Origin of the sequence: Streptococcus infantis (assembly GCF_019929575.1) — a bacterium.
GTDB lineage: Bacteria > Bacillota > Bacilli > Lactobacillales > Streptococcaceae > Streptococcus > Streptococcus infantis_L.
Map to the genome: position 1 here is coordinate 1 of NZ_JAHZPU010000006.1, position 81,497 is coordinate 81,497.

The window sequence follows — 81,497 nt, forward strand, 5'->3', positions numbered from 1 at the left end:
CTGACACACTTGAAAGCTTATTTGATTAACACTCCGCAACTTTACTTGAGTGTTTACACAAAATTATTGACAGAATCGATTTTGTAGTGATTATCAAAGACTTTTTAATACAATCATAGGCATTTACCTCCGTTTAAATTTTTATCTTTTGGAAAACGTCGGATTATCCGACATAATTATAATACACCCGATTTTAGAGATTGTCAAGAAAAATGTCGTTTTTTTCGACATTTTAAATTAATTAGGAGAAAATATGAGCATTTTTGGAGATAATATAAAGAGATTAAGAAAGAATAAGGGCCTAAAACAGCAAGAAATAGCTGAATTATTGGGTGTAAAACGAAATACATACAGTGACTGGGAAAATGGAAAGACGGAACCCAAACTGGAAAACGTTGTTAAAATAGCTCAAATTTTTAATACGACTACTGATGAGTTGTTAGGGCAAACAATATATTCAAAAGCAAGATTAGTTAGATTTTTAGATGACTATGATGTAAGTGATATAAAAAATTGGTCTAAAGAAGAAAGAGATAGCTTTAAATTTGCCATTTTATTTGAAATAATGCAAAGAAATGATAAAATTGGTTTGCTAAACTTAAAGAATAATTTAATTGTAGAGCATAACTTAGATAAAATTGAACGAGAAGTAATTAACACTATTTTTAAAGAAGTGCAATTGGAGTTTCAAGATTTTCCAAATTAGAACACAGTGTAATACCATAGGAATTAAAGTGTTGACAGAGAACTCAATTTGAAATAAGGACAAAAATGCTTTCACAAACCGATTTTGATTTTAAAGGAGGATTTATGAATTTGAAAGGTATAATCTTCGATATGGATGGAGTTATAGTTGATACAGAGTACCAAGATTTTCTAATACAGAAAGATTTTATCAAACACCTTAATCCAAAATCTAGTTACGAAGATTCTGAGCTATTGGTATTAGTTGGTAAATCATATTTTAATCTTTATAGGCTTTTACAGCAATTTATTGGGAAACAATATGATATAAAAACTATAGAAAAAGAATATGCTTCTTTTAGTGATGAGAGATATGAAAAAATTGATTATTCTTTACTTTTTAGAAAAGAAATTCTAAAAATTATTGACTATGCATTGAAAAACGGAATCAAATTAGCTGTAGCATCATCATCAAAATATGAGCATATTAATGAAGTTTTAGAAAGGTGTGACATAAAAAAATATTTTGATGTCATCGTTAGCGGAGAGAATTTTGTAGAAAGTAAGCCAAATCCGTCTATCTATTTAACAACGCTACATAAGTTAGAATTGCAAGCAGAACAATGTATTGCAATTGAAGATTCATACTCTGGAATTGAATCTTCAACTAGCGCCGGAATTGCAACTATTGGTTATTATGATAGCCGATTACCATTTTTTAATGACAAAGCGCAATGGAAAGTTGAAAATATGAAAGAAGTTTTACAAATAATAGAATCACAGAGTCTTTGAGTTGAAAGGCGATGAGGTTCTTGAGGACGTTAGAAAGAAATAAACTTGTTTCATAACGAAATTTAAGGTAACAGCGAACCGCTGAGTGTGTAGCTTTGTTGGTAAAAACGTAAATATTTTTGAGCGGAAGGTATTATGAAGTCACTGGAAACAGTGGCTTTTTGATATTAGTAGGGATGTATTATAGTAACCAATCAAGTTGAGATAGTTGCTTTTATACTAATACATTTTATTTTAATAATGAAGTTTATTACTATAGACACTTGATAGATATGTAAACTAACTACTATACCTCTAATTTTTAACGGACTATAGTTTAATTTGTTTTTTCTGTACTTGATAAGCGAAATCGAATCCCAAGGAAGTCCTTGAACTACCAAACTCCGTATCAAGTTTTTCTGAGTCAGGTGAAATTGTCTAGCTTAATTTGACAAATGAGATAACTAAGAAATAAGATTATCGACTCACTATTTATGGAAGTAGTTATTTAAGAGAGAAAGATGAGTTACTAAAAAGGTACTAAATTCTGAAAAAAGTCCCCTTTTTGTGAAAACCAAAAGTTCCAAAAGTCTGTTAAATCAATACCTTGCTACTTAAAAAATGCAAGAATGGAACTCAAAATCCAGTGTCCGCAAGGACGTGCCGGTTCGACCCCGGCCGCCGGTATAGTATTAAAGACAAGGTTTTTAGACCTTGTCTTTTTTGTTGAATAATTTATTAAAATTTCACTAAAAAAGGTCTATACCATTTACAAATTGTTTTGAAAGGTTTATAATGTAATTGACATAATAAATAGTAGATTATTTCTTAAGGGAGTTATCATTATGCCTAAGTATATTAAAGCTGATCAATTTTTCTATCCACATGGTATTCGTCGTGGAGGTTATTTGGAACTTATTGATGGCAAGTTTGGTAAGCATGTTGAAGAGATTTCTGAGGATGCTGAAATTTTAGATTATTCTGGTTATAGTATTGCACCTGGTCTCGTTGACACCCACATTCATGGTTTTGGTGGTGTGGATGTCATGGATAATAATATTGAAGGAACTCTTCATACGATGAGTGAAGGTCTTCTTAGTACAGGTGTTACTAGTTTCCTACCAACTACACTAACTTCATCATACGAACAATTGCTGGCTGTTACTCAAAACATTGGTGCACGCTATCAAGAAGCTTCTGGTGCTAAGATTCGTGGTATTTATTTTGAAGGACCTTACTTCACCGAAGAATTTAAGGGGGCTCAAAATCCTGCTTATATGAAAGATCCACGTATGGATGAGTTCCGCGCTTGGCAGAAGGCTGCTAATGGTCTTCTTAATAAAATCGCTCTTGCACCTGAACGTGATGGTGTTGAGGATTTTGTACGTACTATTACTGGTGAAGGTGTAACTGTAGCTCTTGGCCACTCTAATGCTACCTTTGATGAAGCTAAAAAAGCTGTTGATGCCGGGGCTAGTGTTTGGGTTCATGCCTATAATGGAATGCGTGGCTTAACACACCGCGAACTTGGTATGGTTGGTGCAATGTATGAGTTACCACACACTTATGCAGAATTGATTTGTGATGGTCATCACGTGGATCCTAAGGCTTGCGAAATTCTTCTTAAACAAAAAGGAACTGAAAATATTGCTCTTATCACTGACTGTATGACAGCAGGTGGTTTGCAAGATGGTGATTATATGTTAGGTGAATTTCCAGTTGTAGTTGCAAATGGGACTGCTCGTCTTAAATCTACAGGTAACTTGGCAGGTTCCATTCTCAAACTTAAAGATGGTTTGAAAAATGTTGTTGAGTGGGGAATTGCAAATCCTCATGAAGCAGTCATGATGGCTAGTCTGAACCCAGCTAAATCAGTTCATATCGATGACGTCTGTGGACAAATTCGTGAAGGCTACGATGCAGACTTTATCGTGTTAGATAAAGATTTGGAATTAGTAGCAACTTATCTAGATGGTGAAAAACGTTATCAAGCATAATTTCTAAAGAAGAAACTAGTTTAGTTTCTTCTTTTTTAAAATAAATTTGTTATTTATTTCACAAATTACTTGATTTTTGCATTGAAAAGGCTTACAATTATGATATAAATAATACAAATAAAAAAGCGGAGGATTGCTTATGAAAGCTTATACTTACGTTAAACCAGGCCTTGCGTCATTTGTTGATGTTGACAAACCAGTTATTCGCAAGCCAACAGATGCTATTGTGCGTATCGTTAAGACTACTATTTGTGGTACAGACCTTCATATTATTAAAGGAGATGTTCCTGCTTGTAAGAGTGGTACTATCCTAGGGCATGAAGGAATTGGTATTGTAGAGGAAGTCGGAGCAGGAGTTTCAAACTTCAAAAAGGGTGATAAGGTTTTGATTTCTTGCGTATGTGCATGTGGTAAGTGTTACTATTGTAAAAAAGGAATCTATGCTCACTGTGAAGACGAAGGTGGATGGATTTTTGGACATCTGATTGACGGTATGCAAGCAGAATATCTTCGTGTGCCTCATGCTGATAATACTCTTTATCATACTCCAGCTGACTTGTCTGATGAAGCTTTGGTTATGTTATCTGATATCTTGCCAACTGGCTATGAAATTGGTGTCTTAAAAGGGAAAGTTGAGCCTGGTTGTAGTGTAGCTATCGTTGGTTCAGGGCCAGTTGGATTGGCAGCTCTCTTGACGGCACAATTCTATTCTCCAGCTAAATTGATTATGGTGGACCTAGACGATAATCGCTTGGATACTGCAGTTTCTTTCGGTGCTACTCATAAGATTAATTCTTCAGACCCTGAAAAAGCAATTCAAGAAATTTATGATTTGACAGATGGTCGAGGTGTAGATGTCGCTATTGAGGCGGTAGGAATTCCTGCAACGTTTGATCTCTGTCAAAAGATTATCGGTGTAGACGGAACAGTAGCCAACTGTGGTGTGCATGGTAAACCAGTTCAGTTTGATTTGGACACTCTTTGGATTCGGAACATTAATGTAACTACCGGATTGGTTTCTACCAATACAACTCCTCAATTGTTAAAAGCTTTGGAAAGCCATAAAATTGAACCAGAAAAATTGGTAACTCATTATTTCAAACTTAGTGAAATAGAAAAGGCCTATGAAGTATTTAGTAAGGCCGCCGATCATCATGCGATTAAAGTGATCATTGAAAACGATATTTCAGAAGGTTAATCTTGCTTTTAAATCCAGTTATTCGTTTTTGAATAGCTGGATTTTTTGAAAATGTTATATAATTCGTGAAAATGAGCAAAATTCTTTCATTGTTCTCAAAATTTCGCTATAATATACGGTACAAAGGAAGTTAAACTATGTATCGAGTTATAAAAATGTACGGAGATTTTGAACCGTGGTGGTTTATAGAAGGCTGGGAAGACGACGTCATTGCGAGCAAAAAATTTGATAACTATTATGACGCCTTGAAATATTATAAGTCTTGTTGGTTTGAGTTAGAAAAGGAAATTCCCCTTTACAAAAGTAGAGGAGATTTGATGACTATTTTTTGGGATCCAGAAGATAAACGCTGGTGTGAAGAATGCGATGAATTTCTTCAGCAATATCATTCCTTGGCTTTGTTGGAAGATGGTCAAGTCATTCCTGATGAAAAATTTAGACCTGGTTACGAAAAGCAGACTGGTTTAGAAATCCACCGTACTTGTCGCATAAAAAAAGAAGAAACAACTTTTTAATGAAGTTGTTTCTTCTTTTTTTATATTTTCTTCGAATAATAAGAATGAGGAGGAAGATATGGTACAAACACTTGCACAAGAATTGATTACACTGGCCAAAAAACAAGGAGCTCAGGACATCTATTTTATTCCTAAAGAAAAAATCTATGAACTACATATGCGAGTTGGAGATGAGAGACATTTGATTAACACCTATGACTTTGAAAAGTTGGGGGCTGTCATTAGTCACTTTAAATTTGTTGCGGGGATGAACGTTGGAGAAAAACGCCGTAGTCAGCTTGGTTCCTGTGATTATCAGCATGGAGACAAGGTTTCTTCATTACGTTTATCGACGGTGGGAGATTATCGTGGTCATGAGAGTCTAGTAATCCGACTTTTGCATGATCAAGAACAAGAGTTGCGCTTCTGGTTTCAGAATCTTATGGAACTGGAAAATGGCTTTAGGCAACGCGGACTTTATCTTTTTGCAGGCCCCGTAGGAAGTGGTAAAACTACTTTGATGCATGAATTAGCCAAGTCATTGTTTAAGGGACAACAGGTCATGTCTATTGAAGATCCGGTTGAGATTAAGCAAGAAGCAATGCTACAATTACAGCTCAATGAAGCTATCGGACTTAACTATGAGAACTTGATCAAACTTTCCCTACGACATCGTCCAGATCTTTTAATCATTGGAGAAATTCGAGATAGCGAAACAGCCCGTGCCGTTGTACGAGCTAGTCTGACAGGTGCCACGGTATTCTCGACAATCCATGCCAAGAGTGTTCGTGGGGTTTATGAGCGCCTCTTAGAACTTGGTGTCAGTGAAGATGAACTTGCAGTTGTTTTACAAGGTGTTTGTTACCAGAGACTAATCGCGGGAGGAGGAATTATTGATTTTGCAAATGGAAATTATCAAGAACACCAGGCAGAAAAGTGGAATGGACAAATTGACCAGCTTCTTAAAGAAGGACATATCACTGCCATTCAAGCTGAAACGGAGAAAATTAGCTACCAGTAAGCAGAAGAAAATCATCACTCTCTTTAACAATTTGTTCTCGAGTGGTTTTCACTTAGTAGAAATCATTTCCTTTCTAGATAGAAGCCTCTTGCTGGAAAAGGAATATGTATCGCAGATGTGCCTAGGGCTCTCGCAAGGGAAATCTTTCTCGGAAATGATGGGGAATTTAGGTTTTTCGAGTGCGATTGTCACGCAACTTTCGCTGGCTGAAGTTCATGGGAATCTCCATTTGAGTTTGGGAAAAATTGAAGAATATTTAGATAATCTAGCTAAGGTTAAGAAAAAGTTAATTGAAGTTGCGACCTATCCAATCATTTTGTTAGCTTTCTTACTGCTTATTATGTTGGGATTGCGGAATTATCTCTTGCCCCAACTGGATAGTAGTAATGTGGCTACCTTAGTGATTAGTAACCTACCACAGATTTTTCTTGGTCTTACCCTAACACTAGGTCTCTTATCTTTAACAGGGCTGATATTCTACAGAAAATCTAGGAAGATTCAAGTTTTTTCTTATCTGGCTAGAATCCCCTTTCTAGGTGTGTTTGTTCAGTATTATCTAACTGCCTATTATGCTCGGGAATGGGGCAATATGATTGGACAAGGTTTAGAGTTGTCACAGATTTTCCAGATGATGCGGGAACAAGGGAATCCTCTCTTTAAGGAAATTGGATATGATTTAGAACAAGCTTTGCAAAATGGACAGGAATTTTCTAATGTTGTTCAGAATTATCCTTTCTTTAGAAGAGAGTTGGGATTAATCATTGAATACGGAGAGGTCAAGTCCAAGTTAGGAAGCGAATTGGAAATCTATGCGGAAAAAACGTGGGAATCCTTCTTTACTCGAGTCAATCGGACCATGAATCTAGTACAACCCATGGTATTTATTTTTGTAGCCCTACTAATCGTTTTATTGTATGCAGCTATGTTGTTGCCAATGTATCAAAATATGGAGGTAAATTTTTAGATGAAAAAAATGTTCACGAAATTAAAAGAAGCGAAGGCAAAAGCTTTCACACTGGTTGAAATGTTAGTCGTGTTGCTTATCATTAGTGTCCTGCTCTTACTGTTTGTGCCAAATTTGACTAAGCAAAAGGATGCAGTAAATGACAAGGGTAAAGCAGCAGTTGTCAAGGTGGTAGAAAGCCAAGCAGAACTCTATACTCTAGATAAAAATGAGGATGCCAGTCTAAGTAAACTACAGGCAGATGGACGTATTACTGCTGAGCAAGCAAAAGCTTACAAAGAATATCATGCAAAACAAAAGACAAGTCAAACAGTTGCAGATTAGGGCTTTTACCATGTTAGAAAGCCTATTGGTTTTAGGGATGGCTAGTATGTTAGCCTTGGGCTTATCAGGTTCGATTCAGTCGACTTTTGCGGCTGTGGAAGAACAGATTTTCTTTATGGAGTTTGAGGAACTTTATCGGGAAACCCAGAAGCGAAGTCTGGTTAGTCAACAAAAGATGAACTTGATGTTAGAAGAGAGAAGTATTGGCAATGGCTATCAGAAATTAGCGATTCCGAAAGGAATTCAATTACAGTCTAATCAGTCAATCACCTTTGACAAGGCTGGTGGGAATTCGTCTCTGGCGAGCGTGAGATTTCAAACAAGGAAAGAAGTGGTTCGCTACCAACTATATCTAGGAAATGGAAAGATTAAACGTATTCAAGAAGCAAAAAATTAAGGCAGTTATTCTACTGGAGGCAGTGATTTCACTCGCTATTTTTGCCAGTATTGCAACCCTCTTGCTAGGGCAGATTCAAGAAAGTAGACGACAGGAAGCAAGACTCATGGAACAGGAGGAAGTTTTGCGAGTGGCTCGAATGGCATTGCAGACTGGGCAAAAGCAGTTGACTGTCAATGGGCTTACGGTTAATGTTGTCTCGAATGAGCGAGGTTTGGAGGTGTATCATGAGACTGAAAAATTACTGGCGATTGAGGAAAAGTAAAGCTAGAGCTTTTACACTTTTAGAATCCCTGGTTGCCCTTATTGTGATTAGTGGTAGTTTGCTCCTCTTTCAAGCTATGAGTCAACTCTTGGTATCAGAAGTTCGCTACCAGAAAAGTCATGAGCAAAAAGAATGGCTCATATTTATGGATCAGCTGGAAGCAGAGCTGAATCGAGCCCAGTTTGAAAAAGTGGAGAATGATAGACTTTACCTCAAACAGGATGGGAACCCCATTTCCATGGGAAAATCAAAGTCAGATGATTTTCGGAAAACAGATGCTAGTGGACGTGGCTATCAACCCATGGTCTACGGTCTGAAATCAGCACATATTTACCAAAAAGGGCAAAATGTTCATTTCAATTTTCAGTTTGAAAAGGGACTAGAGAGGGAGTTTATCTATCGTGTGGAAAAAGAAAAAAGTTAGGGCTGGAGTTCTCCTTTACGCTGTCACTATTGCTGGAATTTTTAGTCTCTTGTTGCAGTTTTATCTGAATCGGCAAGTAGCCCATCATCAGGATTATGCCTTAAATAAAGAGAAGCTTGTGGCTTATGCGATGGCAAAGAGAACCTATGAAAGAGCTAGTTCTGAGAGTGGTCAGCAGTCATTTGATCTAGGGAAGGCAACTTATAGTAATGACCAAAAGGGATTTACAGCGATTGTTGACACTGGGAAAAATCAATTTGAATTTCGTTTTCCACCTTTGAAAAAGACTGACGACAAGACGGAGAAAACAGAAAAAAAGTCAAAAGAAGAAAGCGAGAAGAAAAAAGAAGAACAGGTAAAAAATGAGATTACCGAGACATCTAAAGTTGCTCCTTCTAAGAATGATAAGACATAGATTATCAGATTTGTAGAATCTAGTTTAAGTGGTGATGTTGGACTCAGTGGGTTAGGACGAGGTTTTTGCTTGAAATCATGCTATAATAGATACATATGGAGGACGGAAAATGGCAAGTGTAAAATTGTATCTAGTGCGTCATGGGAAAACAATGTTTAACACGATTGGGCGTGCTCAAGGTTGGAGTGATACTCCCTTAACAGCTGAAGGTGAGCGAGGCATTCATGAATTGGGAATTGGTTTGCGTGAGTCAGGCTTAACCTTCGAGCGTGCTTATTCGAGTGACTCAGGACGTACCATCCAGACTATGGGAATTATCCTTGAGGAACTAGGTTTGACAGGACAAATTCCTTATCGTATGGATAAGCGAATCCGTGAGTGGTGCTTTGGTAGCTTTGATGGTGCTTATGATGGGGACCTATTTATGGGCATCATTCCTCGTATTTTTAATGTTGATCATGTGCATCGTTTGTCCTATGCGGAGCTAGCTGAAGGATTGGTAGAAGTGGATACAGCAGGCTGGGCTGAAGGATGGGAAAAATTAAGTGGTCGTATTTGGGAAGGCTTTGAGGCCATCGCCAAGGAAATGGAAGCTAATGGGGGAGGGAATGCCCTCGTAGTCAGCCATGGAATGACAATTGGAACCATTGTTTATTTAATTAACGGAATGCACCCACATGGTCTTGATAATGGGAGTGTTACAATCCTCGAGTACCAAGATGGTCAGTTCTCGGTCCAGATTGTTGGGGATCGTAGCTATCGTGAAATTGGTCGGGCTAAAATGGAAGAATCAGGTCAATAAAGCATTCCTTTAAGTTGCATAACATTTTTATCGAAAAATAGACAGAGAGGCTACTGTCATCTTGGTGCTTGCTTGTATGAGTTGAGTGCTTTGACAATAGCTTTCTTTTTTGTTAGAATAGCATCAACATGAAAGCATAAGAAGGGACTGACTGAGCTGTCGTTCCCTTTTGTCTATCTTATAAGGGGGAAATATGCTGTTTCAGAAAATAAAAGCCTATAAATGGCAGGCGCTAGCGTCCTTGATCATGACAGGTCTCATGGTTACTAGTTCACTCCTGCAACCACGTTATTTGCAGGAGGTTTTAGAGGCTCTGCTAACAGGTGATCATGAAGCTATTTATACTATCGGTTTTTGGTTAATTCTTGTTGCCTTGATTGGTTTGGTCGCAGGTGGAATCAATGTTGTGTTAGCAGCTTACATTGCTCAAGGAGTTTCGTCTGACTTACGCGAAGATGCCTTTCGTAAGATTCAAACTTTTTCATATGCTAATATTGAGAAGTTTAATGCAGGGAACCTTGTCGTTCGTATGACCAACGATATCAACCAGATTCAAAACGTCGTTATGATGACCTTCCAAATTCTCTTTCGACTACCACTTTTGTTTATCGGTTCCTTTATTCTAGCAGTTGTCACCCTACCTTCACTGTGGTGGGTGCTAGTTCTTATGGTCGTTCTGATTGTTGCCATAATGGGTTTTATGATGGGAGTTGTGGGACCACGCTTTGCAAAATTCCAGACCTTACTAGAGCGTATCAATGCCATTGCTAAAGAAAATTTGCGTGGTGTGCGCGTGGTTAAGTCTTTTGTCCGAGAAAAAGATCAGTTTGATAAATTTACGCAGGTGTCAGATGAATTGTTGGGAGAAAACCTTTATATCGGTTATGCCTTTTCTGTTATGCAACCTGCAATGATGTTGATTTCTTACGGGGCTGTTTTTCTCTCAATCTGGCTTGTAGCCGGTATGGCAGAGTCAGATCCATCAGTTGTTGGAACCATTGCTTCCTTTGTAAACTACCTGAGTCAGATTATCTTTACCATCGTCATGGTTGGATTTTTGGGGAATTCAGTCACTCGTGCCATGATTTCCCTCCGTCGTATTCGTGAAATCCTTGATACAGAACCAGCTATGACTTTCAATGATGTGGAAGATGAAGTTTTAGAAGGAAGTCTCAGCTTTGAACATGTAACCTTCACCTATCCAAATGATGAGGAGCCTATCCTAAAAGATGTTTCCTTTGATATCGCACCTGGCGAGATGGTTGGGGTTGTCGGAGCAACCGGTGCAGGGAAATCCACCTTGGCTCAGTTGATTCCAAGACTGTTTGATCCCCAACAAGGTTCTATCAAAATTGGTGGAAAGGATATTCGTACAGTTAGCGAAGGGACGCTTCGCAAGACAGTTTCTATCGTTTTACAAAGAGCTATTCTTTTTAGTGGAACCATCGCAGATAATCTCAGACAAGGAAAAGGTGATGCAACTGTTTCCGAAATGGAACGTGCAGCTAGCATTGCCCAAGCTAGTGAATTTATTAGCCGCATGGACTTGGCCTTTGAAAGTCCGGTTGAAGAACGTGGGACCAACTTTTCTGGTGGACAAAAACAAAGAATGTCCATTGCGCGAGGGATTGTCAGCAATCCTAAAATCTTGATATTTGATGATTCAACTTCGGCACTAGATGCTAAGTCAGAACGCTTGGTTCAAGAAGCTCTCAACAAGGATTTGAAGGGAACAACCACCATTATTATTGCGCAAAAGATTAGCTCTGTTGTGCATGCGGATAAAATTTTAGTGCTTGACCAAGGTCGCTTGATTGGTCAAGGCAAACATGCTGACTTGGTTGCATCAAACCCAGTTTATCGTGAAATTTACGAGACGCAAAAAGGAAAGGAGGAGTAGGATGAAGACATTTGAATTCTTTTGGAACTATTTTAAAGTTTATAAGATATCCTTTGTCGTTGTTATTGCTATGATTATCATTGCAACGATTGCACAAGCCCTCTTTCCAGTATTTGCAGGTCAAACAGTCACAGAACTGGCTAATTTGGTTATAGCTTATCAAAATGGAAATCCTGATATGGTTTGGCAAAGTCTATTAGGACTCTTGATTAATCTTGCCTATATTTTGATTGTGCTCGTGGTGTCGAGTCTTATCTATATGGTTTTGATGAGCCGTATTATTGCCGAATCGACAAATGAGATGCGTAAGGGCCTTTTTGGCAAGCTTTCTCGCTTGACTGTTTCCTTCTTTGACCGCAATCAAGATGGGGATATCCTGTCACGTTTTACCAGTGATTTAGATAATATTCTCCAAGCTTTCAACGAAAGTTTAGTGTCTGTCATGACAAATATTGCCCTTTATATTGGTTTGCTGATTGTTATGTTTGCTAAAAATGTCACTCTTGCTTTGATTACAATTGCTAGCACTCCGATAGCGGTTATCATGTTGGTAGTCATTTTGAAATTGGCAAGAAAATATACCAACCTTCAGCAAAAAGAGGTTGGGAAGCTTAATGCTTATATGGATGAAAGTATTTCAGGTCAGAAGGCTATTATCGTTCAGGGTATTCAAGATGATGTAATCGCAGGTTTTGTCGAGCAAAATGAACGAGTTCGAAAGGCCACTTTCAAGGGAAGAATGTTTTCAGGAATTCTCTTTCCTGTCATGAACGGAATGAGTTTGGTCAATACTGCGGTAGTTATTTTTGTAGGTTCAGCTGTATTGCTGAATGATCAGAATATGGAGACAGCAACTGCTCTGGGCTTGATTGTTATGTTTACTCAGTTCTCTCAACAGTATTACCAGCCCATTATCCAATTGGCAGCTAGTTGGGGAAGCTTGCAACTTGCCTTTACAGGTGCGGACCGCATTCAAGAAATGTTTGATGCCGAAGAAGAAGTCCGCCCTCAAAATGCTCCTGTCTTTAACGAATTAAAAGAAGGTGTGGAGATTCGTAACGTGGACTTCTCCTACCTACCAGGGAAACCGATTCTGAAAGATGTCAGCATTTCTGCTCCAAAAGGGAAGATGATTGCGGTTGTTGGTCCGACAGGATCAGGGAAAACCACCATTATGAACTTGATCAATCGTTTTTACGATGTAGATACTGGCAGCATTACTTTTGATGGGAAAGATATTCGCGAGTTTGATTTAGATAGTTTGCGGAGTAAGGTGGGAATTGTTTTGCAAGATTCTGTTTTATTTAGCGGAACCATTCGAGACAACATTCGTTTCGGTGTACCAGATGCCAGTCAGGAAATGGTTGAAGCAGCTGCTAAAGCTACACATATCCATGAGTATATCGAAAGTCTGCCAGATAAGTATGATACTTTGATTAATGATGACCAGAGCGTCTTCTCAACCGGTCAGAAGCAGTTGATTTCCATCGCTCGTACCTTGATGACGGATCCCCAGGTCTTAATCTTGGATGAGGCAACATCAAACGTGGATACTGTAACAGAAAGCAAGATTCAAAATGCCATGGAAGCTATTGTGGCAGGAAGAACTAGTTTTGTGATTGCTCATCGTTTGAAAACCATTCTCAATGCCGATCAGATTATTGTCCTTAAGGATGGTCAAGTTATTGAACAAGGAAACCATCACGAATTACTCAAGCTTGGAGGCTTTTACTCCGAACTTTACCACAATCAATTTGTCTTTGAATAAGCAAAAAAGTTGTCCTAATTTTGGGCAACTTTTTCTGATAATACTCTTCAAAAATCTCTTCAAACCACGTCAGCTTCGTCTTTGACTATATATGTGACTGACTTCGTCAGTCTTATCTACAACCTCAAAGCAGTGCTTTGAACAACCTACGGCTCGCTTCCTAGTTTGCTCTTTGATTTTCATTGAGTATAAAAAAAAATTATCACGGACTTAAAAAATACATATTAGACAGGAAGGAGTTGGAGTGATAAGATAGATTTATCAAAGGAAATTGAAAGGAAAACAGTATGGCAAGAACGGTTGTTGGAGTAGCTGCGAATCTATGTCCTGTAGACGCAGAAGGAAAAAATATTCATTCATCAGTCTCTTGTAAATTTGCTGAGAGTATTCGCCAGGTTGGTGGACTTCCTTTGGTCATTCCGGTTGGTGATGAGTCGGTGGTCCATGACTATGTAGAAATGATTGATAAACTCATCTTGACTGGAGGGCAAAATGTTCATCCTCAGTTTTATGGTGAGGAAAAAACAATTGATAGTGACGACTATAATCTTGTTCGCGATGAATTTGAGCTAGCTCTCCTACAAGAAGCCTTGCGTCAGAATAAGCCAATTTTAGCCATTTGCCGTGGCGTTCAGCTTGTCAACGTCGCCTTTGGTGGGACACTCAATCAGGAGATTGAAGGACACTGGCAAGGGCTTCCTTTTGGAACGTCACATTCCATTGAGACAGTTGAAGGAAGTCTTGTGTCGCAATTGTTTGGTAAAACTAGTCAGGTCAATTCAGTTCACCGTCAGAGTATTAAAGACTTGGCTCCAAATTTTCGCGTAACGGCAGTAGATCCCCGTGACCAAACGATTGAGGCGATCGAATCTATTGACGAACACCGTATTATCGGCTTGCAGTGGCATCCAGAGTTTTTGGTCAATGAAGAAGATGGTAATTTAGAATTATTTGAGTATTTATTAAATGAATTATAACGACTAGAATCCTAGTCGTTTTTTATTCGTAGGGTTTGATGCCTCAAGTTTTTTAATTTTGTAAGATTTTACGCAAACGTTTGAATTATGATAAAATTTGGGAAAATTCAGTATAAAAACTTGATAAAATCCCTGTAAAGCGATATCATATAGAAGAAGAAATTTTGGAGGAATACTATGTCACATATTAAATTTGATTATTCAAAAGTATTAGACAAATTTGTTGCACCACATGAAGTGGAGTACATGCAAGCACAAGTTACAGCAGCAGACGAATTGATCCGTAAAGGAACTGGTGCTGGGAGCGACTTCTTGGGTTGGTTGGACCTTCCTGAAAATTACGACCGCGAAGAATTCGACCGCATCTTGAAAGCTGCAGAGCAAATCAAAGCAGACAGCGATGTCTTGGTTGTGATCGGTATCGGTGGATCTTACCTTGGTGCCAAAGCAGCCATCGACTTCTTGAACCACCACTTTGCAAACTTACAAACAAAAGAAGAACGCAAAGCACCTCAAATCCTTTACGCTGGGAACTCAATCTCATCTACTTACCTTGCTGACTTGGTAGAGTACGTGGCTGACAAAGACTTCTCAGTAAACGTGATTTCTAAATCAGGTACAACAACTGAACCAGCTATTGCTTTCCGCGTCTTCAAAGAACTCTTGGTTAAGAAATACGGTCAAGAAGAAGCCAACAAACGTATCTACGCTACAACTGACCGCCAAAAAGGTGCTGTTAAGGTTGAAGCAGATGCCAACGGTTGGGAAACATTCGTGGTTCCAGATGACATCGGTGGACGCTTCTCAGTATTGACAGCAGTTGGATTGCTTCCAATCGCTGCGTCAGGTGCAGACATCAAAGCCCTTATGGAAGGTGCTAACGCAGCTCGTAAAGACTACACTTCAGATAAGATTGCTGAAAACGAAGCTTACCAATACGCAGCAGTTCGTAACATCCTTTACCGTAAAGGTTATGCAACTGAAATCTTGGTAAACTACGAGCCATCCCTTCAATACTTCTCAGAATGGTGGAAACAATTAGCTGGTGAGTCAGAAGGAAAAGACCAAAAAGGAATTTACCCAACTTCAGCTAACTTCTCAACAGACTTGCACTCATTGGGTCAATTTATTCAAGAAGGAACTCGTATCATGTTTGAAACAGTTGTCCGCGTTGACAAACCTCGTAAGAACGTAATCATCCCTACTTTGGAAGAAGACCTTGACGGACTTGGCTACCTTCAAGGAAAAGACGTTGACTTTGTAAACAAAAAAGCAACTGACGGTGTTCTTCTTGCCCACACTGACGGTGACGTACCAAACATGTACGTGACTCTTCCTGAGCAAGATGCCTTCACTCTTGGTTACACAATCTACTTCTTCGAATTGGCCATCGCCCTTTCAGGTTACTTGAATGCCATCAACCCATTTGACCAACCAGGTGTTGAAGCATACAAACGCAACATGTTTGCCCTTCTTGGTAAACCAGGATTTGAAGAATTGAGCAAAGAATTGAACGCTCGTCTATAATAGAGTCAATAAAGAGTGGTTTTGCCACTCTTTTTACTATTTCTCGAAAAGAGAAATTGGACTCTGGCACGACTTGTGATATAATATAGAGAGCAAAAAGGCAGACGCCTAGAGACTTTATAGGAGAAGATATGTCAAAAGATATTCGTGTGCGTTATGCACCAAGTCCAACCGGACTACTACACATCGGAAATGCCCGTACAGCATTGTTTAACTACTTGTATGCGCGCCACCATGGTGGAACTTTTATTATCCGTATTGAAGATACTGACCGAAAACGTCATGTCGAAGACGGAGAGCGTTCACAGCTTGAAAACCTTCGTTGGTTAGGCATGGACTGGGATGAAAGTCCAGAGACTCATGAAAACTACCGTCAGTCTGAGCGTTTGGAACTCTATCAAAAATATATTGACCAACTCTTGGATGAAGGAAAAGCCTACAAATCTTACGTTACAGAAGAAGAGTTGGCTGCAGAACGTGAACGTCAAGAAACCGCTGGTGAAACACCTCGTTACATCAACGAATACCTTGGTATGAGCGAAGAAGAAAAAGCAGCTTACGTTGCAGAACGTGAAGCAGCAGGAATCATCCCAACGGTTCGTTTGGCTGTCAATGAGTCTGGTATTTACAAATGGCATGACATGGTCAAAGGCGATATCGAGTTTGAAGGTGGCAATATCGGTGGGGACTGGGTTATCCAAAAGAAAGATGGCTACCCAACTTACAACTTTGCCGTTGTCATCGATGATCACGATATGCAAATCTCTCACGTTATCCGTGGAGATGACCACATTGCCAACACACCAAAACAACTCATGGTTTATGAAGCACTTGGTTGGGAAGCTCCAGAGTTCGGTCACATGACTTTGATTATTAACTCTGAAACTGGTAAGAAGTTGTCTAAACGTGACACTAATACCCTTCAGTTTATCGAAGATTACCGCAAGAAAGGTTACCTGCCAGAAGCGGTCTTTAACTTCATTGCCCTTCTAGGTTGGAACCCTGGTGGGGAAGACGAAATCTTTTCTCGTGAAGAACTCATTAAACTCTTTGATGAAAACCGCCTCAGCAAGTCTCCAGCAGCCTTCGACCAGAAGAAACTAGACTGGATGAGCAACGACTACATTAAGAGAGCTGATCTTACAACTATCTTTGAGATGGCTAAACCATTCCTTGAAGAAGCTGGTCGCTTGACGGATAAGGCTGAAAAATTGGTGGAACTCTACAAACCACAAATGAAGTCAGTGGACGAAATCGTTCCATTGACAGACCTTTTCTTCTCAGATTTCCCAGAATTGACAGAAGCTGAACGAGAAGTTATGGCTGGTGAAACAGTTCCAACTGTACTTGAAGCCTTCAAAGCCAAACTTGAAGCGATGTCAGATGATGAATTTGTGGTGGAAAATATCTTCCCACAAATTAAAGCAGTCCAAAAAGAAACAGGGATCAAAGGGAAAAATCTCTTCATGCCAATTCGTATCGCTGTTTCAGGTGAGATGCATGGTCCAGAATTGCCAGATACCATCTACTTGCTTGGACGCGAAAAATCAATCCAACACATTGAAAAGATGTTGGCAGAGATTGTAAAATAAGCTAAGTTTCAACTACTTTTGGCTATAGTAATTGTAGGACTTAGTTCGAGAGTGGGACAGAAATCGGTAATTCGTTAGAATTCGATTTCGTCGTCCCACCTCCGCACAGTTGAGTAGGGCTGTAAAAGCTGATGAAATCAGCGTAGTAGAGCCCACTCAACCACTGCGTCTTGCTCGACAATCCAAATACAATTGAGAGGTTAGGACTTTTGTCCCAGCCTCTTTTTTATTGCTAAATTAGAATCATATTTTAGGCAACGCTTTAAAAAAGAGTTCCTTTTATATGTACTTATTTGAAAATGCAAAAGTTTTAGTGTATAATATTAAGTGACAGAGCAGGGGAAAGAAGTCAGTGATATGGTAAAATTCTTTACAAACAGACTCGAATTAGCCCAGACATCGTCTATGTTGTTTGTTGAGTCGACTTATTTTTTCTTTGCGTTTTGCTGAATACAGGAAGAAATTCGTGCGTTCATGCAACTATCATCCATAACGTGGTATAATATTAACTATCCTGATGAATTGAGGAAATCAAATGAAAGAATTTAACAAATCAATCAAATTAGAGCATGTGGCTTATGATATTCGTGGTCCAGTTCTTGAAGAAGCCATGCGTATGCGAGCAAATGGAGAAAAAATCCTCCGTTTGAATACAGGGAACCCAGCTGAGTTTGGCTTTACAGCACCTGATGAGGTCATCCATGATTTGATTATGAATGCGCGTGATAGTGAAGGTTATTCGGACTCAAAAGGGATCTTTTCAGCCCGTAAAGCAATTATGCAATATTGCCAATTGAAAAAATTCCCTAATGTAGGTATCGATGATATCTACCTTGGAAATGGTGTGAGTGAGTTGATTGTCATGTCCATGCAAGGTCTCTTGGACAATGGCGATGAAGTCTTGGTTCCTATGCCTGACTATCCTCTCTGGACAGCTGCAGTTAGCTTGGCTGGAGGAAATGCCGTTCACTACGTCTGTGATGAAGAAGCTGAATGGTATCCTGACTTAGATGATATCAAGTCTAAGATTAGTTCAAATACTAAGGCTATCGTTTTGATCAATCCAAATAACCCAACTGGAGCTCTCTATCCTAAGGAACTCTTGCTAGATATTATCGAGATTGCTCGCCAAAATGACTTGATTATCTTTGCGGATGAAATCTACGACCGTATGGTTATGGATGGCAATGTCCACACACCAGTTGCTAGTTTGGCTCCAGACCTTTTCTGTGTCAGCATGAATGGTCTGTCTAAATCTCACCGTATCGCTGGTTTCCGTGTGGGTTGGATGGTCTTGTCTGGACCTAAACATCATGTAAAGGGCTATATTGAAGGTCTCAACATGCTTTCAAACATGCGTCTTTGTTCCAACGTCTTGGCTCAACAGGTTGTTCAAACTTCACTCGGTGGTCACCAGTCGGTGGACGAATTACTCTTGCCAGGTGGTCGTATCTACGAGCAAAGAAACTTCATTTATAATGCCATTCAAGATATCCCAGGTTTGTCTGCGGTTAAGCCAAAAGCAGGACTGTATATCTTCCCTAAAATTGACCGCAATATGTACCGTATCGATGATGATGAACAGTTTGTCCTTGATTTCTTGAAACAAGAAAAAGTACTTTTGGTTCACGGACGAGGCTTTAACTGGAAAGAACCAGATCACTTCCGTATCGTTTATCTGCCACGCGTAGATGAGTTAGCCCAAATCCAAGAAAAGATGACACGTTTCTTGAAGCAGTATCGTAGATAAGGCTTTCATAGCAAAAAGCTGGAAACATTTGTCAGAGCTATTGACAAATGCGAAAGAATCAGATAGAATAGTAAAGTATGTTTAGTAACTGATCACTTTATAGCCGGCTAAACGAATACAAAATCTATGAGGAGGTATTCATCGTGAAACGTACTTATCAACCAAGTAAACTACGTCGTGCGCGCAAACACGGATTCCGTAACCGTATGTCAACTAAAAACGGTCGTCGCGTATTGGCAGCTCGTCGTCGTAAAGGACGCAAAGTTTTGGCTGCATAATCCAAACGAATTCAACAAAGAAGTCAGTAGGAACTCGAGTCTACTGACTTTTCTTTTATCTAAAAGAGAAAATTATCTAAAGTCATTGCTTGAGAATGAAAATTTTAGAAGATCTACTGGAAAAATCACATATAGAAAAAACTCAAAACCAGAGGATAAGTTCTCTGGTTTTGAGCTTTTTTATTCTTTCAAATGATATGAATAGCTGGCAACGACGACATCTTCGTGCCATCTGAGAGCGTATTTCAATTTGAGGCTCATTTGATTGTGTAGGATATTTTGCCAAGGTTTATTAGGGATAAACTGGGGAACTAGAACTGTAACCGTGTAGTTCTTTTTCTTGGCTTCTTGAGAGATTTTTCGAACATATCGAACTGTAGGAGTGATGATATCGCGATAGCTAGTATTAATGTTTTTTAGAGTGATATTTGGGAAGTAGTCGGCAAATTCTTGGAGGATTTCTTGGTCTTTTTCCTCTGTTTCTTTGGTGGAAATGTGCATGGCCAAAACCTCATCTCCAATACTTTGAGCATAGTTAATCGCTCCAACGCTGACTCGAGTAACATTTCCTACTAAGACAAGGACGACATTGCCATCGTAGGTTTTCTTTTGAATTCCTTCATAAAGTCGAAGCTGTTTGGCCACTTTTTGGTAATGACTGTGGATGGACAAAAAGAGGAAGGTTAGGACTAGGATAATTGGGAAGAATGGCCAGATATCTCCAAGTCTGAAGAAGAGTAGAATGAGAACGATAGCATAACAAATGATGGCACCGAGGATATTTGCAAAGGCAGATTTTAAGAAATGAGAGCCTTTTTCTTTTTTCCAGTGGCGAATCATCCCTGTTTGAGAAAGTGCAAAAGGTACGAAAACTCCAATAGTATAAAGAGGAATCAAGCGTTCTGTATTTCCGTTAAAAATGAGCAGAAGAATCATAGCACCGAAGGCTAAGGTCAAAATACCGTTTGAATAACCTAGGCGGTCACCCTTTTCCATAAAGAGATGGGGCATGTACTTGTTTTTAGCCATATTGTAAGCCAACATCGGAAAGGCAGAAAACCCAGTATTTGCAGCTACGGCTAGAATGAGAGCTGTTGAAAATTGGAAGAGATAATAAAGAACTTGACCGAGAGCTGAATCCCCTAAAATTCCTTTAGCCATCTGTGAAAGGATTGTTTCTCCGTGTTGAGGAGTAATCCCCATCCAGTAGTTTAGGAAGGTAATTCCTGCAAAGAGAAATCCAAGAATCAGAGACATGATGGTCAGTGTTTGAGCTGCGTTCTTCTCTTTGGGAGTTTTGAAAAATGGAACGGCATTTGAGATAGCTTCAACCCCGGTTAATGAAGCTGAACCGCTGGTAAAGGCTCTTAAAATCAGGACAATTGAGAGACTTGGGACAGTTTGACCAATTGCAGAAGTTGCATGATAGCTGAGAGAACCTGTCAATAGTTGGAATAAGCCAAACAATAAGAGGAAGACCGTGCTAAAGATAAAGAGATAGACAGGGATCATCAGTGAACTGGCAGATTCCTTCAAGCCTCGCAGATTCAAAAGCATGAGCAAACAGACCAGAAAAATGGAGATGTGGAGGTTGTAAGGATGGAGGGCAGGAAGTGCAGCAGTGATAGCGTCAGCGCCTGCTGCCACGGATACGGCAACTGTTAGCATATAGTCAACAAGCAGACTTCCCCCAGCAATCAAACCTAACTCAGGGGAGAGGTTTTCTCGAGTAACCATATAGGCACCTCCACCTTGAGGGTAGGCATGGATGATTTGTCTATAAGAAATGGTCAGGCTAGCTAATAGTAAGAGGACAAAAATGCCGATAGGAAGACTCCACCAAATAGCGAGGGGAGAAAGACTAGCCAAGACGAGGACGACCTGCTCAGGCCCGTAGGCAATAGATGATAGAGCATCGCTTGATAGCATTGCGAGTGCCTGCGTTTTTCCAAGTAGTCCTCCCTCGCCTTCAGTTAAGGACTTAAGGGGACGACCAATAAAGGTATATTTTAGTTTTGTAAACATTTTCTTTCCTTTTCTGAAAATTTCAACAAAAGTTATTATACTGCTATGAAAAAAAGCCGTCAAGAAAAAATGAATGATTTCAAAATATTTTTTCCTATAAGGATGAGACTAGTTTTTTTGGTATAATAGAAGGTAGAAAAAACGAGGGAATATACATGATTTTTGATACACATACCCACTTGAATGTGGAAGAATTTTTGGGACGCGAAGAAGAAGAACTTGCCTTAGCGGCTGAAATGGGTGTAACTCGGATGAATATTGTTGGTTTTGACAAACCGACTATTGAGCGTGCTCTTGAACTAGTGGACAAGTATGACCAACTCTATGCTACGATTGGCTGGCATCCAACGGAAGCAGGGACATACACAGAGGAAGTGGAGTCTTACTTGTTAGAAAAACTAAAACATCCAAAAATTGTTGCCTTGGGCGAGATTGGTTTGGACTACCACTGGATGACAGCCCCTAAAGAAGTACAGGAACAAGTTTTCCGTCGTCAGATTCAGCTATCTAAGGAACTGGACTTACCTTTTGTAGTTCACACCCGTGATGCGCTAGAAGACACTTATGAGATTATTAAGAGCGAGGGAGTCGGACCTCGTGGAGGGATTATGCACTCCTTTTCAGGTTCTTTGGATTGGGCGGAGAAGTTTGTAGATCTTGGTATGACTATTTCCTTTTCTGGAGTGGTGACTTTCAAGAAGGCGACAGATATTCAGGAAGCAGCCAAAGAGTTACCTTTGGATAAGATTTTGGTAGAGACAGATGCGCCTTATTTAGCCCCAGTACCCAAGCGTGGGCGTGAAAATAAGACAGCTTACACGCGCTATGTAGTAGACTTTATTGCCGACTTGCGTGACATGACGACGGAAGAATTAGCTGCTGCGACAAGTGCCAATGCAGAAGGCATCTTTGGATTGGAAAGTAAATCATGAAAGAGAAAATTTCCCAAGTCATCGTAGTTGAAGGACGCGATGATACGGTCAATCTTAAACGTTATTTTGATGTGGAGACCTATGAGACTCGTGGATCGGCTATCAATGAGCAGGATCTTGAACGAATCCAACGTCTACATGAACGTTATGGGGTGATTGTCTTTACAGATCCTGATTATAATGGGGAACGAATCCGGCGCCTGATTATGACCGCCATCCCAACAGTCCAGCATGCCTTTCTCAAACGTGATGAAGCTGCTCCCAAGTCCAAGACCAAGGGACGTTCCCTAGGAATCGAACATGCCAGTTATGAAGACTTGAAAACAGCACTGGCTCAAGTAACAGAGCAATTTGAAGTAGAAAGTGACTTTGATATTAGCCGTAGTGACTTGATTCGCCTTGGTTTTCTAGCTGGAGCAGACAGCCGAAAACGCAGAGAATATTTAGGAGAAAGCCTTCGTATCGGTTATTCCAATGGTAAACAACTTCTCAAGCGTTTAGAATTATTTGGCATCAGTCTAGCTGAAGTTGAAGATGCCATGAAATCGTATGAGTAGGTGTGAATGTAGCCTATAAAATCACTTTGCTTTCAAAGTTTTTTTCGAAGCAGGTAGAAGAGGAGGCGTCTGATGTTAATTGGTCAAAAAATTAAAGAGATTCGGGTGGGGAAAGGCATTAGCCGTCCAGATTTTTGTGGAGATGAGCAAGAACTGACGGTTCGTCAACTATCACGAATCGAAAGTGGCGCTTCACAACCAAGTCTTCCCAAGTTAGACTACATTGCACGCCGTTTAGGAGTTCCAGCTTATAGCCTTATGCCAGATTTTACAGCCCTTCCTTCTGGTTACCTGGAGCTGAAATACCAGATTTTACGTGAACCAATCTATGGTAAAGAAGAGGAATACGATAAGAAAGAAGCATGCTTGGAAGAGATAGAGAATTTATTTTATGAGCAACTTCCTAGTGAGGAAAAAGTATGGTTTGATGCTACTAGAGCAACGATAGATGTTATTCGAAGTGGACGATCGGAATATGGGGAGACTGTGCTGGACGACTATTTTAAAAGAATTTATAATAAGGAATTGTTTTTGATAAATGAATTAGAGGTTATAAATTTGTATTTTGCTACGGTGCTTACAAAGATAAAACAAGGTCACAATCAGAATTTAGAAATTGACAGAATTCATTCGTTTTTATTTCGTTTGACAAATCACGTAGAATTAATTGCACCAGAATATCTTTTTGCGTTAAGTAATACTTTGTTTTCAGGTCTAGCTTGCTTGGATAATTTATCGTCTTATGATTCGCTATCAACTTATATATTCAGCCTTAATCAGATAATGGAAAAGACACAAGATTTTCAAAAAAAAACCAATAGTATTAATGTTGGAGTGGAAATTATCCCTGATAATAGAGAAAGATTATGTCTCTGCCGAACAGCTCTATCAAAAATCAAAGATATTCGCTGATATAATAGGGAATTCTTATTTAGTTACCATGTTGGAAAAACAATGGCAAGAAGATTTAAAAAAATATTTATAAAAATAGTGGGACAATGACAAAAATGTCACTACGGTTATCGCAAAACAGTTCTAAAGTTCGTCTTTAGAGCTGTTTTTTTAGATATAAGCTAAAAATGACAAGAAATGGTTAGATTTGAAGGACATTGATGTCATTGGTAGTGTGATAAATATGGAGTATAATAATTATAAAAAATCATTTCAGGGTGTTATCTTAACAATTTAGATAAAAACAAATAATTTTAGAATATCATTTGATAATATAATAGTATCAACGTTGATAATGGAAAGAGGAGCAAGTAACTCAATAATCTTGCTATAAAATCAGAGGAGAAAACAAAATGAAAAACAAAATTATAACAAAAACAGTAGTTGCTTTAAGTTGTTTTTTAACCTTAAGTACTGTTGCTCTTCCTTCTGCAACTGTTTTTGCTACTACATCTTCGGTTTCAGATAAAGCAACTCAACTTTCAAAACGTTCTAAGGCAATTAATAGTGAAGGAAAGCATATCTATGTAGATAATGGACGTATCTTAGAGTTTGATAAGGACACTGTTTCACAAGAGGATATTCAAGCTGCCAAAATGGACAGAGGGAAGTGGTCTACTGCAGTTAAAGCTATTCGAAAAGGTTATAATAGAGTCCCTTCAAATGTTAAAAGATGGATAAATCAATATATAGGTTTAAATGCGATACTGGGAACACTAGATCACTTTACTGGTTGGATTGAAGACGGAATCTACCAGGCCTGTAAGAGTGCAGGTATGCCAGATTGGATGGCTTGGACAGTAGCTAAAGCCTTGACCTTAATAGCACTATAGTTTATGAAAAAATTAATAAAATATATCCCATTCTTCTTTTGTTTACTATATTTAATAAACGGAATACTTGATCTATACACTTTAAATATTTTAGGTGCAATTTTTAAAATTATAATTAGTACTTTGGGTATAATAGTCACATATCCGTTTTATAAAGAAGGAAACGAATAATTTAAAGAAAGAATTTTGTAGTCAGTCTTATTTAGTTGTTCTTGTGCATAGTATGAATAATTCGTGTTTACCATTTGCGAGTGATAAATAATGAACTTTAAAAAATCGAAGCCATAAAGAAGCTGATTTTTTTGAATGTATGTTTCAGGAGAATCAGTAAGCCAGCTTTTAAAGATTACCAAACACTATCTTCCTTCACGAGGGAAGATAGTGTTTTAGTGTGATTTTCACCCCAAAATACCAAGGGAATATGATACAATAGAAGTAATCATATACGGTTTAATCAGGCTTGATAGCAAGCATTAGAAAAGTGCTCCACGGTATTAGCCTTGTGTGGAGTTAATGAGGAAAAGTTATGGGAATCTTTGATTTTTTAAAAAAGACGGAAACTGCAGAGGCAACTGAAATAACTAAAGCACAGAATGAAAGAGAAGAATCTAAAAACAATGCATGTGTGGGAGTTTTGGACTTTCTCCCTATGAAGGAAACGAATCAATTATTGATTGTTGGGAGTTTAGAAGGGACTCTCAAGGTTGGGGATCAGTTGCAGTTTTGCAATCCCGACCAAGGAATGGAAAGTCTTGGTACTGTAGAAGTTAAAAAACTTAGCAGTCAAAACAAAGATGCAGATAGTCTAACTGATGAAGTTCTTGCCCATCTAGTGGTTGATAGGACTCCTTCTTTGGATAAACTGAAAAAGGGAAGTGTGCTCTTTAGCTCAGGTATTGAGGAAGAACAAAAATTATCTAGCTACTCGGATGCTCTGTATCGTGCTTTTGTAGCCATCCAAGAGGGTCAGTTAACAAATGAAGACTATTTGGCAGCTAGCCTTGATGACAGCGTAGAGATTTTACGTCTCTTTTTATGGAAATGCCGTCAAAATCAGGAAACTGAAAGTGAAGAAAGCTATCAAGCCAACACTCGCAAGTTGGAAGGTCTAGCGGAAATCGTCAAGGATAAGTTGTTAGCAGCAGATTCGGTTTATGCAGTTTATTCGGAAAAAACAGGTGAACCCTATCTTTTCTCAACGACCTATGACAGGGGAGAAGAGGGCTATCTCTGTACGGATCCCATGATCATGCTTTTGACGTCATCTTGGTATCGCCAATTCAAGGAAACCATTGATAGCCGACCAAATTCAGTCGTAAAACTGATTGAAAATACGGAAGATAAAAAAGGGATTGAGAATTTCCTTGGGACAGCCTTTTACTTAAATGGTGCCTTGGGAGCAATCTTTAATTCCAAGGAAGTTAGCATCAGTGCCTCGGCCTTGGTTCAAAAACCAGATTATTCTAATTTGCCAGAAATACAAGTTCCTGTAATGAATCCTGACCTAGTAAGATGGATGTTGTTGATGGGACAATTGGATAGCCCGACCACAGAAGATGAAGAAGTAATTTATAAGCTCTATTATAAGTTCTTTTCAGAAGCTATGCCGAAAGCTAAATTCTTAATTCCTCTAGATGCTGCTTCGGAATTTAAGGGCGATAGTCAGGAAGGAAATTCCTTCGTTTTAGAAAAAGATTCTAGTTTCAACATTCCAGTCAAAGAAGGAAAAGATGGGCGAAATTCTGTGCCGGTATTTACCGATTGGAAACGTCTGCGAATGGTCTTTGACGAAAAATGGAATGGCATGATTGAAGAAGCAGGAGGCATGATTGAAGTTTTTGACTATGCCATTAATCCAACGGAATACTATGAAGCGGGTGCCTATGTTAGCCTAACAGCTTTTAAAGAGATGCAAAAGCTTGGCGAGGAACTAGAAGGCAGAGCTAACGGTTAAACAAAGAATGAAAATACGAGTTGATAGAGATTCTGTCTGTATGGGGGACGATGTTCTGTCGCATGAGATAGAATTTGATGTTCCTGAAGATATGACGGTGAAAGATTTTTTTGGTTTTCTAGAAAAGGAACGTTATTTGCCGTCTATTCAAGGAAATAATGTGGCCTGGGAACTCCATAATCGAAATGGGGAACAAGGTGTTTATTTCACTAAAACAGGAGAGATTATCCATCCAGATGGAGTATTAAAAGAGATGTTGGAAGGAATTGCTGAGACACCCTTATTTGTTTTGCTCTATCATTACACCCCGGAAGCATACTACATTAGTAAAGAGAATAAATGAGAATTGCAGATGATGTCCTGACCAAGGTTGAACTGGTCATGTATTGTTATCGTCCCTTTGTGCTTTTATGAAACATCTTTTTAAATGAATTCTAGGTTTTTGATTGGGGATGAAAAATTGGAAACTATATAGTTTTATCTACATCCTACTTGAACCACCAACCTTTTTCAAAGATTGTGAAAGGAAATGATATGGCAAATAGAAGTTATGTTTACTTAAAAAACGAAGATGAAGCTCGTATCTTAACAGAGGGAATTTACACAATACCCTATTTTTGGCAATTGTTTTGGGATGAAGAAGATTTAAAAGCTCCGATTGCTCTCTGGGAAACAGCAGAAAAACTAGAAGAAGATGAAGAGCAAGCAGAAAGATTTTACCAAGAGCAGAATGTAGATATCTTGCTTTCTATTGAAAAATTTCAGCAGAATGCCCTCAAAAACCGATCTTTTTTAGAAGAAAATGCCCCGCAATCCGTGCAACTATATGATGCCTTTGTTCGTTATATTCTTGCAAACGTAAAAGATGGTGATGTGCTCGGATTTGATCTTTTAGATGTTGTTTTTATGGACCAAGTGTCTGTTGTTTCTGATAAACTGTTAAAAAATATACGGGCTATTCGGGAAAATCAACCCAAAGATTTAGATTTTTCTTTGACTGAAAAGAACTTAATTGGTCTTGCTATGGGCTTTCCTGACTATTATGCTTCAGAATTATTGCCAGAAGACAATATTCTAGATTCGGTTGCCTATCAGGATGAACTGAAGAAAACGAACCCCCAAGAAGATAAGAAAGTGCTTGATACGACTGGATCTGATTCAAAAGGGAGCAAACCTCGTGTTCTTTTAGTGTTTTGGATTTTGTTGGCACTAGGAATTATGTGGGTTTTATATATTATTTTTAGCTAATAAATAGAAAAGAGAATAAATGAGAATTGCAGATTATAGCGTGACTAAGGCAGTGCTGGAGCGTCACGGTTTTACCTTTAAAAAATCCTTCGGGCAAAATTTCTTGACCGATACCAATATCCTTCAAAAAATCGTGGATACGGCTGAGATTGATGACCAGGTTAATGTTATTGAGATTGGACCAGGTATTGGTGCCTTAACCGAATTTTTGGCTGAGCGTGCAGCAGAAGTTATGGCCTTTGAGATTGACCACCGTTTGGTACCAATCCTAGCGGATACCTTGCGTGATTTTGACAATGTGACTGTAGTCAACGAGGACATTCTAAAAGTTGACCTAGCGCAACATATCCAAAATTTTAAAAATCCTGACTTACCAATCAAGGTAGTAGCAAACTTGCCTTACTATATCACAACCCCTATTCTCATGCACTTGATTGAAAGTGGCATTCCTTTTAGTGAGTTTGTGGTTATGATGCAAAAAGAAGTGGCAGATCGTATTTCCGCTCAACCAAATACCAAGGCATACGGTAGCCTGTCGATTGCTGTGCAGTACTACATGACAGCCAAGGTGGCCTTTATCGTTCCTCGTACGGTTTTTGTGCCAGCGCCAAATGTGGACTCAGCTATCCTAAAAATGGTACGCCGTCCAGAGCCAGCGGTTGCGGTAGAAGATGAGAACTTTTTCTTTAAAGTTTCTAAGGCTAGCTTCACTCACCGCCGCAAGACCTTGTGGAACAACTTGACAGGTTACTTTGGCAAGACTGAGGAAATCAAGGACAAGCTGACCAAGGCTTTGGATCAGGCTGAACTGGCACCAAGTGTACGTGGTGAAGCTCTCAGTTTGGCAGAATTTGCTCGCCTAGCAGATGCACTTAAAGGACAAGGACTCTAAGATGCAGGGACAAATCATTAAAGCCTTGGCCGGCTTCTACTATGTGGAAAGTGATGGTCAAGTTTATCAAACACGCGCGCGTGGGAATTTCCGTAAAAAAGGTCACACGCCTTACGTTGGAGACTGGGTAGAATTTTCTGCGGAAGAGAACTCAGAAGGCTATATTTTGGAAATTCATGAACGAAAAAATAGTCTGGTTCGCCCGCCCATTGTCAATATTGACCAAGCCGTTGTCATTATGTCAGTTAAAGAACCTGACTTTAATAGCAATTTATTGGATCGCTTCTTGGTTCTCTTGGAACATAAGGGCATTCATCCAATCGTTTATATTTCTAAAATGGACCTCTTGTCAGATCGAGGAGAGCTGGATTTTTACGAGCAGACCTATGGTGCTATTGGTTACGACTTTGTAACCAGTAAAGAGGAGCTCTTGCCAATATTGACAAACAAGGTGACAGTCTTTATGGGGCAGACAGGTGTTGGTAAGTCAACCCTTCTTAATAAAATCGCACCTGACCTTAATCTTGAGACGGGAGAAATCTCTGATAGTCTAGGTCGAGGTCGCCATACTACTCGAGCTGTTAGTTTTTACAATCTCAATGGTGGTAAAATCGCAGACACGCCAGGATTTTCATCTCTGGATTATGAAGTGACAACAGCAGAAGACCTTAATCAGGCCTTTCCAGAAATTGCCTCTGTTAGTCGAGATTGCAAGTTCCGTACATGTACTCATACTCATGAGCCATCTTGCGCAGTCAAACCAGCAGTCGAAGAGGGTATCATTGCGAGCTTCCGTTTTGATAACTATTTGCAATTTCTAAGTGAGATTGAAAATCGCAGAGAAACCTATAAAAAAGTCAGCAAAAAAATTCCAAAATAAGGAGAAACCTATGTCTCAATACAAGATTGCTCCGTCAATTCTGGCAGCAGATTATGCCAACTTTGAACGTGAAATTAAACGCCTAGAAGCAACTGGGGCAGAATATGCCCATATCGATATCATGGATGGTCACTTTGTGCCACAAATCAGCTTTGGTGCAGGTGTGGTCGAAAGTCTTCGCCCTCATAGCAAGATGGTTTTTGACTGCCACTTGATGGTCTCTAATCCAGAGCATCATTTAGAAGACTTTGCGCGTGCAGGTGCAGATATCATCAGCATTCACGTAGAGGCAACACCGCATATCCATGGTGCCCTCCAAAAAATTCGTTCTCTAGGTGTCAAACCATCGGTTGTTATCAATCCTGGTACACCGGTTGAAGCGATTAAGCATGTCCTTCATCTAGTTGATCAAGTTTTGGTCATGACGGTGAATCCTGGCTTCGGTGGACAAGCTTTCCTACCTGAAACCATGGATAAGGTTCGTGAGTTGGTTGCCCTTCGTGAGGAAAAAGGTTTGAATTTTGAAATTGAAGTGGATGGCGGGATTGATGATCAGACCATTGCTCAAGCCAAAGAAGCTGGCGCTACAGTTTTTGTAGCGGGATCTTATGTCTTTAAGGGAGATGTCAATGAACGAGTGCAAGCTCTCAGAAATCAACTGGACTAAAGTTGCAGTTTTTGCAGGGGGAGACCGCGGTCACTACCGGACAGATTTTGACTGTTTTGTCGGTGTGGATCGAGGCTCACTCTGGGTATTGGAAGAAGAACTTCCTCTTGCTTTAGCAGTTGGGGATTTTGATTCTGTGACTGTAGAAGAACGTCAGTTGATTCAAGAACGTGCCCAGCACTTTGTCCAAGCTCAGCCAGAGAAGGATGATACCGATCTAGAACTAGCACTGTTAACGATTTTTGAAAAAAATCCTCAGGCTCAGGTGACCATTTTTGGAGCCCTAGGTGGTCGCATCGATCATATGCTGGCCAATGTCTTTCTACCCAGCAATCCTAAATTGGCACCCTATATGCGCCAAATAGAGATTGAGGATGGGCAAAATTTGATTCGTTACTGTCCAGAAGGAACCAGTCAACTTGAACCACGTTCGGACTATGATTATTTGGCCTTTATGCCTGTGAGGGATAGTCGTTTGACAATACTCGGTGCCAAGTATGAACTGACAGAGGAGAATTTTTTCTTTAAGAAAGTTTATGCTTCTAACGAATATATAGATAGGGAAGTGTCAGTGACTTGCCCAGATGGCTATGTGGTCGTCTTGCATAGCAAAGATAGGAGGTAGGATGGAAAGTTTACTTGTTGTTTTATTAGTTGCTAATCTAGCCGGCCTCTTTCTTATTTGGCAAAGGCAGGACAAGCAGGAAAAATATCTGACCAAGAGCTTGGAGGATCAGGCAGATAACCTATCAGACCAGCTAGATTATCGATTTGAACAAGCTCGACAAGCTAGTCAGCTGGATCAAAAAAATCTAGAAGTAGCTGTTAGTGACCGTTTGCAAGAAGTGCGAATCGAGTTGCACCAAGGCTTAACTCAAGTTCGGCAAGAAATGAATGAGAACCTCCTCCAAACAAGAGATAAGACTGACCAACGCCTCCAAGCCTTGCAGCAATCAAATGAGCAACGCTTAGAACAAATGCGCCAGACAGTCGAGGAAAAGTTAGAAAAGACCTTGCAGACACGCTTACAGGCCTCCTTTGAGACAGTTTCCAAACAACTGGAGTCTGTCAATCGAGGTCTGGGTGAAATGCAGACTGTTGCGCGAGATGTCGGTGCGCTAAATAAAGTTCTTTCCGGAACTAAGACTCGAGGTATTCTGGGAGAATTGCAACTGGGACAGATTATTGAAGATATCATGACACCTGCCCAGTATGAACGAGAATTTGCAACGGTGGAAAATTCGAGTGAGCGAGTCGAATACGCCATCAAGTTGCCTGGACAAGGTGACCAAGAATATGTCTATCTACCAATCGACTCTAAGTTTCCATTGGCGGATTATTACCGTCTGGAAGAAGCCTATGAAGCAGGTGACAAGGAGGAAATCGAGCGTTGTCGTAAGTCTCTCCTAGCAAGCGTCAAGCGTTTTGCTAAGGATATTAAGAGTAAGTACCTGGCACCACCTCGGACAACCAATTTTGGAGTTTTGTTTGTACCGACAGAAGGTCTTTACTCAGAAATCGTTAGAAATCCGATTTTCTTTGATGATTTGAGACGGGAGGAACAGATTATTGTTGCAGGTCCAAGTACCTTGTCGGCTCTTCTTAACTCCTTATCGGTTGGCTTCAAAACTCTCAATATCCAAAAGAGTGCTGACCATATCAGTAAAACCCTAGCTAGTGTCAAAACAGAATTTGGCAAGTTTGGAGGTATTCTGGTCAAGGCACAAAAACATCTCCAACATGCCTCTGGCAATATTGATGATTTATTAAACCGTCGTACTACAGCTATCGAGCGAACGCTTCGTCACATTGAGTTATCAGAAGGTGAGCCTGCGCTTGATTTACTACAATTCCAAGAAGATGAGGAAGAATATGAAGATTAGTCACATGAAGAAAGATGAGCTTTTTGAAGGCTTTTACCTGATCAAGTCAGCTGACCTGAGACAGACACGTGCTGGGAAAAACTACCTAGCCTTCACCTTCCAAGATGATAGTGGAGAAATCGAAGGGAAGCTATGGGATGCTCAACCCCACAATGTTGAAACCTTTACAGCAGGGAAAGTAGTCCATATGCAAGGTCGTCGTGAAGTGTACAACAATACGCCTCAGGTTAATCAAATCACCCTTCGCTTACCACAACCTGGCGAACCAAATGACCCAGCGGACTTCAAGGTTAAATCTCCAGTAGATGCCAAAGAGATTCGTGAGTATATGGCGCAGATGATTTTTAAAATTGAAAATCCAATTTGGCAGCGAATTGTTCGGAATCTCTACACCAAGTATGACAAGGAATTCTACTCCTATCCAGCTGCTAAGACCAACCATCATGCTTTTGAAACAGGTCTTGCTTATCATACTGCCACTATGGTTCGTTTGGCAGAAGCAATTGCAGATATTTATCCTCAGCTTAATAAGAGCTTGCTCTACGCTGGGATTATGTTGCATGACCTAGCCAAGGTTATTGAGTTGACAGGCCCAGACCAGACAGAGTATACAGTGAGAGGAAATCTTATCGGACATATTGCCTTGATTGATAGCGAGATCACCAAAGCAGTAATGGAGCTTGGCATTGATGACACCAGAGAAGAGGTTGTACTTCTTCGCCATGTCATTCTCAGTCATCATGGTCTCCTTGAGCATGGTAGTCCAGTTCGTCCTCGAGTGATGGAAGCAGAAATTATTCATATGATTGATAATTTGGATGCCAGCATGATGATGATGACAACAGCTCTGGCCCTTGTTGATGAGGGAGAAATGACCAATAAAGTCTTTGCTATGGACAATCGTTCCTTCTACAAGCCAAAATTAGACTAGAAACTAAAAAAATGAACTTTATTTAGGCAATAAAGTTCGTTTTTTTGCTTTAGTGTGATATAATGAGAAAAAGACTAAATAAAAAAGAATGGTAAAAATATAATGAAATTAAGAAGAAGTGATCGGATGGTTGTCATTTCCAATTACTTGATTAACAATCCATACAAATTAACCAGTCTCAACACCTTTGCGGAAAAGTATGAATCTGCCAAATCGTCTATTTCTGAAGACATCGTCATCATTAAACGTGCTTTCGAAGAAATTGAAATCGGTCATATTCAAACGGTGACAGGTGCTGGTGGTGGTGTTATTTTTACACCATCGATCTCTACCCTTGAGTCTAAAGCGATTATCGAAGAGCTTCGTGATAAACTTTCAGAGAGTGACCGCATTCTTCCAGGTGGCTACATTTATTTATCTGACCTATTGAGCACTCCAGCTATTTTGAAAAACATCGGTCGCATTATTGCCAAGAGCTTTATGGATCAGAAGATTGATGCCGTTATGACTGTTGCGACCAAAGGGGTTCCGCTCGCAAATGCAGTGGCAAATGTCCTCAACGTACCATTTGTCATTGTCCGTCGCGACTTGAAAATCACTGAAGGTTCAACTGTTAGTGTCAACTATGTTTCAGGTTCTAGTGACCGTATCGAAAAGATGTTCCTTTCAAAACGTAGCCTCAAAGCAGGAAGTCGTGTCTTGATCGTCGATGACTTCTTGAAGGGTGGAGGAACCATTAACGGGATGATTAGCCTCTTGTCTGAGTTTGATTCAGAGTTGGCTGGTGTAGCTGTCTTTGCTGATAATGCACAGGAAGACCGTGAACAACAGTTCGACTACAAGTCACTCTTGAGAGTCACAAATATTGATGTGAAGAACCAACAAATTGCTGTTGAAGTTGGAAATATCTTCGATACAGAAAAATAAGAATTGACTTGAAATACAAAGGTTGGAACTTTCGTCCCAGCCTTTCTTTGATAATGAATATGAAGGAGTTCTATGAAAACACCATTTATTAAACGTGATGCCTTAGAAAAGATTGTTGAGGAGTTTCCAACCCCATTCCATCTTTACGATGAAAAAGGGATCCGCGAGAAAGCACGCGCAGTAAACAAAGCCTTTTCTTGGAATAAGGGCTTTAAAGAATACTTCGCAGTTAAAGCAACCCCAACTCCAGCTATCTTGAAGATTTTGCAAGAAGAAGGATGTGGAGTGGATTGTTCTAGTTATGTAGAACTCTTGATGAGTCACAAGCTTGGGTTTACAGGGGCGGATATGATGTTTTCATCTAATAACACCCCAGATAGAGAGTATGCTTATGCGCGAGAATTAGGTGCGACGATTAATTTAGATGCTTTTGAAGATATCGAACATTTAGAGCGTGCAGCAGGCATCCCTGAGATTATCTCTTGCCGGTACAATCCTGGTGGCGTATTTGAACTGGGTACGGACATTATGGATAATCCTGGTGAAGCTAAGTTCGGGATGACCAAGGAACAGCTTTTTGAAACCTTTGCAATCTTGAAAGAAAAGGGAGCTAAAACCTTTGGGATTCATTCCTTCCTAGCTTCCAATACAGTGACCCATCTCTACTATCCAGAATTAGCACGTCAGCTTTTTGAATTGGCAGTAGAAATCAAGGAAAAGTTAGGTATTTCACTGGATTTTATCAATCTTTCAGGTGGTATCGGGGTTAACTATCGCCCAGATCAAGAACCTAATGACATTGCTTTGATTGGTGAGGGAGTTCGTCAGGTTTATGAAGAAGTCCTCACACCAGCAGGTCTTGGTCAGGTTAAAATCTTTACAGAACTAGGACGTTTCATGTTGGCACCTCATGGAATTCTAGTTACAAAAGTTACTCATAAAAAGAAAACCTATCGTACTTATCTAGGAGTAGATGCGTCAGCTGTCAACCTGATGAGACCGGCTATGTATGGTGCCTATCACCACATCACCAATATGATGCATCCTGATGGTCAGACTGAAGTGGTTGATGTTGTTGGCTCTCTTTGTGAAAACAACGACAAGTTTGCAGTTAATCGTGAACTACCTCAAACAGAAATTGGTGATTTGTTAGTCATTCATGATACAGGTGCGCATGGATTCTCTATGGGTTACCAGTACAATGCCAAACTTCGTTCAGCAGAAATTCTCTATACAGAGGATGGTGGAGCACGATTGATCCGCCGAGCAGAGCGACCAGAGGACTATTTTGCGACTCTCTATGGGTTTGACTTTGACAAGGATTAGAAGATTTTTGAAAATCATGAAAGTTGAAAGTGAAAAACAGATTGTTTTCTAAAAAATAGGCAAAATCTGTGGTTTTTCTTTTCAGTCATGGTATAATAAAGACTATAAAACGTTTTCAAGGAAGGTAACGATATGTCTGAGGAAATAATTGACTATGGACAAGTGACAGGAATGGTGCATTCGACAGAGAGTTTTGGGGCGGTAGATGGCCCTGGAATTCGTTTTATTGTCTTTTTGCAAGGCTGTCAGATGCGTTGCCAATACTGCCATAACCCAGATACTTGGGCTATGGAAACCAATAAATCTCGTGTACGAACAGTAGATGATGTTCTAGAAGAAGCGCTTCGTTATCGTGGTTTCTGGGGAGACAAGGGAGGTATCACAGTCAGCGGAGGAGAAGCCCTCTTGCAGATTGATTTCTTGATTGCCCTCTTTACCAAGGCAAAAGAAAAGGGTATCCACTGTACCTTGGATACTTGTGCCCTTCCATTCCGTAACAAACCACGCTATCTAGAAAAGTTCAACAAGTTAATGGCCGTGACAGATTTGGTTCTCCTTGATATCAAGGAGATTAACGAAGCACAACACAAGATTGTAACCAGTCAAACCAATAAAAACATTCTGGCTTGTGCTCAGTACTTGTCAGAAATCGGTAAACCTGTTTGGATTCGTCACGTGCTAGTGCCAGGATTGACAGACAGAGATGAAGATTTGATTGAACTTGGTAAGTTTGTAAAAACTCTCAAAAATGTTGATAAGTTTGAAATCTTGCCTTATCACACTATGGGTGAGTTCAAATGGCGTGAGCTTGGGATTCCATATTCCCTTGAAGGAGTTAAACCTCCAACAGCAGATCGCGTCAAGAATGCTAAGGAATTGATGGATACAGAAAGCTATCAAGATTACATGAAACGTGTACATGGATAAATTGAAAGAAGAGGTCGAGATTTTTTCTCGGCCTCTTTTTGACTATAGAAAAGGCTCAGCATTTAAGCTAAGCCTTTTATTTTTTATCTAGAATGTTGTTTTCCAGCATTGCGTTTTTTGTTTTTCTTCTTGTTAGAAGTTGTGATAGCTGTTGCTGGTTCAGGGGTTACATCTTTACGATTGCTTGAAGTTTTGCTTGCTTTTGGTGGGTTCTTAGCAAATTCTTCACGTACTTTTTTACGAAGTTTTGGACGAACGATGTAGTTGATGATGAATTGTTGAAGAATCATCATGAAACCACCGACAACCCAGTAAAGTGTAACACTGGCTGGTGAGAAGACAGAGAACACGACAATCATGAGAGGGCTCATATAGAGCATCTTCTTGATTTGTTCTCTTTGAGTTTCATCCTCAACTCCATGTAAAGAAAGGAGTGATTGAAGATAGTATAGGATACCAGCAAAGGCAACCAAAATCATACTAGGTGAGCCTAGAGGAATTCCTAGGTAGCTTGCTTGGGCAACTCCTTCAGTATGTTGGGCAGCAAAGTAGATAGCAGAGAAGAAAGGCATTTGAATGAGGATAGGGAAACATCCCACGCCGCCAAACATGCTGATGCCGTGCTCTTTTTGAGCAGCAAAGAGAGCTTGTTGAGCTTCTAATTTTTCTTCTTGAGTCGTTGCTTCTTTCAGACGAGTCTGATGTGGTTCAAGGACGTGCTTGAGAGCATTCATCTTCTCAGAGTGAAGCGTTGCTTTCCATGATTGGTAGATACCAAGTGGGAGGATAATCAAGCGAACGATAATGGTTACGATGATGATTCCAACACCGAAACCGAGACCTTGATCATTAGCGAAGTATTTGATAGCTTCTCCCATTGGAGCACCCAAGAAATCCCAAACGGGACCAGTTGGGAGTCCTGTTGATTTATCAACCTGGACACAACCAGTTAAGACTAATAGCATAGCCACTCCCATGACTGAGAGAGCGATTCGTTTAATTGATTTCACTGTTTTTATTCCTTCTTTAAAAATTATACCTTTCTATTCTACTGTTTTTTTGGAAAATATACAATAGTTCTAGAGACCTAATTTGCGACTTTGAAGTCTGAATAGGATGGAAAGTTACTCAATTGAACATCAAGATAGGTTACTTTAGAGAATGGGGTAGGGCCTTTTCGAATCTCTTGGATAAACTTGGCCATGATGGCAGAAGACTCAGCCTGAGCTAGAATTTCAACGGTTCCGTCATCGTTATTCCAGACACGACCCGTAATGCCACCTAGTTCTAGAGCTAGGGTATAGACACCCCAGCGGAAGCCCACTCCTTGGACGCGACCTTGGACGATCATTTTAACCTTTTGCATACCAAACCTCCTTGATTGTGTTATAATATTTCTATGACTATTATAACCTCTAAAGCCAATTCTGTGGTGAAAAATGCCAAAAAATTGCATCAAAAAAAATATCGGAAAACCTCATATCTGATTGAGGGATGGCATCTGTTTGAAGAAGCTATTCAGGCAGGTGCAAAGATTGAGAAAATTTTTGCCCTCGCAGAGTATGGTGAAAAATTAGTAGACTATCCTCAGACTGTCCTTGTGACAGAAGAAATCTTGCTCGATTTAGCAGATTCTCAAACTCCTCAGGGCATTGTTGCCATTGTTCAAAAGGAGGATGAGCAGTTACCAGATTTGAGACAAGGAAAGTATCTCTTTTTAGAAGATGTGCAGGATCCTGGAAATGTTGGGACCATGATTCGGACGGCAGATGCAGCAGGTTTTTCTGGAGTCATCGTTTCCAGCAAGTCAGCAGATATCTATAGCCTCAAAACGCTTCGCTCCATGCAAGGCAGTCATTTCCATTTGCCGATTTATCGCATGTCTGTCGAAGGGTTTGTGGAACAAGCTAAAAAGAGCGGTTTACCAATTCTAGCAACCACCTTGTCCCAGAACTCTAAAGATTATCGTGAACTGGCTCGGTTAGAAGATTTTGTCTTAGTCATGGGGAATGAAGGTCAAGGCATTAGCCCATTCATGACAGACCAGGCAGACCGATTGGTCCACATCAGCATGAAAGGGCAAGCGGAAAGCCTCAATGTCGCCATTGCGGCAGGCATACTCATGTTTTATTTGAGTTAAATGATTTAATTTTTGTTATAATCAGTAAAAAAAGATTTCATAAGGAGAAAAAGATATGAATCAAACAATTATTCAAGAACGTTCAGGTTTGAATCAATTTTATGCAAAAGTTTATGCTTTTGTAGGGATTGGGATCGCCTTATCTGCACTTGTTTCAGCCTTAATGTTAACAACCTTCCAAGACCTTCTTGTTCAGTTGATGTTTAACGCCCGCATATGGTTAATCGTAACAGGAGTAGTTGAAGTTGCTCTTGTAATTGCAGCAAGTAATATGGCTTATAAAAATAGCCCAGCAGCTCTTCCGATGTTTCTCATCTATTCAGTAGTGAACGGTTTTTCACTGAGTTTCATCGTGTCGCTCTATCTACCAGGAACGGTTCTAACGGCTTTCATTTCTAGCGCTGCCCTCTTCTTTGTCATGGCAATTATTGGAGTTGTGATTAAAAAGGACTTGAGTGGTATCGGGCGTGCTTTGATTGCAGCCTTGGTAGGTCTCATTTTAGCTATGATTGTTAATGTATTCTTAAACAGTGGTCTCTTCGACTACATTATCAGTATTGTCATGGTTCTTGTTTTTGCAGGTTTGATTGCTTGGGATAACCAAAAGATTCGCTATGTTTATGAAGAATCAAATGGTCAAGTCGCTACAGGTTGGGCAATTTCTTTGGCGCTTAGCCTCTACCTTGACTTTATCAACCTCTTCCTTAGCTTCTTGCGTATCTTTGGAAGTGACGATTAATACTTTTAGAGCTCAAATGAGCTCTTTTTTTTAATTTTTACTTTTATTTTTACTGGCAAAAGGGTATAATCATCTTATTATTTAAAAGGAGAGATGTATGAAGAAAAGTTTTATTCATCAACAGGAAGAAATTTCCTTTGTAAAAAATACCTTTACCCAGTATTTGAAAGATAAATTAGAAGTTGTGGAAGTGCAGGGACCAATCTTGAGTAAGGTTGGGGATGGGATGCAGGATAACCTTTCAGGGATTGAACATCCAGTTTCTGTTAAGGTTTTGCAAATCCCAGATGAAACCTATGAAGTGGTGCATTCCCTTGCTAAGTGGAAACGCCATACCTTAGCCCGTTTTGGTTTTGGTGAAGGAGAAGGCCTCTTTGTTCACATGAAGGCTCTTCGTCCAGACGAAGATTCCCTAGATGCGACTCACTCAGTCTATGTAGACCAGTGGGACTGGGAAAAAGTTATTCCAAACGGACAGCGCAATCTTGCCTATCTAAAAGAAACGGTAGAAAAGATTTATAAGGCTATTCGTTTGACAGAGTTAGCAGTAGAAGCTCGCTACGATATTGAGTCAATTCTACCTAAACAAATTACTTTTATCCATACTGAAGAGTTGGTTGAACGCTATCCAGACTTGACACCTAAAGAACGTGAAAATGCTATCTGTAAGGAATTCGGTGCGGTCTTCCTAATTGGTATCGGTGGAGAATTGTCAGATGGAAAACCTCATGACGGACGTGCACCAGACTATGATGACTGGACAACTGAGTCTGAAAATGGCTATCATGGCTTGAATGGGGACATCCTTGTTTGGAATGATAACTTGGGTGCAGCCTTTGAATTGTCTTCAATGGGCATTCGTGTCGATGAAGATACCCTCCGTCGCCAAGTAGCTATCACAGGAGATGAAGACCGTCTAACTTTAGAATGGCATAAGGCTCTCCTAAATGGACTCTTCCCATTGACAATTGGTGGAGGAATTGGCCAATCTCGTATGGCTATGTTCCTGCTTCGTAAGAAGCATATCGGTGAAGTCCAAACCAGTGTTTGGCCACAAGAAGTGAGAGACACCTACGAAAATATTCTTTAATCAATCGAGCCGTAAGGTTCGATTTTCTTTTTTTGATAAGAATTTGGTATAATATACGGTATGAAAATCGTATCAGGAATCTACGGTGGGCGTCCTTTAAAGACGCTGGACGGTAAAACGACAAGGCCAACATCAGATAAGGTTAGGGGCGCTATTTTTAATATGATTGGCCCCTACTTTGAAGGAGGGCGCGTGCTAGATCTTTATGCTGGAAGTGGTGGTCTATCCATCGAAGCAGTCTCAAGAGGAATGTCGAGTGCCGTTCTGGTCGAGAGGGATCGCCGAGCCCAGAACATAGTCGCAGAAAATATTCGGATGACCAAGGAAACTTCTAAGTTTCAATTATTGAAAATGGAATCTAGTCGTGCATTGGAGCAGGTGGATGGTGTCTTTGACCTTATCTTTTTGGATCCTCCCTATGCAAAGGAACAGATCGTGTCCGACATTGAAAAAATGGCAGAGAGAAATCTTTTTTCAGAAGATGTCATGGTGGTATGTGAGACCGATAAATCAGTAGAACTTCCAGAAGAAATCGCCTGTTTGGGTATCTGGAAAGAAAAAATATATGGGATTAGTAAGGTGACGGTTTATGTCAGATAAGATTGGGCTATTTACAGGTTCCTTTGATCCAATGACAAATGGGCATATGGATCTCATTGAGCGTGCAAGTAAACTCTTTGATCAATTGTATGTAGGGATTTTTTATAATCCACACAAAGCTGGATTTTTACCGATAGAGAACCGAAAGAAGACTGTTGAAAAAGCAGTAGCACATCTCAAAAATGTCAACGTCATAGCTTCTCATGATGAATTAGTCGTTGATGTTGCTAGAAGATTAGGTGCGGAGGTCTTGGTGCGTGGTTTACGCAATGCTACAGATCTTCAGTACGAAGCAAGCTTTGATTTCTACAATCATCAATTAGCAGCAGAGATGGAGACAATCTACCTCCATAGTCGGCTAGAGCATTTATACATCAGCTCTTCAGCTGTGAGAGAACTATTGAAATTTGGTCAAGATATTAGTGAGTATGTACCAAATGCTATCCTAGAGGAGTTAAACAATGAAGAAAAAAACTAGATGGCCCCTATATCTCATTATTGGGCTCATTATCACATTTATAGCTTTTACGGTGCCCCTGCCTTATTATATAGAGGTTCCAGGGACTTCGGAAGATATTCGAAAGGTTTTACAGGTCAATAATCAACCTGACCAAGAGGAGGGTTCTTACCAATTTGTGACGGTTGGAGTTAAACATGCTAGAGTGGTTGACTTGTTTTATGCTTGGCTAACTCCTTTCACGGATATACATAGTGCTAAAGAGATGACAGGTGGTTCGTCGGATGCAGAGTTTATGCGAATCAACCAGTTTTACATGGAAACTTCGCAAAATATGGCCAAATATCAAGGTCTGAAAACGGCGGGTAAGGAAATTGAACTCAAATATCTGGGTGTTTATGTGTTGACTGTAACAGATAACTCGACTTTCAAGGGGGTTCTCCATATTGCTGACACCGTAACCGCTGTGAATGATAAGACTTTTGAAAGTTCCAAGGAGATGGTCGACTACGTCAACTCTCAAACGCTAGGTGACAAGGTTAAGGTTACTTACCAAGAAGATGGGAAAGTCAAAACTGCCGAAGGAAAAATTATTACTCTGGAAAATGGAAAAAATGGTATCGGAATCGGCTTGATTGACCGTACTGAAGTATCTAGTGATGTACCAATCAAGTTTTCAACGGCTGGCATTGGTGGACCTAGTGCTGGGATGATGTTTAGTTTATCCATCTACACGCAAATTGCAGATCCTACTCTTCGAAATGGACGAATTATTGCCGGTACAGGAAGCATCGATAGAGATGGTAACGTAGGTGATATTGGTGGAATTGATAAAAAGGTTGTCGCTGCAGCTAAAAAGGGAGCTACTGTATTTTTCGCTCCTAATAATCCAGTAACTGAAGAAGCTAAAAAGGCCAACCCAAATGCCAAGAGTAACTATGACACAGCTGTAGAAGCTGCTCAAATGATTAAAACTGACATGAAGATTGTCCCAGTTAAAACGCTTCAAGATGCGATTGACTATTTAAAAAATAATCCCTAGTAGTAGGCGAATCCCTAAACTAGCGTAGAAAAAAAGAAGATGGTATAATAGGCAAATGATTCAATTGTTTTTTACCCTTAGTAGTCATATGTTTTTTGTATACCTAGTCTTTCAGCTCTTGAAAGATTTGGTCAGATGGGATCAAATTTTGAAGGTGACAAAGGATAATGCGAAGAAGGTTCGACTCTTGGTAGTATTGTGTAGTATCGGTTTAGGATATCTGATTAGTTCCTTTTTCTTGAATCTCTACCAACTCTGGCAAGAAGCAGTTAGAACGCTATTCTAAAATTGTAAGTGAAGGAAAATACTCTATGGAAAAAATTGTAGTTCAAGGTGGCGATAATCGTTTGGTTGGAAGTGTTACCATCGAGGGCGCAAAAAATGCAGTTTTACCACTGCTTGCAGCAACTATTTTAGCAAGTGAAGGAAAAACTGTTTTAAAAAATGTTCCAATCTTATCAGATGTCTTTACCATGAATCAAGTAGTTCGTGGATTAAATGCAAAAGTAGACTTTGATCAGGATGCTCATATTGTCGAAGTTGATGCAACTGGGGATATCACAGAAGAAGCTCCCTATAAGTATGTCAGCAAGATGCGTGCTTCTATTGTAGTATTGGGGCCAATCTTGGCTCGTGTAGGACACGCAAAGGTTTCTATGCCAGGTGGATGTACCATCGGTAGTCGCCCTATCGACCTTCACCTAAAGGGACTCGAAGCAATGGGGGCTCAAATTACTCAGACAGCAGGTTATATTGAGGCTAAGGCGGAACGCTTGAAGGGCGCACATATTTACATGGACTTCCCTAGTGTAGGTGCTACTCAAAACTTGATGATGGCGGCAACTCTTGCAAATGGTGTGACTGTCATTGAAAATGCTGCGCGTGAACCTGAGATTGTCGACTTGGCTGTTCTCTTAAATAAAATGGGTGCCAAGGTCAAGGGTGCCGGTACAGAAACTATTACCATTATTGGTGTTGAGCAACTACACGGTGCAACCCATAATGTTGTGCAAGACCGTATTGAAGCAGGGACCTTCATGGTAGCAGCTGCCATTACAGGTGGAGATGTCTTGATTCTGGATGCTATCTGGGAACATAATCGCCCCTTGATTGCTAAATTACAGGAAATGGGTGTTGAAGTCATCGATGAGGACGAAGGAATTCGTATTCGTTCTCAACGTGAAAAATTAAAGGCTGTTCATGTTAAGACACTTCCACATCCAGGATTTCCGACAGATATGCAAGCGCAGTTCACTGCTCTAATGACCGTTGCTCAAGGTGAGTCAACTATGGTAGAGACTGTATTTGAGAATCGTTTTCAACATTTAGAGGAAATGCGTCGTATGGGTTTGCACTCTGAAATCATCCGTGATACCGCCCGTATTATCGGCGGACAGCAACTCCAAGGTGCAGAAGTTCTATCGACAGACTTACGTGCCAGTGCAGCCTTGATTTTGACAGGCTTGGTAGCTGAAGGCGAAACAGTTGTAGGAAAGCTTGTCCATTTAGATAGAGGTTACTACCGTTTTCATGAAAAATTAGCCCAGTTAGGAGCTAAGATTGAACGGGTAAGTGTGGAAGCTGATGAAGATGAATAAACGATCCAAATATGTGTTGCGTCGCTTGATCCTAGTAGTTGTAGTATTACTATTGGGAGCTTTAGCTCTAGCCATTGGTTTGATGATTGGCTATGGTATTCTAGGAAAAGGACAAGACCCTTGGGCTATTTTAGCGCCAGCAAAATGGCAAGAACTCATCGCCAAATTTACAGGAAAATGAGAGTGGGACAGAAATCGGTAATTCGTTAGAATTCGATTTCGTTGTCCCACCTCCGCACAGTTGAGTAGGGCTGTAAAAGCTGATGAAATCAGCGTAGTAGAGTCCACTCAGCCACTGCGTCTTGATCGACAATCCAAAGACAATTGAGAGGCTAGGACTTTTGTCCCAGCTTCTTTTCTAGGAAGTGAAATTAAGGAGAAAATATGAATAAAAAAACCAGACAGGCTCTAATTGGTCTCTTGCTCTTTTTACTCTTGTCGGCAGGAAGCTACTATATTAAACAAATACAGTCTTCCAACACCTCGCCACAAGCACAAGTAAAACAAAAATCACAGTCGTCTGATACTCCAAGTCAAGAACTGGCTGAAAGTGTACTGACCGATTCAGTTAAAAAACAAATTAAGGGTACTCTAGAGTGGAATGGCGCAGGAGCCTTTATCGTCAATAACAATAAAACCAATCTAGACGCCAAGGTTTCAAGTAAACCCTATGCCGATAATAAAACAAAGACTGTAGGAGGAGAGACAGTTCCCACAGTAGCGAATGCAATCATGTCAAAAGCGACCAGACAGTACAAGGACCGTGAAGAAACTGGCAATGGTTCAACATCTTGGACGCCTGCGGGTTGGCATCAGGTTAAGAATCTAAAGGGAAGTTACAACCATGCGGTCGATAGAGGGCATTTGTTGGGCTATGCCTTAATCGGTGGTTTAGATGGCTTTGATGCTTCTACTAGCAATCCTAAAAACATTGCCGTACAGACAGCTTGGGCCAACCAAGCGCGTGCAGAAGATTCGACAGGCCAAAACTATTATGAAAGTCTGGTTCGAAAAGCTCTAGATCAAAACAAACGAGTGCGTTACCGTGTGACGTTGCTCTATGCATCTGAGGAAAACTTGGTGCCGTCCGCATCGCAGATTGAAGCCAAGTCCTCTGATGGGGAGTTGGAGTTTAATGTCGTTATTCCAAATGTCCAAAAGGGAATTCAGTTAGATTACCGAACTGGTGAGGTCACAGTCACAAAAAATAACTAATTTATCAAGAGGTTGAGGAAAAATCCCAACCTCGTTTTTTATTAGTCATGAACTGTAGAAACGATTGCTTGTTTTTTGCTTTTCTTATTTTAAAGAGCTTTTTTGAAGATTCACAAGGCTTGAACTAGGGCATCGAAACTTGGGTTGCAGTTCTCTATTCCACAACCCTGTATCATAGAAATTAAAAATTAATGTGTAGAAATTGGAAAATATGGTATAATAGTTTCAATTATACTTTTTAGGAGAAGGAAAATGGAAGACCCGAGCAGTCAGGATTTGTTACTGCAATTTGTTTTATTAGTTGTTTTGACCTTTTTAAATGCCTTTTTCTCTGCAACAGAGATGGCCCTGGTTTCACTTAGTCGTTCACGTGTTGAGCAAAAAGCTGAAGAGGGAGATAAACGCTATATCCGTTTACTAAAGGTACTTGAAAACCCAAATCACTTTTTATCAACCATTCAAGTTGGTATCACCTTAATTACGATCTTGTCAGGGGCTAAACTAGCAGATTCACTTGGAGAGTTGATCGCCTCTTGGATGGGAAATAGCGAAACTGCCTATGCGGTAGCTAGCTTCTTATCATTAGCTTTCTTGACCTATATTTCTATCGTTTTTGGTGAGCTTTATCCTAAACGCATTGCTCTAAATCTTAAGGATGCCTTGGCTATTCGAACAGTACCGTTTATTATTGCTCTTGGTAAGATTGTGAGTCCCTTCGTTTGGATGCTTTCAGCATCAACTAATCTCTTGAGTCAATTGACACCGATGACATTTGACGATGCAGATGAAAAAATGACTCGTGATGAGATTGAGTACATGTTGTCTAAGAGTGAAGAAACCTTGGATGCTGATGAAATTGAAATGTTACAAGGGATTTTCTCGCTAGACGAGCTCATGGCACGTGAAGTCATGGTTCCTCGAACCGATGCTTTCATGGTAAATATTCAGGATGACACTCAAACCATTATCCAAAGTATCTTAAAACAGAATTTTTCTCGGATTCCTGTTTATGATGGGGATAAGGACAATGTTATTGGATTGATTCATACTAAGAGTCTCCTTAAAGAAGCCTTTGATAGCGGGTTTGACAATATTGTCTGGAAGCGAATCTTACAAGATCCACTCTTTGTACCTGAAACTATTTTTGTGGATGATTTATTAAAAGAGTTTAGAAATACTCAAAGACAGATGGCTATCCTTCTGGATGAGTATGGAGGTATGGCTGGTCTAGTTACGCTGGAGGATCTCCTTGAGGAGATTGTCGGTGAAATTGATGATGAAACTGACCGAGCTGAAGTTTATGTTCATACAATTGGCGAAGATACCTATATCGTCCAAGGGACAATGAATTTAAATGACTTTAATGCTTACTTCGATGTTGAACTTGAAAGTGATGATGTAGATACAATTGCTGGTTATTATTTGACTGGTGTAGGGACTATTCCAACAACTGAAAAACTTAGCTATGAATTGGAAAGTGCAAACAAACATATTACATTGACTAATGACAAAGTCAAAAATGGTCGTGTGACCAAGCTGAAGGTTCAAATTCAAGAACTCGAATCAGAAGAAGAAACAGAATAGAACAAAAGCTTTATCAGAGCAGAACTGATAAAGCTTTTTTAGTAGTCAAAAAGAAAAGACTCCTGTAGGAGCCTTTGATAATATAGAGGCGGTAGACGGATTTGAACCGACGATCAAGCTTTTGCAGAGCCGTGCCTTACCACTTGGCTATACCGCCTTAACTTTTATTATTATACCCTTTAAATTAAATCTCGTCAATAGTTTCTTTTCTGAAAATGTAAGTTTTCCGACTTTCAAAATGTGTGCGACAAAATATTCTGAAAATTCGTTTACTTTTTGAAGTGGTTGTGGTATAATAAGCATTATCTTATTAATTTCAAAAGAGGAGTTAACTAAACATGAAAAAAAGTCGGATTTTTGCGGTAGCAGGGGTTGCCCTACTCGCAACAGGCGTTCTCGCGGCTTGCGGTTCTTCAAAATCATCTAATGCTGAGGCTCCAAAAGCCTACGGATATGTATATACAGCTGATCCAGAAACTTTGGACTACCTTATCTCTGGTAAGCAAAGTACAAAAGTTGTCACTTCAAATGGTATCGATGGACTCTTTACAAATGATAAATATGGTAACCTCACTCCTGCAGTTGCAGAAGATTGGTCAGTGTCTCAAGATGGTTTGACATACACTTATAAGATTCGTAAAGGTGTAAAATGGCTCACAGCTGATGGTGAAGAATATGCAGAAGTAACTGCTAATGACTTTGTTACAGGTTTGAAACACGCAGCTGATAAGAAATCAGAAGCATTGTATCTTGCTCAAGATTCTGTAAAAGGTTTGGCAGATTATGTGGCTGGGAACTCAACTGACTTTTCAACTGTTGGTGTAAAAGCTGTTGATGACTACACTCTTCAATACACTTTGAACAAACCAGAGCCATATTGGAATTCTAAAATGTTTTACTCAATCTTCTGGCCTTTGAATGCAGAGTTTGAAAAATCAAAAGGTTCAGACTTTGGTAAGTCAACAGATCCAACATCATTGCTTTACAATGGTCCTTTCTTGCTTAAAGGATTAACTGCTAAGTCTTCTGTTGAGTTTGTGAAGAATGAGCAATATTGGGATAAAGATAATGTTCACTTAGACACTGTGACGCTTGCATTCTATGATGGTTCAGACCAAGAATCAATCGAACGTAACTTTACAAGTGGTGCATACAGCTACGCCCGTCTCTTCCCAACAAGTTCAAATTATTCTAAAATCGCAGAAACATACAAAGACAACATTTACTATACTCCACAAGGAGCTGGTATTGCTGGTTTGGGTGTTAATATTGACCGTCAAAGCTATAAATATACATCAAAAACAACTGATGAAGAAAAGACTTCTACTAAGAAAGCCCTTCTTAACAAAGACTTCCGTCAAGCTTTGAACTTTGCATTTGACCGTACATCATACTCTGCTCAGCTGAATGGTGAAGATGGAGCAGCGCTTGCTGTTCGTAACCTATTTGTAAAACCAGACTTTGTTTCTGCAGGTGAGAAAACATTTGGTGACTTGGTTACTGAGAAAGTTGTTTCTTATGGTGATGAGTGGAAAGATGTAAACTTTGCAGATGGTCAAGATGGTCTTTATAATGCTGATAAAGCGAAAGCAGAATTTGCTAAAGCTAAGAAGGCTTTGGAAGCAGATGGCGTGAAATTCCCAATTCACTTGGATATTCCAGTTGACCAAACTGCTAAGAGCTACATTGCGCGTATTCAGTCCTTCAAACAATCTGTTGAAAAAGTTCTTGGTGAAGAAAATGTAGTCATCGATATCCAACAAGTAACAAAAGATGAATTATTTAACATCACTTACTATGCTCCGAATGCAGCAGCTGAGGATTGGGAACTTTCAGGTGCCGTTGGATGGAACCCAGACTATCAAGACCCATCAACTTACCTTGATATCTTGCAAACAAGTAACAGCGAGCAAACAAAGACTTACATGGGTTATGACAATCCATCAAATCCAGCAGTTACCCAAGTTGGTTTGAAAGACTACGACAAGTTGCTTGAAGAAGCTGGTAATGAAACAAGTGACCTTAACAAACGTTATGAGAAATATGCAGCAGCTCAAGCTTGGTTGACAGATAGCTCCCTCTTCCTTCCAGCTATGTCATCTTCAGGAGCAGCGCCAGTTATTTCTCGTGTAGTACCATTCTCGGCCTCTTACACTCAATCTGGTGATAAAGGTTCAGATGTATACTTCAAGTACCTTAAATTGCAAGCTAACACTGTAACAACCAAAGAGTACAAAGAAGCTCGTGAAAAATGGCTCAAAGAAAAAGCTGAATCAAACGAAAAAGCTCAAAAAGAGTTAGCGAGTCATGTGAAATAAATAATGCTCATCAGAACTTTCTCTCCTAAAGGAGAAGGTTCTTTTGGGATTTTAAAGGAAATAATATGAAAAAATATGTTTTTATGCGTATCTTGCGGTCGTTGGTTTCTATTTTCTTAGTAACGACCTTGATTTACACAATCATCTATACGATGGTTCCACGGAAGTTGATCTTCAAACAAGATACTAACTACAATAAAATTGCAACCACAGCTGATAAACGTGATAACTATGAAAATACCGTCTTTGAGCGTATGGGTTATATCGAATATTATGATACGAAAGAGTTGCAGGAAAAAGCTAGTAGCATTGACTCTTCTGTTACAGTAGATGCAAATGATACAAATAAAGCAATCTATGAAAAATATATCCAACAACTTGGGAATGGTTGGACTCTAGGTGAGTTTACAGAGAGTGGACAATTCTACGCTACACGTGAAATTCCTATTTTTGAACGTGTGTTTAAATTCTATGCAAACTTGCTTGATATTGACCATACAAACAAGATCCAAGACCCTGAGAATCCTAACTTAGAGCGTTATTTGCGCTTTGAGAATGACCCTGCTATCGGTTGGTCTCTTGTGGGTTCAGGTACTAAACACAAATACCTCTTGTACTTCAATAGTCAGTTCCCATTTGTTCACCAAAACTTTGTCAACTTGAACCTAGGAGATTCTTATCCAACTTATGCAAATACTCCTGTTCTTCAAGTTATTACACAAGGACAAGGACAAACGAAGACTTCTGAAGTTCAATTCCCAACTGGTAAGAAAACATCATCAGTAAATATTTACTCAAGAACTTATAAATCTCCGAGTCAAGCTGATGCTCGTGAAGTAGCCAACTACGGTAAAGATGATCCATATACAGCTACTGAGAGCAACTATCAGTACCCATCTATGATTGCAAGTTCTGCTATCACTGGTTTGATTGGTCTTGCGATTTCATATGCGATTGCGATTCCTCTTGGTTCAGCAATGGCTCGTTTCAAAAACACTTGGATCGATAGTTTCTCAACAGGGACTCTAACGTTCTTGTTGGCTCTTCCAACGATTGCCCTAGTCTATATTATTCGTTTGATTGGTTCTTCAATCGGCTTCCCAGACTCATTCCCAATCTTGGGTGCTGGTGATTGGCGTTCTTATGTCCTTCCTGCAGTGATTCTGGGCTTGCTAGGAGCACCTACTATGGCAATTTGGATTCGCCGTTATATGATTGACTTGCAATCACAAGATTTCGTTCGTTTTGCTCGTGCAAAAGGTTTGTCTGAAAAAGAGATTTCTGATAAGCATATCTTTAAAAATGCTATGGTACCACTTGTTTCTGGTATTCCAGGTGCTATCATTGGTGTTATTGGTGGAGCAACTCTTACTGAAACAGTCTTCGCCTTCCCAGGTATGGGTAAAATGTTGATCGACTCTGTAAAGGCTTCAAACAATAATATGGTAGTTGGTCTCGTCTTTATCTTCACTTGCGTCTCAATCTTCTCAAACCTTATTGGTGATATTTGGATGACCATTATTGACCCACGTATTAAATTGACAGAGAAAGGAGGCAAATAATGTCTACAATTAGTAATGAAAAATTTCAGTTTGTAAAACGTGATGATTATGCCTCTGAAGCAATTGATGCTCCTGCCTACTCATACTGGGGTTCTGTCTTTAGACAGTTTTTGAAGAAGAAATCAACAGTAATCATGCTAGGTATCTTGATTGCGATTGTTTTGATGAGTTTCATTTACCCAATGTTTTCTGATTTTGACTTTAATGATGTAAGTAAGGTAAACGATTTTAGCGCTCGTTACATTAAGCCAAATGCTGAGCATTGGTTCGGAACAGACAGTAATGGTAAATCTCTCTTTGATGGTGTCTGGTTTGGAGCTCGTAACTCTATCCTGATTTCGGTTATTGCTACCTTTGTTAACCTTTTTATCGGTGTTGTCATCGGTGGAATTTGGGGGATCTCAAAATCAGTTGACCGTATCATGATGGAAGTCTACAACGTTATCAACAATATTCCATCACTTTTGATCGTTATTGTTTTGACTTACTCTATCGGGGCAGGGTTCTGGAACTTGATCTTTGCCATGAGTGTAACTACTTGGATTAGTGTTGCCCATTCAATTCGTATCCAAATGTTACGTTACCGTGATTTAGAGTATAACCTTGCTTCACGAACTTTGGGAACACCAAGTTACAAAATTATTGTAAAAAACATTATGCCGCAATTGGTATCTGTTATTGTTACGAGTACGTCGCAAATGCTCCCAGCCTTTATCTCATATGAAGCTTTCCTTTCATTCTTTGGTCTTGGATTGCCGATTACAGTTCCTAGCTTGGGACGTTTGATTTCAGATTATTCTCAAAACGTAACAACCAATGCATACCTCTTCTGGATTCCATTGACTACATTGGTCTTGGTATCCTTGTCACTGTTCGTTGTTGGTCAAAACCTAGCAGATGCTAGTGATCCACGTACACATAGATAGGAGTAGACATGATAAAAGGAAAAAATGTAATTTTGACTGCTCAAGATATTGTCGTGGAATTTGACGTTCGTGACAAAATTTTGACAGCTATACGAGGTGTCTCCATCGATCTGATCGAGGGAGAGGTTCTCGCTTTAGTTGGGGAGTCAGGTTCTGGTAAATCAGTTTTAACAAAAACATTCACAGGAATGTTGGAAGAGAATGGTCGTATTGCACAAGGTAGTATCAATTACCGTGGACAAGATTTGACAGCCTTATCTTCTCATAAAGAGTGGGAAAATATCCGTGGCGCTAAAATCGCTACTATCTTCCAAGATCCGATGACAAGTCTAGATCCTATCAAGACCATCGGAAGTCAAATCACAGAAGTTATTGTTAAACACCAAGGCAAAACTGCTCAAGAAGCTAAAGAATTGGCTATTGACTATATGAATAAGGTTGGTATTCCGGACTCTGAGAAACGTTTCGACGAGTATCCGTTCCAATATTCTGGGGGAATGCGTCAACGTATCGTTATCGCGATTGCTCTTGCTTGTCGTCCAGACATTCTTATCTGTGATGAGCCGACAACAGCCCTTGACGTGACCATTCAGGCACAGATTATTGATTTGTTGAAGTCACTTCAACACGAATACCACTTTACAACAATCTTTATCACCCACGACCTAGGTGTCGTAGCAAGTATCGCTGATAAAGTTGCAGTTATGTATGCTGGTGAAATTGTTGAATATGGTACTGTTGAAGAAATCTTCTACGACCCACGTCATCCATATACATGGAGCCTCTTGTCAAGCTTGCCACAACTTGCGGATGACAAAGGTGAATTGTACTCAATCCCTGGAACACCTCCATCGCTTTATACTGAATTGAAGGGAGATGCTTTTGCTCTTCGTTCAGATTATGCTATGAAGATTGACTTCGAGGAAAAAGCACCTCAGTTTGCAGTATCTGATACTCATTGGGCTAAGACATGGTTGCTTCATGAACAAGCTCCAAAAGTTGAAAAACCATCGGTGATTGCAGATTTACACGACAAGATTCGTGAAAAGATGGGCTTTACACATCTTGAGGACTAGGAGGAAGGAAATGTCTGAAAAATTAGTAGAAATTAAAGACTTAGAAATTTCCTTCGGTGAAGGAAGCAAAAAGTTTGTCGCTGTTAAAAATGCGAACTTCTTTATCAACAAAGGAGAAACTTTCTCACTTGTTGGAGAGTCTGGTAGTGGTAAAACAACGATTGGTCGTGCTATCATCGGTCTTAATGATACCAGCAAAGGTGATATCATCTTTGAAGGTCAAAAAATTAATGGTAAAAAATCACGTGAACAAGCTTCGGAATTAATCCGTCGTATCCAAATGATTTTCCAAGACCCAGCAGCTAGCTTGAATGAGCGTGCAACGGTTGACTATATCATTTCTGAAGGTCTTTATAACCACCATTTATTTAAAGATGAAGAAGAAAGAAAAGAAAAAGTACAGAAAATCATTCGTGAAGTGGGACTTTTGGCTGAACACTTGACACGTTACCCACATGAGTTTTCAGGTGGTCAACGTCAACGTATTGGGATTGCCCGTGCCTTGGTTATGCAACCTGACTTCGTTATTGCGGATGAGCCTATTTCAGCCTTGGACGTTTCTGTGCGTGCTCAAGTTTTGAACTTGCTTAAGAAATTCCAGAAGGAATTGGGCTTGACTTATCTCTTTATCGCCCACGATTTGTCAGTGGTTCGTTTCATCTCTGATCGTATCGCGGTAATTTATAAGGGTGTTATTGTTGAAGTGGCTGAAACTGAAGAATTGTTTAACAATCCAGTTCATCCATATACACAAGCACTTCTATCAGCTGTTCCGATTCCAGACCCAATCTTGGAACGTAAAAAAGTATTGAAAGTCTATGATCCAGATCAACATGACTATGAGACTGATAAACCTTCTATGGTAGAAATTCGTCCAGGTCACTATGTTTGGGCAAACCAAGCTGAGTTGGAACGCTATAAAAAAGATTTGAAATAAGAAAGAGTTTTGTAATCCTGATAGAACAATTCTATTAAGGTTATGAAACTTTTTTATTTGATAAACAGCAAAGTATAAAACTGAGAATTTGTCTCAGAATGGTTTTATACTCAATGAAAATCAAAGAGCAAACTAGGAAGCGAGCCGCAGGTTGCTCAAAACACCGTTTTGAGGTTGTGGATAGAACTGACGAAGTCAGTAACACATATACGGCAAGACGAAGCTGACGTGGTTTGAAGAGATTTTTGAAGAGTATTAGAAAGTGAGATTTAACATGCTGACAACGTTTAAATTTATACAGACGAAAAAATAAAACTACTTTCAGGCTAGTTTTGATGAATCTGCAAAATTAAAATCACTTTCTATTTAAAATACTGGTCTTGCATTGCCTTCCTTTATGTGCTAGAGTTATGGTAACGGTTACTAAATAAAGGAGGGTTTTATGAGAAATCCAGCACTAATAGAAGAAATGAAAACTTACAAAGGGAGAGATGAAATTCCTCAAGATTTTGATGCTTTTTGGGATGGTGAGATTGAGAAGGTTTCGGTTTTGTCAGACTATCAATTAGAGGAACGAGATTTTCATATTCCCAATGTGAAGTGTTATGAGTTAAGCTTTAAAGGCACCCGTGATGGCCTTGTTTATGCGCGTATAGTCTTACCCATCTCAGAAAAGAAAGTACCTGTCATTTTCCACTTCCATGGCTATATGGGACGTGGCTGGGATTGGACAGATATGTTAGCCTTTACGGTCGCTGGTTATGGTGTAGTATCCATGGATGTTAGAGGGCAATCTGGATACTCACAAGATGGCTTGCGTTCTCCGCTGGGAAACACAGTTAAGGGACAAATCATCCGTGGTGCTGTTGAAGGGAAAGAGCAACTTTTCTATAAGGATGTTTATCTAGATATTTATCAATTGATTGAGATTGTAGCTAGTCTCCCACAAGTTGATGAGGAACAGTTAGCTAGCTATGGAGCTTCTCAAGGGGGAGCCTTGGCTTTAGTAGCTGCAGGTCTCAATCCACGTATCAAGTGTACAGTTACTATTTATCCATTCTTATCTGACTTTAGACGAGTGCTAGAGATTGGAAATACCAGTGAAGCCTATGATGAACTCTTCCGTTACTTTAAGTTCCATGATCCTTTCCACGAAACAGAGGAGCAAATTATGGAAACCCTAGCTTATATCGATGTGAAAAATCTTGCCCATCGTATTAAGGGGCAAGTTCGGATGATTACTGGACTAGATGACGATGTCTGCTATCCAATCACTCAGTTTGCTATCTACAATCGTTTGACTTGTGAGAAGAGCTATCGCATCATGCCTGAATATGCACACGAAGCTATGAATGTTCATGTCAATGATCAAGTTTACAATTGGTTGTGTGCTAGTGAGATTCCCTTTACCTATCTTGGTCATTAAAAATTAAAAAATAGCTCTGTAGTTTTGAATGAATGAACTACAGGGTTTTCTTTATGTGACTCAGATAATGAGAAAGTAGTTTCAGGTAGTTTGAGACTTCTAAATATCTTTGAAAGTAGAATCTATTATAGATTACAAAGTCTAAAATTTAGAATATTTATTATATAATAAGATTAAAATAAAAAATGAAAGGAGTATAGCTGCTTGCTTATTTTTTAACATGGAATTTATAAAAGAGCAACAGCATTTCATCTACAAAGAATGGCAATTTCATTCAATAATACAGTTTCTTATTTGCAGCTAGTCTGAAAGGCTAAAAATTTTAAGCAAAAAAGAAAGCGCTTTATTTTTTTAAAAATAACGGAAGGGAACACATGAATCAGAGAGATTTTAATAGAAAACAGAGATATGGAATTCGGAAATTTGCAGTTGGAGCAGCTTCAGTAGTGATTGGAGCGGTTGTTTTTGGTGCTGCACCGGCTTTGGCTCAAGAGGCGCCATCAACGAATGGTGAAACAGCGGGGCAATCTTTGCCAGAATCGTCTAAGGAAGTAGAGACAGGAAGTCTAGCTAATTTAGATAAGGAACCTGCAGGCCAAGTAACCACAGTAAATAATAGTGGAACAGAAGTGAGCCGTGAAGAGTTGCAAGCAAACCCAGGGTCTGAAAAACCAACAGAAACAGAAGCATCAAACGAAACTCCAGCTACAGAGAGTGAAGACGAAGTTGGAAACATTCCGCGTGACTTTTATGCAAGAGAGTTGGAAAATGCCAATACTGTTATAGAGAAGGAAGATGTTGAAACCAATCCTTCAAACGGTCAAAGAGTTGACATGAAAGAGGAACTAGATAAGCTTAAAAAACTTCAAAATGCGACCATTCATATGGAGTTTAAGCCAGATGCATCTGCTCCACGTTTTTACAACCTCTTCTCAGTCTCTAGTGATACCAAAGTAAATGAGTATTTCACTATGGCCATCCTTGATAACACAGCTATCGTTGAAGGTCGTGATGCAAATGGAAACCAATTCTATGGTGATTATAAAACTGCTCCTTTGAAGATTAAGCCAGGTGAGTGGAACTCTGTAACCTTTACAGTTGAAAGACCAAATGCTGACCAACCAAAAGGTCAGGTTCGCGTCTATGTAAATGGTGTCTTGTCGCGCACAAGTCCTCAGTCTGGTCGCTTCATCCAAGACATGCCAGATGTCAACCATGTACAAATCGGTACAACAAAACGTACAGGCAAAAACTTCTGGGGTGCTAATCTTAAAGTCCGAAATCTAACGGTTTATGATCGTACTCTTACTCCAGAAGAAGTTAAAAAACGTAGCCAACTTTTTGAAAGAGGAGAGTTGGAGAAGAAACTTCCTGAAGGAGCAAAAGTTACTGATAAACTGGATGTTTTTGAAGGTGGTGAGAACCGCAAGCCAAATAAAGATGGTATCGCAAGCTACCGTATTCCAGCCCTGCTGAAAACGGATAAAGGAACCTTGATTGCTGGTGCAGATGAGAGACGCTTGCATCACTCTGACTGGGGCGATATCGGTATGGTTGTTCGTCGTAGTGATGATAAGGGCAAAACATGGGGAGATAGAATTGTCATCTCAAATCCTCGTGATAATGAGAATGCCAGAAGAGCTCATGCGGGATCACCAGTCAACATTGACATGGCCCTAGTCCAAGATCCGAAAACTAAGAGAATCTTCTCTATTTTTGATATGTTCGTAGAAGGTGAAGCTGTCAGAGATTTACCAGGAAAAGCACCACAAGCCTATGAGCAAATTGGAGATAAGGTTTATCAGGTTCTATACAAAAAAGGTGAAGCAGGACGTTATACAATCCGTGAAAATGGTGAAGTCTTTGACCCTGAAAATAGAAAGACAGAATACCGTGTTGTAGTTGATCCTAAGAAACCAGCCTATAGTGATAAGGGTGATTTGTATAAAGGTGAAGAACTGATTGGTAATGTCTACTTCGATTATAGCGATAAGAATATCTTTAGAGTTTCAAACACCAACTATCTCTGGATGTCTTATAGCGATGACGATGGAAAAACTTGGTCTGCACCAAAAGATATTACATACGGTATTCGTAAGGACTGGATGCACTTCTTAGGTACTGGACCTGGTACAGGTATTGCCTTGCATTCGGGACCTCACAAAGGGCGTCTGGTTATCCCTGCCTACACAACAAATAACGTATCTTACCTAAGTGGCTCCCAGTCTTCACGTGTCATTTACTCAGATGACCATGGTGAAACTTGGCACGCTGGTGAAGCGGTCAATGATAACCGTCCAGTAGGTAACCAAACAATTCATTCTTCAACTATGAATAATCCAGGTGCTCAAAATACTGAGTCAACTGTTGTGCAGTTGAATAATGGAGATCTCAAACTCTTCATGCGTGGATTGACAGGGGATTTGCAAGTTGCAACGAGTAAAGACGGTGGAGCAACTTGGGAAAAAGATGTAAAACGCTATTCAGATGTCAAAGATGTCTACGTTCAAATGTCTGCCATTCATACGGTACAAGATGGTAAGGAATATATCATCCTCAGTAATGCAGGTGGGCCAGGACGTTACAATGGTTTGGTACACGTAGCACGTGTGGAAGCTAACGGAGATTTGACTTGGCTCAAGCACAATCCTATTCAAAGCGGTAAATTTGCCTATAACTCCTTGCAAGATCTTGGAAATGGTGAATTTGGTTTACTTTATGAGCATGCAGATAGTAAACAAAATGAGTATACCTTGTCTTATAAGAAATTCAACTGGGATTTCTTAAGTAAGGATATGATTTCTCCAACAAAAGCAACTGTGAAAAATGCTGTGGAGATGAGCAAAAATGTCATTGCTCTAGAATTTGATTCTGAAGTATTGGTGAATCAACCACCAGTTCTTAAATTGGCAAATGGGAACTTTGCGACTTTCTTGACGCAATACGATACAAAAACATTGCTTTTCGCAGTTAACAAGGAAGATATTGGTCAAGAAATTACAGAAATCATTGATGGTGCAATTGAGAGCATGCATAATTTGCCTGTAAGTCTTGAAGGTGCAGGAGTCCCTGGTGGGAAAAATGGTGCAAAAGCAGAAATTCATGAAGTCCCAGAATTTACAGGTGCAGTCAATGGTGAAGAAGGTGCAGTTCATGAGGCTCCAGCCTTTGATGGTGGTGTCAACGGTGAGGAAGCAGCCGTTCATAATGTGCCAGACTTCTCAGGTGGTGTGAACAGCGAGGAAGCAGCCGTTCATGAAATTCCAGAAATAGAGGTTGAAGAAAATCCACCAGGAACTATTAACGAAGTTCCGGAATTTGAAGGTGGTGTCAATGGTGCTGAAGCAGCCATTCATGAGATTCTGGATTTCGAAGGTGGTGTGAACGGTGAGGAAGCCGCGGTCCATGAAGTTCCAGAGGGTAGTCTAGTAGAAAGCTCAAAAGGAGAGTCTGCCATTCATGAAGTTCCAGCCTTTGAAGGTGGAGTCAATGGTGAGGAAGGAGCTAAGTTAGAAACCCCAGAGTACACAGGCGGTGTGAATGCAGTAGAATCCGCTAAGTTAGAAGCTCCAGAATACACAGGTGGTGTCAATGCAGTGGAATCCGCTAAGTTAGAGGTGCCAGAATATACAGGCGGTGTGAATGCAGTAGAATCCACTAAGTTAGAAGTTCCAGAATACACAGGTGGCGTTAATGCAGTGGAGGCCGCTAAGTTAGAAGTTCCAGAATACACAGGTGGTGTCAATGGAGTAGAATCCGCTAAGTTAGAAGCGCCAGAATATACAGGTGGCGTGAATGGAGTAGAATCCGCTGAGTTAGAGGTGCCAGAATATACAGGTGGTGTGAATGCGGTAGAATCTGCCAAGTTAGAGGTGCCAGAATATACAGGTGGTGTGAATGCGGTAGAATCTGCTAAGTTAGAGGTGCCAGAATATACAGGTGGTGTGAATGCGGTAGAATCTGCCAAGTTAGAGGTGCCAGAATATACAGGTGGTGTGAATGCGGTAGAATCTGCTAAGTTAGAGGTGCCAGAATATACAGGTGGCGTCAATGCAGTGGAATCTGCTAAGTTAGAGGTGCCAGAATATACAGGTGGTGTGAATGCGGTAGAATCTGCTAAGTTAGAAGTTCCAGAGTACACAGGTGGCGTCAATGCAGTAGAGGCCGCTCAGTTAGAGGTGCCAGAATACACAGGTGGTGTTAATGGTCTAGAATCTGCGAGTACAGAAGTTCCAGCGTATGTAGGTGGTGTAAACAGTGCTGAAGCGGCTATCCATGAGGTCTCAGAGTATAAGGGAGAACAGTCAATTGTGGTTCAAGCTATGGCACAAGATAAAACTTATCAAGCCCCTGCTGCTCGTCAGCAACTTCTTCCTGAAACAGGAAGTGAAGGTGTTAGTCCTCTTGCATCTATAGGACTTATAGGCTTACTCCTAGGCATGTTTGCTATTGGCAAGAAAAAAGAAGATTAATGAAATAGCTAAAACCGAAGAATTTCATCGAGAAATTTAATGTTGATAAGAAGGAGCCGTAACTAGAACTGGTTACGGCTTTTTATTTGGGATTTAAAAGAGTGGAGGATGAAGTTTAACGCTAGATCTATTGAAAATATCGATTAGTAAAATATGCCCCTTGAATGTAGGATGATCAAAGTGAAGAATTTGCTCTAAAAACTAGAAAGTAGTTTTAGAAGTTTAAGTTTGTGTCTCAAAAACTGAAAGTGAAATCCGTTCTATGTTAATCTATTTTAAAATGGTGAAATTTATTATATAATGAAAGTAAGATAAAATTTGAAAGGAGTAGGAGGCTCAAGTTAACGATGGAATGATGAGAGATTATTGGTCGTTAAGTGAGAGAAAATTTGAAAGATCGAGTGTAACCATTCGTGAAAAAGTTATTTTTGTTAGTTAGTCAATCGACTAAAAATTTTAAGCAAAAAAGAAAGCGCTTTATTTTTAAAAATGAAAGGAAGAAAGATGAAGCATAATCAGCTGGATAGAAAACAACGATACGGAATTCGCAAATTTACAGTAGGAGCCGCTTCAGTAGTGATTGGAGCAGTTGTTTTTGGTGCATCGCCAGTATTAGCACAAGAATTAACTACCAATAAGGAAACTACAGAACTAGGAGTAGAGAAGGATCAGGCGGAAAAAACAGTAGATACTGAAAAGACTGCTACAGAGTCTAATGGAGTAGACACAGTCACACATGCTCCTACAGAAGCACATACTGCAACAGAAACAACTGCAACAACAGAAACGGCAGAAACAACTAGAGAAACCGAAAAAGATCCAGCTGCGCTTCCACGTGATTACTATGCTAGAGAGTTGGAAAATGTCAATACTGTTCTTGAAAAGGAAGATGTAGAGACTAATGCTACAAATAGCAATAGAATTGATTTGACAGAGCAATTGGACAAGCTGAAACAGCTTCAAAATGCAACTGTTCATATGGAATTCAAACCAGATGCTTCTGCACCAGCATTTTATAACCTTTTCTCAGTCTCAAGTGATACAGTTCGAAATGAATATTTCACCATGGCTGTTTACAACAATGTTGCCTTGATTGAGGGGCGCGATCAAAACGGCGACCAATTTTATGATAGATATACAGATGCTCCATTAACAGTCAAACCAGGTCAGTGGAACTCAGTAACCTTTACAGTCGAAAGACCAAGTGCAGATTCTCCAAATGGGCAAGTTCGTCTCTATGTAAACGGAGTCTTGTCGAGAACAAGTAAGAAATCAGGACGCTTTATCAAAGATATGCCTGATGTGAATCATATGCAGATTGGATCTACAAATCGTGCAGGAAGTATGGTTTGGGGAACAGGTTTACAAGTTCGTAATCTAACTGTTTACGATCGTGCCTTGAGTCCAGAAGAAGTTCAAAATCGTAGCTACCTCTTTGAAAGATCTGAATTAGAGAAAAAGCTTCCAGAAGGAGCTGAGATAACAGATAAAAAGGATGTATTTGAAGCTGGTAAAAATGGGCAATCAAATCCAGATGGTATTAATAGCTATCGGATTCCAGCCCTCCTTAAGACTGACAAGGGAACTTTGATTGCTGGAGCTGACGAACGCCGTTTGCACCACTCTGACTGGGGCGATATCGGTATGGTCGTTAAACGAAGTGAAGATAAGGGCCAAACATGGGGCGATCGTATCACTCTTACAAATCTACGCGACAATCCAAAAGCTACTGATCCATCTGTTGGCTCACCAGTGAATATCGACATGGTTTTAGCCCAAGATACTGAAACCAAACGCATCTTTTCAGTCTATGATATGTTTCCAGAAGGAAAAGGAATCTTTGGGATGTCAGCTGAAAAAGAGGAAGCCTACAAAGAAATTGATGGTAAAACTTACCAAATCCTCTACCGTGAAGGAGAAAATGGAGCCTATACAATTCGTGAAAATGGCCTTGTCTACACACCAGATGGCCAGGCAACGGATTACCGTGTTGTTGTAAATCCTATCAAGCCTGGCTATAGCGATAAAGGTGACCTATATCAAGGTGAGCAGCTACTAGGAAATATCTACTTTACAAGCAATAAAACTTCTCCATTTAGAATTGCTAAAGACAGCTACCTATGGATGTCTTACAGTGATGATGACGGTAAGACTTGGTCTGCACCACAAGATATTACTCCAATGGTCAAAGCTGATTGGATGAAATTTTTAGGTGTGGGACCTGGAGTGGGCATTACCCTCCAGAATGGACCTCATAAAGGTCGTATCGTCGTTCCTGTCTATACGACAAACCGTACTAACCACCTCAACGGTTCTCAATCATCTCGTATCATCTACTCAGATGATCATGGTAAAACTTGGCATATGGGTGGCGGTGTCAATGATAACCGTACACTTTATGATGGTACAGTAGTTGATTCAAGTAACATGAACAATTACTACGCTCAAAATACGGAATCTTCTGTTGTTCAATTGAATAATGGTCAGTTGAAACTCTTTATGCGTGGTTTGACTGGTGATTTGCAAGTTGCGACAAGTAATGATGGTGGTATTACATGGGATAACTATGTAGCACGCTATGATGTACCAGATGTCTATGTTCAAATGGCAGCGACTCATACGGTTCAAGATGGTAAGGAGTATATCCTTCTAGCAAATGCCAATGGCCCAGGTCGTAAGAATGGTTACATTCGAGTGGCTCGCGTAGAAGAAGATGGCGAGTTGACTTGGCTGCATCATCATTTGATTCAAGAGGGAGAGTATGCCTATAACTCACTTCAACAAATCGGTCCAAAAGAATTTGGGCTCTTGTACGAACATCATGAAGCTGGTGGCAATCCTTATACTCTATCCTTCAAGAAATTTAACTGGGATTTCTTAACGAAGGAAAGAATTTCTCCTAAAGAAGCAAAAGTTAAATCTGTTATTGAAAAATGGCCAGGAATTCTTGCAGTAGAGTTTGATTCAGAAGTTTTGGTCAACAAAATCCCAACACTTCAGTTGGCAAATGGTAAAAAAGTAAACTTCATGACCCAGTATGATACTAAGACTCTGCTATTTACAATAGGCAAGTCAGATCTTGGTCAGGAAATAACTGGACTTGCTTCTGGAGCAATCGAGAGTATGCACAACCTTCCAGTTAGTCTTGAAGGAGCAGGTATTCCTGGAGCTGCCAACGGTAGCGAAGCAGCTGTTCACGAAGTTCCAGAATTCACAGGTGGCGTTAAGGGTGTAGAATCTGCGATTGCTGAAATTCCAGAATTCACAGGTGGAGTTAACGGTGTAGAAGCTGTGACTGCTGAAGTTCCAGAATTCACAGGTGGAATCAACGGTGTAGAAGCTGCGACTGCTGAAGTTCCAGAATTCACAGGTGGAATCAACGGTGCAGAAGCAGCTGTGCATGAAGTTCCAGAATTCACAGGTGGTGTAAATGCTGCTAGTCCTGTAACTTCTGAAAACCCAGAATTTGTGGGTGGTGTTAATGGTCTAGAATCAGCTGTTCACGAAGTCCCAGCATTCACGGGCAGTGTGAAGGGTGACGCTGTACCGACAGAAAACCCAGGATTTACAGGCGACGTCAAGGGCTCAGAAGGAGCAAGCCATAAAGATCCAGAGCACAAAGGGCAGCAATCTATTGTATCTCAGGCTATGTCACAAGATAAGACCTATCAAGCACCTGCAGTTGGTCAAAATGTTCTTCCTAAAACAGGAAGTGGAGATGCCTCTACCCTTGCTTCTGTAGGACTTTTGGGGATGATTCTAGGTATGTTTGCTTTGGGGAAGAGAAAAGAAGATTAGTTAAATAGTTAAAACTTAAAGATTTTATAGAGTAACCTGATCTTTAATAGAAAGGAGGCTGGGACAAAAGTCCTAGCCTCTCAATTTTCTTTGGATTGTCGAGCAAGACGCAGTGGTTGAGTGGGCTCTACTACGCTGATTCCATCAGCTTTTACAGCCCTACTCAACTGTGCGGAGGTGGAACGACGAAATCGAATTCTAACGAATTAACGATTTCTGTCCCACGGCCTTTTTCTTTCATGTTTGCGAGAAAAAAGGATGTTTTTAGTTAGGGATTATGTGGTGTTGGGATAGATTTTAGATCCCTGAAACTACTTTCAGGAGAAACTGTTGCATAAAATTGTTTTGAAACTTCAATCTATTCTAGCACAAGCTATTGAAAGCGCTTTAATAATAAGCTATAATAGTCACATAAACACAAAGGAAAAGAAAAGGAGGAAAGTAGATGCCACAAATTAGTAAAGAAGCCTTGATTGAACAAATCAAAGATGGAATCATCGTTTCTTGTCAGGCACTTCCTCATGAACCGCTCTACACAGAAGCGGGAGGAGTTATCCCCTTGTTGGTGAAAGCAGCTGAACAAGGTGGTGCAGTAGGTATCCGAGCAAACAGTGTTCGAGATATTAAGGAAATTAAAGAAGTCACTAAACTTCCGATTATCGGAATTATTAAACGTGATTATCCACCACAAGAACCATTCATCACAGCGACTATGAGAGAAGTTGATGAATTAGCGGCTCTTGACATTGAGGTGATAGCTCTTGATTGTACCAAACGTGAACGTCATGATGGCTTAGAGATTCAAGAATTTATCCGCCAAATCAAAGAAAAATATCCAAATCAACTCTTGATGGCTGACACAAGTACCTTTGAGGAAGGTCTGACAGCAGTTGAAGCGGGAATTGACTTTGTCGGAACAACCTTGTCAGGTTACACTTCTTACAGTCCAAAAGTGGATGGCCCAGATTTCGGATTAATCAAGAAACTCTGCGACGCAGGGGTGGACGTCATCGCTGAAGGAAAAATTCACACACCAGAACAAGCTAAGCAAATCCTAGGTTACGGGGTGCGAGGTATCGTTGTTGGTGGCGCTATTACTAGACCAAAAGAGATTACGGAACGATTTGTTGCGGGTCTTAAATAACACAATATAAAAAACGAGGAGAGTGGTTGATTAGTAGGAAAAAATGAAAACGTATACAAATTCGACATTACTCATTATCCGTTTCGGATACGCATATCATCATTTAGGAGAATACTAATGAAATTTAGAAAACTAGCTTGTACAGTACTTGCGGGTGCTGCTGTTCTATCTCTTGCTGCTTGTGGCAAATCAGACGCTAAAAAAGATGCTGCAAGTGATGCAGGAAAAACTGAAATCACTTGGTGGGCTTTCCCAGTCTTCACTCAAGAAAAATCTGGTGACGGTGTAGGAACTTATGAAAAATCTATCATCGAAGCTTTCGAAAAAGCAAACCCAGATATCAAAGTTAAACTAGAAACAATCGACTTCAAATCTGGTCCAGAAAAAATCACGACGGCTATTGAAGCTGGAACTGCTCCAGATGTACTTTTCGATGCACCAGGTCGTATCATTAATTACGGTAAAAATGGTAAATTAGCTGAGTTGAATGACCTCTTTACAGATGAATTTGTTAAAGATGTTAACAATGAAAACATCATTCAAGCAAGTAAAGCTGGTGATAAAGCATACATGTACCCAATCAGTTCTGCACCATTCTACATGGCTATGAACAAGAAAATGTTGGAAGATGCTGGTGTAGCTAACCTTGTTAAAGAAGGTTGGACAACAGATGATTTTGAAAAAGTCTTGAAAGCACTTAAAGATAAAGGATACACTCCAGGTTCATTGTTCAGTTCTGGTCAAGGGGGAGACCAAGGAACACGTGCTTTCATCTCTAACCTTTACGGCGGTTCTGTAACAGACAAAGAAGTTACTAAATACACAACCGATGATCCTAAATTCGTCAAAGGTCTTGAAAAAGCAACTAGCTGGATTAAAGATGGTTTGTTGAACAACGGTTCACAATTTGACGGTGGAGCAGACATCCAAAACTTTGCAAACGGTCAAACATCATACACAATCCTTTGGGCACCAGCTCAAAACGGTATCCAAGCTAAACTCTTGGAAGCAAGTAAAGTTGAAGTGGTAGAAGTACCATTCCCATCTGATTCAGGCAAACCAGCTCTTGAGTACCTTGTAAACGGATTTGCAGTATTTAACAACAAAGATGAAAAGAAAGTTGCTGCTGCTAAGAAATTCATCCAATTCATCGCAGATGATAAAGAGTGGGGTCCTAAAGACGTAGTTCGTACAGGTGCCTTCCCAGTTCGTACTTCATTTGGAAAACTTTATGATGATAAACGTATGGAAACTATCAGTGGTTGGACTCAATACTACTCACCATACTACAACACAATCGACGGATTTGCTGAAATGAGAACACTTTGGTTCCCAATGTTGCAAGCTGTATCAAATGGTGACCAAGAACCTGCTGCAGCATTGAAAGCATTCACTGAAAAAGCGAATGAAACAATCAAAAAAGCAGCTAAATAATAAGCCCTAAATAAAAACTGAAATCCCCCCCTTTTCCCTGAGCACAACTGTGCACGAAAAGGGGGACTTTTGTTTGAAATAGAAGCAGCTGACAGGTCAAAATTATAATGAAGTTTTTACATTGACGAATCTTAGAAAAATTTCATTCTGATTTTAGATCAGGGTCAGATAACAGTCAAAAAAACAAAACTATGTGAAAGTGAGGTGCCGACTGTGAAAATCAATAAAATTCGCATGCGGGAAACGATTATTTCCTACGCATTCCTAGCACCAGTATTAATCTTCTTTACCGTCTTCGTTTTAGCTCCAATGATCATGGGCTTCATCACAAGTTTCTTTAACTATTCGATGACAAGCTTTGAGTTTGTTGGCTTGGACAACTACATTCGTATGTTTAAAGACCCTGTCTTTACAAAATCTTTGATTAATACCGTAATCTTGGTTATCGGGTCTGTACCAGTCGTTGTACTCTTCTCGCTCTTTGTAGCATCACAAACTTACCAACAAAATGCCGTTGCTAGATCTTTCTACCGTTTCGTATTCTTCCTTCCTGTTGTAACAGGTAGTGTTGCCGTAACAGTAGTATGGAAATGGATCTATGATCCACTATCAGGTATTTTGAACTTCGTGCTTAAGTCAAGCCATATCATTAGCCAAAACATTTCTTGGTTAGGAGATAAAAACTGGGCTTTGATGGCGATTATGATTATTCTTTTGACAACATCAGTTGGTCAACCAATCATTCTTTACATCGCTGCAATGGGTAATATTGATAACTCTCTTGTTGAAGCGGCGCGTGTCGACGGAGCAACTGAGTTACAAGTTTTCTGGAAGATTAAATGGCCAAGTCTTCTTCCAACAACTCTTTATATCGCAATCATTACAACAATCAACTCATTCCAGTGTTTCGCTTTGATTCAACTTTTGACTTCAGGTGGTCCAAACTACTCAACAAGTACACTTATGTACTACCTTTACGAAAAAGCCTTCCAATTGACTGAGTATGGCTATGCCAATACTATTGGTGTATTCTTGGCAGTTATGATCGCAATTGTCAGCTTTGTTCAATTTAAAGTACTTGGAAACGACGTAGAATATTAATAGAAAGGAGACAGCTATGCAATCTACACAAAAGAAACCTTTAACAGCCTTCACTGTTATTTCAACCATCTTCTTGCTTTTATTGACTGTACTGTTTATCTTTCCATTCTACTGGATTTTGACAGGTGCATTCAAATCACAACCGGATACCATTATGATTCCACCACAATGGTTCCCTAAAGCTCCAACAATGGAGAACTTCCAACAATTGATGGTGCAAAACCCAGCCTTGCAATGGATGTGGAATTCAGTCTTCATTTCATTGGTAACAATGTTCTTGGTTTGTGCAACTTCATCCCTAGCAGGTTATGTATTGGCTAAGAAACGTTTCTATGGACAACGCATTCTCTTCGCTATCTTTATCGCTGCCATGGCTCTTCCAAAACAAGTTGTCCTTGTACCATTGGTACGTATCGTCAACTTCATGGGAATCCATGACACTCTTTGGGCGGTTATCTTGCCTTTGATCGGATGGCCATTTGGGGTCTTCCTCATGAAACAGTTCAGTGAAAACATTCCAACAGAATTGCTAGAATCTGCTAAAATCGATGGATGCGGTGAAATTCGTACTTTCTGGAGCGTAGCCTTCCCAATCGTGAAACCAGGATTTGCAGCTCTTGCAATCTTCACCTTCATCAATACATGGAATGACTACTTTATGCAGTTGGTTATGTTGACATCTCGTAACAACTTGACCATCTCACTTGGGGTTGCGACTATGCAGGCTGAGATGGCAACCAACTATGGTTTGATTATGGCGGGTGCTGCTCTTGCAGCTGTGCCAATCGTAACAGTCTTCTTGGTATTCCAAAAATCATTTACTCAAGGGATTACTATGGGAGCTGTCAAAGGATAGGAAAATACGATTTATCAACCAAACTTGTTGGTTTGGTCAAATTAAATTAAGAAATAATAGAATTATAAGTGTCTACAAAATGGAGAGGAGTTGGTTACTTCATGAAGTTTTGTTAGACACTTATAAACTTACTGGCTAGACATTTTATGTCTGTGATAACAATCAGGTAAAGGAAATTACTATGATTTTTGATGATTTAAAAAATATCACCTTTTATAAAGGAATCCATCCAAATCTGGACAAGGCTATTGATTATCTCTATGAGCATCGTAAAGATACGTTTGAATTGGGTAAATACGATATTGATGGAGATAAGGTCTTCTTAGTTGTGCAGGAAAATGTTCTCAACAAAGAAGAAAATGATCGCTTTGAGCATCATAAAAACTATGCAGACTTGCATTTATTGGTAGATGGTCATGAGTATTCAAGCTATGGTTCTCGTGTTAAGGACGAGGCAGTAGCATTTGATGAAGCTAGTGACATTGGCTTTGTTCATTGTCACGAACAATACCCACTTTTGTTGGGATATCACAATTTTGCAGTCTTCTTCCCAGGAGAACCTCATCAGCCTAACGGTTATGCAGGTATGGAAGATAAAGTTCGCAAATATTTATTTAAAATTTTAATCGATTAGTCAGTTAGGAGGAGAAACAATGGCACATAAAGGATCTGGATTGATAAAAGCGGCATTTGATACGGATAACTTTCTGATGCGTTTTTGCGAGAAAGTCTTAGATATTGTGACGGTTAACCTGCTCTTTGCTGTGTCTTGTTTGCCTATTGTGACTATTGGAGTAGCTAAAATCAGTCTCTATCAGACAATCTTTGAAGTGAAGCGCAGCCGTCGTATTCCTGTTTTCAAAATCTATATTAGAGCCTTTAAGCAAAATTTGAAATTAGGTTTTCAGTTAGGTTTGTTGGAGTTAGGAATATTTCTAATTAGTGTTGTTGATTTATCCCTATTCTGGAGTCAAACTGGTGTTGCCTTTCAGCTCATTAAAGCTATTTGCTTGGGAATTCTGATATTCTTAACCCTAGTTATGTTGGCTAGCTATCCAATTGCTGCACGCTATGAATTAACTTGGAAAGAAGTGCTCCAAAAGGGCTTGCTCTTGGTCAGCTTTAACTTCGCTTGGTTCTTCTTGATGCTGGCGATTATTTTCTTAATCATTATGCTTCTCTATCTATCAGGCTTTACTCTAGTGCTTGGTGGCTCAGCATTTCTACTCTTTGGCTTTGCTCTTCTTGCCTTTTGCCAAGCAGGATTAATGGAAAAATTATTTGCTAAATATCAAGAGAATTGAAAATGATATGAAACTACTTTCAAACAAGAAAAGCTAAGGGAGATGAATAGAAATTAAAATCTAAGTGGCTTATATGTATTGAAAGCGCTTTTTACAAGGTGTATACTAAAATAGTAAAAATCATCTGCTCAAAGCAGAAAAAAGAAATCTTAGGAGAAATCTATGTCAGATTTAAAAAAATATGAAGGTGTCATTCCTGCCTTCTATGCATGTTATGATGATGCGGGTGAAGTTAGCCCAGAACGTACACGTGCTTTGGTTCAATACTTTATTGATAAAGGTGTTCAAGGACTTTATGTCAATGGTTCTTCAGGTGAGTGTATCTACCAAAGTGTAGAAGACCGTAAATTGATCTTAGAAGAAGTTATGGCAGTTGCCAAAGGTAAATTGACCATCATTGCTCACGTGGCTTGCAACAATACCAAAGACAGTATTGAGCTTGCTCGCCATGCAGAAAGTTTGGGAGTAGATGCTATCGCAACAATCCCACCAATTTACTTCCGTTTGCCTGAGTACTCAGTAGCAAAATACTGGAACGACATCAGTGCTGCAGCACCAAATACAGACTATGTTATCTACAACATTCCTCAATTGGCAGGTGTTGCTTTGACTCCAAGTCTTTACACAGAAATGTTGAAAAACCCACGTGTCATTGGTGTTAAAAATTCTTCAATGCCAGTTCAAGATATCCAAACATTCGTTAGCCTTGGTGGCGATGACCATATCGTCTTTAACGGTCCAGACGAACAATTCCTAGGCGGACGTCTCATGGGTGCAAAAGCTGGTATCGGTGGTACTTATGGTGCTATGCCAGAACTCTTCTTGAAACTCAACCAATTGATTGCGGATAAAGACCTAGAAACAGCGCGTGAATTGCAATACGCTATCAACACTATCATCGGTAAATTGACTGCAGCTCATGGGAATATGTACTGTGTGATTAAAGAAGTCTTGAAAATCAATGAAGGACTTAACATCGGATCAGTTCGTTCTCCACTTACACCAGTGACCGAAGAAGATCGTCCAGTTGTAGAAGCAGCTGCTCAATTGATTCGTGAAACTAAGGAGCGTTTCCTCTAATCAATAGGAGGCTTTATGACTAATTACGTTGCAATTGATATTGGTGGAACTAATATCAAATATGGTTTGATTGACCAAGATGGACAACTTGTAGAGTCTCACGAAGTTGCGACTGAGGCTCATAAAGGCGGTCCACATATCTTACAGAAAACAAAAGATATTGTAGCTAGCTATCTAGAAAAAGGTCCAGTGTCAGGCGTCGCCATTTCCTCAGCGGGAATGGTTGACCCTGATAAGGGTGAGATTTTCTATGCTGGTCCACAAATTCCAAATTATGCAGGAACTCAATTTAAAAAGGAAATTGAAGGAAGTTTTGGAATTCCTTGTGAGATTGAGAATGATGTTAACTGTGCAGGGTTAGCAGAAGCTGTTTCTGGATCTGGAAAAGGTGCAGGAATAACGCTATGTTTGACCATCGGAACAGGTATCGGTGGCTGCTTAATCATTGACGGCCAGATTTTCCATGGATTCAGCAATTCAGCCTGTGAAGTTGGCTATATGCATATGCAGGATGGGGCTTTCCAAGATTTAGCATCTACAACTGCCTTGGTCGAGTATGTAGCTAAGTCTCATGGTGAAGAAATTGCCCATTGGAATGGTCGTAGAATTTTCAAGGAAGCTACTGAAGGCAATAAACTCTGCATGGAGGGCATTGACCGTATGGTAGCCTATCTTGGGAAAGGTGTTGCTAACATCTGTTATGTTGCCAATCCAGAGATTGTTATACTAGGTGGTGGTATTATGGGGCAGGAAGCGATTTTGAAACCGAAAATTCGTACAGCTCTGAAAGATGCGCTTGTTCCAAGTTTAGCGGAAAAAACAAGATTAGAGTTTGCGCGTCATCAAAATACTGCAGGTATGCTTGGAGCTTACTATCACTTTAAAACAAAACAATCCTAAGTTGGCCTTGCCAATTTAGGATTTTTTAGCCATGAATAGTAAAAGAATCATTTAGTAAAAATCTAGTTAAAACTTTGAAAACCCTTGCATTTTTTAATATAACATAGTATATTTATAATAATGCGAAAACTCTAGAAAAATTCTTGCTAATGGAAGCATTATTTTATTTTCAAAAAATGTAAGCGATTTCTACACTCTTGTATTTGTTCAAAATAAATAGCTCAGAGTAAGAATTTTAAGCTAGGGAAATCAAACAAAAATTGTCGCCAGATAATACTGGGCTCGGGCAGTAGCTGACTGCTCTAGAAGATTAGGAGTATTTGATGAAACAATATTTTTTAGAAAAAGGTCGAATATTTAGTATTCGTAAACTGACTGTTGGTGTTGCTTCTGTAGCAGTCGGTCTTGCTTTTTTTGCATCTGGTAATGTTGCGGCTAATGAACTCGCGACAGAGCCAAAACTAGAAGTAGAAGGTCAAGCGAAAGAAGTGACAGATGTAGATCGTGAAAAAGTAGAGGCAGTTAAAGAAGAAGTAACTGAAAAAACAGAAGCTGCTGCTGAAAAAGTGGCAGAGGAAGGAAAAACTGCTGAAGTGGCTGGCGATTTACTTCCTGAAGAAATCCCTGACCGTGCTTATCCTGATACACCAGTGAAAAAAGTTGATACATCAGCTATTGTATCAGAAAAAGATAGCCCACAAGTAGAGACTGAAAGCATCTTAAAAGCGAAGAAAGAAACTCCAACTGAAGCTGGAAAAGAAAATAGAGCCATTATCAATGGTGGACAAGACCTTAAACGCATCAATTATGAAGGGCAACCAGCTACATCAGCAGCGATGGTTTATACAACTTTTAGCTCACCTCTGGCAAATGGTGGTAGTCAGCGTTACCTTAACTCGGGATCTGGTATCTTTGTTGCTCCAAATATCATCTTGACAGTAGCTCATAATTTCTTGGTTAAGGATGCAGATACTAATGCTGGCTCTATCCGTGGTGGTGATACGGCTAAGTTCTACTACAATGTAGGTTCAAATACTGCTAAGAATAATTCTTTACCAACTTCAGGAAATACTGTTTTGTTCAAGGAAAAGGATATTCACTTCTGGAATAAAGAAAAATTCGGTGAAGGCTATAAAAATGACCTAGCCTTGGTTGTAGCCCCAGTTCCGCTTTCAATTGCTAGTCCAAATAAGGCTGCTACCTTTACTCCTCTAGCAGAGCATCGAGAATACAAAGCTGGTGAACCTGTTAGCACAATCGGTTACCCTACAGATTCAACATCTCCAGAATTGAAGGAGCCAATTGTTCCAGGTCAATTGTATAAGGCGGACGGTGTCGTTAGAGATACTGAGAAGTACAATGAAAATGGCGCTGTAGGTGTTACCTATCGTTTGACTTCTGTTTCTGGTCTTTCAGGCGGTGGTATCATCAACGGTGATGGTAAGGTTATCGGTATTCACCAACGTGGTACTGTTGACAATATGAACATCGCTGAAAAAGATCGCTTTGGAGGAGGGCTTGTCCTCTCGCCAGAACAATTGGCATGGGTCAAAGAAATCATTGACAAGTACGGTGTTAAAGGTTGGTATCAAGGTGATAATGGCAATCGTTATTACTTCACGCCAGAGGGGAAAATGCTCAGAAATGAGACGGCAGTAATCGGTGAAAACAAATACTCCTTCGATGAAAGCGGTGTTGCAACTCTCCTTGAAGGTGTTGACTATGGACGAGTTGTTGTTGAACACCTAGACCAAAATGATAATCCAGTCAAAGAAAACGATACTTTTGTTGAAAAGACAGAAGTTGGAACTCAGTTTGACTATAACTATAAAACAGAAATTGAGAAGACTGATTTCTACAAGAAGAATAAAGAAAAATATGAGATTGTATCGATTGATGGCAAAGTCGTCAATAAACAGTTGAAAGATGCTTGGGAAGATGATTATAGCGTTGTGAGTAAGGCTCCTGCAGGAACTCGTGTCATCAAGGTGGTTTATAAGGTCAATAAAGGTTCCTTTGATGTTCATTACCGCTTGAAAGGTACAGACCAAGAATTAGCAACTGCAACTGTGGACAATAATGAAGGTAAGGAATACGATGTTTCCTTTGTTCATAGATTCCAAGCCAAAGAAATTGCAGGATATCGTGCAGTCAATGCAAGTCAAGAAGCAACCATCCAACATAAAGGAGTGAACCAAGTTATTTTTGAATACGAAAAAATTGAAGATCCAAAACCAGTAACTCCTGTAACTCCAGTGGTTGATCCAAAAGACGAAGAAACAGAAATTGGAAACTACGGACCACTTCCAAGCAAGGCTCAATTGGACTATCACAAGGAAGAATTGGCAGCCTTCATCCATTATGGTATGAATACGTATACCAACTCTGAGTGGGGGAACGGTAGAGAAAATCCTCAAAACTTTAACCCAACTAACCTTGATACAGACCAGTGGATTAAGACTTTGAAGGATGCTGGATTCAAACGAACAATCATGGTTGTAAAACACCACGACGGTTTTGTGATTTATCCATCTAAATACACAGACCACACGGTAGCTGCAAGTCCATGGAAAGATGGTAAGGGAGACCTTCTCGAAGAAATCTCTAAATCAGCGACTAAGTATGATATGAATATGGGTGTTTACCTATCACCATGGGACGCAAACAACCCTAAATATCATGTTTCAACTGAAAAAGAGTACAACGAATACTATCTCAACCAACTGAAAGAAATCCTTGGCAATCCTAAATACGGAAACAATGGTAAATTTATCGAAGTATGGATGGACGGTGCGCGTGGTAGTGGAGCTCAAAAAGTAACCTACACCTTTGACGAATGGTTCAAGTACATCAAGGAAGCTGAAGGAGATATCGCTATCTTCTCTGCTCAACCAACAAGTGTCCGTTGGATCGGTAATGAACGTGGTATCGCTGGAGATCCAGTTTGGCATAAGGTTAAGAAAGCTAAAATCACTGATGATGTGAAGAATGACTATCTCAACCATGGGGATCCAGAAGGAGATATGTACTCAGTCGGTGAAGCAGACGTTTCTATCCGTTCAGGTTGGTTCTACCATGATAATCAACAACCAAAATCAATCAAAGATTTGATGGATATCTACTTCAAGTCTGTTGGTCGTGGAACGCCACTTCTTCTCAATATTCCACCAAACAAAGAAGGTAAATTCGCAGATGCAGACGTGGCGCGTTTGAAAGAATTCCGCGCAACCTTGGATCAAATGTATGCGACTGACTTTGCCAAGGGAGCAACTGTAACAGCAAGCTCTACCCGTAAGAATCACTTGTATCAAGCGAACAACCTAACAGATGGTAAGGATGATACTAGTTGGGCATTGTCAAATGATGCCAAGACAGGTGAATTTACTGTCGATCTCGGTCAAAAGAGACGCTTTGACGTAGTCGAACTCAAAGAAGATATTGCTAAAGGTCAACGTATCTCTGGATTTAAGGTTGAAGTTGAGCTCAATGGTCGCTGGGTTCCATATGGAGAAGGTTCGACTGTTGGTTATCGTCGTCTCGTCCAAGGTCAACCTGTGGAAGCACAAAAGATTCGTGTGACTATCACGAATTCACAAGCAACTCCTATTTTGACAAACTTCTCTGTTTATAAGACACCAAGTAGCATCGAAAAAACAGATGGCTATCCTCTAGGCTTGGATTACCATTCAAATACAACAGCTGATAAAGCAAATACAACCTGGTATGACGAATCTGAAGGCGTTCGTGGAACATCCATGTGGACCAATCAAAAAGATGCTAGCGTAACCTACCGCTTCAATGGAACTAAGGCTTATGTCGTATCTACAGTGGATCCAAATCACGGTGAAATGTCAGTTTATGTGGATGGTCAAAAGGTTGCAGACGTACAAACTAATAATGCGGCTCGTAAACGTAGCCAGATGGTTTATGAAACAGATGACTTGGCTCCAGGTGAACACACCATCAAACTCGTCAACAAAACTGGCAAAGCTATTGCAACTGAAGGTATCTACACGCTCAATAATGCTGGTAAAGGTATGTTTGAGTTGAAAGAAACTACCTATGAAGTCCAAAAAGGACAACCAGTTACTGTAACCATTAAACGTGTTGGTGGTAGCAAAGGAGCTGCAACAGTCCATGTCGTGACTGAACCAGGAACAGGGGTTCACGGTAAGGTTTATAAGGATACAACAGCTGATTTGACTTTCCAAGAAGGTGAAACAGAAAAGACTTTGACAATTCCAACAATTGACTTTACGGAGCAAGCTGACTCTATCTTTGACTTCAAAGTGAAAATGACGAGTGCTTCAGATGAGGCTTTGCTTGGCTTTGCTTCAGAAGCAACGATTCGAGTGATGAAAGCTGAATTGCTTCAAAAAGATCAAGTCAGTCATGATGATCAGGCCAGTCAACTTGACTATAGTCCAGGTTGGCACCATGAAACCAATTCATCAGGTAAATACCAAAACACTGAGTCTTGGGCGTCATTTGGTCGTTTAACAGAAGAGCAAAAGAAAAATGCTAGTGTAACAGCCTACTTCTACGGTACAGGTTTAGAAATTAAAGGTTTTGTAGACCCAGGTCATGGTATCTACAAGGTGACGTTAGACGGTAGAAGAGTCGAGTATCAAGATGGTCTAGGTAATGCGTCTGAATACAACGGTAAGAAGTACTTCAGTGGTACAGCTGCCACACGTCAAGGTGATCAGACTCTCGTTCGTCTAACAGGACTTGAAGAGGGATGGCATGCTGTAACCTTGCAATTGGATCCAAAACGTAATGATACTACGAAAAATATTGGTATCCAAGTTGACCAGTTTATCACTCATGGAGAAGATAGTGCTCTTTATACCAAAGAAGAGTTGCTTCAAGCCATGAAGAACTGGAAGGATGAGTTGGTTAAGTTTGACCAGACAAGCTTGAAGAATACTCCAGAGGCACGTCAAGCCTTCAAGTCAAACTTGGACAAATTATCTGAGCAACTTTCAGCAAGTGATGCAAATGCACAAGAAGTTCTGAAAACAGCTACAGCCTTGCAAACGATCCTTGATAAGGAAGAAAACTACGGTGTAGAAGAAACCCCAGCCCAACCAGAAGAGCCTAACTATGACAAGGCTATGGCAAGTTTGGCAGAGGCCATTCAAAACAAGAGCAAGGAACTAGGTGATGATAAGGAAGCTAAGAAGAAACTAGTTGAGTTATCAGAGCAAGCTCTTACTGCTATTGAATCAGCCAAGACACAAGATGCAGTAGATAAAGCCTTGCAAGCGGCTCTAACTTCTATCAACCAGCTTCAAGCGACTCCGAAAGAGGATCCAAAACCAGAGGAGCCAGCTCAACCAGAAGAGTCTAAGATTGACTACGATAAGGCTATGGCAAGTTTGGCAGAGGCCATTCAAAACAAGAGCAAGGAACTAGGTGATGATAAGGAAGCTAAGAAGAAACTAGTTGAGTTATCAGAGCAAGCTCTTACTGCTATTGAATCAGCCAAGACACAAGATGCAGTAGATAAAGCCTTGCAAGCAGCTCTAACTTCAATCAACCAACTTCAAGCGACTCCAAAAGAGGAACCAAAACCAGAGGAGCCAGCTCAACCAGAAGAGTCTAAGATTGACTACGATAAGGCTATGGCAAGTTTGGCAGAGGCCATTCAAAACAAGAGCAAGGAACTAGGTAGCGATAAAGAAGCTAAGAAGAGACTAGTTGAGTTATCAGAACACGCCATCGCAGCGATTGAAGCAGCCAAGACACAGGATGCAGTAGACAAAGCCTTGCAAGAAGCTCTAACTTCTATCAACCAACTTCAAGCGACTCCGAAAGAGGATCCGAAACCAGAGCAGCCAGCCCAACCAGAAGAGCCTAAGATTGACTACGACAAGGCTATGGCAAGTTTGGCAGAGGCTATTCAAAACAAGAGCAAGGAACTAGGTGACGATAAGGAAGCTAAGAAGAAACTAGTTGAGTTGTCAGAGCAAGCTCTCGCAGCGATCGAAGCAGCCAAGACACAAGATGCAGTAGATAAAGCCTTACAAGCAGCTCTAACTTCAATCAACCAACTTCAAGCTGCTCCGAAAGAGGAAGTGAAACATTCAACAGTTCCAACTGAAGGAGATAAGGTCTTAGTTCAAACGCAACCAAGTTTTGAAGTAACGACAGAACCAATCGCCTTTAATACTGTTCGTCGTGAGAATGCCTTCCTAGCTAAAGGTAAGGAACAAGTTGTTTCAGATGGTAAAGCAGGTCAAATAACGACTTATGTAGAAGTAGATGGAGATACACGTAAGACAGTTAAGGTTGAACGTGAAGACGCACAAGATCGTGTCATCGAAGTTGGTACTTATGAAGGGACATCTGAGCCAGCTGAAGGCGTTAAAGAATTGAGCTTTACTCAACCAAGTCTTGAAGTGGTAGAAGAAGCCATCAACTTCAAGACAGTTAAACAAGAAGATCCAACTCTGCCAGAAGGTGAAACTCGTGTAACTCAGGTAGGTCGCGCAGGCAAGGAACGTATCTTAACAGAAGTAGCACCAGATGGAAGCCGTATTGAAAAACTGCGTGAAGTTGTTGAAGTGGCGCAAGATGAGATTGTGCTAGTCGGAACTAAGAAAGAAGAATCAGGTAAAACAGAGGCAGCTATCCATGAAGTACCAGAGTTCACAGGTGGCGTAAATGGTTTGGAAGCAGCTATCCATGAAGTACCAGAGTTTACTGGTGGTGTAAATGGTTTGGAAGCAGCTATCCATGAAGTACCAGAGTTTACTGGTAGTGTGAATGGCTCTGAAGCAGCTGTCCACAGAGTTCCAAACTTTGAAGGAGGAGTTCCTGGTGGACAAGCACCTATTCATCAAGTACCTGGATTTGCTGGAGGTGTAAATGGTTTGGAAGCAGCTATCCATGAAGTCACTACACACAAGGATGAGCAGTCACATGTGGTTCAAGCTATATCACAAGATAAGACTTATCAAGCACCTGCAAATCGTCAACATAGTCTCCCTGAAACAGGCGCTAAAGAAACGGCTACTCTCGCAAGCTTGGGCGCTGTAGGAGCACTTCTTGGTCTAGCTGCAATGGGAAAGAAAAAAGAAGACGAATAGAATCTGTCTAACTCAAGAAATACTGTTGAGGAAGTATAGATTTTGTGGAAATTATTGCAGAATATTAGCATTATTTAAACAAACTGCTGTAATAACTGTCCAAACTTTAGAGATTGAAAATAATAACTAATCTCAATTATAAAAAGCGAACAAAATGAGTTTTCTGAGAGTCAGAATTCCGTCTTGTTCGCTTTTTTGTCTCTTCGTCAATTGTGGTGAGCTAGAATTTAGTCAAGGTTGAGAGTGCTAGGTATTTGCTTCTTAGGGATGTAGCCAAGTTTTACAAGGATGTAAATCTTTAGACGGCCTAGACTCAAGTAGCTACCTCTCAAGAGTGAACAAACTATTCACAGGCTGATAGTTATGCATGTTTAAGCTTTTATAATAGATTCTAGAAGGCTTGGATTGCGTTTTCTACTATACTATCCAGTTCGATTTTTGCAGTTCAGGTTTATGCTTGGTACAGTATGGGACAAGTGTTTAGAAGAGTGATTATCCTTGTACACAAGTGTCCACTTTTACAATTTTTCATGACTTTAAAAAGTTAGTATTTTATAGCTTTTGTGCTGAACTTCTCCGTTTTATAGTATTTAAGTGGTTTAAGGTCAAATTGCTTGCTTTTGTCTACTAATCATGTATAATGGGGGTGGATAATAATAAAAAAAAGGAGACTGCAATGTTTTTTAAACGTTCAAACGGTGAATTCCGTGAAACCGATCGAGTGACTCGGTTCAAATTAATTAAGTCGGGTAAGAATTGGTTGCGTGCATCTACTTCGAACTTTGGGCTTCTAAAAGTGATTCGTGGTCAAGTCGAAGAGACTATTGTAGCCGAAGTGCATGAAGATGCGGTGTCAGAAAAGGGACTGACAAGTCGAGGATTCTTAAAAGGGATTGTCGTGGCCGCAGCTGTTCTTAGTGCGACATCGCTTGTACATACTGGTCATGCAGATGAACTAGGAAAAGATGCAACAACTGCATCAGCTTTGGTTAGTGCACCTGCAGTTACAACAGAGTCAGAATCATTGAGTGAGCAAGGTTCTACGGACCAATCAGCAACTCTAAATGAATCTGCTACTGAAACAAAAGAAGATACAGTAGTTTCATCTGAACTAGTTGCAGATGCTCCTGTGTCTGAAGACAAAGCAATCTTGGAACAAAATGCTTCTGAAGCAGCTTTGTTGATTAACATCGCTGAAAAATACGCATCAAACCATCAAGATGCAGATCAAAAAGCAGCGATCCATGCGGCTGTTGCTAACCTTCAATCAGAATTGTCTGCAAGCACTAGTTTGGCCAATGCAACTGCTCAAGCTTATGCAGATCAACGTGCACGTTTGAGCAAGTCAGTGGATGAGCTGATGGCAGTCTTAACAGTGGCAGGTTTTGAAGGAAATACTACTGTTAACGGATCACCAGCAGTCTCTGCACAGTTGGATGCTATTTCAACGTCAACTACTCTTACTGCGCCATCTGTTGTAGAAAAAATGGATCAACCAAATGGTGCTTCAATTGAAGATCCAGCCTTGGACAATCCAAACTACAAATTGGATCCCAATGAAGAACGCTATACCTATTCAATCTGGGATCTTCAAAACTGGGCAGGTCCTGCAAATCAAGGTGGTGTTACCTATAACAATGGTGGTTACTATGTAACATTCTCAGTTGATCGTTCAACTGTAGGAACTACAACTACTCCAGTTGTTCATGCCCGTTTGGTAGAAAAAGCTACGGGTAAAGAAGTAGAAACTTTGGATATGACTGCCAAGTCAACTTACCAATTTAAGACTTTGGTGCAAGAAAATCCTACTTATGCACCTCAATTTGACTATACTACTGGAGAAGTTTCGCAAATTCTAGGAACATGGACTAATAACCGTGATGCTGGTCCAACTTCTGATGACAAATATAAGCACCATATTCTTCAAATTCGTGACACAACAAAACCAGGAAATGTTGGGGACACAAAGCCAAATGTTCAAACAGTCGTTCCAACTGAAAAAGTAACGCATACAACTCACTATAAAGTTGAGGGTACAGATGAGGAATTGGCTTCATACGCTCAAACGGGTATTGAGAGTCAAACTTATCATGCCTCTAATCCGCGTACATTTGAAGGCTACGAGTTTACCCGTACTCAATCAGAAAAAGACATGACTGGATCACTCGGTGGTGTTGGAGCTAAGTACCTGGAACTCCAAGGTGGGCGCGCTCACTACTATGTGAAACGTATTGTAGAACAAGTAGATAAAGATGGTACATCTGTTGTTAAATTGTATGCTTTAGATCCTTCGAAGGTGTCATCATATAGCCCGGCAACTGATGTAAATAATCTTAATTTAGATAACTATACATTGTTGTATACCTCAGATCCTGTTAAACCAGGAGGTAAGCCAACACCTGCTGGAACAAAAGATGCCTTAAATGATCTGGGATATGTTGACAGTAAGGATGGGCAATACCATCTTCGTGTACAAACATATACGGATAGTGGAAATGGGAATGTGCGTTTGAGTGGTTGGTACAATAAGGCTACTGGGGATGCCTTTACAGCCTCACCACAATTCTCAACAGATGTCGATCCGGTTCGAAACAACACTTCCAACATCATTGGTGGGAATACACCGGGAGATAAAGCTTCAGGCTATCCATCATTCTTCAACAACTACTCGCTTCCTTCTGTTAAACAAATTTCTACCGATGTAACTCACTACTACCGTAAAACAGATGCTACAGGTAATGTTTACGTGCATTATCAAGATACAGAAGGTAAGACTATTAAGCCAGATGTAACCGATGAAAAAGATCAACCAGTTAATAAGGCCTACGATACAGTTGTAGACAATCGTCCGAACGAGATTACATTCGAAGGTAAGACTTACGAGTTAGTCCCAGCTGGTAACTACACAGTAGGTGAAGTTGATGACCAAGGACATCTTACATCATCAGACCCAACAACAGGTGTAGTTGCTAAAGAGGATAAGAATGTAACTTACATCTACAAACTTAAAGAAGGTGAAGTTGTTATCACTTATGTGGATGAGAAGGGTAAAGAGATTCAAAAACCTCGTCAAGACACACCAAACTCACCATATGACACACCATATGACACTACTGAGGAAGG

67 protein-coding genes, 1 tRNA gene and 2 pseudogenes are annotated in these 81,497 nt (G+C 40.0%); 66 read left to right on the plus strand and 4 right to left on the minus strand.

The genetic code is table 11. The annotated features are described in order from the left end of the window. The first annotated feature begins 253 nt into the window (after positions 1-253). The 21 genes and pseudogenes from K1I67_RS03360 (at position 254) to rpmH (ending at position 19,548) form a co-directional block, all read left to right on the plus strand. Entirely contained in the window at positions 254-706 is a 453-nt protein-coding gene (locus K1I67_RS03360) for a helix-turn-helix domain-containing protein (protein WP_187539654.1), read from the plus strand. A 104-nt stretch (positions 707-810) separates the two neighbouring features. Beyond that, positions 811-1,476, plus strand: coding sequence for an HAD family hydrolase (locus K1I67_RS03365; protein WP_003005418.1), 666 nt, complete (start codon positions 811-813; stop codon positions 1,474-1,476). Between the two features lie 320 nt (positions 1,477-1,796). After that, positions 1,797-1,907 (plus strand): annotated as a pseudogene (locus K1I67_RS03370) (IS30 family transposase); the annotation flags it as partial. 393 nt (positions 1,908-2,300) lie between these two features. Next, positions 2,301-3,452: an N-acetylglucosamine-6-phosphate deacetylase gene (gene nagA, locus K1I67_RS03375; RefSeq protein WP_223338751.1), complete on the plus strand. Its 1,152-nt coding sequence runs from the start codon at positions 2,301-2,303 to the stop codon at positions 3,450-3,452. Between the two features lie 139 nt (positions 3,453-3,591). Next, positions 3,592-4,650: a zinc-dependent alcohol dehydrogenase family protein gene (locus K1I67_RS03380; protein WP_000649456.1), complete on the plus strand. Its 1,059-nt coding sequence runs from the start codon at positions 3,592-3,594 to the stop codon at positions 4,648-4,650. A 137-nt stretch (positions 4,651-4,787) separates the two neighbouring features. Then, on the plus strand, positions 4,788-5,165 hold the full coding sequence (locus tag K1I67_RS03385; RefSeq protein ID WP_007555701.1) for a DUF1033 family protein: 378 nt from the start codon (positions 4,788-4,790) through the stop codon (positions 5,163-5,165). Between the two features lie 58 nt (positions 5,166-5,223). Continuing rightward, positions 5,224-6,165, plus strand: coding sequence for a competence type IV pilus ATPase ComGA (comGA, locus tag K1I67_RS03390; protein WP_223338752.1), 942 nt, complete (start codon positions 5,224-5,226; stop codon positions 6,163-6,165). Next, positions 6,086-7,129 (plus strand): competence type IV pilus assembly protein ComGB, encoded by a 1,044-nt coding sequence (comGB, locus tag K1I67_RS03395; protein WP_223338753.1) that lies wholly within the window; start codon positions 6,086-6,088, stop codon positions 7,127-7,129. Before comGA ends, comGB begins: the two co-directional genes overlap by 80 nt. Beyond that, positions 7,130-7,453: a competence type IV pilus major pilin ComGC gene (comGC, locus tag K1I67_RS03400; RefSeq protein WP_223338754.1), complete on the plus strand. Its 324-nt coding sequence runs from the start codon at positions 7,130-7,132 to the stop codon at positions 7,451-7,453. Then, positions 7,416-7,850, plus strand: coding sequence for a competence type IV pilus minor pilin ComGD (comGD, locus tag K1I67_RS03405; RefSeq protein WP_223338755.1), 435 nt, complete (start codon positions 7,416-7,418; stop codon positions 7,848-7,850). Before comGC ends, comGD begins: the two co-directional genes overlap by 38 nt. After that, positions 7,813-8,115 (plus strand): competence type IV pilus minor pilin ComGE, encoded by a 303-nt coding sequence (gene comGE / locus K1I67_RS03410; RefSeq protein WP_223338756.1) that lies wholly within the window; start codon positions 7,813-7,815, stop codon positions 8,113-8,115. Before comGD ends, comGE begins: the two co-directional genes overlap by 38 nt. Further along, complete coding sequence (gene comGF / locus K1I67_RS03415) at positions 8,078-8,539, plus strand: competence type IV pilus minor pilin ComGF (protein WP_223338757.1); 462 nt, start codon at positions 8,078-8,080, stop codon at positions 8,537-8,539. Before comGE ends, comGF begins: the two co-directional genes overlap by 38 nt. Then, positions 8,517-8,954, plus strand: a complete 438-nt coding sequence (gene comGG, locus K1I67_RS03420; RefSeq protein WP_223338758.1) for a competence type IV pilus minor pilin ComGG — start codon at positions 8,517-8,519, stop codon at positions 8,952-8,954. Before comGF ends, comGG begins: the two co-directional genes overlap by 23 nt. Positions 8,955-9,063: 109 nt before the next feature. Continuing rightward, on the plus strand, positions 9,064-9,756 hold the full coding sequence (locus K1I67_RS03425; protein WP_223338759.1) for a histidine phosphatase family protein: 693 nt from the start codon (positions 9,064-9,066) through the stop codon (positions 9,754-9,756). A 193-nt stretch (positions 9,757-9,949) separates the two neighbouring features. Next, complete coding sequence (locus tag K1I67_RS03430) at positions 9,950-11,656, plus strand: ABC transporter ATP-binding protein (RefSeq protein ID WP_223338760.1); 1,707 nt, start codon at positions 9,950-9,952, stop codon at positions 11,654-11,656. Between the two features lies 1 nt (position 11,657). After that, positions 11,658-13,424 carry an ABC transporter ATP-binding protein gene (locus K1I67_RS03435; protein ID WP_223338761.1) on the plus strand — a complete coding sequence of 589 codons (1,767 nt, stop codon included), beginning with the start codon at positions 11,658-11,660 and terminating at the stop codon, positions 13,422-13,424. A gap of 287 nt (positions 13,425-13,711) precedes the next feature. After that, positions 13,712-14,401 carry a gamma-glutamyl-gamma-aminobutyrate hydrolase family protein gene (locus K1I67_RS03440; protein WP_223338762.1) on the plus strand — a complete coding sequence of 230 codons (690 nt, stop codon included), beginning with the start codon at positions 13,712-13,714 and terminating at the stop codon, positions 14,399-14,401. Between the two features lie 177 nt (positions 14,402-14,578). Beyond that, positions 14,579-15,928: a glucose-6-phosphate isomerase gene (locus K1I67_RS03445; protein WP_000018241.1), complete on the plus strand. Its 1,350-nt coding sequence runs from the start codon at positions 14,579-14,581 to the stop codon at positions 15,926-15,928. A 131-nt stretch (positions 15,929-16,059) separates the two neighbouring features. Next, positions 16,060-17,520 (plus strand): glutamate--tRNA ligase, encoded by a 1,461-nt coding sequence (gene gltX / locus K1I67_RS03450; protein ID WP_223338763.1) that lies wholly within the window; start codon positions 16,060-16,062, stop codon positions 17,518-17,520. Positions 17,521-18,055: 535 nt separating this feature from the next. Beyond that, the gene (locus K1I67_RS03455) at positions 18,056-19,270 is read left to right on the plus strand and encodes a pyridoxal phosphate-dependent aminotransferase (protein ID WP_045762715.1); all 1,215 of its coding nucleotides are present in this window, start codon (positions 18,056-18,058) and stop codon (positions 19,268-19,270) included. Between the two features lie 143 nt (positions 19,271-19,413). After that, on the plus strand, positions 19,414-19,548 hold the full coding sequence (rpmH, locus tag K1I67_RS03460) for a 50S ribosomal protein L34 (RefSeq protein ID WP_000831905.1): 135 nt from the start codon (positions 19,414-19,416) through the stop codon (positions 19,546-19,548). 180 nt (positions 19,549-19,728) lie between these two features. On the opposite strand, the gene K1I67_RS03465 is transcribed toward rpmH, so the two are convergent. Next, entirely contained in the window at positions 19,729-21,573 is a 1,845-nt protein-coding gene (locus tag K1I67_RS03465; RefSeq protein WP_223338764.1) for an APC family permease, read from the minus strand. 155 nt (positions 21,574-21,728) lie between these two features. On the opposite strand from K1I67_RS03465, the gene K1I67_RS03470 reads away from it, so the two are divergent. The 16 genes and pseudogenes from K1I67_RS03470 to pflA all read left to right on the plus strand — a co-directional run bounded on the left by K1I67_RS03470 (position 21,729) and on the right by pflA (position 36,481). Continuing rightward, positions 21,729-22,505 carry a TatD family hydrolase gene (locus K1I67_RS03470; protein WP_223338766.1) on the plus strand — a complete coding sequence of 259 codons (777 nt, stop codon included), beginning with the start codon at positions 21,729-21,731 and terminating at the stop codon, positions 22,503-22,505. After that, complete coding sequence (gene rnmV / locus K1I67_RS03475) at positions 22,502-23,062, plus strand: ribonuclease M5 (RefSeq protein WP_223338768.1); 561 nt, start codon at positions 22,502-22,504, stop codon at positions 23,060-23,062. Before K1I67_RS03470 ends, rnmV begins: the two co-directional genes overlap by 4 nt. Positions 23,063-23,134: 72 nt before the next feature. Then, positions 23,135-24,047, plus strand: a pseudogene (locus K1I67_RS03480) (XRE family transcriptional regulator). Positions 24,048-24,366: 319 nt separating this feature from the next. After that, complete coding sequence (locus tag K1I67_RS03485; RefSeq protein WP_223338769.1) at positions 24,367-24,846, plus strand: hypothetical protein; 480 nt, start codon at positions 24,367-24,369, stop codon at positions 24,844-24,846. A 526-nt stretch (positions 24,847-25,372) separates the two neighbouring features. After that, positions 25,373-26,800, plus strand: a complete 1,428-nt coding sequence (locus K1I67_RS03490) for an SseB family protein (RefSeq protein ID WP_223338770.1) — start codon at positions 25,373-25,375, stop codon at positions 26,798-26,800. A 7-nt stretch (positions 26,801-26,807) separates the two neighbouring features. Beyond that, complete coding sequence (locus K1I67_RS03495) at positions 26,808-27,143, plus strand: hypothetical protein (RefSeq protein WP_223338771.1); 336 nt, start codon at positions 26,808-26,810, stop codon at positions 27,141-27,143. Positions 27,144-27,334: 191 nt separating this feature from the next. Beyond that, complete coding sequence (locus K1I67_RS03500) at positions 27,335-28,048, plus strand: dimethyladenosine transferase (protein WP_223338772.1); 714 nt, start codon at positions 27,335-27,337, stop codon at positions 28,046-28,048. Positions 28,049-28,067: 19 nt separating this feature from the next. Beyond that, on the plus strand, positions 28,068-28,940 hold the full coding sequence (gene rsmA, locus K1I67_RS03505) for a 16S rRNA (adenine(1518)-N(6)/adenine(1519)-N(6))-dimethyltransferase RsmA (protein ID WP_223338773.1): 873 nt from the start codon (positions 28,068-28,070) through the stop codon (positions 28,938-28,940). A 1-nt stretch (position 28,941) separates the two neighbouring features. Next, the gene (gene rsgA / locus K1I67_RS03510) at positions 28,942-29,820 is read left to right on the plus strand and encodes a ribosome small subunit-dependent GTPase A (RefSeq protein ID WP_223338817.1); all 879 of its coding nucleotides are present in this window, start codon (positions 28,942-28,944) and stop codon (positions 29,818-29,820) included. A 10-nt stretch (positions 29,821-29,830) separates the two neighbouring features. Next, positions 29,831-30,487: a ribulose-phosphate 3-epimerase gene (gene rpe / locus K1I67_RS03515; protein ID WP_223338775.1), complete on the plus strand. Its 657-nt coding sequence runs from the start codon at positions 29,831-29,833 to the stop codon at positions 30,485-30,487. Further along, entirely contained in the window at positions 30,450-31,112 is a 663-nt protein-coding gene (locus K1I67_RS03520; RefSeq protein WP_223338776.1) for a thiamine diphosphokinase, read from the plus strand. The genes rpe and K1I67_RS03520 overlap by 38 nt, the downstream gene beginning before the upstream one ends. Before the next feature lies 1 nt (position 31,113). Next, on the plus strand, positions 31,114-32,370 hold the full coding sequence (gene rmuC / locus K1I67_RS03525) for a DNA recombination protein RmuC (RefSeq protein ID WP_223338778.1): 1,257 nt from the start codon (positions 31,114-31,116) through the stop codon (positions 32,368-32,370). Next, on the plus strand, positions 32,360-33,301 hold the full coding sequence (locus tag K1I67_RS03530; protein ID WP_223338781.1) for a 3'-5' exoribonuclease YhaM family protein: 942 nt from the start codon (positions 32,360-32,362) through the stop codon (positions 33,299-33,301). The genes rmuC and K1I67_RS03530 overlap by 11 nt, the downstream gene beginning before the upstream one ends. 102 nt (positions 33,302-33,403) lie before the next feature. After that, positions 33,404-34,228: a pur operon repressor gene (purR, locus tag K1I67_RS03535; RefSeq protein ID WP_045762704.1), complete on the plus strand. Its 825-nt coding sequence runs from the start codon at positions 33,404-33,406 to the stop codon at positions 34,226-34,228. 72 nt (positions 34,229-34,300) lie between these two features. After that, positions 34,301-35,554 carry a diaminopimelate decarboxylase gene (locus K1I67_RS03540; RefSeq protein ID WP_223338783.1) on the plus strand — a complete coding sequence of 418 codons (1,254 nt, stop codon included), beginning with the start codon at positions 34,301-34,303 and terminating at the stop codon, positions 35,552-35,554. Between the two features lie 132 nt (positions 35,555-35,686). Then, entirely contained in the window at positions 35,687-36,481 is a 795-nt protein-coding gene (pflA, locus tag K1I67_RS03545) for a pyruvate formate-lyase-activating protein (RefSeq protein ID WP_001287990.1), read from the plus strand. A gap of 83 nt (positions 36,482-36,564) precedes the next feature. On the opposite strand, the gene yidC is transcribed toward pflA, so the two are convergent. Together yidC and K1I67_RS03555 are read right to left on the minus strand one after the other, a co-directional pair. Next, entirely contained in the window at positions 36,565-37,491 is a 927-nt protein-coding gene (gene yidC, locus K1I67_RS03550) for a membrane protein insertase YidC (protein ID WP_223338784.1), read from the minus strand. 77 nt (positions 37,492-37,568) lie between these two features. Then, positions 37,569-37,847 (minus strand): acylphosphatase, encoded by a 279-nt coding sequence (locus K1I67_RS03555; protein WP_223338785.1) that lies wholly within the window; start codon positions 37,845-37,847, stop codon positions 37,569-37,571. Between the two features lie 33 nt (positions 37,848-37,880). Here K1I67_RS03555 and K1I67_RS03560 point away from each other — a divergent pair, with 33 nt between their 5' ends. From K1I67_RS03560 to K1I67_RS03610, 11 genes are all read left to right on the plus strand, one after another. Further along, positions 37,881-38,621: a TrmH family RNA methyltransferase gene (locus K1I67_RS03560; protein ID WP_223338787.1), complete on the plus strand. Its 741-nt coding sequence runs from the start codon at positions 37,881-37,883 to the stop codon at positions 38,619-38,621. A 55-nt stretch (positions 38,622-38,676) separates the two neighbouring features. Continuing rightward, positions 38,677-39,360 carry a Bax inhibitor-1/YccA family protein gene (locus tag K1I67_RS03565; RefSeq protein ID WP_223338788.1) on the plus strand — a complete coding sequence of 228 codons (684 nt, stop codon included), beginning with the start codon at positions 38,677-38,679 and terminating at the stop codon, positions 39,358-39,360. Between the two features lie 97 nt (positions 39,361-39,457). Next, a complete protein-coding gene (asnA, locus tag K1I67_RS03570; protein WP_000747986.1) occupies positions 39,458-40,450 on the plus strand; it encodes an aspartate--ammonia ligase in 993 nt (330 codons plus the stop codon). 60 nt (positions 40,451-40,510) lie between these two features. Then, positions 40,511-41,050, plus strand: coding sequence for a 16S rRNA (guanine(966)-N(2))-methyltransferase RsmD (rsmD, locus tag K1I67_RS03575; protein WP_004251658.1), 540 nt, complete (start codon positions 40,511-40,513; stop codon positions 41,048-41,050). After that, positions 41,040-41,528 carry a pantetheine-phosphate adenylyltransferase gene (gene coaD / locus K1I67_RS03580; RefSeq protein ID WP_223338789.1) on the plus strand — a complete coding sequence of 163 codons (489 nt, stop codon included), beginning with the start codon at positions 41,040-41,042 and terminating at the stop codon, positions 41,526-41,528. The genes rsmD and coaD overlap by 11 nt, the downstream gene beginning before the upstream one ends. Beyond that, on the plus strand, positions 41,512-42,549 hold the full coding sequence (locus tag K1I67_RS03585; RefSeq protein ID WP_223338791.1) for a SepM family pheromone-processing serine protease: 1,038 nt from the start codon (positions 41,512-41,514) through the stop codon (positions 42,547-42,549). Before coaD ends, K1I67_RS03585 begins: the two co-directional genes overlap by 17 nt. Before the next feature lie 55 nt (positions 42,550-42,604). Beyond that, positions 42,605-42,835, plus strand: a complete 231-nt coding sequence (locus K1I67_RS03590) for a DUF1146 family protein (RefSeq protein WP_000615324.1) — start codon at positions 42,605-42,607, stop codon at positions 42,833-42,835. A gap of 25 nt (positions 42,836-42,860) precedes the next feature. Further along, entirely contained in the window at positions 42,861-44,147 is a 1,287-nt protein-coding gene (gene murA / locus K1I67_RS03595; RefSeq protein ID WP_075232239.1) for a UDP-N-acetylglucosamine 1-carboxyvinyltransferase, read from the plus strand. Continuing rightward, entirely contained in the window at positions 44,140-44,328 is a 189-nt protein-coding gene (locus K1I67_RS03600) for a DNA-directed RNA polymerase subunit beta (RefSeq protein ID WP_075232238.1), read from the plus strand. Before murA ends, K1I67_RS03600 begins: the two co-directional genes overlap by 8 nt. Positions 44,329-44,531: 203 nt before the next feature. Continuing rightward, positions 44,532-45,362, plus strand: a complete 831-nt coding sequence (locus K1I67_RS03605; protein WP_223338792.1) for a DNA/RNA non-specific endonuclease — start codon at positions 44,532-44,534, stop codon at positions 45,360-45,362. 252 nt (positions 45,363-45,614) lie between these two features. Next, positions 45,615-46,946, plus strand: a complete 1,332-nt coding sequence (locus tag K1I67_RS03610) for a hemolysin family protein (protein WP_223338796.1) — start codon at positions 45,615-45,617, stop codon at positions 46,944-46,946. Positions 46,947-47,032: 86 nt separating this feature from the next. On the opposite strand, the gene K1I67_RS03615 is transcribed toward K1I67_RS03610, so the two are convergent. Then, positions 47,033-47,103, minus strand: a tRNA-Cys gene (locus tag K1I67_RS03615). A gap of 181 nt (positions 47,104-47,284) precedes the next feature. Between K1I67_RS03615 and K1I67_RS03620 the strand changes: the two genes are divergently transcribed. The 18 genes from K1I67_RS03620 to K1I67_RS03705 all read left to right on the plus strand — a co-directional run. Continuing rightward, complete coding sequence (locus K1I67_RS03620) at positions 47,285-49,264, plus strand: peptide ABC transporter substrate-binding protein (RefSeq protein WP_223338797.1); 1,980 nt, start codon at positions 47,285-47,287, stop codon at positions 49,262-49,264. 65 nt (positions 49,265-49,329) lie between these two features. Further along, complete coding sequence (locus K1I67_RS03625) at positions 49,330-50,826, plus strand: ABC transporter permease (RefSeq protein WP_223338799.1); 1,497 nt, start codon at positions 49,330-49,332, stop codon at positions 50,824-50,826. Next, the gene (gene oppC / locus K1I67_RS03630; RefSeq protein ID WP_006147849.1) at positions 50,826-51,752 is read left to right on the plus strand and encodes an oligopeptide ABC transporter permease OppC; all 927 of its coding nucleotides are present in this window, start codon (positions 50,826-50,828) and stop codon (positions 51,750-51,752) included. Before K1I67_RS03625 ends, oppC begins: the two co-directional genes overlap by 1 nt. An 8-nt stretch (positions 51,753-51,760) precedes the next feature. Then, positions 51,761-52,828, plus strand: coding sequence for an ABC transporter ATP-binding protein (locus tag K1I67_RS03635; RefSeq protein ID WP_223338800.1), 1,068 nt, complete (start codon positions 51,761-51,763; stop codon positions 52,826-52,828). Between the two features lie 10 nt (positions 52,829-52,838). After that, positions 52,839-53,765 (plus strand): ATP-binding cassette domain-containing protein, encoded by a 927-nt coding sequence (locus K1I67_RS03640; protein ID WP_223338802.1) that lies wholly within the window; start codon positions 52,839-52,841, stop codon positions 53,763-53,765. Positions 53,766-54,207: 442 nt separating this feature from the next. Continuing rightward, positions 54,208-55,191: an acetylxylan esterase gene (locus K1I67_RS03645; RefSeq protein ID WP_223338803.1), complete on the plus strand. Its 984-nt coding sequence runs from the start codon at positions 54,208-54,210 to the stop codon at positions 55,189-55,191. A gap of 374 nt (positions 55,192-55,565) precedes the next feature. Beyond that, positions 55,566-59,663 carry an SIALI-17 repeat-containing surface protein gene (locus tag K1I67_RS03650; RefSeq protein WP_223338804.1) on the plus strand — a complete coding sequence of 1,366 codons (4,098 nt, stop codon included), beginning with the start codon at positions 55,566-55,568 and terminating at the stop codon, positions 59,661-59,663. A 504-nt stretch (positions 59,664-60,167) separates the two neighbouring features. Next, positions 60,168-63,461, plus strand: a complete 3,294-nt coding sequence (locus K1I67_RS03655) for an SIALI-17 repeat-containing surface protein (protein WP_223338805.1) — start codon at positions 60,168-60,170, stop codon at positions 63,459-63,461. A 445-nt stretch (positions 63,462-63,906) separates the two neighbouring features. After that, entirely contained in the window at positions 63,907-64,605 is a 699-nt protein-coding gene (locus K1I67_RS03660) for an N-acetylmannosamine-6-phosphate 2-epimerase (RefSeq protein ID WP_223338807.1), read from the plus strand. A gap of 117 nt (positions 64,606-64,722) precedes the next feature. After that, positions 64,723-66,039 carry an ABC transporter substrate-binding protein gene (locus K1I67_RS03665; protein WP_223338808.1) on the plus strand — a complete coding sequence of 439 codons (1,317 nt, stop codon included), beginning with the start codon at positions 64,723-64,725 and terminating at the stop codon, positions 66,037-66,039. 234 nt (positions 66,040-66,273) lie between these two features. After that, positions 66,274-67,140, plus strand: coding sequence for a carbohydrate ABC transporter permease (locus tag K1I67_RS03670; RefSeq protein WP_223338818.1), 867 nt, complete (start codon positions 66,274-66,276; stop codon positions 67,138-67,140). A 16-nt stretch (positions 67,141-67,156) separates the two neighbouring features. Then, positions 67,157-67,996, plus strand: coding sequence for a carbohydrate ABC transporter permease (locus tag K1I67_RS03675; protein ID WP_004250812.1), 840 nt, complete (start codon positions 67,157-67,159; stop codon positions 67,994-67,996). Between the two features lie 181 nt (positions 67,997-68,177). Then, positions 68,178-68,630 carry a YhcH/YjgK/YiaL family protein gene (locus tag K1I67_RS03680; protein WP_223338810.1) on the plus strand — a complete coding sequence of 151 codons (453 nt, stop codon included), beginning with the start codon at positions 68,178-68,180 and terminating at the stop codon, positions 68,628-68,630. 19 nt (positions 68,631-68,649) lie between these two features. Beyond that, positions 68,650-69,300, plus strand: coding sequence for a YesL family protein (locus tag K1I67_RS03685; RefSeq protein WP_223338811.1), 651 nt, complete (start codon positions 68,650-68,652; stop codon positions 69,298-69,300). Positions 69,301-69,462: 162 nt separating this feature from the next. Further along, positions 69,463-70,380 carry a dihydrodipicolinate synthase family protein gene (locus tag K1I67_RS03690; protein ID WP_223338812.1) on the plus strand — a complete coding sequence of 306 codons (918 nt, stop codon included), beginning with the start codon at positions 69,463-69,465 and terminating at the stop codon, positions 70,378-70,380. 15 nt (positions 70,381-70,395) lie between these two features. After that, positions 70,396-71,280: an ROK family protein gene (locus tag K1I67_RS03695; RefSeq protein WP_223338813.1), complete on the plus strand. Its 885-nt coding sequence runs from the start codon at positions 70,396-70,398 to the stop codon at positions 71,278-71,280. A gap of 323 nt (positions 71,281-71,603) precedes the next feature. Next, positions 71,604-78,374 carry an SIALI-17 repeat-containing surface protein gene (locus K1I67_RS03700; protein ID WP_223338814.1) on the plus strand — a complete coding sequence of 2,257 codons (6,771 nt, stop codon included), beginning with the start codon at positions 71,604-71,606 and terminating at the stop codon, positions 78,372-78,374. A 676-nt stretch (positions 78,375-79,050) separates the two neighbouring features. Beyond that, positions 79,051-81,497, plus strand: a 2,447-nt coding sequence (locus K1I67_RS03705) for an accessory Sec-dependent serine-rich glycoprotein adhesin (protein WP_223338816.1), incomplete at its 3' end; no start/stop codon positions are given.

What these genes read in the sequence shown, in the direction of transcription:
- K1I67_RS03360 (WP_187539654.1), top strand. Translation starts at nt 254, where the DNA reads ATGAGCATTTTTGGAGATAATATAAAGAGATTAAGAAAGAATAAGGGC.
- K1I67_RS03365 (WP_003005418.1), top strand. Translation starts at nt 811, where the DNA reads ATGAATTTGAAAGGTATAATCTTCGATATGGATGGAGTTATAGTTGAT.
- nagA (WP_223338751.1), top strand. Translation starts at nt 2,301, where the DNA reads ATGCCTAAGTATATTAAAGCTGATCAATTTTTCTATCCACATGGTATT.
- K1I67_RS03380 (WP_000649456.1), top strand. Translation starts at nt 3,592, where the DNA reads ATGAAAGCTTATACTTACGTTAAACCAGGCCTTGCGTCATTTGTTGAT.
- K1I67_RS03385 (WP_007555701.1), top strand. Translation starts at nt 4,788, where the DNA reads ATGTATCGAGTTATAAAAATGTACGGAGATTTTGAACCGTGGTGGTTT.
- comGA (WP_223338752.1), top strand. Translation starts at nt 5,224, where the DNA reads ATGGTACAAACACTTGCACAAGAATTGATTACACTGGCCAAAAAACAA.
- comGB (WP_223338753.1), top strand. Translation starts at nt 6,086, where the DNA reads ATGGACAAATTGACCAGCTTCTTAAAGAAGGACATATCACTGCCATTC.
- comGC (WP_223338754.1), top strand. Translation starts at nt 7,130, where the DNA reads ATGAAAAAAATGTTCACGAAATTAAAAGAAGCGAAGGCAAAAGCTTTC.
- comGD (WP_223338755.1), top strand. Translation starts at nt 7,416, where the DNA reads ATGCAAAACAAAAGACAAGTCAAACAGTTGCAGATTAGGGCTTTTACC.
- comGE (WP_223338756.1), top strand. Translation starts at nt 7,813, where the DNA reads ATGGAAAGATTAAACGTATTCAAGAAGCAAAAAATTAAGGCAGTTATT.
- comGF (WP_223338757.1), top strand. Translation starts at nt 8,078, where the DNA reads ATGAGACTGAAAAATTACTGGCGATTGAGGAAAAGTAAAGCTAGAGCT.
- K1I67_RS03425 (WP_223338759.1), top strand. Translation starts at nt 9,064, where the DNA reads ATGGCAAGTGTAAAATTGTATCTAGTGCGTCATGGGAAAACAATGTTT.
- K1I67_RS03430 (WP_223338760.1), top strand. Translation starts at nt 9,950, where the DNA reads ATGCTGTTTCAGAAAATAAAAGCCTATAAATGGCAGGCGCTAGCGTCC.
- K1I67_RS03435 (WP_223338761.1), top strand. Translation starts at nt 11,658, where the DNA reads ATGAAGACATTTGAATTCTTTTGGAACTATTTTAAAGTTTATAAGATA.
- K1I67_RS03440 (WP_223338762.1), top strand. Translation starts at nt 13,712, where the DNA reads ATGGCAAGAACGGTTGTTGGAGTAGCTGCGAATCTATGTCCTGTAGAC.
- K1I67_RS03445 (WP_000018241.1), top strand. Translation starts at nt 14,579, where the DNA reads ATGTCACATATTAAATTTGATTATTCAAAAGTATTAGACAAATTTGTT.
- gltX (WP_223338763.1), top strand. Translation starts at nt 16,060, where the DNA reads ATGTCAAAAGATATTCGTGTGCGTTATGCACCAAGTCCAACCGGACTA.
- K1I67_RS03455 (WP_045762715.1), top strand. Translation starts at nt 18,056, where the DNA reads ATGAAAGAATTTAACAAATCAATCAAATTAGAGCATGTGGCTTATGAT.
- K1I67_RS03465 (WP_223338764.1), bottom strand. Translation starts at nt 21,573, where the DNA reads ATGTTTACAAAACTAAAATATACCTTTATTGGTCGTCCCCTTAAGTCC.
- K1I67_RS03470 (WP_223338766.1), top strand. Translation starts at nt 21,729, where the DNA reads ATGATTTTTGATACACATACCCACTTGAATGTGGAAGAATTTTTGGGA.
- rnmV (WP_223338768.1), top strand. Translation starts at nt 22,502, where the DNA reads ATGAAAGAGAAAATTTCCCAAGTCATCGTAGTTGAAGGACGCGATGAT.
- K1I67_RS03485 (WP_223338769.1), top strand. Translation starts at nt 24,367, where the DNA reads ATGAAAAACAAAATTATAACAAAAACAGTAGTTGCTTTAAGTTGTTTT.
- K1I67_RS03490 (WP_223338770.1), top strand. Translation starts at nt 25,373, where the DNA reads ATGGGAATCTTTGATTTTTTAAAAAAGACGGAAACTGCAGAGGCAACT.
- K1I67_RS03495 (WP_223338771.1), top strand. Translation starts at nt 26,808, where the DNA reads ATGAAAATACGAGTTGATAGAGATTCTGTCTGTATGGGGGACGATGTT.
- K1I67_RS03500 (WP_223338772.1), top strand. Translation starts at nt 27,335, where the DNA reads ATGGCAAATAGAAGTTATGTTTACTTAAAAAACGAAGATGAAGCTCGT.
- rsmA (WP_223338773.1), top strand. Translation starts at nt 28,068, where the DNA reads ATGAGAATTGCAGATTATAGCGTGACTAAGGCAGTGCTGGAGCGTCAC.
- rsgA (WP_223338817.1), top strand. Translation starts at nt 28,942, where the DNA reads ATGCAGGGACAAATCATTAAAGCCTTGGCCGGCTTCTACTATGTGGAA.
- rpe (WP_223338775.1), top strand. Translation starts at nt 29,831, where the DNA reads ATGTCTCAATACAAGATTGCTCCGTCAATTCTGGCAGCAGATTATGCC.
- K1I67_RS03520 (WP_223338776.1), top strand. Translation starts at nt 30,450, where the DNA reads ATGAACGAGTGCAAGCTCTCAGAAATCAACTGGACTAAAGTTGCAGTT.
- rmuC (WP_223338778.1), top strand. Translation starts at nt 31,114, where the DNA reads ATGGAAAGTTTACTTGTTGTTTTATTAGTTGCTAATCTAGCCGGCCTC.
- K1I67_RS03530 (WP_223338781.1), top strand. Translation starts at nt 32,360, where the DNA reads ATGAAGATTAGTCACATGAAGAAAGATGAGCTTTTTGAAGGCTTTTAC.
- purR (WP_045762704.1), top strand. Translation starts at nt 33,404, where the DNA reads ATGAAATTAAGAAGAAGTGATCGGATGGTTGTCATTTCCAATTACTTG.
- K1I67_RS03540 (WP_223338783.1), top strand. Translation starts at nt 34,301, where the DNA reads ATGAAAACACCATTTATTAAACGTGATGCCTTAGAAAAGATTGTTGAG.
- pflA (WP_001287990.1), top strand. Translation starts at nt 35,687, where the DNA reads ATGTCTGAGGAAATAATTGACTATGGACAAGTGACAGGAATGGTGCAT.
- K1I67_RS03555 (WP_223338785.1), bottom strand. Translation starts at nt 37,847, where the DNA reads ATGCAAAAGGTTAAAATGATCGTCCAAGGTCGCGTCCAAGGAGTGGGC.
- K1I67_RS03560 (WP_223338787.1), top strand. Translation starts at nt 37,881, where the DNA reads ATGACTATTATAACCTCTAAAGCCAATTCTGTGGTGAAAAATGCCAAA.
- K1I67_RS03565 (WP_223338788.1), top strand. Translation starts at nt 38,677, where the DNA reads ATGAATCAAACAATTATTCAAGAACGTTCAGGTTTGAATCAATTTTAT.
- asnA (WP_000747986.1), top strand. Translation starts at nt 39,458, where the DNA reads ATGAAGAAAAGTTTTATTCATCAACAGGAAGAAATTTCCTTTGTAAAA.
- rsmD (WP_004251658.1), top strand. Translation starts at nt 40,511, where the DNA reads ATGAAAATCGTATCAGGAATCTACGGTGGGCGTCCTTTAAAGACGCTG.
- coaD (WP_223338789.1), top strand. Translation starts at nt 41,040, where the DNA reads ATGTCAGATAAGATTGGGCTATTTACAGGTTCCTTTGATCCAATGACA.
- K1I67_RS03585 (WP_223338791.1), top strand. Translation starts at nt 41,512, where the DNA reads ATGAAGAAAAAAACTAGATGGCCCCTATATCTCATTATTGGGCTCATT.
- K1I67_RS03590 (WP_000615324.1), top strand. Translation starts at nt 42,605, where the DNA reads ATGATTCAATTGTTTTTTACCCTTAGTAGTCATATGTTTTTTGTATAC.
- murA (WP_075232239.1), top strand. Translation starts at nt 42,861, where the DNA reads ATGGAAAAAATTGTAGTTCAAGGTGGCGATAATCGTTTGGTTGGAAGT.
- K1I67_RS03600 (WP_075232238.1), top strand. Translation starts at nt 44,140, where the DNA reads ATGAATAAACGATCCAAATATGTGTTGCGTCGCTTGATCCTAGTAGTT.
- K1I67_RS03605 (WP_223338792.1), top strand. Translation starts at nt 44,532, where the DNA reads ATGAATAAAAAAACCAGACAGGCTCTAATTGGTCTCTTGCTCTTTTTA.
- K1I67_RS03610 (WP_223338796.1), top strand. Translation starts at nt 45,615, where the DNA reads ATGGAAGACCCGAGCAGTCAGGATTTGTTACTGCAATTTGTTTTATTA.
- K1I67_RS03620 (WP_223338797.1), top strand. Translation starts at nt 47,285, where the DNA reads ATGAAAAAAAGTCGGATTTTTGCGGTAGCAGGGGTTGCCCTACTCGCA.
- K1I67_RS03625 (WP_223338799.1), top strand. Translation starts at nt 49,330, where the DNA reads ATGAAAAAATATGTTTTTATGCGTATCTTGCGGTCGTTGGTTTCTATT.
- oppC (WP_006147849.1), top strand. Translation starts at nt 50,826, where the DNA reads ATGTCTACAATTAGTAATGAAAAATTTCAGTTTGTAAAACGTGATGAT.
- K1I67_RS03635 (WP_223338800.1), top strand. Translation starts at nt 51,761, where the DNA reads ATGATAAAAGGAAAAAATGTAATTTTGACTGCTCAAGATATTGTCGTG.
- K1I67_RS03640 (WP_223338802.1), top strand. Translation starts at nt 52,839, where the DNA reads ATGTCTGAAAAATTAGTAGAAATTAAAGACTTAGAAATTTCCTTCGGT.
- K1I67_RS03645 (WP_223338803.1), top strand. Translation starts at nt 54,208, where the DNA reads ATGAGAAATCCAGCACTAATAGAAGAAATGAAAACTTACAAAGGGAGA.
- K1I67_RS03650 (WP_223338804.1), top strand. Translation starts at nt 55,566, where the DNA reads ATGAATCAGAGAGATTTTAATAGAAAACAGAGATATGGAATTCGGAAA.
- K1I67_RS03655 (WP_223338805.1), top strand. Translation starts at nt 60,168, where the DNA reads ATGAAGCATAATCAGCTGGATAGAAAACAACGATACGGAATTCGCAAA.
- K1I67_RS03660 (WP_223338807.1), top strand. Translation starts at nt 63,907, where the DNA reads ATGCCACAAATTAGTAAAGAAGCCTTGATTGAACAAATCAAAGATGGA.
- K1I67_RS03665 (WP_223338808.1), top strand. Translation starts at nt 64,723, where the DNA reads ATGAAATTTAGAAAACTAGCTTGTACAGTACTTGCGGGTGCTGCTGTT.
- K1I67_RS03670 (WP_223338818.1), top strand. Translation starts at nt 66,274, where the DNA reads ATGCGGGAAACGATTATTTCCTACGCATTCCTAGCACCAGTATTAATC.
- K1I67_RS03675 (WP_004250812.1), top strand. Translation starts at nt 67,157, where the DNA reads ATGCAATCTACACAAAAGAAACCTTTAACAGCCTTCACTGTTATTTCA.
- K1I67_RS03680 (WP_223338810.1), top strand. Translation starts at nt 68,178, where the DNA reads ATGATTTTTGATGATTTAAAAAATATCACCTTTTATAAAGGAATCCAT.
- K1I67_RS03685 (WP_223338811.1), top strand. Translation starts at nt 68,650, where the DNA reads ATGGCACATAAAGGATCTGGATTGATAAAAGCGGCATTTGATACGGAT.
- K1I67_RS03690 (WP_223338812.1), top strand. Translation starts at nt 69,463, where the DNA reads ATGTCAGATTTAAAAAAATATGAAGGTGTCATTCCTGCCTTCTATGCA.
- K1I67_RS03695 (WP_223338813.1), top strand. Translation starts at nt 70,396, where the DNA reads ATGACTAATTACGTTGCAATTGATATTGGTGGAACTAATATCAAATAT.
- K1I67_RS03700 (WP_223338814.1), top strand. Translation starts at nt 71,604, where the DNA reads ATGAAACAATATTTTTTAGAAAAAGGTCGAATATTTAGTATTCGTAAA.